Consider the following 112983-nt stretch of genomic DNA (forward strand, 5'->3'; position numbering starts at 1 on the left):
GCAACCCTTAATTTCGTCTAACTTCTTGTTTATCAAGAAGTTTTCAGATCAGGCCGCGCCGGAACAGGTGCGCATTCTAGGGGTTCACACGCGCCAGTCAACTCTTTTCTGAAATGATTTCGTCATCTTCACACTCAAGGCCTCTAATCGCACGACCATGAACGGTAGGCGCAGGACCATAAGCAGCACGCCAGCTGCTGCATAGAGAGCCCATTCGCCGGCATCGGAGCGCACAACCCAGAGCATGTGCAGGAGCGCCAGCCCCAGAATCGGATAGACCAGACGATGCAGCTTCTTCCAGCGCATTCCCAGGCGACGTTGGCTCCAGCGATTCGAAGTCAGCGCCAGCGGCAGCAGCCCGATAAACGCCAATACCCCAACAATGATGTAAGGCCGCTCAGCCAGGTCGACCACGAAACGATCCAGACGCAAGCCGAGCAGGAATAGCAAATAGCCGGATAAATGCAGCACAACATAGGCGAAGCACCACAACCCGAGCTGCCGACGCACCACAATCCAACCACTCCACCCCGTAAGCTTGCGCATGGGCGTCATGCTCAAGGTCAGTAGAAGCAGGAAAAGCGCCCCCAAGCCAAGGTTGTCCACCAGCACCTTGCCTGGGTCAGGCCCCGTAAGATGCATGAGCCCTTGGTACAACCAGGCCACGGGAAAAGCCGCCGCAACCACGAAGACCAAGACGCGCCATAACCGGTAACGCATCAGTAGTGCTTCCGCAGATCGAGACCACTATAGAGAGAAGCCACCTCGTCATAACCATTGAACAGGCGAGTATCGATGACGTTCGGACTGAACAGGCTATTAGGCAGGCGGCGCTCGGTAGCTTGGCTCCAGCGTGGATGATCTACCTGAGGATTCACGTTGGCATAGAAGCCGTACTCGTCGGGCGCCAAACTTTCCCAGGTAGTGGTTGGCTGCTCCGCGACCAGACTGATGCGCACGATCGACTTGATGCTCTTGAATCCATACTTCCACGGCGCCACCAGACGCAACGGTGCGCCGTTCTGGTTAGGTAATGTTCGTCCATACAGACCAACCGCCATGATCGTGAGCGGATGCATCGCCTCATCCATGCGCAGCCCCTCGACGTAGGGCCAGTCGATCAACGAGAAGCCCGAGCGCACCCCCGCCATCTGCTCAGGCGCCAGCCTGGTCTCGAAGCGCACATACCTGGCATTGCCGGTTGGCTCGGCCCGCTTGAGCAACTCCGCCAGCGGGAAGCCCAACCAGGGAATGACCATCGACCAAGCCTCGACACAGCGCAGGCGATAGATGCGCTCTTCAAGCCGATGGGGCTGCACCAACTGCTCCAGCGAGACAGGCCCCGGCTTGGCTACCTCGCCATCGATCACCACCGTCCAGGGCTCGACTTCCAGTTTGTCGGCGTAGCGGGCCGGATCGCCCTTGTTGGCGCCGAATTCGTAGAAATTGTTGTAGTGGGTGGCGTCCGCATAGGGCGTCAGCGCCTCCTCGCCGGCGGTAACCGCCTGCCAATGCACGTTAGGCAGTTTTTCAGCGAACCAGCCCGGCAACGATCCCGGCTCGACATCCGCATACCGCTCGGCTTCCGCATGCGCAGGAAAAGCTCCAAGCGCGAGGGCGCCGCCAGCTGCCGCCATGAAACGACGTCGGGAGAGGTAGATGGCTTCGGGAGTGATTTCACATTCGCGCGCGGCGGATGCGAGAGGGGTTTTGATCAGCATGACGGGCTCCGCAGCTGGACATCGAATGCGCCAGTAGACTGCGGAGCCGCGAGGAAATTACATCACTCGACCGCTTTGCGACGGCGCAGTTGCAACAAATATTGCACAGGACCGGAAGCCGCGTAAGCGAGGAAGATCAGCAGCAGGATGCGGGGCGGATCGCTGAACACCACGGCGAAGACAAGCACTACCGCGAGGATCGCGACAAAAGGCACGCGCCCTTTGAGGTCCAGGTCCTTGAAGCTGTAGAACTTGATGTTGCTGACCATCAGCATGCCCGCGGCAGCCACCAGGGCAGCAAACAGCATCACCACTACCACTGGCATATCGACGCCCTCGACGTCGAAGTCCTTCAGCGCCCACACAGTACCGGCAACCACGCCCGCTGCAGCCGGACTGGCCAGACCGATGAACCACTTCTTGTCGATCTTGCCGATCTGCGTGTTGAAACGCGCCAGGCGCAGGGCGGCACAGGCAGTGAAGATGAAGGCCACGGTCAATCCGACATTACCCAACTCGGACAGCGCCCATTTGTAGGCCAGCAGGCTCGGCGCCAAGCCGAAGGCGACCATGTCGGACAGCGAGTCGTACTCGGCACCAAAGGCGCTCTGCGTATTGGTCAGGCGCGCCACGCGTCCATCCAGACCATCGAGCACCATGGCGACGAAAATGGCGATCGCCGCCGAGACGTAGTTGCCGTTGGTGGCACTGACAATGGCGAAGAAGCCAGCAAACAGGTTGGCCGTGGTGAACAGGTTGGGCAGCAGGTAGATGCCGCGGTGGCGGACCTTGCGACCTTCGGCGTCCTGGCCCTCCTCCACATGTTCATCGATGGGCAGCAGGCTCTCCGGCTCGGCGCCTTTGCTGGAATCCTCGGGACGTTCGTTCATGAACAACACCTTGCAGCGATTAGATGAGACTTCGACCGATACCACCTGAGCAGGTTCGCCCGTGGCACGGCTAAACAAGTGGGCTTTATACCAGAAGCCCGCTACGCGCATAAAAAAACGCGGCCTAAGCCGCGTTCTTTTTCGAGCATCGAAAGACCTTAGTTCTTGGTCTTGTCGACGATTTTGTTGGCGGAGATCCACGGCATCATCGCACGCAGTTTCTCGCCGACCACTTCGATGCCGTGAGCGGCATTGTTGCGGCGGTAGGCAGTCATGGACGGGTAGTTGGCCGCGCCTTCGGTGATGAACATCTTGGCGTACTCGCCGTCCTGGATGCGCTTCAGAGCGTTGCGCATGGCCTGACGGGATTCGGCGTTGATGACTTCCGGGCCGGTCACGTACTCGCCGTACTCGGCGTTGTTGGAGATCGAGTAGTTCATATTGGCGATGCCGCCTTCGAACATCAGGTCGACGATCAGCTTCAGCTCGTGCAGGCACTCGAAGTAGGCCATTTCCGGCGCGTAGCCAGCTTCGACCAGAGTATCGAAACCAGCCTTGACCAGCTCGACGCAACCACCGCACAGAACAGCCTGCTCGCCGAACAGGTCGGTTTCGGTCTCGTCCTTGAAGGTGGTTTCGATGATGCCGGTACGGCCGCCGCCAACGCCGCAGGCGTAGGACAGGGCGACGTTCTTGGCATTGCCGGAAGCGTCTTGGTAGATGGCGATCAGGTCAGGGATGCCGCCGCCTTTGACGAACTCGGAACGTACAGTGTGGCCCGGAGCTTTCGGCGCGATCATGATCACGTCGAGGTCGGCACGCGGTACAACTTGGTTGTAGTGGATCGAGAAGCCGTGGGAGAAGGCCAGGGTGGCGCCTTTCTTGATGTTCGGCTCGATCTCGTCCTTGTACAGACGGCCCTGGAATTCGTCCGGGGTCAGGATCATGACCAGGTCGGCATTGGCGACGGCGGTAGCCACGTCGGTGACTTTCAGGCCATGGGCTTCGGCCTTGGCGACGGTTGCGGAGCCTTTACGCAGACCGATGGTGACGTCAACACCGGAATCCTTCAGGTTGCACGCCTGAGCGTGGCCCTGGGAGCCGTAGCCGATAACGGCGACTTTCTTGCCCTGGATGATGGAGAGGTCGCAGTCTTTGTCGTAGAAAACTTTCATGTTCTTGGCTCTTCTGGATCGAATGGAGTGGGTGCTCAGCACCGCTACGGAAGCACCTTAAGCGATCCTCACCATTGCGTAAAATGATATATTTGCAATACAACGTGCCGATATATGAAACAGTTATGGACAGCCACGCCCTCAGGCTTTTTCTTTCTCTGGCAGACAACCTGCACTTCGGCAAAACCAGCCGCGAACAGCACGTCAGCCCCTCCGCACTCAGCCGCAGCATCAAGCAACTCGAGGACGAACTCGGCGCACCGCTGTTCCTGCGCGACAACCGCTCGGTGCGCCTGACCCGCGAGGGGCAGCAGTTTCGCCAATACGCCCAGGACGTGATGAATGGCTGGCAGGCCATCCGCCAGACCTTCAAGCAGGATCAGTTGATTCTGCACGGCGAGCTTTCGCTGTATTGCTCGGTCACGGCTAGCTACAGCTTTCTGTACGACATCCTCAGCAGCTTTCGCCAGAACTACCCGCGCATCGAAATGAAGCTGCATACCGGCGACCCGGCCAAGGCCGTCGAACGCGTGCAGCTGGAACTGGAAGACCTGGCCATCGGTGCTCGCCCGGACAGCTTGCCGGCCGACGTCGAATTCCAGCCCATCGCTCGCTCCGAGCTGCGCTTCATCGGCCCGCAGTCCTCCCAGCTACTCAGCGACGAGCAGCTGAAACACCCCAGCGCGGAAAGCTGGAAAGACGTGCCGATGATCCTCTCGGAAGAGGGACTCGCGCGCACCCGCACCGACCGCTGGCTGAAGAGCCACAACATCAAACCGCGCATCTATGCCCAGGTCAGCGGTAACGAGGCCATCGTCAGCATGGTCAGCCTGGGGTTCGGCATCGGCGTGGTACCGCAGATCGTGCTCGACAACAGCCCGCTGACCGCGCGCATCCGCATCTACGACATACAGCCGCCATTGACCGCTTACGACATCGGCCTGTTCGCCCTGCAGAAGCGCCTCAAGGATCCGCTGATCGCCGCTTTCTGGAACCGCCAGAAATAAAAAGCCCCGCACTAGGCGGGGCTTTTTTCTACAACAGGACGATCAGACGCTCAGGACCTTGTCGCCACGGGCGATACCAGTGACACCGCTGCGCACGGTCTCCAGGATCGACGCGGTGCCGATGGCCTGGATGAAGCTGTCCAGTTTCTCGCTGGTACCGGCCAACTGGATGGTGTAGACGCTGCTGGTCACGTCGACGATCTGCCCGCGGAAGATGTCGGTGGTGCGCTTGACCTCGGCGCGCTGGGCGCCCGTGGCCTTCACCTTCACCAGCATCAGCTCGCGTTCGATGTGCGCGCTTTCCGACAAGTTCACCAGCTTGACCACTTCGATCAGCTTGTTGAGGTTCTTGGTGATCTGCTCGATCACGTCATCGTGGCCAGCGGTGGTCAGCGTCAGACGCGACAGGGTCGGGTCCTCGGTCGGCGCAACGGTCAGGCTTTCGATGTTGTAGTTGCGCTGGGAGAACAGACCGACCACGCGCGACAGGGCGCCTGGCTCGTTTTCCAGCAACAGGGAGATGATATGGCGCATGGTCAGGTCCGCTCCGTCTTGCTCAGCCACATGTCACGCATGGCACCTTCGCGAATCTGCATCGGGTACACGTGCTCGCTGGTATCCACGGCGATGTCGAGGAACACCAGACGGTTCTTCAGGGCAAAGGCCTCTTCCATCTTCGGCTTGAGGTCCTTGAGGTCGGTGATGCGCATGCCCACGTGACCATAGGACTCAGCCAGCTTGACGAAGTCCGGCAACGACTCCATGTAGGAGTGCGAATAACGGCTGTTGTACTGCATGTCCTGCCATTGGCGGACCATGCCCAGCGCACCGTTGTTCAGGTTGATGATCTTCACCGGCAGGTCGTACTGCAGGCAGGTCGACAGCTCCTGAATGTTCATCTGGATACTGCCCTCGCCGGTGACGCAGGCCACGTCATCATCCGGGAAGTTCAGCTTGACGCCCATGGCCGCCGGCAGACCGAAGCCCATGGTGCCCAGGCCACCGGAGTTGATCCAGCGATTGGGCTTGTTGAAGCGGTAGTACTGGGCCGCGAACATCTGGTGCTGACCAACGTCGGAGCTGACGAAGGCGTCGCCCTTGGTCACTTCCCACAGGGTTTCGATCACGGTCTGCGGCTTGATGATGCTGCCGTCACCTTCGTTGTAGGGGAACAGGCGGCCTTCACCGCGCCACTCGTCGATCTGCTTCCACCAGCTGGCGACGGTTTCCTTGTTCGGCGTCTCACCCATCTCGCGGAGGATGGCGACCATTTCGGTCAGCACGCTGTCCACCGGGCCAACGATCGGGATGTCAGCCTTGACGGTCTTGGAGATCGACGCCGGGTCGATGTCGATATGGATGACCTTGGCGTTCGGGCAGAACTTGGCGGCGGTCTCGCCGTTGATCACGCGGTCATCGAAGCGTGCGCCGACAGCCAGGATCACATCGGAGTGGTGCATCGCCAGGTTGGCGGTGTAGCTGCCGTGCATGCCGAGCATGCCGACGAACTGACGGTCGCCACCCGGGAAGGCGCCGAGGCCCATCAGAGTATTGGTCACCGGCACATTGAGCAGCTTGGCCAGCTCGGTGAGCTGCGCCGAAGCATTGCCCATGATCACGCCGCCACCGGAATAGAGGATCGGACGCTTGGCGGCGAGGAGCATTTCCACGGCCTTGCGGATCTGACCGGAATGGCCACGGCTAGCCGGATTGTAGGAGCGCAGCTTGGCCTTCTTCGGATAGCTGTACTCGAATTTCTCGGCCGGATTGGTCATGTCCTTGGGAATATCCACGACCACGGGACCGGGGCGACCGGACTGAGCAATGTAGAAAGCCTTCTTCATCACTTCGGGGATTTCCGAAGGATGCTTGATGATGAAGCTGTGCTTCACGATGGGACGGGAGATACCGACCATGTCGGTCTCCTGGAAGGCATCGGTGCCCACCATGCGGCTCGGCACCTGGCCGGACAGCACCACCATCGGAATGGAATCCATGTAGGCGGTAGCAATGCCGGTAATGGCATTGGTCGCCCCCGGGCCGGAAGTCACCAGCACCACGCCGGCCTTGCCGGTGGCGCGGGCGTAGCCGTCGGCCATGTGAGTGGCAGCCTGCTCGTGACGAACCAGGATGTGGGTAACTTCCGGTTCCTTGAACAGGGCATCGTAGATGTGCAGGAGGGCACCGCCCGGGTACCCATAGATGTACTTAACGCCTTCGTCACGCAACGAGCGGACGACCATTTCAGCGCCGGATAAAAGCTCCACGTTGTTCACCTCTAGAACGCCAGATCACCACCCGACAACGAGTGGTCCTTGATGTAGGTATTACCGGCCGACAGACAGGCGCGACTGTGGTCGCGGGCGATGCAGGGGTCTGTGTGACGAGTAACGGAAGAGCCCAATCTTGCGGAGCCTTTCCTTCCCAGCGCGAGGTAACGCGTTGCGGGTGTAACGGGGGTCGGCACGGGTAGCGCCTTTTTCCACTGAGCTGAAGGACGCTTGCGGCGGACTTCACAACAGCAGGAAGCACAGATTGTTCGGATTACTGAACGCCAAGTCAAGCCGCACTTCACAGTTTCTTGTCCTGCCGGCTTGTGACATGGCGCAGGATGAAGATTTGCAGCTTTTGGTTATAGTAACGGGCAAGTTTTGCTGCCGAAAAAAGGAAATGACATGCGTCGCATGATTCTCGCGTGCAGTGTGCTGCTCGCCTTGAGCACCGGAGCCACTGCCGGCCAGATATACAAATGGGTGGATAGCCAGGGCAACGTACACTTCGGCTCGCAGCCGCCGGAGGGGCAATCATCTGCGACTGTGAACCCCAATGTTTCTCAGCCGAAGGTAGCTCCTCCCCCGCCGCCAGCTCCAAAGAGCGAAGCCAAGGACGAGAAACAGGAAGAGCTGGATCGCGAGGCGAAAGACCAGGTTGCCAAGCAAGATAAAGAGCGAAAAGCCTACTGCGAGAGCACTCGCCAGGACCTAGCGCAGATGCGCGCCACCTCTCGCCTGCGTGTTGAGGAAAATGGCGAACTGCGCCGCCTCACCGAAGAAGAGCGCCAGGAGCGTATCGCAAAGAGCGAAGCAGCGATCAAGGAAAACTGCCAGTAATCTACTGGCAACGACGGAGCGCTCAGCGAGCGCTCCCGATCAATCGATCAAACTCTCCCAGCGCTCCCAGCAGCGCACCGACTTCCGCGTCACGCCCCTTGAAGCGCTCCTCAGCCAGCGGGCGGATGCCGGATGCCGTCGGCAGAGGGCCGCCCGATTCCAGCAACTGCTTCATCCGCGGCAAGAACAGCCACTGCAGCCACGCCTCGAAATCCAGGGTATCGATGCAGAACGGCTGCTGGCTGGCCAGCGCCTCGGCCGAGGGCGCCTCGACCGACCACATGTCCAGTACGCGTAGTTCACGCTCGATCAGCAGCAACTGATCGGCCAGCAGCGATAGGCGCACATCCATCACAGATTGACCCGCGCTCGCTCGCGCGCCTGCGCGGCGCCTGCCGGATCACCCTGACGCTCGCGAGACTGAGCGATCAAACCCCAGAGGCTGGCCTGCAGCGCCGGGCGACCACTGGCGTAGGTCAGACCACGACGCGCCAGCTGCTCGGCCTGAGCGGCATCGCCCTGAGCCAGCCGCACCTCGGCCAGGCGATAGAGTACTTGCGGCTCGCGCGGGGCAATGCGCTGGGCGCGCTCCAGGCTGGACGAAGCGCCGTCTAGGTCGCCGCTGCCTTGCTGCTGCTGGGCACTGGTGAGCAGCGCCAGCACCGGGCCATCCAGCTGCTCATCGGCAGCCAGGCTACCGCCGGAAGGAATGCCGCTGGGCATGCTCGGCACGCTGGGAGCCTGGTAGCCGCCAACGCTGGAGATCGGCGCACTGCTCATGGGCGCCGGATTGTAGGTCGACGGAGTGGCATTGCTGCCATCCGGGTAGGTCTCCAGAGGCGCCGAACTCACGCCACCCGGCACCATCACCACCACCCCGGAGTCTTCTGGCAGGCTCTGCGCCTGGCTCTGCTGCTGCGGCTGCGTGCTTGCGCCACCACGGCCGGCAAAGGCGCCCTGCTCATCCGAGCGCAGACTACCGGTCGAGTCCTGCACCGGAATCGAACCCTTGGGCACACTGGAGCAACCCGACAGCACTGCCGAAGCCAACATTACGGTAACCCACCACTTAGCCATTCATTTCCTCACTCGAAGCGGATCAATTGAGCCAGCCGCGCACCCAGTCCATAACGTTTTCAGCCGGAGCATCCAACACGCCACAAGGCTGTCCGGGCGGCGGCTCGCTACCACGGATATAGGGAATCTCTACCGCGTTCGGGCACCCAGCTGCGGAACCCTGCCCGCTGTAGGCGTCTATCCAGGCCGATGCGACGTTATCCGGCATCGGCATGTCCAGCGGCAACGGATCGGCTTTCTTCATGAAGCCAGTCCACACCTGCAGCGCACCGGTAGCACCGGTCAGCGGTGTCTTGCCATTGTCGTCACGGCCCATCCACACCACCGCCAGCAGGTCCTGGCTGAAGCCAGCGAACCAGCTATCGCGTGAATCGTTACTGGTCCCGGTCTTGCCGGCCAGCGTCAGATTACCCGGCAACTGGCTGTACACCGAGCGTCCGGTACCCTCGCGCATCACCCGCTGCATTGCATTCTGCACCAGGTAGATGGCACCCGGATCGAAGCGCTGCTGGATCTGGAACGGGTAACGTTTGAGCGGCTCACCGTCGGCAGCCAGCACGCTGCGAATGCCGCGCAGCGGGGTGTTGAAGCCGCCGTTGGCCAGGGTCTGGTACATGGTCGCCACTTCCATCGGGCTCAGCGCGCCGGCGCCCAGCAGCATCGACGGATAGGCTGGCCAATTCTTGTTCACACCCAGACGCTCGAGGGTTTTGAGCACGTTGGGCACGCCCAGTTCCAGGCCGAGCTTGGCGGTCGACAGGTTGTAGGAGTTGGCCAGGCCCTGATACAGATAAATCGTGCCGTGAGCCTTACGGTCATAGTTCTGCGGGCGCCAGACCTGGCCGTCCTGGCCCTTCACCGAGAAGGGCGTGTCTTCCAGCCAACTGGTCAGCGTGTACTGGCTGGGACGCTCCAGCGCTGTGAGGTAGACCGCAGGCTTGATCAGCGAACCGATCGGGCGATTGGCATCCAGCACTCGGTTGAAGCCGGCGAAACGTGGCTGGCGGCTGCCGATCAGCGCTTGCACTTCACCGGTTTCCGGATTGGTCACCACCATCGCCGCCTCGACCTCGTCGAGTCCCTGGCGACCGGATAGGCGCTTGAAGGTCTCGCCCAGCGCCGATTCAGCCTTGAGCTGCAGGATCGGGTCGAAACTGGTGAAGATGCGCAGACCTTCCTCGGTCAGGTCTTCCTCACGGTAGTCCTCGCGCAGCTGGCGCTTGACCAGGTCGAGGAAACCGGGGAAAGAGCTGTCGGCCAGGCTGCCACGCTTGGTCACACCGAGCGGCTTCTGCTTAGCCGCCTCGGCGACCTCGGCAGTCACCACGCCCTGCTGCACCAGCAGATCAAGTACCAGGTTGCGGCGTTCCAGCGCGCGCTCCGGATTACGCCGCGGGTTGTAGTAGGTCGGCCCCTTGACCATGCCCACCAGCAACGCCACCTGCTCGAGTTTGAGCTCGCCCAGCGGCTGGCTGAAGAAGTACTGGCTGGCCAGACCGAAGCCATGCACGGCGCGCTGGCCGTCCTGGCCGAGGAACACCTCGTTGAGGTAGGCCTCGAGGATCTCCTGCTTGTCGTAGTGCAGCTCCAGCAGCACCGCCATCATGGCTTCGGTGAGCTTGCGGGTCAGGCTGCGCTCGTTGGTGAGGTAGAAGTTCTTCACCAACTGCTGGGTCAAGGTACTGCCGCCCTGGCGCAGCTGGCCGGCGCTGGCGTTGATCCACACCGCGCGGGCGATGCCCTTGGGCGATACGCCAAAGTGGTTGAAGAACTCGCGATCCTCCACCGCCACCAGGGTCTCGACCAGGTACGGCGGCACCTGATCCAGCTTGATCAGGATGCGGTCCTCGTGGTGCGCCGGGTACAGGCCGCCGATCAGCAACGGCTCCATGCGCGCCACCGCCAGCTTGGCGCCGCTACCCTGGTTCAGCCCGGCCACGTAGTCGCCGGAGAACTTCACCCGCACCCGCTGGGCCGGCTCGTTGCCCTCGTAGAACTGGAAGCCGCGCGTGTGCAGATCGACCAGATTGCCATTCACCGCCGCCGCACCCGGGCCATTGGCAGCGCCTTCGCGGCGATAGCCGAGGGCGTCCAGCTCGGTGAGGAAGTCGTCCTTGCTCAGCTTCTGGCCGACGAACAACTCCAGCGGCCGGGCATAGACCTTAGCCGGCACAGTCCAGCGTTTGCCGGAGAATTTCTCCTGCACCACGGCATCGAGATACACGGCGAAGCCAGCCAGCAGCACCAGGCCGACCAGCGACAACTTGAATAGCCAGCCCAGCCAGGAACGGCTGCCGGCGCGACGCTTGGCGCCTTTGCGAGGGGTACGGGAACGAGTCATGGCGCGGCATTATACGCACTTTGCCCTGCCCCAACAGGCGAGTCCCAGTGGTTTGCAGAGTGCCTCACAGCGGCCATAATGCCGCCTCTTATCGACTCCAAGAATGCAAGGAAAGACCGTGAGCCAAGCCCTGATTGCTGCGCTGCAGAACCCCGCCCTCTACCCTCACCCGGTGGACGGCTTCCAGGTAATCGAGACGCACATCTCCTGGGTCCTGCTCACCGGCCCCTTCGCCTACAAGATCAAGAAGCCGGCCAACTTCGGCTTCCTCGACTTCACCGACCTGGACAAACGCCAGCACTTCTGCGGCGAGGAACTGCGCCTCAACCAGCGCTTGACCGACGGCCTGTACCTAGACGTCCTGCCGATCACCGGCAGTGAAAGCGCGCCGCAACTGGGCGGCGAAGGCCCGGCCATCGAGTACGTACTGAAGATGCGTCAGTTCCCGCAGAGCCAGCTGCTCAGCGCCGTACAGGGTCGCGGTGAGCTGACCCCGGCACACATCGATGCCCTGGCCCAGCAGATCGCCGACTTCCATGGCCGCACGCCGACCGTGGCCACCGACCATCCGCTAAGCCTGCCGAACGCCATCGTCGCGCCGATGCGGCAGAACTTCGAACAGATCCGCCCGCTGCTCACCGATGCCGCCGACTTGCGCCAGCTCGACGCCCTGGAAGCCTGGGTCGAGGCCAGCATCGCTCGCCTGACCCCGCTGCTGGCCAGGCGCGCAGAGATGGGGGCAATTCGCGAGTGCCACGGTGACATCCACCTGGGCAACGCCACCCTGCTCGACGGCGAAGTCGTGCTGTTCGACTGCATTGAATTCAACGAAGAATTCCGCCTGATCGACATCGCCCTGGACGCCGCCTTCCTCGCCATGGACCTGGAAGACCGCGGTCTCAAGACACTGTCGCGACGCTTCGTCAGCGCCTGGCTGGAGCACAGCGGCGACTACGACGCGCTGGAACTGCTCAACCTGTACAAGTCCCACCGCGCCCTGGTGCGGGCCAAGGTCGCGCTGTTCAGCCTGGCGCACCAGAGCGATGCCGTGCAGAAGGCCGCGACCCTGCGCCAGTACCGCAACTACGCCAACCTGGCCGAGAGCTACAGCGCCATCCCCACGCCGTTCCTGGCCATCACCAGCGGCGTATCCGCGGTGGGCAAGAGCCAGGTCGCCCTGCGCCTGGTGGACGCCCTGGGCGCCATCCGCCTGCGCTCGGACGTTGAACGCAAGCGTCTGTTCGGCAAGCAGCCGGCCGCAGCCAAAGGCAGCCTGAACGGCGGCATCTACAGCGCCGAGGCCAGCGCCGCCACCTACCAGCGCCTGCACCAGCTGGCCGAGCGCGCCCTGCACGCCGGCTTCCCGGTGGTACTGGACGCCGCCTACCTCAAGCACGAGCAGCGCTCCGCCGCCTGGCAGGTCGCCGAACAAAATGGCGTGCCCTTCCTGATCCTGGACTGCCAGGCGCCACAAGAAGTCATAGCCGCCTGGCTGGAACAGCGCCAGGCCGAAGGCACCGACCCCTCCGACGCTACCCTCGAGGTGATCCAGGCCCAGCAATCCAGCCGCGACGAGCTCAATGCCGACGAACTGGCCCACAGCCGCCGCGTCGACACCCACCAGGCGGCCAGCCTGGACGGCCTGATCGAGAGCATTCGCCAGCGCCTGCCTGGGCTCTGAGCCGCACCATTCAGGGCCTGTCTATACTGCCGGCAGGCCCTGAATGGAGGCACCCCATGAACCAACCCCGCCAGCTGGAAAATCCGCTCTATCGTCTGCTGCACGATGAGAAGGTCGCCGAGTTCAACAAGCAGAAGCCCCACGATGGCTCCGTCGACCTGCGCGGCGCCGATCTGCGCGGCCTCGACCTGCGCCTGCTGGACGCCAACCGTATCGACTTCACCGACGCCTACTTCCGCGGTGCTGACCTGCGCGGCCTCGACCTGCGCGAGTCCAACCTGGAGGGCGCCAGCATCGCCCATGCGCAGATCTCCGGCGCGTACTTTCCTGTACAGCTGAGCGCAGACGAAATCCTGCTCTCCATGCAGTTCGGCACCCGCATGCGCTACCGCCCCACCTGATCCAGAGTCCCCATGAGCGAGATCGCCCGCCTGTTCGGCAACCGCGCCGGCGCCTATGCCAGCTTCCGCCCGCAATACCCCTCCGCCCTGTTCGACTGGCTGGCCAGCAACTGCACTAGCCATGAACGGGCACTGGACATCGCCTGCGGCAATGGCCAGGCCAGCCGCCCGCTGCTCGGCCACTTTCGCCATGTGCTGGCCTGCGATGGCAGCCCCGAGCAACTGCAGGCCGCCCCCGATCTGCAGGGCGTCGACTGTTTTGCCGCCGACGCCAGTGCCCAGCCCCTGGCCGACGCCAGCCTCGACCTGATCGTCGTAGCCCAGGCCTTGCACTGGTTCGCCACTCCTGACTTCTTCGCTGAAGCACGCCGCCTGCTCAGGCCCGATGGGCTGCTCTGTGCCTGGTGCTACAGCCTGTTGCGCATCGACGATGCACTGGACGCCGTGCTTGATGACTTCTACTGGAACACCCTGAACGGCTACTGGCCGGCCGGCCGAACCAGCGTCGACGCGGGATACAGCGACATCCAGCCGCCTTTTGCACGCATCCAGGTACCGGCCTTCGCCATCGAATTGGAGTGGGATCTGCAACAGCTGGTCGGCTATCTGAGCACCTGGTCCGCAGTGCAGAAGCTGGAACAAGCCAGCGGGCGCGACCCGTTGCAGGACCTGCTGCCCAGGCTGCTGAAGGCCTGGGGCGACGGGCAGCAAAAGCGTTTTGTGCGATGGCCGCTACACTTTCTCGCAGGCTTCCCGGCACGCCCTCATGACCAAGGCAAGGAGGCGCCATGAATGATGAGCTGCAACACCTGAAGAACCTGGGCAAGACCTCAGCGCAGTGGCTGCACGCGGTCGGCATCCACAGCGCCAATGATCTGCGCCGGCTGGGCTCCGTCGATGCCTACCGGGCCGTACGCGCGCGTGGTTTTCGTGCATCCAAGGTTCTGCTCTACGCCATAGAAGGCGCTCTGCTCGACGTACACTGGAACGATCTGCCACCAGGCATCAAGGACAGCCTGAACGGCCAGCTGGACGAGCGAGTGCCGCGCAACAAGAGCTAGCTCACAACCTCCGAGCTGCGGCATTTACCTGCATCACGCCGCAACCTATTGTTGCCGCACTCTGCGTGCCTTATCGTCAGCCCAGCCAGTTCAAGGAATTACCGACATGTACCTACTCGGGGAGCAACCGGCCTACGCCGACCAGCTGATCCAACGCCTGCAGAGCATTCCCGCACAACTGCTCGAAGGGCTGCAGCCCAGCGGCTCGCCCCTGCGCCTCGAGCAGGTCGAGGATCTGGCCAAGATCCTTCCCGGCAATCAGCTGTACATCATCGAGAATGGCCTGCTGCACGCCCAGGTCGACGAACGCCCGCTGTTCTACCTGCAGGAAGGCGACCTGGTCGGCCTGCGCCAGGGCATCGACCTGCCCAGCTGCCGCTACAGCAGCGAAGAACACCTGACCCTGGTGCCCTATGCGCGCACCGACGTGTTCAAACACATCTACACCAGCGAGCAGCGCCAGGAACTGTTCATCCAGTACCTGATCGGCCACACCGCCCTGCTCTCGGATGCACTGGCCCGCCTCAAGCAGCCGGAAATTCGCCCGGCCACCGGCTTCCAGCACTTCGCCGCCGGCGAGGAACTGATCCACCAAGGCGACGATGCCGACCACGTGTTCGTGATCATCGAAGGCCATGCCGAGGCCCATGTCGATGGCCAGAAGGTCGGCGACGTGCAGAAAGACGAAATCTTCGGCGCCATGGCCGTGTTCACCCGCGAGAAGCGCAGCGCCACGGTGATCGCCAGCGAGCCCTGCACCGTCATGGTCATTCCCAAGGACCAGTTCCTCAGCCTGATGCAGAGCAACCCCCGCATCGCCCACAGCCTGATCGAGAGCATGGCGCGGCGCATCGACCTGCTGAACAAGGAAGTCACTCAGCTGCGTACCCAGCTGCCACAAAGCTGAGTCACGCAGGGCTGTAACGACAAACCCCGGCCATGGCCGGGGTTTTCTTTGCGTGGGTGTTTTGCCAACTAGTCGAAAATAATTCTCATCCAGGTGTTGACTAGAAAATGAGAATTGTTATTATTACCTCAACTGGTCGCGAGATCAGCCGATAAGCTCAAGAGACCACAGCAGTCGGACTCTTCAGATTATCTCCTCATCAGGCTAATCACGGTTATTGACCCGGCAATTTGCCGGGTCTTTTTTTGCCCGCAACTTTTAGCCGGCGCCGCGAGCCACCGCATCAGCAGCTTTGCTGCGCGAAGAGAGCGAATTTCAGATCAGATGAAAAGACCGCCCTCCAGAACGGAAGGCGGCAGGTAGCCGAGCGTCTTACCAGCCCACACCCAGGCCGATCATGTAGCGGCGCTCGTTGGTGTCGCCGTACTCGCTGGCGACCTTGTCCCACTCGGCCTTGAGGCTGAGGGCCGCCCAGCTGTTCAGCTTGTAGCGCACACCGGCCTCGCTATCGATGGTGTAGTCGACCGAGTCGATGAAGGGAGCGCCCACCTCACCCTGGGTGTAGATCTCCAGGTTCTTGCCATACAGGTAGCGCTTGTAGTCCCACTTGCTGGTGGCCGAGGTGAAGTGCTCGGTGCTGCCATCGGCGAACACATAGTCGTTGCGGTTGAGCAGGCCGGCGAGGGAGAAGGCACCTAGCTCGTCATCCCAGAACTGGTAACCGGGACCGGTACCGATGGTGCGCTGGGTTTCCAGGTCCTCGATACGGTCGTGGGTGTATTTCAGCTGGCCCTTCCAGAAGAATTTCTGCGTGAAGAAACGGTCGAGGTCGTAGCCCAACTCCGTCCGGTCGGTCTTGCGCTCGTTGTCCTTGGTCTCATGGTCATACTCGGCGGTAATGCCATGGCGCCAGGCGCCGTGGCGGGCCTTGGTATCGAGGTCGATGTTGTAGTCCTTGACGTCGTTGGCGGCGCGTTTGTAATCGGCCGAGAAGTCCAGCGTGCCGGTCCAGGCCAGGTCCTGCACCAGCGGTTTGGGCGGCATCATCTGGCTGATCGAGGCCAGGTCCACCACCTTGGGCGCCTCGCCGTTGACCAGTTCGACCTGGCCCTGCCCTGCGGGCCTCAGCGACTTCGCGTGCTCGCCAACGAAGTCGTCCTGCTTGACCAGCAGCGCCTGATCGCTCTCCAGCGTGGCGACCTTCTTCATGTCGAGGGTGATGGTGCCGGCGAAGTCGGTCTTCAGCAGCAGCTTGCCGCTGTCGAGCAACTGGATGGTACCGGTGATCTTGTCACCGCTCTTCAGCCAGACGGTGTCGGCGAGCAGCGGCGTGGAGGCGGCGCAAACGGCCAGGCAAAGCAGGGAGCGAAGCGATTTCATAGGCACGGTCAGGCTGGTACTGGAAAAAGGCGCGCATTATCCGGATGCACACCAGCTGAGCAAGCACAGACCGGCAAAACGCCCCTTGAGTTCAGCCCGTTCGACTACCAGCCCACACCCAGGCCGATCAGATAGTGGCGATCAGAGGCCGTGGTACCCAGCCCGCGAATCTGGTCCAGCTCGTACAGCAGCGACAGCCGCGCCCAGTCATTGAGGTGGTAGCGCAGCCCTGCCTCGCTATCGAGCACGTAGTCGATCGCGTCGATTTGCGGCACCTGCAGCTGGGCGGTGGTGTAGAACTCCAGGCGGGTGCCCCAGAGCAGGCGCTTGTAGTCCCACTCCACCGACCAGCTGTCGAAGTTCACGTCGCCGTAGCGGCTGTACAGCTCGATGCGATTGAACTGGGTGATCACATCCAGCCGCCCCAGCTCGTTGTCCCAGAAGCGGTAACCGGGGCCGGTGCCATAGATGCGCTGGCGGTAGATATCCTCGAACTGGTCCTCGTCCTGCTCGTAGCTGCCCCGCCAGAACCAGTGATCGGTGAAGAAGCGGTCGAGGTCGTATTCCAGCTCCCAGTTATCCTCGGTCTTCTCGCCGTTCTCCTTCTCGTGCTCCAGCTCGCCACGCAGCACATGCCGCCAGCGGCCATGCTCGACGCGAGTGTTGCCCTTGAGCTTCCACTCATCGGTACGGTCCTGGTTGCGCTCCAGATCCAGCTTGGCGTCCAGATTGCCCTCCCAGATGCGATCCTTGAGCAGCGGGCGCGGCGGTACCAGACGCGAGATGCTCGTCAGGGCGATTTCCCGCTCCTGGCCATTGACCACCTTGACCTTGCCTGGACCGGCAGCGCGCAACTGCTCGCTGCTCTCGCTGTCCAGACCGTCGCGGCGCAGCATCATAGGTTTGTCGGCGTTGAGGGTGGAGATATCCTTCCAGTCGATCAGCACCTTGCCGGCATACTTGGTCTTCAACGCCAGCTTGCCGCCATCGAGCAGCAGTATCTCGCCTGTCAGACGATCGCCATTGTTCAGCCACACCGTATCGGCGACGACGGGGCAAGCCAGGCTCAGCAACACACAGGACAGCAGGACGCGCAACATGGCCAAACCACCGAAGAAGGGACGAGGCGACGAGCCAGAACATGCCCCAGCCCTGGCACCCACGGCAAGTCCAGAGGGCCGCCGCGCGGCGCTTTATCTGGTACTGGCGCAGATACCCGCCGGCAAGGTGACCAGCTACGGCGAACTGGCCGCCCTGGCCGGCCTCGGCCGCGCGGCGCGCTGGGTCGGTCGCACCCTCAGCCAGCTCCCCGAGGATACCCGCCTGCCCTGGCATCGCGTACTCGGCGCTGGTGGCCGACTCAGCCTGGCCGCTGGCACCGCATCGGGCGAGGAACAACGCGCGCGCCTGCGCGCCGAGGGGCTGACCATCCGCAATGATCGCGTCGACATGCGCCGCCACGGCTGGCATCCGATGGAGCCGAACAACTAGGGGCTGTTGTCGTTTCGCTACAGCCGCGGCTTGCACCGAAACGACAACAGCCCCTAGAGTGCGCCCTTTGCCATGTCCGTAGCCGAACGCCTCATGCCCCGTAGAACCTGGCGCGCCGCCCTAGCCACCTATGCCCACCCGGCCACCCTGGCCCTGCTGCTGCTGGGCTTTGCCGCAGGCCTGCCGTACATGCTGGTGTTCTCCACCCTCTCGGTGTGGCTGCGCGAGGCCGGGGTGACCCACCAGACCATCGGCTACGCCAGCCTGATCGGCCTGGCCTACGCCTTCAAATGGGTCTGGGCGCCGATGCTCGACCAATGGCGCCTGCCGCTGCTCGGCCGCCTCGGCCGCCGCCGTTCCTGGCTGGTACTGTCCCAAGGGTTGGTGGCCTTCGGCCTGATTGGCATGGCCCTGTGCGATCCACAGCAACACCTGTCGTGGCTGATAGGCGTGGCCGTGGTCGTGGCCTTCGCCTCGGCCACCCAGGACATCGCGGTGGATGCCTACCGCCTGGAAATCGTCGACGACAACCGCCAGGCCGCCCTGGCCGCCAGCTACATGGCCGGCTATCGCGTCGCCGCCCTGCTCGCCACCGCCGGCGCCCTGTACTTCGCCGGCTGGTTCGGCACCCCTGGCGCTGGCTACCAGCACGGCGCCTGGGCCAGCACCTACCTGTTGTTCGCCATGCTGATGCTGCCGGGCGTGATCACCACCCTGTGGATGCGCGAACCGCCGGTGCCGCTGCAGACCCAGATGGCCGCGGCGCGCTACGGCCTGTACCGCCAGCTGGCCTCGGTCATGGTGCTGATCGTACTGCTGATCTCGGTGCCGGCGATGTTCACCCAGTTCTTCCGCAGCGACGTGTTCCTGGTATTGAGCGGCGACGTCAGCCTGGTCGAACTGATCCGCGACGATCGCGCCTTCATGCGCTTCGGCCTCTACGCCATTCTCACCGGTGTGTGCCTGTCACGCATGGGCCGCAGCAGCCTGGCGCCGGTGCTCACCCCGGTCAACGACTTCATCCTGCGCTACCGCTGGCAGGCGCTGCTGCTGCTCGGGCTGATCGCCACCTATCGCATGTCCGATACGGTGATGGGCGTGATGGCCAACGTCTTCTATATCGACATGGGCTTCGCCAAGAGCCAGATCGCCAGCGTCAGCAAGCTGTTCGGCCTGATCATGACCCTGCTCGGCGCGGCCCTCGGCGGCCTGCTGATCGTGCGCTTCGGCATCATGCCGATCCTGCTGCTGGGCGGCGCCGCCTCGGCCGGTACCAACCTGCTGTTCGCCACCCTGTCCGGCCTGGGCGCGGTGCACGAGCCGGCGGCCTATGCCGAGCAGACGGTCAGCCACCTGCTGTGGGCGCTCGACCCGCACATGCTGATGCTGGTGGTGACCATCACCCTCGACAACCTCAGCTCCGGCCTGGCCACAGCGGCATTCGTCGCCTACCTGTCGAGCCTGACCAACCTGAAGTTCTCCGCCACCCAATACGCGCTGCTCAGCTCCATCATGCTGCTGCTACCGCGCCTGGTCGGCGGCTATTCCGGGGTGATGGTGGAGAAGGTCGGCTACGGCCAGTTCTTCCTGGTCACCGCGCTGCTTGGCATCCCCACGCTGATCCTGATCCTGATGCAATGGCGCAAGCAGGGCGCCGGCCCGGCCCTGGCCGAGCCCGAAACCCCGCAGCGCCAGGGCGAATCAGGCTGAGGCCGGCGTCGCCACCGTGCGCGCCACCAGCCCCGGCACGGCGATATCCACACCCACCTCGCGTAGACGGTCGCGCACTTCCTCGTTGAACCTGAAGGTCACCGGCCAATAGTCCGAATTGGCCGTCCATACCCGCAGAGACAGGGTGATGAAGGTCTCGCCCAGCCCCGCGACCACCACCGCAGGCGGCGGCTCGCGGCGCACCCGCGGGTCCTCGGCCATCTCCCGCAGCACCTGCTGGGCCTTCTGCAGGTCGCTGTCGTAGTCCACCTTCACATCGAACACGATCTGCCGCGTGGCCTGGCGCGAGGTGTTGATGATCGGGCCGTTGGACAGCGCGCCGTTGGGCAGGATCACCGTGCGGTTGTCGCCGGTGCGCAGCACGGTGTGGAAGATCTGGATGCTGTCCACCGTCCCCGACTGCCCCTGCGCCTCGATCCAGTCGCCGATGCGGAACGGGCGGAACAGCAGGATCAGCACGCCGCCAGCAAAGTTGGCCAGGCTGCCCTGCAGGGCCAGGCCGATGGCCAGGCCGGCAGCACCGATGGCGGCGATGAACGAGGCGGTGGAGATGCCGATCATGGAGGCCACGCTGACCACCAGCAGCACCTTGAGCACGATATTGGCGAGGCTGCCGATGAAGCCGGTCAGCGCCGCATCCACCTTGCGCAGCCGCATCAGTTGCGCGAGGCGTGAGGTCAGGCGATTGATCAACCACCAGCCAACAACCAGGGTGATCAGGGCCAGGGTCAGCTTGCCGCTGTACTCCAGCACCACCGGCAGCCAGGCCTGGGACAGGCGGACGATCTCCTCGTAGTCGAATTGCATGGGTGCACTCCTTTTCCGACAGCTGAAACGACACCGCCATGGCGGGCCATGGCGGTGAAAGGTGTACAGCTGGGACGCGCACGCGGCGCCGGAGGTTCCCCCCGCGAGGTCAGTCGCGGAAGTTGTTGTACTGCAGCGGCATGCCGAACTCCTTGCCACGCAGGGCGGCAATCGCCTCCTGCAGGTCGTCGCGCTTCTTGCCGGTGACACGTACCTGCTCGCCCTGGATGGCGGCCTGCACCTTGAGCTTGCTGTCCTTGATGTGGGCGACGATCTTCTTCGCCAGCTCCTTGTCGATGCCCTCGCGGAAGGTCACTTCCTGCTTCATCACCTTGCCGGAGGCATAGGGGTCCTTGGCTTCCATACACTGCGCGTCGATCTTGCGCTTGATCAGGCTGGCGCGGACGATGTCGAGTACCTGCTCGAGCATGAACTCGGCTTCGGCGGTCAGGGTGATGGTCTTGTCCTTGCTTTCGATGCTGCACTTGCCGCGCAGGTCGAAGCGCCGCTCGAGTTCCTTGATGGCATTGTCGACCGCGTTGGTCAGTTCGTGCTTGTCCAGTTCCGACACTACGTCGAACGAAGGCATGGGTTTGCTCCTGATGGACGGCGCGATCCCCCTCACGGACTGAACGCGCCTGACTTGACGATAAAATTGGCGCGACCATTATAACCAGTCTGATACACGCCGTTCGGCCAACCTGCGGCGGCCATTTTTCTCTGCCAGTGAGCCCCTTCAATGCCCAACCCCCATCTCAGCATCCTGGTGGTGGACGACGCCAAGTTCTCCAGCGCCATGATCGGTCGTGCCCTGAGCCAGGCCGGTTATCAGGATGTGCGCTTCGCCAACAGCGCCGCAGAAGCCCTGCGCCTGCTGGAAAAACGCCCCGCCAGCGTGTTGCTGGCCGACTGGCTGATGCCGGAGATGGACGGCCTGGAACTGACTGGCCGCGTGCGCCAGCTGGACGAGACGGCCGAGCACTACACCTACGTCATCCTGCTCACCGGCAAGGAAGGCGAGAACGTGCTGTCCGAGGCCTTCGACCGCGGCGTCGACGACTTCATCAGCAAGGCCGCGATGAACGAACAGCTGGTACCGCGCGTGTACGCCGCCGACCGCCTGTGCAACACCCTGCAGCGCCTGCTCAATGAAAACCGCATGCTGACCCAGAACATCGCCAGCCTGGAGCAGCGCAACCTGGTCGACCCGCTCACCGGCCTGGGCAACCCGCGTTACCTGCAACAGAAGCTCGGCGATTGCCTGCGCCAGGTGGAGTCGCGTGGCGGCGCCCTGTGCTACCTGCTGATCGGCCTGCAGGAGGGTGAGGCACTGCGCCGCCAGTACGGCAACGGCTTCTGGAACGAAGTGCTGCACGGCGTGGCACGTCGTCTGCAGCAGCTGGTGCGGCCGCTGGATGTGCTGACCCGCGTCGACGAAACCCACTTCGGCATGATCGCCATGCTCGACGACCTGCAGGAATGCTCACCGAGCAGCTTCAAGCGCCTGCACGAGGGCCTCAACCTCAAGGCCTTCAAGACCAGCGAAGGCTTCATCAGCCTGAAGGCCGGCATCGCCCTGGTCGGCCTCGACGCCAAGTCGCTGCCGGTCGAGCCGCATCACCTGTTCGCCGAAGCCAGCCGCGTGCTGCCGGAATCCTACGCCAGCGGCCGGGTCAGCGCGGTACGCCTGCCGTTGCCCCAGTGAGTACCTGGCATATCCTCGGCGCCGGCAGCCTGGGCGGGCTGTGGGCCGCGCGCCTGGCCCGTGCCGGCCTGCCGGTGCGCCTGATCCTGCGCGACCAGACGCGTCTGAGCCAATACCGCGCCGCCGGCGGCCTGACCCTGGTCGAAGACGGCTTCGCCAGCCTGTACCCGATTCCGGCCGAAGTACCGGGCAGCGCCATCCCCATCCGCCGCCTGTTGCTGGCCTGCAAGGCCTATGACGCCGAAGAAGCGGTGGCCGAACTGGCGCCGCGCCTGGCCCCCGGTGCCGAGATCATCTTGCTGCAGAACGGCCTGGGCAGCCAGGACGCGGTCGCCAACCGCGTACCGCGGGCGCACTGCGTGTTCGCCTCCAGTACCGAGGGTGCCTTCCGCGAGAGCGATTTCCGTGTGGTTTATGCCGGTCGCGGCCAGACCTGGCTGGGCGTGCCGGGCGAGCGCCGCGCGCCGGACTGGCTGGAGCAGCTGCAAACGGCTGGCATCAACCACGACTGGAGCGACGAGATCCTGGAGAAGCTGTGGCGCAAGCTGGCGCTGAACTGCGCGATCAATCCGCTGACCGTGCTGCACGACTGCCGCAACGGCGGGCTGCGCGACTGGCCGGACGAAGTCGCCGGGCTGTGCGAGGAGCTGAGCGAGCTGCTGCACGCTTGCGGCCAGGGCGCCGCGGCCAGCGACCTGCACCAGGACGTGCTGCGGGTGATCGACGGCACCGCCGCCAACTTCTCCTCCATGTACCAGGACGTGGCCCGTGGCCGCCGCACCGAGATCAGCTACCTGCTCGGCTACGCCCTGCGCGAGGCGCAGCGCCTGCAACTCGACCTGCCACGCCTGGACGATCTGCTGCAGCGCCTGCGCGAGCACCTGACCGTCCGCGGATTGCCCGTGGACTGATGCGGCGCTACCCTGCCCCTTCCCATCCGAAGCGGAAGCCGCGCCCTTGACCCGTCTGCGCCAGCGTCTCGACAACCTGCCGGTCGGCCGCAAGCTGCTCGCCGCGCTGCTGGTACTGCTGGCGACCGTGCTGCTGGTGGCCAACCTGGCGTTCATCAGCGCGGCCTACTGGATCTCCCAGGAGAGCGTCGCACCCCAGGCGCTGCAGACCCTCGGCAAGCTGGTCGCCACTCCCGAGCTGAGCCGCCACGCGCTGTCCTCGCCCAAGGCCGCGCGCGAAGTGCTGGAGCGCCTGGAAAACTACACCCCGCTGCGCGCCGCCGCGCTGTATGACAGCAGCGGCCAGCGCCTGGCCGACGTGCAGCTGGGCGAGCCGCTGCAATTGCCCGACTACAGCGACAACCTCGAACACTGGCGCCTGAGCGAGTTCCGCTCGACCCGCGCCATCGAGCTGCCGCAGCCGGGCAAGGCCCCCGGCTACCTGCTGCTGGTGGCCTCCAGCGAGCTGCCCGGCGCCTTCTACACCGGCACCGTCACCGCCAGCGCGGTGATCCTGGCCTTCAGCGTGCTGCTCTGGGCGCTGATCGCCCGGCAGATCCGCCGCCTGATCACCCGCCCGATCCGCAAGCTCGAAGAGCTGTCGCGCCAGGTCACCCGTGAGGAGAACTACTCGCTGCGCGCCATGCGCGGCAACCACGACGAAATCGGCAGCCTGGCCGACGCCTTCAACACCATGCTCGGCCGCATGGAGGCCCGCGAGCAGCAGCTCAAGCGCGCCCGCGACGACGCCGAAAGCGCCTTCTCCCAGGCGCAGAGCCTGGCCGAGGAGACCCGCCACTCCAACCGCAAGCTGGAGCTGGAAGTGCAGGTGCGCAGCAAGATCGAGAAGAAGCTCACCGGCTTCCAGAACTACCTCAACAACATCATCGACTCCATGCCCTCGGCGCTGATCGCCCTCGATCAGGAGTTCTATGTCACCCAGTGGAACCAGGAGGCCAGCGCCCTCTCTGGCACGCCGCTGGACGAGGCACTGAACCAGCCGGTGTTCCTCGCCTTCCCCTCGCTCAAGCCTTACCTGCAGCAGCTCAAGCGCACTGCCGAGCAGCACCGGGTGGAAAAGATCGAGCGCGTCACCTGGCGCCGCGGCGACGAGGCCCACCACTACGCGCTGACCTTCTACCCGCTGATGGGCGCCGGCGGGCGCGGCGCGGTGATCCGCATCGACGACATCACCCAGCGCCTGTCGCTGGAGGAGATGATGGTGCAGTCGGAGAAGATGCTCTCGGTCGGCGGCCTGGCCGCCGGCATGGCGCACGAGATCAACAACCCGCTGGGCGCCATCCTGCACAACGTGCAGAACATTCGCCGGCGCCTGTCGCCGGAGCTGGCGAAGAACCAGGACCTGGCCGTGGAGGCCGGCATCGCCCTCGACGACATCAACGCCTACCTGCACAGCCGCGAGATTCCCCAGTTGCTCGACGGCATCGCTCAGGCCGGCTCGCGGGCGGCCAAGATCGTCACCCACATGCTCGCCTTCAGCCGCCGTAGCAATCGTCAGCTGGCGCCGTGCCAATTGCCGGTGCTGATCGACCAGGCGCTGGAGATCGCCGGCAACGACTTCGACCTGACCGAGAGCTTCGACTTCAAGGGCATCGCCATCGAGCGGGACTTCGATGCGCAGCTCGGCCCGGTGCCGGCCACCGCCAACGAGCTGGAACAGGTGCTGCTCAACCTGCTGAAGAACGCCGCCCAGGCCATCCACCTGCGCGAAGACAACCGCGAGCCGGGACGCATCACCCTGCGCACTCGCCGCAATCCGCCCTGGGCGGAAGTCCAGGTGGAAGACAACGGCGTCGGCATGCCCGAGCTGGTGCGCAAGCGCATCTTCGAGCCCTTCTTCACCACCAAGGAAGTCGGCCAGGGCACCGGCCTCGGCCTGTCCGTGTCGTACTTCATCGTCACCAACAACCACAAGGGTCAGCTGGAGGTGCAATCCTCCCTGGGCAAGGGCACCTGCTTCACCCTGCGCCTGCCGCTGACCGCTCCCGCTGAAGGCATCCACAGCTGATGGGCTATCGACTGAGCAAGATCTACACGAAGACCGGCGACAAGGGCGAGACCGGCCTGGCCGACGGCCGCCGCGTGGCCAAGGACCACCCGCGCGTGGAGGCCATGGGCGAGCTGGATACCCTCAATAGCCAGCTCGGCCTGCTGCTGGCCGGGCTCGCCGAGCAGGCCGGCCAGTGGCCGGGACTGAACGAGGTCAGTGAGGTCCTGGCGCCCTGCCAGCACCGCCTGTTCGACCTCGGTGGCGAGCTGGCGATGCCCGACTACCAGGCCCTGCAGGAAGCAGAAGTGGAGCGCCTGGAGGCGGCCATCGACCTGTGGAACGAGGAGCTGGGGCCGCTGCAGAACTTCATCCTGCCCGGTGGCTCTCATCTGGTAGCCCAGGCCCACGTCTGCCGCAGCCTGGCGCGTACCAGTGAACGCCGCTGCCAGCAGCTCAACGCGGTGGAGCCGCTGCGCCCAGTGGGCATGGCCTACGTCAATCGCCTGTCCGATCTGCTGTTCGTCGCCGCACGACTGATCGCACGGCGCACGCAGGTCGACGAAGTACTCTGGCAGGCCGCGGCCAAGCCGCAAAGCTGACCCCTGACGCTACCCATCGGTAGCGCCAGACTCACACCGGCCAGAAGGCGCGAATACCAGCCACACCCTGAGCACCGGCCTGCCAGGCGCGCTCGCGCTCCTGCGGGCCGACACCACCGAGCAGGAAGGCCGGCAAATTGCTGCCGCGCAGCAGCTCGGCGGCAGCCTCCCAGCCCAGCGGCGCAGCGTCCGGGTGAGTCTGGGTGGCCTGTACTGGCGACAGGGTGACGAAGTCCACGCCCATGCGCGCCGCCAGCGCCAGTTCCTCGGCATTGTGGCAGGACGCCGCCAGCCAGCGCTGACCGGGGAACGGCCGACCATTGGGCGCGTACTTGCGCAGCTGCTCGGCGGTCAGGTGCCAGCCGGCGGCGGGAAAGTCGCCCAGCCACTCCAGCGGCCCCTTGAGCATCAGCTGCGCCTTGCCGGCACACAGGCCCTGGATATCCACCGCCAGATCGCGGTACTGCGGGTCGAACATGTTCGGCGCACGCAGTTGGATCAGCTTGGCACCGGCCGCCAAGGCGGCGCGCACGCCACGCATCAGCTCGGCCGGTTCCAGGCCCTCGGGCGTGATCAGGTAGGTGTCAGGCAGGCGCGCTGCCGCCACGATGGGCTGGTTGGCGGCCGGGAACTCGTAGTCGAGCAGCTCGCGTTCGTCGGCCCAGGCCAGCGGCTGGCCCTCGGCGCCATGTGGCTCACCAGCGAAGGCCGCGACTTCCCAGACGTCCAGCAGCACCTGCTTGTCCGGATAGTCGTGGTGCACCTGGATCAGCGGGCGCGCCACGCTCACCTGGATGCCCAGCTCCTCCTCCAGCTCGCGGGCCAGGGCCAGCTCGACGGCCTCGCCCTCCTCGACCTTGCCACCGGGAAACTCCCACAGGCCGCCCTGGTGCTTGTCCTGCGGGCGCTTGGCAATCAGCACCCGCCCGTCTGCGCCACGGATCACCGCAGCGGCCACATGCACACGTTTCACCCCTTCATCTCCTCTTGAGCGGCCTGGTACCAGCGGCTGAACGCTGGCCATTGATAGATGGTCTCGACATAGGCCGCAGCCTCTGCCGGCAGTGTCACCCGATAGCTGCGCAGGCGCGCCGCCACCGGGGCGAAGAAGGCATCGGCGATGCTGGCATGGCCGAACAGGAACGCGCCGTCCTGGCCGAAGCGCTGGCGGCAATCGGCCCACAGACGGCAGATGCGCTCGATATCGGCCTGCACCTCGGCAGGCACCTCGGCCAGGGCCTGGTCACGCGCCAGGTCCATCGACATGTGGCTGCGCAGGGCCATGAAGCCGCTGTGCATCTCGGCGCAGACGCTGCGTGCCAGAGCGCGGGCGTACTGGCCACGCGGCCACAGATGCGCTTCGGGGAAACGTTCGGCCAGGTACTCGGCGATGGCCAGGGAGTCCCACACCGGGCCCTCCTCGGTCTGCAGCACCGGCACCTTGCCGGTCGGCGCGTGGGTCAGCAGCAGGCTGCGGCTGTCCGGCTGATACAGACGCACCTTGATCTCTTCGTAGGGCGCACCGGTCAGATCCATGGCCAGCGCCGCGCGCAGCGACCAGGAGGAATAGTTCTTGTCGCCTATCACCAGTTTGAGGGGCATCTCGATCTCCTTGAGCGGTTTCAGGAGCAGCGTACGCAGGCCTGGCGGCCGCGAGCAATTCCGTCTGCGCATGCCCCCATGAGCCCGGGGAATGGCAGCACGGAACGGGCCGGGGCAGGACGCCCCGGCCCAGAATCGCTGAGCCAGTTCACGACCTTGCGAGCTAGAGCCAGGCTAGGCGCAACGTTAGTAACAGCCTTCGGCTGGTCAAAGCGGCGAGGAAGCGCAGTTTACGCGCGGTAAATGAGCATCCGAGCCTGCTTTTAACGACGCCTGGCCGACGCGCAGCTGATCGGGGACGGCTCAGGTGCGGTATTCGGCGTTGATCTTCACGTACTCGTGGGACAGATCGGTGGTCCAGATGGTTTCGCTGCAATCGCCACGACCCAGCTCGATACGGATGCCGATCTCCTCACGGGCCATCACCGCTGCGCCCTGGTCCTCGGTATAGGTGGAAGCACGACCGCCCTTGCTGGCGATGCACACCTCGCCGAGGAACACGTCGATCAGGCTCACGTCCAGGTTCGGCACGCCGGCGTAGCCGACGGCGGCGAGGATGCGCCCCCAGTTGGGGTCGGAGGCGAACAGCGCGGTCTTGATCAGCGGCGAGTGAGCCACGGCGTAGGCCACGTCCAGGCACTCCTGATGGTTGCCGCCGCCGTTGACCTGCACGGTGACGAACTTGGTCGCGCCTTCGCCGTCACGGACGATGGCCTGGGCCACTTCCATGAACACTTCCAGCACCGCCTGCTTGAGCTTGGCGAACAGCTCGCCGGAAGCCGCGGTGATTTCCGGCAGTTTGGCTTGGCCGGTGGCAATCAGCATGCAGCAGTCGTTGGTCGAGGTATCGCCGTCGATGGTGATGCGGTTGAACGACTTGTTGGCCGCATCGCGCACCAGGGCCTGCAGCACATCGCGGGCGACCTTGGCGTCGGTGGCGATGTAGCCGAGCATGGTCGCCATGTTCGGGCGGATCATGCCGGCGCCCTTGCTGATGCCGGTCACGGTGACGGTCACGCCATCGTGCTGGAACTGGCGGCTGGCACCCTTGGGCAGGGTGTCGGTGGTCATGATGCCGGTGGCAGCTTCGGCCCAGTGGTCCTCGTGCAGATCGTCCAGGGCGGCCTGCAGGGCGCCTTCAATCTTGGCCACTGGCAGCGGCTCGCCGATCACACCGGTGGAGAATGGCAGCACGGCCTCTTCGCTCACACCGGTCAGCGCGGCCAGCGCGGCGCAGGTGCGGCGGGCGTTGCTCAGGCCATCCGGGCCGGTGCCGGCGTTGGCGTTGCCGGTGTTGGTCAGCAGATAGCGCACATCGCCGGCCACGCGCTCGCGGGTGACGATCACGGGAGCCGCGCAGAAGGCGTTGGTGGTGGTCACACCGGCCACGCGCGAGCCTTCGGCGCAGCGCATCACCACCACGTCCTTGCGCCCCGGGCGCTTGATGCCGGCGGAGGCGATACCGAGTTCGAAACCGGGAACGGGGTGCAGCTTGGGCAGGGGACCGAGACCAACGGCCATAGAAGCGCTCCTTACTGAGGCAGTGTCACTGAAGTTGGAAAAACGCCGCGAGCGGCTGAGCCGGTCGCGGCGTTTCTGGTATAGCAGGCTAGGTACGGTTTAGCCGACCTGGCCGTGGCAATGCTTGTACTTCTTACCGGAACCGCAAGGGCACGGCTCGTTGCGACCGATCTTCGGTTCGCTGCGCACCGGCGCGGCGACAGCCAGTTCGCCCTCTTCCTCGCCTTCTTCGGCACCCGGCATGGACGAGACTTCAGCGTGCTGGAACTGCATGCGCTCGGCCATGGCTTCGGCTTCGCGACGCAGGCGCGCCTCTTCCTCGACCGGGTCCTCGCGGCGTACCTGGACGTGAGACAGCACACGGATGGTGTCGCGTTTGATCGAGTCGAGCAGGTCCTGGAACAGGGTGAAGGACTCGCGCTTGTATTCCTGCTTCGGGTTCTTCTGCGCGTAGCCGCGCAGGTGGATGCCGTGGCGCAGGTGATCCATGGTGGCCAGGTGGTCCTTCCACAGGTCGTCCAGCACGCGCAGCAGCATCTGCTTCTCGAAGGTACGCAGGGCCTCGGCACCGGCCAGGTCTTCCTTCTCGGTGTAGGCGGCGATCAGCTCGGCGAGGATCTTCTCGCGCAGGGTCTCTTCGTAGAGTTTCTCGTCATCGTCCAGCCACTGCTGAACCGGCAGGCGCAGGCCGAAGTCGCTGTACAGCGCATCTTCCAGGCCCTTGATGTCCCACTGCTCGGGCAGCGACTGCGGCGGAATGTGGCTGCTGATGGTGTTGCCGAGCACTTCCTCGCGGAAGTCGCTGATGGTCTCGCCGATGTTCTCGGCGGCCAGCAGGCTGTTGCGCATGTGGTAGATCACCTTGCGCTGCTCGTTGGCCACGTCATCGTATTCGAGCAGTTGCTTGCGCATGTCGAAGTTGCGGCCTTCGACCTTGCGCTGGGCCTTCTCGATGGCGTTGGTCACCATGCTGTGCTCGATGGCCTCGCCGGACTGCATGCCCAGGGCCTTCATGAAGTTCTTCACCCGGTCGGAGGCGAAGATGCGCATCAGATTGTCTTCCAGCGACAGGTAGAAGCGGCTGGAACCCGGGTCACCCTGGCGACCGGCACGGCCACGCAGCTGGTTGTCGATACGGCGCGATTCGTGACGCTCGGAGGCGATCACGTGCAGACCACCGGACTCGATCACCTGCTGGTGGCGCTTCTGCCAGTCGGCCTTGATCTGCGCGATCTGCTCTTCGCTCGGCGCTTCCAGGGCAGCCACTTCGGCCTCCCAGTTACCGCCCAGCAGAATGTCGGTACCACGACCGGCCATGTTGGTGGCCAGGGTCACGGCGCCCGGGCGACCGGCCTGGGCAATGATCTCGGCTTCCTTCTCGTGGTACTTGGCGTTGAGCACCTTGTGTTCGATGCCGGCCTGCTCGAGCAGCTTGGAGACGTACTCCGAGGTCTCGATCGAGGCGGTACCGACCAGGATCGGCCGGCCCTGGGCCTGGCAGTCCTTCACGTCGGTGATGATCGCCTGGTACTTCTCTTCCTGGGTCAGGTAGACCAGGTCGTTGTAGTCCTTACGCGCGATCTGACGGTGGGTGGGGATCACCACCACGTCCAGGCCGTAGATCTGGCGGAATTCGAAGGCCTCGGTGTCGGCGGTACCGGTCATGCCGGACAGCTTGTTGTACAGGCGGAAGTAGTTCTGGAAGGTGGTCGAAGCCAGGGTCTGGCTCTCGGCCTGGATGTTCACGCCTTCTTTGGCCTCGATGGCCTGGTGCAGGCCCTCGGACAGGCGACGGCCCTGCATGGTACGGCCGGTGTGCTCGTCGATCAGGATGACCTGGTCGTTCTGCACGATGTACTCGACGTTGCGGTGGAACAGCTTGTGCGCACGCAGGCCGGCGTAGACATGGGTCAGCAGGCTGAGATTGTGCGCGGAGTACAGGCTCTCGCCCTCGGCCAGCAGGCCGCCGGCGGTGAGCAGTTCCTCGATGTACTGGTGGCCGGCCTCGTTGAGTTCGACCTGACGGGTCTTCTCGTCGACCTTGTAGTGGCCTTCCTGGGTGACCACGCCTTCCTCTTCCTCGATGTGCTGCTTGAGGCGCGGGATCAGCTTGTTGATTTCCATGTACAGCTTGGAGCTGTCTTCGGCCTGGCCGGATATGATCAGCGGAGTACGCGCTTCGTCGATGAGGATCGAGTCCACTTCGTCGACCACGGCGAAGTTCAGCTCACGCTGGAACTTGTCTTCCAGGCTGAAGGCCATGTTGTCGCGCAGGTAGTCGAAACCGAATTCGTTGTTGGTGCCGTAGGTGATGTCGGAGGCGTAGGCGGCGCGCTTCTCTTCCGGCGGCTGGAACGGGGTGACCACGCCGACGGACAGACCGAGGAACTCATACAGCGGACGCATCCAGTTGGCGTCGCGGCGGGCCAGGTAGTCGTTCACCGTCACCACGTGCACGCCCTTGCCGGACAGCGCGTTGAGGTACACCGCCAGGGTACCCACCAGGGTCTTGCCCTCGCCGGTACGCATCTCGGCGATCTTGCCCTCGTGCAGGGTCATACCACCGATCAGCTGCACGTCGAAGTGACGCATGCCCATCACCCGCTTGCCGGCCTCACGGGCCACGGCAAAGGCTTCGGGAAGGATCTGGTCGAGTGTCTCGCCCTTGGCCAGGCGCGCCTTGAACTCTTCGGTCTTGGCCTTGAGCTGCTCGTCGGAGAGGCCGAGTATTTGCTCTTCGAGGGCGTTGATCGCGGTCACTGTCTTGAGCATGCGTTTGACTTCACGCTCGTTCTTGCTTCCAAAGAGTTTCTTCAACAGTGGCGCAAACATATCGACGGATTCTTCCACTCAAGGGGATGGGGGGTGGCCCCGGAGGACCTGCCCGACGGCCTGCTCGGCCGCATGCAAAGGGGGCATTCTACTCGGAAACGTTGGCGAGAAAAGGGCGAACTCCCGCGAGCCTGGCCGATACGCCAAGCACGCCCACCAGCGCGCCGCTCTTCCTATATGGGGACGACAACCGGCAGCTGCAAGGGGGCTTTGCTAACATGGGCGCACCATCGCCCGAAGCCATCGCCATGAGCCTGCGCCCACCCAAAGCCAAGACCCCCAACGCCCTGCTGCGCGAGCACAAGCCGCTGCAGGCGTTGTTCAGCGCCGCGCAGCGCCTGGGCAAGCTGCAGGCGCTGGTAGAAGCGCAGCTGGAGCCGGCGGCCCGCGAGCATTGCCAGGTGGCCAGCTGGCACGACGGCTGTCTGTTGCTGCTGACCAGCAACGGCCACTGGGCGACCCGACTGCATTACCAGCAGCGTCGCCTGCAGCGCCTGCTGCAGGTACTGCCGGAGTTCGCCGGCCTGCAGAAGATCCAGGTCAAGGTACGCCCGCCGAACACCCACGCGACCTATCAGGCGAACAAGACCGAGTTGTCCGAGGCGGCCGCCGACAGCCTGTGCAGCGCGGCAGAAGGTATCGACGATCCCAAGCTGCGCGCCGCCCTGGAACGCCTGGCGCGCAACGCCAAACGCGACTGAGCGTTCGCTTTACCCGGTTAAATCGCCAGAAAAAAACAGGCCACCCGAGGGTGGCCTGAATACAACAGAAGGGAGGGGTGTTGCTTACACGGCCGCAACTGGGCGCATGTAGGAGATCGGCGCGGTGCTGGCGTCGTCGAAGATCACCACTTCCCAAGCATCTTGCTGCTCGATCAGGGTGCGCAGCAGACGATTGTTCAGCGCGTGTCCGGACTTGAAGCCCTTGAACTCACCGATCAGGCTGTTGCCCAGCAGGTAGAGGTCGCCGATGGCATCGAGGATCTTGTGCTTGACGAATTCGTCCTCGTAACGGAGGCCGTCTTCGTTGAGCACACGGAACTCGTCCACCACGATGGCGTTTTCCACACTGCCGCCGAGTGCCAGGTTCTGCGAACGCAGGAACTCGATGTCACGCATGAACCCGAAGGTCCGCGCGCGGCTCACTTCCTTGACGAAGGAAGTGCTGGAGAAATCGACGCTAGCGGTCTGGGTGCGACCACGGAACACCGGGTGATCGAAATCGATCTCGAAGCTCACCTTGAAGCCGTCGAAGGGCAGGAAAGTGGCGCGCTTGTCGCCCTCTTCCACAGTCACTTCGCGCAGCACGCGGATGAACTTCTTCGGTGCTTCCTGCTCTTCCAGGCCCGCCGATTGAATCAGGAATACAAAGGGACCGGCACTGCCATCCATGATCGGGACTTCTGACGCCGACAGCTCGACGTAGGCGTTGTCGATGCCCAGACCTGCCATGGCCGAAAGCAAGTGCTCGACGGTGTCCACCTTGACGTCACCATTGACCAGAGTGGTCGACATGGTGGTCTCACCGACGTTCTCGGCGCGGGCGGGGATTTCCACGACCGGGTCCAGATCGGTGCGACGGAACACGATTCCGGTATCCACCGGGGCCGGCTTGAGGGTCAGGTAAACCTTCTCCCCCGAGTGCAGGCCAACACCGGTGGCTCGGATGATGTTCTTCAGGGTGCGTTGTCTGATCATGTTTTTGGCTGCGCTTGTTGCGAACTGTTTTCAACAATGGGCGGCGATGATAGCAGAACCGCCCTTTGCTGAACACCAATCACCGATATACTCCTGATAGACAGCATCAATCAGCCTGACGACGCAGGAAGGCCGGGATATCCAGATAGTCCAGGTCATCCTGATTGTTCAGCTTGGCCGCAGCGGCACTGCCGGCGAGGCTCTGACGCTGAACGGTCGGGCGCTCGTAGTCCTTGTAGTTGACGGCCGGCTGCTCGGCGGCACGCGGAGCGGCGCTGATGGTGGTAGCCGGAGTGGCAACGGCAGCGGCGGCGATGGTGTTGTCGACCACCTTGACCGGCTTCTCGATGCGCGCGCCCAGGCCGGTAGCGACCACGGTCACGTGCAGCTCGTCACGCATGTCCGGATCGATCACAGCACCGACCTTGACGGTGGCGGCTTCCGAGGCGAAGGCCTCGATGATCTCGCCCACCGCGGCGTATTCGCCCAGGGACAGGTCCAGACCAGCGGTGATGTTGACCAGGATGCCACGCGCGCCCTGCAGGTTGACGTCTTCCAGCAGCGGGTTGCGGATGGCCGCTTCGGTAGCCTCGCGAGCACGGTTCGGACCACTGGCGCAGCCAGTGCCCATCATGGCCATGCCCATTTCGCCCATCACGGTCTTCACGTCGGCGAAGTCGACGTTCATCAGGCCCGGACGCTGCATGATGTCGGAGATACCACGCACGGCGCCGGACAGCACGTCGTCAGCCTTGGCGAAGGCGGACAGCAGGCTGGCGTCCTTGCCGAGGATGGTCAGCAGCTTCTCGTTGGGGATGGTGATCAGCGAGTCGACCACGTCGGACAGCGCGCGGATGCCCTCGTCGGCGACTTGCATGCGCTTGCGGCCTTCGAACGGGAACGGACGGGTCACCACAGCAACGGTGAGGATGCCCATTTCCTTGGCCACTTCGGCGATGATCGGCGCTGCACCGGTACCGGTACCGCCACCCATGCCGGTGGTGATGAACACCATGTCGGCGCCATTCAGCACTTCGGCGATGCGCTCACGGTCTTCCATGGCGGCCTGACGGCCGATTTCCGGGTTGGTACCAGCGCCCAGGCCTTTGGTCACGCCCGGGCCGAGTTGCAGCACGGTACGCGCGCCGACGTTCTTCAGCGCCTGTGCGTCGGTGTTGGCGCAGATGAATTCCACGCCTTCGATGTTGTTTTTGATCATGTGGTTAACGGCGTTACCGCCGCCGCCGCCCACGCCGATCACTTTGATAACTGCGCTTTGTGGAGCGTTATCTACTAATTCGAACATTTCCCCTCTCCTTCCTTTTTAGTTATCGCCTACAGCTACCGCGGGTTTCACATCAAAAATTGCCCTGGACCCAGCGTTTCAGCCGTTCCAGTACCGGTGTTTTGGGCTCATCGCCATATTGGATTCCAGGCGCGTGGTAGCCGTCGGACTGCTTCCGCAGCCCGTACATCAGCAGGCCCACGCCTGTGGAATAGATAGGATTACGCACGACGTCGGTCAGTCCCTTGACGCTGTGGGGTACGCCCAAACGCACCGGCATGTGAAAGATCTCTTCGGCCAGTTCGACGGCGCCTTCCATCTTGGCGGTGCCGCCGGTGAGGACGATCCCAGCCGGAATCATGTCCTCGTAGCCGCTGCGCCGCAGCTCGGCCTGGATGAGGGTGAAGAGCTCGTCGTAACGGGGCTCGACTACCTCGGCCAGAGCTTGACGGGACAGCTCCCGCGGTGGCCGGTCTCCCACACTGGGAACCTTGATGGTTTCCCCTGGACCCGCCAGTTTGGCTAGGGCGCAAGCATACCGAATCTTGATTTCCTCGGCATACTGGGTCGGGGTACGTAATGCCATTGCAATATCATTGGTGACCTGGTCGCCGGCGATCGGGATCACCGCGGTGTGACGGATCGCACCTTCGGTGAAGATGGCGATGTCGGTGGTACCGCCACCGATGTCGACCAGGCACACACCCAGTTCCTTCTCGTCCTCGGTCAGCACCGAGTAGGCGGAAGCCAGCTGTTCCAGAATGATGTCGTCCACTTCCATGCCGCAGCGACGCACGCACTTCTCGACGTTCTGCGCGGCGTTGGTGGCGCAGGTGACCACGTGCACCTTGGCTTCCAGGCGCACACCGGACATGCCCAGCGGCTCGCGTACGCCTTCCTGGTTATCGATCACGTAGTCCTGCGGCAGGGTGTGCAGCACGCGCTGATCGGCCGGAATGGCCACCGCCTGGGCGGCATCGAGCACGCGCTCCAGGTCGGCCGGGCTCACTTCGCGGTCGCGGATGGCGACGATGCCGTGGCTGTTCAGGCTGCGGATATGGTTGCCGGCGATACCGACGAAGGCCGAGTGGATACGGCAGCCGGCCATCAGCTGCGCCTCTTCGATGGCGCGCTGGATCGACTGCACGGTGGACTCGATGTTCACCACCACGCCCTTCTTCAGGCCGCGCGACGGACTGGTGCCGATCCCGACGATATCCAGATCGCCATCGGCGGTTACCTCGCCCACCAGCGCCACCACCTTGGAGGTGCCGATGTCCAGGCCGACGATCATCTTGCCGCTCTGCACGCTTGCCATGATCTCTACTGTTCTCCTCGATTCACTGGACGGCGACCGTCGTTTCGGTTGCCGTCGGCGCCACCGGCGTGCGCCAGGCCACGGCCAGGCCGTTGGCGTAGCGCAGGTCGATGCGCGCGATATTCGCGATCTGCTGCTTGAGCACCTTGTCGTGGATGCTGGCGAACCGGCGCATCTTGTCGACCAGGTGATCCCGGCCCAGGAGGATTTCCACGCCCTGGGCGGTACTGATGAACCAACTGCCGTGCTCGCGCAGCTCCAGGCTGCTGATGGTGAAGCCCAGCGGCCGCAGCAGCTGGCTGAGCACCTGGTATTGCTGCATCACCTGCTGCTGGGCGCGTTGCGGCCCGGACAGCAGCGGCAGGTGTTCGTAATTGGCCGCTTCGCGCGGGGCGAAGGCGCGGCCCTGGTTGTTGAGCAGCGCGCCGTCGCCCCAACGGGCCACCGGCAGCTGCTCTTCCAGAGTGATCGATACCTGGTCCGGCCATACACGACGCACTTCGGCGTGGGCGATCCAGGGCATCTGCTCCAGCTCGGCACGCATGCCGGCCAGGTCGATGGTGAAGAAGCTGGCCGAGGTGTAGGGCGCGATGCGCTCCTGCACCGCCTGCTGGCTGATGTAGCTCAGCTCGCCCTGCACGCTGACCCGGCTGATCGGCCGGTCGGCGTAAGGCAGCAGGCGCTGGGCGCCCTCGTAGGTACCCAGGCCCAGGACCACCAGCAACAGCGGCCAACCCAGGCGCTTGAAGCCGCTGGCCAGGCCACCGATATCCGGCTTCGGCAGGCGTGCGGCCAGCGGTTCCTTGGCCACCATCCGGCTCGCGCCGCGCGCAGCGATAGGCTGACGCCGAGTGGCGCCTCCTATGGGCTGCGGGTGACGGAGGGTGGCGACCATGGTTTAGCCCCTCGCCTCGACGCTGTCGGCCAGGATCGCCAGCACCAGCTGCTGGAAATCCAGACCGGCGGCGCGCGCGGCCATCGGTACCAGGCTGTGATCGGTCATGCCCGGCACGGTGTTCACTTCCAGCAGCCAGAACTTGCCGCTGGCATCCTGCATCACGTCGGCGCGCGCCCAGCCCTGGGTGCCCACGGCCTCGCAGGCACGCGCGGTGAGCTCCTTCAGCTCCGCCTCTTTCTCGGCCGACAGGCCACAGGGGATGCGGTACTGGGTGTCATTGGCCAGGTATTTGGCGTCGTAGTCGTAGAAGGTGTGCGGAGTGCCCAGGCCGATGGGCGGCAGCACCTGGCCGCGCAGCATGGCGATGGTGTACTCGGGGCCGTCGATCATCTGCTCGACCAGCACCTGCGAGTCGTACTTGCTGGCGTCCTTCCAGGCCGCGATCAGCGCGTCGACATCAGCGACCTTGGCCATGCCGATGCTGGAGCCTTCGTGGGCCGGTTTGACGAACAGCGGGAAGCCCAGTTCGGCAGCCGCCGCACGGCAGTCCTCTTCGCTGGCCAGAGCAGCGTGGTTCGGCGTCGGCAGGCCCAGGCTCAGCCACACTCGCTTGGTGCGCAGCTTGTCCATGGCCAGGGCAGAAGCGAGGATGCCGCTGCCGGTGTAGGGAATGCCGGCGCACTCGAGCAGGCCCTGCATGGAGCCGTCTTCACCGCCGCGACCGTGCAGCACGATGAAGGCGCGATCGATCTTCTCGGCGACCAGGCGCTGCAGGAAGTCATCACCGACGTCGATACCGAAGGCGTCCACGCCGGCGCTCTGCAGGGCTTCCAGCACGGCGGCGCCGGACTTCAGCGACACCGCACGCTCGGCGCTCTTGCCGCCGAACAGCACGGCGACGCGGCCGAAGGCCTTGGGATCGAGGGTGGAATGCAGGCTCATTTCGACTCACCTTGAACAGCGAACAGCGGGTGCTTGATCAGTTGCGGGGCTACGCCGCCGATATCGCCGGCACCCTGGCACAGCAGGATGTCGCCGGCGCGCAGCAGCGGCTTGATGATTGGTGCGAGGTCGGCGCCGCGTTCGACATAGATCGGGTCCAGCTGGCCGCGCTGGCGGATGCTGTGGCACAGGTGACGGCTGTCGGCACCGGGAATCGGCTCCTCGCCGGCCGGGTAGACCTCCATCAGCAGCAGCACGTTGGCATCGCCGAGCACCTGGACGAAGTCGTCGTACAGGTCGCGGGTACGGCTGTAGCGGTGCGGCTGGTACAGGATCACCAGGCGGCGCTCGGCCCAGCCACCACGTACGGCTTTGATCACTGCCGCGACTTCGCGCGGGTGGTGGCCGTAGTCGTCGACCAACATCACGCTGCCGCCGTCGACCGGCAGCTCGCCGTAGACCTGGAAGCGTCGACCGACGCCCTGGAAGCCGGACAGGCCGGCGACGATGGCGGCATCCTCGATGCCTTCGTCGGTAGCGATGGCGATGGTCGCCAGCGCGTTCAAGACGTTGTGGTTGCCCGGCATGTTCACCGACACATCCAGCGGCTCGCGGCCCGGACGCAGGGCGGTGAAGAAGGTACGCATGCCTTCCTGGCGCACGTTGATCGCACGCACGTCGGCGTCCTCGGCGAAGCCGTAGGTCACGGTCGGACGGGCCACCTGCGGCAGCAGCTCGCGCACCACCGGATCGTCCACGCAGAGCACGGCCAGGCCGTAGAACGGCAGGTTGTGCAGGAACTCGATGAAGGTCTTCTTCAGGACGTTGAAGTCGCCGCCATAGGTGCTCATATGGTCGGCGTCGATGTTGGTGACCACCGAGACCATCGGCTGCAGGTGCAGGAAGCTGGCGTCGCTTTCGTCGGCCTCGGCGATCAGGTAGCGGCTGCTACCGAGCTGGGCGTTGGTGCCGGCGGCGTTCAGGCGGCCGCCGATGACGAAGGTCGGGTCCAGGCCACCGGCGGCAAATACCGAGGCCAGCAGGCTGGTGGTGGTGGTCTTGCCGTGGGTACCGGCCACTGCCACGCCGTGGCGGTAGCGCATCAGCTCGGCGAGCATCTCGGCGCGCGGCACCACCGGGACGCGGCGTTCCAGGGCGGTAGCCACTTCCGGGTTGGCGGTGTTGATGGCGCTGGACACCACCAGCACGTCGGCCTGCTCGGCGTTCTCCGCGCGGTGGCCGATGAAGATGGTGGCGCCGAAGCTTTCCAGGCGCTCGGTCACGGCCGAGGCCTTGAGGTCGGAGCCGGAGACTTCGTAACCCAGGTTCAGCAGCACCTCGGCGATGCCGCACATGCCAGCGCCGCCGATACCGACGAAGTGGATGCGGCGGATGCGGCGCATGCGGCGGATTTCCGAACGGGCAGCGGCGGGAGACTTAGCCACGGGCCACCTCCAGGCAGATATCGACCACCGTACGGGTGGCGTCCGGTTTGGCCAGGGTGCGCGCGGTGCGGCCCATGGTCTTGAGTTTTTCAGGGTGCATCAGAACCTCGGTCAACTGCGCGGCGAGCTTGTCCGCGTCAGTGGCATGTTGCGGCAGAAGGATGGCGGCGCCCTCCTTCGCCAGATATTCGGCATTGCGGGTCTGGTGATCGTCGATCGCGTGCGGCAAGGGCACGAGGAACGACGGCAGGCCGGCGGCGGCCAGCTCGCTGACGGTCAGCGCGCCGGCGCGGCAGATCACCAGATCGGCCCAGGCGTATGCACGGGCCATGTCCTTGATGAAGGGCGCGACCTCGGCTTCGACCGCGACTTCGCGATAACGCTCCGCGGTGACTTGATCGTGTTGCTTGCCCGCCTGGTGGAACACCTTCGGGCGCAGCTCGGCCGGCACCTTGGCCAGCGCGGCGGGCAGCAGCTTGTTCAGCGGCTCGGCGCCCAGGCTGCCACCCAGCACCAGCAGGCGCGGCTGACGGCCGATGAGCGTATCGCGCGGGGTCTCAAGGAACAGCTCCTCGCGCACCGGGTTGCCAGTGGTGCGCAGCTTGTCGCGCGCACCGAAGGTCTTCGGGAAGGCCTCGCATACGCGCTTGGCGATCGGCGCCAGGCTGCGATTGGCGGTGCCGGCCACGGCGTTCTGCTCATGGATCACCAGCGGCGCGCCATTGAGCTTGGCCGCCAGGCCGCCTGGACCGGTGACGTAGCCACCCATGCCCAGCACGCATACCGGCTGCAACTCGCGCATCACCTTGCGTGCCTGGAACAGGGCACGGACCAGCTGGAACGGCGCCTTGAGCAGGGACAGCTTGCTCTTGCCACGCAGGCCGGAGACCTGGATCAGGTGCAACGGCAGCTCGGCCGCCGGCACCAGCTCGTTCTCGATGCCGCGCGGGGTGCCCAGCCAGTGCACGGCATAGCCGCGCGCCTTGAACTCGCGGGCGCAGGCCAGGGCCGGGAACACGTGGCCGCCGGTACCGCCGGCCATGATCAGGACATTACCGCGCATGCTTGACCTCCTCGGTGTCGAAGAAGTCCGACTCGCTGAATTCGACTTCCTCGCTGCCCAGCGAGGTACGGCGCTCCCATTCGATACGTAGGAGCATGGCCAGGCTGACGCAGCAGATGATCAACGAGCTGCCGCCGTAGCTGAGAAATGGCAGGGTCAGACCCTTGGTCGGCAACAGGCCGACGTTCACGCCGATATTGATCAGCACCTGGCCGATCCACTGGATGGCGATGCCGTAGGCCACATAGGCGGAGAAGAACTGCTTGGCCTTCTCGGCCCACAGGCCGATGTACAGGGCGCGCACGGCGACGAAGACGAACAGGCCGACGGTGACCAGCGCGCCGACCATGCCCAGCTCCTCGGCCAGCACGGCGAAGACGAAGTCGGTGTGCGCCTCGGGCAGGTAGAACTGCTTCTGGATGCTGTTGCCCAGGCCGACGCCGAACCACTCGCCGCGACCGAAGGCGATCAGCGCCTGGGACAGCTGGTAGCCGGCACCGTACTGGTCGGCCCAGGGGTCGACGAAGTTGGTCAGACGCTCCAGGCGATAGGCCTGGCTGGTCATCACGATCGCGCCGAGCACCAGTACGCAGGCGCCCAGCGGAATGAAGCGCACCAGGTTGATGCCACCGAGGAACAGCATGGCGATGCACGAGCCGACCAGTACCACAGTGGCGCCGAAGTCGGGTTCTGCCAGCAGCAGCACGGCCATCGGGCCGAGCACCAGCATCGGCTTGAGGAAGCCGGAGAGCTTCTCGCGCACTTCGTCCTGGCGACGCACCAGGTAGCCGGCGATGAACACCACGGTGAACAGCTTGGCCAGCTCGGACGGCTGCACGTTGAACATGCCGAAGCCGATCCAGCGCTTGGCGCCATTCACTTCGCGGCCGATGCCCGGCAGCAGCACCATGATCAGCAGGGCGAAGGCGATCAGCAGCAGGCTGGCGCCGTAGCGCTGCCAGAAGGCCATGGGAATCATCAGGGTGACCACGGCGGCGCTGATGCCGATGGCCAGGTAAATCAGATGGCGGATCATGTGGTACAGCGGGTTGCCCGACAGCGCCGCGGCGACTTCCGAGCTGGCCGAGGTGATCATCACCAGGCCCAGGCCGAGCAGCGCCAGGCAACCGGCCAGCAGCGGGAAGTCGAGGTCGAAGCCGCGGCGGGTGCGCAGCGGCGACGGAGCGGCGAGCAGACGGGCAAGCAGGGTCATTGCAGGCCCTCCGCCGCCAGGGCGAACAGGCGCCCACGCTCTTCGAAGTTCTTGAACATGTCCAGGCTGGCGCAGGCCGGCGACAGCAGCACGGCGTCACCGACTTCGGCCAGTTCGGCACAGCGCTGCACGGCCTCGTCCAGAGTCGCCACGCGCACCAGCGGCGCGGCATCGCCCAAGGCAGCTGCGAGCAGTTCGGCATCGCGACCGAGCAGCACCACAGCGCGGCAGAACTTGGCCACCGGCGCCTTCAGCGCGGAGAAGTCGGCGCCCTTGCCGTCGCCACCGGCGATCAGCACCAGCTTGCCGGCGATATCGGCACCCAGGCCTTCGATGGCGGCCAGGGCTGCACCGACGTTGGTGGCCTTCGAGTCGTCGTAGTAGCCCACGTCGCGCAGCTCACGCACCCACTGGCAGCGGTGCGGCAGGCCGGCGAAGTTGCGCAGGGTCTGCAACATAGCCTCGAACGGCAGGCCGACAGCGTGGCCGAGGGCCAGGGCCGCCAGGGCGTTGGATTGGTTGTGCGCGCCTCGGATCTTCAGTTCGGCGGTCGGCATCAGCGTCTCGAACTGGAAGGCCAGCAGTTTTTCGCCGCCCTCCTCAATTAGACCGAAGCGCTTGAAGTCGGGCTTACCCAGGCCGAAGGTCCAGCACGGTACCTGGTCAGCGATCAGCGGGCGCGACAGGGCGTCGTCACGGTTGACCACCACCTGCTTGGCACCACGGAAGATGCGGTGCTTGGCCAGGTGGTAGTGCTGCATGCCGTCATAGCGATCCATATGGTCTTCGCTGATGTTCAGGCAGGTGGCGACTTCAGCTCCCAGGCGCTCGGTGGTCTCCAGCTGGAAGCTGGACAGCTCCAGCACATACAGCTCGACGTCGTCGGCCAGCAGGTCCAGCGCCGGGGTACCTATATTGCCGCCGACGGCGACCTTCTTGCCGGCAGCCGCCGCCATGTCGCCGACCAGGGTGGTGACGGTGCTCTTGGCGTTGGAGCCGGTGATGGCGACGATCGGCGCCTTGGCGTGACGGGTGAACAGGTCTATATCGCCGGACATCTTCACCCCGCGAGCGGCCGCTTCACGCAGCGCTGGGGTAGCCAGGGCCAGGCCGGGGCTCACGTAGAGCTCCGAGGCGCGGCAGAGGAAGTCGACATCCAGCTCGCCGCAACGCACTTCCACTTGCGGGTAGTCGCGCTGCAGGGTCGCCAGCTCCGGCGGGTTCGCGCGAGTGTCAGCCACGGCGAAGCGCACGCCCTGTTGCGCAAGGAAGCGCACCAGGGACATGCCGCTCTTGCCGAGGCCGACAACGATGCGGAACTGGTCGGAAGCGATCAGCGACACTCTCTATTACCTCAGTTTCAGGGTGGCCAGACCGACCAGCACCAGGATCACGGTGATGATCCAGAAGCGCACGATCACGCGCGGCTCCGGCCAGCCTTTCAATTCAAAGTGGTGGTGGATCGGCGCCATGCGGAACACGCGCTTGCCGGTCAGCTTGAAGCTCGCGACCTGGATCATCACCGACAGGGTTTCCATGACGAACACGCCGCCCATGATGAACAGCACCACTTCCTGGCGAACGATCACGGCGATGGTGCCCAGCGCGGCGCCCAATGCGAGGGCTCCCACGTCGCCCATAAAGACCTGAGCCGGATAGGTGTTGAACCAGAGGAAGCCGAGGCCGGCACCGACCAGGGCGGCGCAGAACACGATCAGCTCACCGGCGCCCGGCACATAGGGGATCAGCAGGTATTCGGCGAATTTGATGTTGCCCGACAGGTAGCAGAAGATCGCCAGCGCGCCGGCCACCATCACGGTAGGCAGGATGGCCAGGCCGTCGAGGCCGTCGGTCAGGTTCACCGCGTTGCTGGTACCGACGATGACGAAGTAGGTCAGCACCACGAAGCCCACCCCTAGGGGTATGGCGACATCCTTGAGCACCGGCAGGATCAGGGTGGTTTCCACCGGGCTCTGCGCGGTCATATAGAGGAAGATGGCTGCAGCGCCGCCGAACACCGACTGCCAGAAATACTTCCAGCGGCTCGGCAGACCACGCGAGTTCTTCTCGATCACCTTGCGGTAGTCGTCGACCCAGCCGATGGCGCCGAACAGCAGGGTCACGGCCAGCACGGTCCACACGTAGCGGTTGGACAGGTCGGCCCAGAGCAGGGTGCTGACGGCGATGGCGGTGAGAATCAGCGCACCACCCATGGTCGGCGTACCCTTCTTCGACAGGTGCGACTGCGGACCATCATTGCGCACGGCCTGGCCGATCTGGCGGATCTGCAGGGTGCGGATCATCCACGGACCGAGCCACAGCGACAGGGCCAGGGCAGTGAGCACGCCGAGAATCCCGCGCAGGGTCAGGTACTGGAACACCCCGAAGCCGGTGTAGAACTGTTGCAGGTACTCCGCCAGCAGCAGCAGCATGATTAGTGAACCTCCCCGGATGCCCGTTGCAGCAACGCGTCGACGACCTTGTCCATCGCCGCGCTGCGCGAGCCTTTAATTAGAATGGTGGTATCGCCCGACTCGCTGCGAAGCGCTTCGATCAGGCTGGCTTGATCGGCGAAATGACGGCCATTGGCACCATAAGCTGCAACGGCATGCGCCATCAGCGGCCCTACGGCATAGAGCGCATCGACCTTGCCTGCGGCATGGGCGCCGACATCGCGATGGCCCCGCTCGGCCCACTCGCCCAACTCGCCCATATCTCCCAGCACCAGAACGGTGCGACCGGAGAAGGCGGCGAGTATATCGACTGCCGCGCACATGGACAGCGGGTTGGCGTTGTAACTGTCATCGATCACCCGCACGCCGTTCGGCGCCAGGTCAGCCACGGCGCGGCCCTTGACCGGCTGCAGGGCTTCCAGACCGGCCTTGATCCCGACCAGCGGCACGCCGAGGGCGTGTGCAGCAGCGGCGGCGGCCAGGGCATTGGCCACGCTGTGCTCGCCGAGCAAGTTGAGCTGGATGCGCGCCTCACCGGCACGGCCGGCCAGGGCAAAACCGGCGCAACCACGGGCATCGCGCCACAGCTCGGCGGCATGCAGGTCAGCAGATTGCTCGTGCAGGGCGAAGCTCAGCACCTGACGACCCTTGGCGCGGGCCTGCCAGGTGGCGAAGGCCTTGTCGTCACGGTTGAGCACGGCGATGCCCTGCTCGCCCAGGCCTTCGAGAATCTCGCCCTTGGCCTCGACGATCTTCTCTGGGCCGCCGAACTCGCCAACATGGGCCAGGCCGGCATTGGTGATGATGGCCACCTGCGGCTTGGTCAGGCCGACGGTATAGGCGATCTCGCCGATATGGTTGGCACCCAGCTCGATCACCGCGCCGACATGCTCGGAGGCCAGCTCCAGCAGGGTCAGCGGCGCGCCGAGGTCGTTGTTCAGGTTGCCACGGGTGGCCAGCACCGGACCATTGAGGCCGGCACGCAGGATGCTGGCGAGCATTTCCTTGACCGTGGTCTTGCCGCTGGAGCCGGTGACGGCAGCCAGCGGCTTGTTGAAAGCCTTGCGATTGAGCGCACCGAGCTGGCCCAGGGCGATGCGGGTATCGGCGACCAGCAGCTGCGGCAGCGGTGCGCCCGGCACCTCGTGCTGCACCAGGGCGGCGACGGCGCCCTTGGCGGCGACTTCAGCCAGGTAGTTGTGGCCATCGAAGTTCGGCCCGACCAAAGCGATGAACAGCTGGCCGGCCTCGATCTTGCGGCTGTCGGTGGATACCGCGGAGAACGCCACGTCGGCGCCCACCACGCGGGCGTCCAGGACCTGGGCCACTTCGCTCAGCAGCAACGGTTTAAGCATGGGCAACCCCCCAGGCCTGCAGGGCCTTGGCGGTCTCGTCCAGGTCGGAGAAGGCATGACGAACGCCGGCGATCTCCTGGTAATCCTCGTGGCCCTTGCCGGCCAGCAGTACCACATCGCCGCGCTGGGCGGTGGCGATCAGACGGGCGATGGCCTCGCCACGACCATGGACGAACTCGACGGCCTCCGGCTTGGCGAAACCGCCACGGATATCGGCGACGATCTGCGCCGAATCTTCCGTACGCGGGTTGTCATCGGTGACCAGCACGACATCGGCCAGGCGCTCGGCCACGGCCGCCATCAACGGCCGCTTGCCGCGATCGCGATCACCGCCGCAACCGAACAGGCACAGCAGGCGACCAGTCACATGCGGACGCAGGGCTTCCAGCACCTTTTCCAGGGCATCCGGAGTGTGTGCGTAGTCGACCACCACCAGCGGCAGTTGCTCGCCACCGAAGCGCTGCATGCGCCCGACCGGGCCCTGCAGGCGCGGCATGATCGAAAGAATTTCGTCCAGCGGATAGCCAAGACCGAGCAGCGTGCCGACCACGGCCAGCAGGTTGCTCAGATTGAAGCGACCAAGCAGCGGGCTGCGCAGCAGGCCCTCGCCTTGCGGAGTCTTCAGTCGGGCCTGCACGCCGTGATCGCCGAACTGAGCCTCGGGGCAGTAAAGATAGGCGGAGGCGTCACTCAGGCTGTAGCCGATAAGGCGTGACTCACGCGACTCGGCGGCCAACTGGCGACCGAATTCGTCATCCAGGTTGATCACCCGGCACTTCAGCTCCGGCCAGGCGAACAGCTTGGCCTTGGCGGCGCCGTAGGCCTCCATGCTGCCGTGGTAGTCCAGGTGATCGCGCGACAGGTTGGTGAACACCGCCAAACCGAAGTCCAGCGCCGCCACGCGGCCCTGATCCAGACCGTGGGAGGAAACTTCCATGGCCACGGCGCGCGCGCCGGCCTGCTTGAGGTCGGCCAGGGTCGCCTGCACGGCGATAGGATCAGGCGTGGTGTGACGGCCGCTCTGCAGTGCCTCATAGAAGCCAGTACCGAGGGTGCCGACGATGCCGCAGCGCTCGCCCAGCAGGTCGAGGGCCTGAGCCACCAGTTGACTGACGCTGGTCTTGCCATTGGTGCCAGTGACGCCGACCAGACGCAGGGCGCGGCTCGGCTCACCATAGAAGCGTCCGGCGATGGCCGACAGCTGGCCGGCCAGGCCTTTGATCGCTACCAGCTCGGCGCCCTTGGCGCTAACCACGGAAGAGCCTTCGGCCTCGTAGGCCACGGCAGCAGCGCCGCGCGCAATGGCATCGGCGATATGCGCGCGACCGTCCTGGGCCAGGCCCGGCACGGCGAGGAACAGGTCACCCGGGCGCACCTTGCGGCTGTCCAGAGTCAGTTCACGGATCAGTACGGCGCTGTTTGCCTGCGCCAACAGTTGATTGAGGGGCATGGGCATCAGATTCGCCCTCCCGGAGTGCTGGCCGCAGTGGCAGTCTGCGGCTGAGCCGCGGCCGGATCGACCGGCGGCGGCAGGTTGTCGGGGGTGATGTTCATCAGGCGCAGGGAGCCGGCCATCACCTTGCTGAATACGGGCGCGGAGACCAGGCCGCCGAAGTAGCCGTCTTTGCTCGGCTCATCGACCACCACGAACATGGCGATGCGCGGATTGGAGCTCGGCGCGAAGCCGGCGAACATCGAGCGGTAGGCGTTGGCGGTGTAACCCTTGGTGCCGACGCTGGCCTTGCGCGCGGTGCCGCTCTTGCCGGAGACGTGGTAGCCCGGCACCTGGGCGCGGAACACACCGCGCGGCGCCTCGATCACCTGCTGCAACATGCCCTGCAGGGTCTTGGCCACTTCCGGCGGTACGACCTGGGCGCCGACCGGCTGGCGATCGACGCGGGTCATGGACAGCGGCAGCACCTGGCCGTTGTTGGCCAGGGTGGCGTAGGCATGGGCCATCTGGATGGCGGTTACCGACACGCCGTAACCGTAGGACAGGGTCGCGGTCTCGGCCTTGCGCCACTCGCGGTGACTAGGCAGCTCGCCGACGCGTTCGCCAGGGAAGCCCAGACCGGTGTCCTGACCGAAGCCGACCTTGCTCATCATGTCGTGGATGGTCTCGCCACCGATGTCGAAGGCGACCTTGCTCATGCCGACGTTGGACGAGTTGATCAGAATGCCGGTCAGGTCCAGCACCGGACCCTGGGTCTTGGACACGTCCTTGATGGTGTAGCGACCGATCTGCAGCGAACCCGGGTAGACCTCGACCTTGTCTTCCGGCTTCCAGCGCCCGGTCTGCAGGGCGGCGGCCATGGAGATCGGCTTGACGGTCGACCCCGGCTCGAACACGTCGATCATCGCGCGATTGCGCATCGCGGCGGGCTGCAGGTTGCGGCGGTTGTTCGGGTTGTAGGACGGCTGGTTGACCATGGCGAGGATCTCGCCGGTCTTCACATCGATCATCACCAGGCTGCCGGCCTTGGCGTTCTGCTCGATCAGCGCATTGCGCAGCTCGCGGTGGGCCAGGTACTGCAGACGCAGATCAATGGACAAGGCCAGCGTCTTGCCGGCCTTGGCGTTCTGGCTGACCTGCACGTCCTTGATCAGACGGCCGCGGCGGTCCTTGAGCACCTGGCGCTTGCCGGGCACGCCGGCCAGCCACTCCTCGAAGGCCAGCTCGACACCCTCGCGACCACGGTCGTCGACGTCGGTAAAGCCGACCACATGGGCAGTCACTTCGCCAGCTGGATAGAAGCGGCGGAATTCTTCCAGGCCATATACGCCCGGCACCTTGAGATCGAGAATGCGCTGACCCTGTTCGGGCGTCAGGCCACGCACCAGGTACATGAACTCGCGCTCCTGGGCCTGGGTCAGGCGCTGGGCGAAGGACTTGGGCTCCTGACCCAGAGCGGCGGCCAGATCGGCCCAGCGCTCCTGAGCCTTGAACAGTTCCTTGCCGTTGGCCCACAGGGTAGTTACCGGGGTGCTGACGGCCAGCGGCTCGCCATTGCGGTCGGTGATCAGGCCACGATGCGCCGGAATCGGGATATGGCGCACGCTGCGTGCATCACCATGGGCCTGGAGGAAGTCGTGGTCGATCACGTGCAGATCGACGATGCGCCAGGCGATGGCGCCGACCATCAGCGCCAGCAGGGCCAGCACCAGGCGGAAGCGCCAGGGATAGAGAGCGCCTTCGAGACCGATCATGGCGCCACCATCTGCACTTCGGTCGGCTCGGGGATGCGCATCTTCAGCTGGCCGCTGGCCAGGGCTTCGATACGGTTGTGCGCAGTCCAGGTGCTCTGCTCCAGCACCAGGCGACCCCACTCGGCCTGCACCTTGTCGCGCACACTGAGCTCGGTATACAGCGCATTGAGCAGCTGGCGATTCCAGTGTGCGCTATAGGACACGGCGATAGCTGAAAGCAGCACGGCGCCGAACAGCAACGCCAGCAACAGGCTGCCGGGCGGCAACGGCTTGGCGTAAAGGCGACTCAACGCAGCTTCTCCGCTACGCGCATGACCGCGCTGCGCGAACGCGGGTTGGCCTTGAGTTCAGCCTCGGAGGCGAACTGCGGCTTGCCCAGCAGCTTGAGACGCGGCTCGAAAGCCTTGGGAATAATCGGCAGGTCGCGCGGCAGGTTGTCCGCTTCGCCCTTGGCCTGGCGTTTCATGAACTGTTTGACGATGCGGTCTTCCAGCGAGTGGAAGCTGATCACCACCAGGCGGCCGCCCACGGCCAGCGACTCCAGCGCAGCATCGAGGCCACGCTCCAGGTCACCCAGCTCGTTGTTGACGTGAATACGCAGACCCTGGAAGGCACGGGTCGCCGGATTCTTGCCCTTCTCCCAAGCCGGATTGGCCTCAGTCAGCACGGCAGCCAGGTCGGCGGTACGCTCGAACGGATTCTGCTCGCGACGCTCGACCACGGCACGGGCCATGCGCTTGGCGAAGCGCTCTTCGCCATACTCCTTGAAGACGCGGGCGATCTCGTCGGCGCTGGCGGTGGCGATGAACTGCGCGGCGCTGACGCCGGCGTCCGGATTCATGCGCATATCCAGCGGGCCGTCATTGAGGAAGCTGAAGCCACGCTCGGCGTCATCCAGCTGCGGCGAGGACACGCCGAGGTCGAGCAGCAGGCCGTCGATCTTGCCGACCAGGCCGCGCGCCACCGCCTCTTCGCCCAGTTCGGCGAAGCTGCGCTGTACAACGACGAAGCGGCCGTCTTCGGCCGCCAGTGCATTTCCCGTCGCGATTGCTTGTGGATCCTTGTCGAATCCGAGCAGGCGACCGTCTGGCCCGAGCCTTTCCAGAATCAGCCGACTGTGCCCTCCGCGCCCGAAGGTGCCATCGAGGTAGCAGCCGCCCTCGCGCAAGGCGAGAGCATCGACGGCCTCGTCGAGCAGCACGGTGATATGGCGGAAGCTATTGGTCATGGTCACAGGATCAGATCGCGCAGGTCGTCCGGCAGAGCGCCGGGTTGTTTGATGGCCGCCAGATCGGCGTCGGCAAGCGCGTTCCAGGCATCCTCGTTCCACAGTTGGAATTTGTTCAGTTGGCCGACCAGCATCGCGTGCTTGTCCAGGCCCGCATGCGCGCGCAGGCGCGGCGGCACGAGGAAACGACCACTGCCGTCCAGCTCGATATCCACGGCATTGCCGATCAGCAGGCGCTGCAGGCGACGGGTCTCTTCACGCAGGGATGGCAGGTCGCGGAGCTTGGCTTCGATCAGCTCCCACTCAGGCAGGGGATAAACACACAGGCAGGGATCTACGGCATCGATGGTTACGATGAGCTGGCCAGAACAACGCGAAACGAGCTCGTCGCGATACCGGCTCGGCATCGCGAGTCGCCCTTTGGCGTCGAGACTGATGGCGTTAGCTCCACGAAACAAGGCTGCGCTTCCCCACTGTAATTAGCTTTCCGTGCCCTTGTGACCCACTTTTTTCCACTTTGTGCCACTTCGGCACACTATAGAAACGCACAAGCCTTAGCGTCAAGGCGCGCAAACGGGGAAAAATCCTTATGGGACGGTGATTTAGCGAACTAAGAGGGGCTTTTTTAGAAGCAAAACGAAGGGTTTTGGCAGGCGAAATTCAGCGAGCTCATGAAGCTAAACTTCGAACTTAAAGTAATTTCTTAAGAGTAAGAATTTTTCGGTATTGAGAGGCGAAGCAGATAGAAGAGAAAGGAGGAGAGTCGATCTGTAAGCCGGGTTCTGTCGAGGACAGTCATTCCTCTACGACGCACATCGCTGTACGCCTCTAGCAACCTACCCGGTTCCAGCGCGGGCCACGCCGATGGAACCCTATTTGGTCTTGCTCCGAGTGGGGTTTGCCTAGCCACGAACTGTTACCAGACGTGCGGTGCGCTCTTACCGCACCTTTTCACCCTTACCGGCACTTGCGTGCTTAGGCGGTTATTTTCTGTGGCACTTTCCGTAGGCTCGCGCCTCCCAGGCGTTACCTGGCACTCCGCCCTATGGAGCCCGGACTTTCCTCCCCCTTCAATGAAGAAGGCAGCGACTGTCCGATCGACTCTCCGCTGCCAAGGGTAACGACCCGAACGCCTCAGGACAAGCTCAAGCGCCCTTCTGCCGATCGAGGGCAGCCTGGTACAGCAGGTTCTTGCGCACCCCGGTGATCTCCGCCGCCAGTGCTGACGCGCGCTTGAGCGGCAGTTCCGCCAGCAGCAGATCGAGCACGCGCAGCGCCTCGCCACTGACCGCCTCCTCACCTTCCGGCGCCTGCCAGCCGGCGACCAGAATCACGCATTCGCCGCGCTGCTGGTTGCTATCGGCCGCCACCCAATCATGCAACTCACCCAGCGGCAGTCCTTTGAGCGTCTCGAAGGTCTTGGTCAATTCGCGCCCCAGCACCGCCAGGCGATCAGCGCCGAACACGTCGCGCATGTCGGCCAGCGACTCCAACAGGCGATGCGGCGCCTCGTAATAGATGAGGGTACGAGTATCTTCCCCAACCGCCTCCAGGCGCGACTTGCGCCCTGCCGTCTTGGCCGGCAGAAAACCCTCGAAGGCGAAACGATCCGACGGCAGCCCGGCCGCCGACAGCGCCGCCACCAGTGCACAGGCCCCCGGCACCGGCACCACGCGGATGCCGGCTGCGCGCGCGGCGCGCACCAGATGAAAGCCCGGATCGGAGATCAGCGGCGTACCCGCGTCGGAGATCAGCGCCACGTCTTCGCCGGCCTGCAGGCGAGCCAAGAAGCGCCCGCCCTGATCGCGCTCGTTGTGCTCGTGACAAGCGGCCAATGGTGTGCCGATGCCGAAGTGTTGCAGCAGGCGCGCCGAATGGCGGGTGTCTTCTGCGGCGATCAACGCCACTTCGGCCAGGATGCGCAAAGCGCGCGCACTGATGTCATCCAGGTTGCCGATCGGCGTGGCAACCACGTACAGCGTGCCGGTGGCGGAAGAAACGGCGGAAGCACTCACGGGCGTACCTCGATTGCGGAAAGCGCGCATTGTAGCCCGTTTCATGGCGCCGACATCGCGCCTGCCGTGGGGCTTGGGTACAATCCTGCCTTCTTTCTGATCAGTACCAGGACCGTATTCGATGATCGCCTGCCTGCGCCCGCTCTCCGCCCTCTGTCTCGCCGGCCTGCTCGCCGCTTGCGCCAGCTCGCCCTCGTCCAGCCTGGGCGAATTGCCGCGTACACCTCAGGCCAGCATCGACCAGTTGCTGCAACAGGCCAGTCAGAGCCAACCGGAACAGGCCGCCCTGCTGCGACTGTCCGCCGCCGACCAGGCCTATCGCCAGCAGGACATCGGCCGCGCTACGCGGATTCTCGACGAAGTACCGATGGATAGCCTGAAACCGGCCCAGCAGGTATTCGCCGCGACCCTGCAGGCCGAGCTGGCAATGGCCCGCAACAAGCCGAAGAGCGCGCTCAAGGCACTGCAGCACCCGAGCCTGGAGCGTCTGGCCGAGCTGCCGGTAGAACAGCAGGCCCGCACCCAGCTGGTTCGCGCCCGCGCCCTGGAGGCGGACGGCCAGACCCTCGCCGCCGCTCGCGAGCGTGTGTTCATCGCGCCGCTGCTGTCCGGCGAAACCGCACAGAGCAACCACGAAGCCATCTGGAACCTGGTTTCCAGCCTGCCGCAGAGCCAGCTGATCAGCTCCGGCGACAGCGACCTCGACGGCTGGCTGAGCCTGGCGCTGGCCACCAAGAGCGCCGGCACCCCGGACCAGCAACTGGCCGCCATCGACAGCTGGAAAAGCCAGCACGCCGGCCACCCGGCCGCCGAACAACTGCCGCAGGCCCTGGGCAAGCTGAAGGAGCTGGCTGGCCAGCCGCTGCAGAAGATCGCCCTGCTGCTACCGCAGGACGGCCAGCTCGCCTCGGTGGCTCGCGCCCTGCGCGACGGCTTCCTCGCCGCTCACTACCAGGCCCAACAGGCCGGGCAGAACCCACCGGAAGTAGTGCTGTACGACAGCTCGCACCTGTCCTCGCTGGATGACTTCTATCGCCAGGCCCAGGCCGATGGCGTGCAACTGGTCGTCGGGCCACTGGAGAAGCCGCTGGTCAAACAGCTCAGCGAACGCCCGCAACTGCCGCTGACCACCCTCGCCCTCAACTACAGCGACGCCGGCCGCGAAGCACCGGCCCAGCTGTTCCAGTTCGGCCTGGCCGCTGAGGACGAGGCCCGCGAAGTAGCCCGCCGCGCCTGGGCCGACGGCATGCGCAGCGCCGTGGCCCTGGTGCCGCGCGGCGAGTGGGGTAATCGCGTGCTGGCCGCCTTCCAGCAAAGCTGGCAGGCCGCTGGCGGAAACCTGATCGCTGCCGAGCATGTCGACCAGCCGGTGGAGCTGGCCCAGCAGATCGCCGACCTGCTCCAGCTGCGCCAGAGCGAAGCCCGCGCCAAGCGCCTGCAGAGCACTCTGGGCACCCAGCTGGCCGCCCTGCCGTCGCGCCGCCAGGACATCGACTTCATCTTCCTCGCCGCCACCCCGCAGCAGGCCCAGCAGATCAAGCCGACCCTGGCCTTCCAGTACGCCGGCGACCTGCCGGTCTACGCCACCTCGCACCTCTACACCGGCGGGCAGAACCCGGCGCAGTACCAGGATCTGGAAGGCATCCGTTTCTGCGAGACCCCCTGGCTGCTGGACGCCAACGACGCCCTGCGCCAGCAGGTCGACCAGCAGTGGCCACAAGCCGCCGGCAGCCTGGGCCGCCTGTACGCCATGGGCGTCGATGCGTTCCGCCTAGCGCCGCGCCTGAGCCAGCTCAAGGCCCTGCCGGATAGCCAGGTAGAAGGCCTCTCCGGCAACCTGAGCCTGAACCAGGCCCAGCGTGTGGAGCGTCAGCTGCCCTGGGCCGAGTTCCGCAACGGCCAGGTCCAGCGCCTGCCGGACGCGATCAATTAAGAGCACTCAGGACAGTGGTCGCACAGCCGAGGCACTGGCTTGCGACCACCTGCAGAAACAGGGCCTGCGCCTACTGGCGCAGAACTGGAGCTGTCGCGGCGGCGAGCTCGATCTGGTCATGCTCGACGGCGATACAGTAGTATTCGTCGAAGTCCGCTACCGCAAGCACGCCGCCTGGGGCGGTGCGCTGGAGAGCGTCGACGGGCGCAAGCGCCAGCGCCTGATTCTCGCCGCAGAACTGTTCCTGCAACGCGAGAACCGCTGGGGCAAGCAGCCCTGCCGCTTCGATGTGGTGGCGATCGGCCCCGGCAGCAGCGGACTCAACTGGCTACGCAACGCTTTCGAAACGTGAATAAGCCCGATCAAGGATTTCTAGTCGACTCGCGGCGGCGCCCTCAGGTAAAAACCTTATCACCAAACGCCACGACGACTTCCGACCCGTTCGGCTGTCTCATCAGCCAGCACACCTAAGGTTTCATCCCATGGACATGCAGAACCGCATTCGCCAGATGTTCCAAGCGAGCATCGATACCAAACAGCAGGCCATGGAAGTCCTGGTCCCCTTCATTGAGCACGCCAGCCAGGTGATGGTCAATTCGCTGCTCAACGAGGGCAAGATCCTCGCCTGCGGCAACGGCGGCTCCGCCGGCGACTCGCAGCACTTCTCTTCCGAGCTGCTCAACCGCTTCGAGCGCGAGCGCCCCAGCCTGCCGGCCATCGCCCTGACCACCGACAGCTCGACCATCACCTCGATCGCCAACGATTACAGCTACAACGAGATCTTCTCCAAGCAGATTCGCGCCCTCGGCCAGCCCGGCGACGTGCTGCTGGCGATCTCCACCAGCGGCAACTCGGCCAACGTCATTCAGGCCATCCAGGCCGCGCATGACCGCGAGATGCTGGTCGTCGCCCTGACCGGCCGCGACGGCGGCGGCATGGCCTCGCTGCTACTGCCGGAAGACGTGGAAATTCGCGTGCCCTCCAAGGTCACCGCACGCATTCAGGAAGTGCACCTGCTGGCCATCCACTGCCTGTGCGACCTGATCGACCGCCAACTTTTCGGGAGTGAAGAATGACCCGCAACCCGCTGATCCTCGTTACCCTAGCCCTCGGCCTGGCCCTGGGCGGCTGCAGCAACCGCAGCATCGGCAACAAGATCGACGACCAGTTCCTCGAGCCCAACGTGGCCAGCGCGATCTCCCGCTCCCACGCCGATCTCACCAGCCCGACCTCGCACATCGTCGTCACCTCCTACAACGGCGTGATCCTGCTGGCCGGCCAGACCCCGCGCGCCGACCTCAAGGAAAAGGCCGGCCAGGTCGCCAACGGCGTACAGGGCGTGAAGAAGCTGCACAACGAGATCCAGGTGCTGCAACCCACCTCGGCCCTGGCGCGCAGCAACGACGCACTGATCACCAGCAAGATCAAGACCCTGATGCTGGCTGACAACAGCGTGCCGAGCGCCAAGGTCAAGGTGGTGACCGAGAACGGCATCGTCTACCTGCTGGGCCTGGTCACCCGCGCCGAGGGCGCCGCCGCCACCAACGTGGCCTCCGGAGCCTCCGGCGTGCAGAAGATCGTCACGCTGTACCAGTACACCAACTGAGCCAACGCAGGCCCTCCTGCGGACATGAAAAAGGCGATCCTCGGATCGCCTTTTTTGTTGCCTACTTGACCACCTTGAGGCTGGGTCGCCCGCTGGGCCGGGGCGGCTCGTCACCGGACGGCCCGTCGCCATCCGGCTCCGGCCCTTCCTCGTCGTCATCCACCGGCGGCTCCAGCTCGAAGACCATGCCCTGACCGTTCTCCCGCGCATAGATCGCCAGCATGGCGCCGGACGGGATATACAGCTGATGGGCGACGCCACCGAAGCGCCCCTCGAAACTGACCGCCTCGTTGTCCATGTGCAGGTTGCGCACGGCACTGGGCGACACGTTGAGGACGATCTGGCCGTCATTGGCGTAGCCGGCCGGCACACGCACCTGCGGGAACTCGGCATTGACCAGCAGGTGCGGAGTGCAGTCGTTGTCGACGATCCACTCGTAGAGGGCGCGCACCAGGTAGGGACGACTGGAGTTCATCTTGGCCTCCTTCGGCTCAGCGCATGTCGCGCTCGACGGTGGACAGACTGGCCTGGAAGGCCTCGCGGGCAAACATACGCTCCATGTAATCCAGCAGCGGCTTGGCCGGGCGCGGCAGTTCGATGCCCAGCTTCGGCAGGCGCCACAGGATCGGCAGCAGGCAGCAATCCACCAGGCTCAACTCGTCGCTGAGGAAGAACGCCTTGTCGGCGAACAGCGGCGAAACGCCGGTCAGGCTCTCGCGCAGCTCCTTGCGCGCCACCGCCTTGTCGGCTTCCTTGGTACGCGAGTCGAGGATCTGGTCGACCAGCTTGACCCAGTCACGCTGGATACGATGCATCAGCAGGCGGCTCTTGGCCCGGTCCACCGGGTAGACCGGCAGCAGCGGCGGATGCGGATAGCGCTCGTCGAGATACTCCATCACCACGGTGGATTCGTACAGCGCCAGGTCACGATCGACCAGGGTCGGCACACCACCATAGGGGTTGGCATCGGCCAGCTTGGGCGGGCAGCGCCCCGGCAGGACGTCGATGATCTCGGCACTGACACCCTTCTCGGCCAGCACCAGACGCACGCGATGAGAATAGTGATCGGCAGGGTCGGAATAACAGGCCAGCTTATTGGTCGCGGCCATGGCGCCCCTCCTCGTTTTTCGATATGGCAGAAACAGAAAAACGCACGCGCCCTTGAGGGGCGCGTGCGTCTACAGCGGTAACGCAGTGTATCAGTGCACGTCCTTCCAGTATTCGCGCTTCAGCAGATAGGCGAACACGAAGAGGAAGGCCAGGTACAGCAGCACGTAGGTACCGATGCGCTGGCTTTCCAGCTTGACCGGGTTGGCCGAGTAGGCGAGGAAGGTCACCAGGTTGTGCACCTTCTCGTCGAACTCAGCTTCGGTCAGCTTGCCGGTCTTCGGCACGATGGTCAGCTGGTCGCAGGCCTCGTGGGTGATCGGTGCACCGGTCAGCGGGTCGTACTGCTTCTTGCCATTCTCGACCACCTGAACCTGCTTGCAACCGACGACCTGGCGGCCCTGCAGGCCGACCAGCACGTTGGGCATGCCGACGTTCGGGAATACCTTGTTGTTGGAGCCCAGCGGACGCGCCGGATCTTCGTAGAAGGTGCGCAGGTAGGTGTACAGCCAGTCGGTGCCGCGCACGCGGGCAACCAGGGTCAGATCGGGCGGAGCCGCACCGAACCAGGCCTTGGCATCCTGCGGCTGCATGCCGATCTTCATGTGGTCGCCGATCTTGGCACCAGTGAACACCAGGTTCTCCAGCATCAGTTCGTGCGGGATGCCGATGTCATCGGCAACGCGCTCGTAACGCTGGAACTTGGCGCTGTGGCAGCCCATGCAGTAGTTGGCGAAGGTACGCGCGCCATCTTGCAGAGCGGCCTTGTCGGTCAGGTCGATATCAACCTGATCCAGGTGCACATCATGACCACCGGCAGCGATGGACAGTGCCGGCAGTGCGGCGAGAACAAATGCAGCAAATAGCTTTTTCATCAGCCAGTCACCCTTTCCGGAACCGGTTTGGTTTTCTCCATCCGGGTGTAGAACGGCATCAGGATGAAGTAGGCGAAATACAGCGCGGTGCAGATCTGCGACAGCAGGGTACGGCCCGGAGTCGGAGCCAATACGCCCAGCACGCCGAGGATCACGAAGGATACGCAGAACACCAGCAACCAGATCTTGCTCAGCCAGCCCTTGTAGCGCATGGACTTGACCGGGCTACGGTCCAGCCACGGCAGGACGAACAGCACGGCAATGGCGGCGCCCATGGCGATCACGCCCAGCAGCTTGTCCGGAACGGCACGCAGGATGGCGTAGAACGGGGTGAAGTACCACACCGGAGCGATGTGCTCAGGAGTCTTGAACGGGTTGGCCTGCTCGAAGTTAGGCTTCTCGAGGAAGTAACCGCCCATCTCCGGGAAGAAGAACACCACGGCGCAGAAGACGAACAGGAAGACCACCACGCCAACGATGTCTTTCACCGAGTAGTACGGGTGGAAGGCAATGCCGTCGAGCGGAATGCCGTTCTCGTCCTTGTGCTTCTTGATGTCGACGCCGTCCGGGTTGTTCGAGCCGACTTCGTGCAGTGCCAGGATGTGCAGCACGACCAGGCCGAGCAGGACGATCGGCAGGGCGATCACGTGCAAGGCGAAGAAGCGGTTCAGGGTAATGCCGGAGATCAGGTAGTCACCACGGATCCACATGGTCAGGTCATCGCCGATCACCGGGATGGCACCGAACAGCGAGATGATCACCTGGGCGCCCCAGTAGGACATCTGGCCCCACGGCAGCAGGTAGCCCATGAAGGCCTCGGCCATCAGGGCGAGGTAGATCAGCATGCCGAAGATCCACACCAGCTCACGCGGCTTCTGGTAGGAGCCGTAGAGCAGACCGCGGAACATGTGCAGGTAGACCACCACGAAGAACGCGGAGGCGCCGGTGGAGTGCAGGTAGCGGATGATCCAGCCGAACTCCACGTCGCGCATGATGTACTCGACGGAAGCGAAGGCTTCCTCGGCGGACGGAGTGAAGCTCATGGTCAGCCAGATGCCGGTGAGGATCTGGTTGACCAGCACCAGCAGGGCCAGCGAGCCGAAGAAGTAGAAGAAGTTGAAGTTCTTCGGTGCGTAGTACTTGCTCAGATGGTCTTCCCACATCTTGGTCGCGGGGAAGCGCGCATCGATCCAGGCCATGAATTTTTCCATCATGCTTTCTCCTGGTCCACGCCGACGATGATGACGTCATCGGACTCGTAGGAATGCGGCGGAACCGGCAGGTTCAGCGGCGCGGGCTGGGCCTTGTAGACACGACCGGCGAGGTCGTAGCGGGAACCGTGGCAAGGGCAGAAATAGCCACCGACCCACTCCGGACCGAGGTCGGCCGGCGCCACTTCCGGACGGAAGGACGGCGAGCAACCTAGGTGGGTGCACAGGCCGACCAACACCAGGATTTCCGGCTTGATCGAGCGACTGGTCTTGTCGACGTATTCCGGCTGCACAGAGGAAGCGGACTCCGGGTCAGCCATGCGGTCATGGATCTTGCCCAGGTTCGCCAGGATTTCCTCGGTGCGGCGCACGATGAATACCGGCTGGCCACGCCATTCGGCAACCATCTGCTGGCCGGGCTCGACCTTGGCGATATTCACTTTCACCGGTGCACCGGCCGCTTTGGCCTTGGCACTGGGGAACCATGACCCCACGAACGGAGTCGCAGCACCCACCGCTCCGGCAGCACCAACCACCGAAGTGGCCGCCACCAGGAAGCGACGCCGGCCTGCATTCACGCCGTCATTGCTCATTCAGTCGTCTCCCATCAGCTTTGTGGCCTGTTGTCAGGCCTCTACTAAGTAATAAATCGGGCCGCACAAAAATTTGCCGAATGGTAAAGAAAAGCCCCTTTTCTGACAAGGTAATTACCCGATACAAATTGGTCGCAGGCCTTGCAGACCGGGCCTTCCACCAATGCGACAGGTTGTCGCACAGAAAAATCCAAGCAATAAAAAACGCCCAGTTCCAAAAGGAAACTGGGCGTCTTTGAACGTAGCAGCGAATTAACGCTTGGAGTACTGCGGACGCTTACGAGCTTTACGCAGACCCACTTTCTTACGCTCGACTTCACGGGCGTCACGAGTGACGTAGCCGGCTTTACGCAGCGGGCTGCGCAGACTTTCGTCGTACTCGATCAGAGCGCGGGTGATGCCATGACGGATGGCACCGGCTTGACCGCTGACACCACCACCGAGAACGGTGACGTAGATGTCGAACTTCTCGGTGGTCTCGGTCAGCTCCAGCGGCTGACGCACGACCATGCGAGCGGTCTCGCGGCCGAAGAAGTTATCCAGGCTGCGGTTGTTGATAGAGATCTTGCCAGTACCCGGACGCAGGAATACGCGTGCGGTTGCAGTCTTGCGACGGCCAGTGCCGTAGTTTTGAGTCGCCGACATAATGAACTATTCCGTTAAATCTTCAGTTCTTGGGGCTGCTGAGCGGCGTGCGGGTGGTTGGCACCCTTGTACACCTTCAGCTTGCGATACATGTCGCGACCCAGCGGGTTCTTCGGCAGCATGCCCTTGACCGCGGTCTCGATCACGCGCTCGGGGGCTTTGGCGATCAGCTTCTCGAAGCTGATTTCCTTGATGCCACCCGGGAAACCGGAGTGCGAGTAGTACATTTTGTCGGAGGTCTTGGCGCCAGTTACACGCACCTGCTCGGCGTTGATTACGACGATGTAGTCGCCGGTATCAACGTGCGGGGTGTATTCCGGCTTGTGCTTGCCGCGCAGACGGCTAGCGATTTCGGTGGCCAGACGACCCAGGGTCTGACCTGCAGCGTCGACGACGTACCAGTCGCGCTTAACAGTTTCCGGTTTTGCAGTAAAAGTCTTCATTCGCTATAGCCTCAGGGGCCGCCCTGAAAATAAGACGGCGGATCTTACTGAATAGTGCTTGCTTTGACAAGGTCAAAGACGGCCGGAAACAGACGCTATCGGGGGCTCGGGTCAGCACGTCCGCTACGGCAGGGTTGTCGGTGGGCTAGGCATCCCCACCTTCTCTCTCACTCTGGCTAGGCGTGCCGTCGAGAGAGCCGCGGAATTATGCCGATTGCAGCGAAAATAGCAACCTGCTTTATGCTTGGCGCTTCTGCCTGAAACCAAGGAACCGCACATGGAATACCGTCAACTGGGCCGCAGCGACCTCAAGGTCAGCGCCCTGTGCCTGGGCAGCATGACCTGGGGCGAGCAGAACAGCGAGGCCGAAGGCTTCGTCCAGATCGACCGCGCGCGCGCCGCCGGCATCAATTTCCTCGACACTGCCGAGATGTACCCGGTACCGCCGCGCGGCGAGACCTACGGCGCGACCGAACGCATCATCGGCAACTACTTCAAGGCCCGCGGCAACCGTTCCGACTGGGTGCTGGCGAGCAAGGTCGCCGGCCCCGGCAACGGCATCGACTACATCCGCGGCGGCAGCCTGAAGCACAACCGCCGACATATCGCCGAGGCGCTGGATGCCAGCCTGAAACGCCTGCAGACCGACTGGATCGACCTCTACCAACTGCATTGGCCCGAGCGCAGCACCAACTTCTTCGGCCAACTCGGCTATCGCCACCAGGAACAGGACTTCACGCCGTTGCAGGAGACCCTCGAGGCGCTCGGCGAGCAGGTCAAGGCCGGCAAGATCCGCCACATCGGCCTGTCCAACGAAACGCCCTGGGGCACAATGAAATTCCTGCAGCTGGCCGACAGCCTGGGCCTGCCACGCGCCGTGTCGATCCAGAACCCCTACAACCTGCTCAACCGCAGCTTCGAAGTGGGCCTGGCGGAAGTGGCGATCCGCGAGCAATGCGGCCTGCTGGCTTACTCGCCCCTGGCCTTCGGCATGCTCTCCGGCAAGTACGAAAACGGCGCCCGGCCGGCGAACGCACGTATCACCCTGTTCAGCCGCTTCGCCCGCTACACTAACCCACAGGCGCAAGCGGCTTGCGACCGCTACGTGCACTTGGCGCGCGAACACGGCGTCGATCCGGCGCAGATGGCCCTGGCCTTCGTCACCCGCCAGCCGTTCGTCACCAGCAATATCATCGGCGCCACCAACCTGGAGCAGCTGGAGAGCAACCTCGGCAGCGCCAGCCTGGAGCTGAGCGAGGAGCTGCTGGCCGCCATCGAGGCGCTCCACCGCGAGCAGCCCAACCCGGCGCCATGAAACGAAAAAGCCCGGCAATCGCCGGGCTTTTCGCATCTACCGCGCTTACAGGGCGCGACTGATGATCTCCTTCATGATCTCGTTGGTGCCGGCATAGATGCGCTGCACCCGCGAATCCGCCCAGGCGCGGGCGATCGGGTATTCCCACATGTAGCCGTAGCCGCCGTGCAGCTGCACACACTCATCGATCACCTTGCACTGCAGGTCGGTGCCCCAGTACTTGAGCATCGCCGCGCTCGGCACATCCAGCTTCTTGCTCAGGTGCAGTTCCAGGCAGCGGTCGACGAACACGCGACCGATCTGCACCTCGGTGGTCATCTCGGCCAGCTTGAAGCGGGTGTTCTGGAAGTCCGAGACCGAGCGACCGAAGGCCTTGCGCTCGCGGGTGTAGTCGAGCGTCCACTTGATCGCAGCCTCGGCCGAGGCAATGGCGCCGACGCCGACGGTCAGGCGCTCCTGCGGCAGCTCCTGCATCAGGTAGATGAAGCCCATACCTTCCTTGCCCAGCAGGTTGCCCTTGGGCACGCGCACGTCCTGGAAGAACAGCTCGGAGGTGTCCTGAGCCTTCATACCGACCTTTTCCAGGCGCTTGCCCTTGGAGAAGCCCGGGGTGTTGGCATCCACCAGGAACAGGCTGATGCCCTTGGCGCCGCCCTTGGGATCGGTCTTGGCGACCACGATCACCATGTCGGCCAGCCAGCCATTGGTGATGAAGGTCTTCGAGCCATTGATAACGTATTCGTCGCCATCCAGCACGGCGGTGGTCTTCACGCCCTGCAGGTCGGAGCCGGTGCCCGGCTCGGTCATGGCGATGGCGGTGACGACTTCGCCGCTAACCATCTTCGGCAGGTAGTGCAGCTTCTGCTCTTCCGAACCGTAGTGAAGGATGTAGGGCGCGGCGATATCCGAGTGCAGGGAGAAGCCCACGCCGGTCAGGCCCAGGCGCGCTTGCTCCTCGATGACCACGGCGCTGTAAAGGAAGTCCGCGGCCATGCCGCCATATTCCTCGGGAATGTGCGAGCAGAGCATGCCGGCATCGCCCGCCTTGCTCCACAGCGCACGATCAATGTGGCCGTCCTTCTCCCACTGAGCATGGTAGGGCACCGCCTCCTGTTCGAAGAACTTGCGGACGGACTCGCGGAAAAGCTCGTGCTCGGAGCTGAACAGGGTTCTTGGAATCATTGTTACACCTGTATCTGAGTGGTCATTGGATGGGCCCCACTCTAGGCCAGCGCCAGCAGCGCGGGCACTGGACACATGCGACAAAAAATAAGACGATCCAGCCACCTGATGACCAATTAATCACCAACAAGAACAACAAACATGTCACCTACACGCATCGCCATCCTGGCGACCGATGGCGTCTTCGCCGCCACCCTGATGCAGGCCCGCGACTTCTTCCACATGGCCGCCATGCGCCATAGCAAGCAACAGGGGCAGAGCCTCGCCTCGCTGTTCCAGATTCGCGTGCTCAGCCCCGACGGCCAGGCCGTCACCAGCTTCAGCGAGGCGACCATCCCGGTGGACGGCGCGCTGGACGACGCCGACGTGATCATCCTGCCGGCCTTCTGGGGCGACTTCGACGCCCTCTGCCAGCGTTATCCACAGGTATTGCCCTGGCTGCGCGAGCGCCACGCCGCCGGGCGCGCCATCTGCGGCGAGGCCACCGGCGTGTTCTGGATGGCCCAGGCCGGCCTGCTCGACGGCAAGGAGGCGACCACCTACTGGCGCTTCTTCCGCGAGTTCAGCGAGCGTTTCCCCAAGGTGCTGCTCAACCAGGACAAGCACCTGTCCGACGCCGACAACCTGTACTGCGCCGGCGGCGTCACCTCGGCCTGCGACCTGTACATCTACCTGATCGAGCGCTACTGCGGTGCCGGCATCGCCCAAGGCGTGTCGCGCGACATCCTCTACGAGACCCAGCGCAGCTACAGCCCCGGGCGCATCGGCTTCGGCGGGCAGAAACTGCACCAGGACGTGGCCATCCTGCAGGTACAGCAGTGGCTGGAGGAGCACTTCGCCGAGAAATTCCGCATCGAGGATGTGGCGCGCCAGCACGGCATGAGCATTCGCAACTTCATGCGCCGCTTCCAGAGTGCGACCGGCGACAAGCCGCTGCACTACCTGCAGCGCCTGCGCATCGAGACGGCCAAGGGCCTGCTCAGCGCTACGCGCAAGAGCATCAAGACCATCAGCTACGAAGTGGGTTACGACGACGCCAGCTTCTTCGCCCGCCTGTTCCGCCAACATGCCGGGCTATCGCCCAACCAGTACCGCCGCCAGTTCCTGCACAAGGACGGCGCCTGAGCGCAGGCCTCCTTATGCAGGCCGACTGAAACGCAGAAGGGCTGCCCATGGGCAGCCCTTCTCGCTTAACGCCTCGCCGATTACGGCTTGTGCGGGCGCGCGAGGAACTCGTGCGACTGCATCTCCAGCAGGCGGCTGAGGGTGCGCTGGAACTCGAAGTTCAGCCGGCCTCCGCTGTACAGGTCCTTCAGCTCCACCTCGGCGGAGATGATCAGCTTGACGTTGCGATCGTAGAACTCGTCCACCAGGTTGATGAAACGTCGCGCCATGTCGTCCTTGGCCACGCCCATCTGCTCGACGTTGGCCAGGATCACCGCATGGAAGATCTTGCCCAGTTCGATGTAGTCGTTCTGGCTGCGCGGGCCGTCGCACAGCTCGCGGAACTCGAACCAGGCCACGTCCTCGCAGACGCGCACCGCGTTGATCGGGCGGTTCTCGATGATCAGCGCCTCGTTCTCCACCGCCTGGGTGCAATCCGGCAGCAGGCTCTTGAAGCTGCGCTTCAGGCTGCTCTCGGCATCGGCGCCGAGCGGGCTGTAGAACAGCTCGGCCTGCTCCAGGGCACGCAGACGGTAGTCCACGCCGCTATCGACGTTGACGATCTCGGTGTGCTGCTTGAGCAGGGCGATGGCCGGCAGGAAGCGCGCGCGCTGCAGGCCTTCCTTGTACAAGCCGTCCGGAACGATGTTGGAGGTGGCCACCAGGCTCACGCCGTTCTTGAACAGCTCCTCGAGCAGGGTGGCGAGGATCATGGCGTCGGTGATGTCGCTGACGAAGAACTCGTCGAAGCAGATCACCCGCGCCTCGTCGGCGAAGCGCTTGCCGATGATCGTCAGCGGGTTCTTCTCGCCCTTGAGCGTGCGCATTTCTTCATGCACGCGCTTCATGAAGCGGTGGAAGTGGGTGCGCATCTTCTGCTTGAACGGCAGCGCGTCGAAGAAGGTGTCGACCAGATAGGTCTTGCCGCGGCCGACGCCGCCCCAGAAATAGATGCCTCTGACCGGGCCCTGCGGCTTCTTGCCGAACAGCTTGCCGAGCAGGCCGGACTTGCTCTGGTCCTGGGCGACCAGATCGTCGTACAGGCGCTGCAGGTGGCGCACGGCGTTTTCCTGCGCAGCGTCGTGGAAGAAGTCCGGCCGCTTCAAATCGGCCTGGTAGCGCTCAAGAGGAGTCATGCTGGGAAATTCGGTAACAAAAACGGGGCGGTCACTTTAGCGACGCGCCCCGTGCTTGGCAATCGGCCAGTAGCCGTGCAGGCCTTTACTCCTGCGGCGTCAGCGTCTCGCGCAGGCGCTCGATGGCCGCCTCCAGCGCATTGGCATCGGCGAAGGCAGGGCTCTCGCCGATGCGTTCATCGCTCAGCCAGACGGAGAAGACCTCGCCCTCGCCGCGCACATCCAGCGCCGCGCCGGACTGCAGGGCCTTGCTGGCCTGGCCGGCAGCCTTGCCGTCGGCGAAGGATCTGGACAGCAGCAGCTGGTCGCCGGCGGCGTCCAGCAGGCGGAAGCGGAAGCTACCGTCCTCGTCGCGGAAGCTGACGAAGCGCGCGCTCTTGGCCGCTTTCTTCTTCTCACCGCCAGAGGCCTGAACCTGCTCACGGAAGGAACGCAGGCCCACCGCCTCGCGCAGCTCGCCGAGGAACGGCGTGGCGATCTTGCGTGCCTTGGCCGCGCCAGCCAGAAGAATATCTTCCAGGTCGGCAGGACGGGTGATCAGCGCGTTGTAGCGCTCACGGGCCTCGCCTAGCTCATTCTCCAGCAGCTGGTACAGGCGATTCTTCGCCTCGCCCCAGGCCAGGCCACCTTCCAGCTCGGCGCGGAACTCAGCCTGCTGCGCCTGGGAGGCGAACGCCTGGTACAGGGTGAACAGGTGCGAGCCGTCAGCATCCTTGGGCTCGCCCGGCAGCTTGGAGTCGGTGACGATGCGCGCAATGGCGTCCTTGAGCTGCTTGGCGGTGCCGAACAGCGGGATGGTGTTGTCGTAGCTCTTGCTCATCTTGCGGCCGTCGAGGCCGGGCAGGGTCGCCACTTCTTCCTCGATCACCGCCTCGGGCAGGGTGAACAGCTCCTTGCCGGCACCGAACAGGTGGTTGAAGCGCTGGCCGATGTCGCGCGCCATCTCCACGTGCTGGATCTGGTCGCGACCGACCGGCACCTTGTGCGCGTTGAACATCAGGATGTCCGCGGCCATCAGCACCGGGTAGCTGAACAGGCCCATGGTCACACCGGCATCCGGGTCTTCGCCGGCCTCGACGTTCTTGTCCACCGAGGCCTTGTAGGCATGGGCGCGGTTAAGCAGGCCCTTGCCGGCGACACAGGTGAGCAGCCAGCAGAGCTCGGGAATCTCGGGGATGTCGGACTGGCGATAGAAGGTCGCCTTGTCGGTATCCAGCCCCAGCGCCAGCCAGGTGGCGGCGATCTCCAGGCGCGAGCGCTGGATGCGCGCCGGGTCGTCGCACTTGATCAGCGCGTGGTAGTCGGCGAGGAAATAGAAGGAATCGGCGTCGGCGGCGCGGCTGGCGACGATGGCCGGGCGAATCGCGCCGGCGTAGTTGCCCAGGTGCGGGGTGCCGGTGGTGGTGATGCCGGTGAGGATACGGGTGCTCATCTGGGTATTCGCTTCAACTTATTGGATACGGGGCTGAACCAGCTCTTTCAGCTCGGGCAGCTTGCCGTGAAAAAAGTGGCCGCATTCTGCCACCTTCAGCAGCTCATGGGCACGCGGCAGCGCTGCCGACCAGGCGTAGACCGCCTCGGGCTCCACCACTTCGTCCTGTTCCGGCTGCACCACCACCAGCTCACCACCTTGCGGCAGGTGCTCGGGAGCCTGCAGGCGATGCACCGCCGGCGCGACCATGAACAGCCGGGGAATGGCGACGCCCTGATCTTCCAGACGCCCGGCCAAGGCGCCAGCAACGAAACCACCGAAGGAGAAACCGAGCAGGGTCAGCGGCAGCGCGGGGTACTGCTGGCGCAGCCAGTGCGCCACCGCCTCGGCGTCATCCACCTCGCCACTGCCCATGTCATGGCTGCCGGCACTGGCGCCGACGCCACGATAGTTGAAGCGCAGGGTGTGGTAGCCCATGTCGCGCACCGAGCGCTGCAAGGTGGAGACCACCTTGTTGAGCATGGTGCCGCCCTGGACCGGGTTGGGATGGCAGATCAGGGCAACGCCCTGGGCGTCCGGCACTTCACAGAACAGGGCTTCGAGCTGGCCGCAGGGGCCGTCGAGCAGCAGAGGGTTTTCGCGGATCAACAGCAGGAACTCCGTGACCCCGGGCAGGGTCGACACGTCTTGGTTAGGCACATCGCACAACAGGGCTTTGCCGCGGTATACAGCGCCGGCGAGAGCCGCTACCGTAAAACAAAGCCGCTTTCAGAGGAAGGACTCGTGGAACAATCGCTCACCCCCTGGCTGCTGCCCGCCATCGCCCTGCTGGTTGGCGTCGCCGTCGGCTTCCTGGCCGCGCGCCTGCTGCCCAACGCTGCACCCAACCGCACCCAGCGCCAGCTGGACGATCTGCAGCAACGCTTCGACAGCTACCAGAGCGAAGTAGTGACCCACTTCAATACCACTGCCAGCCTGGTGAAGAAGCTGACCCAGAGCTACCAGGACGTTCAGGAACACCTGTCGCATGGCGCCGACCGCCTGGCCGCCGACGAGGTGACCCGCCAGCGCCTGCTGGCCGCCCTCAATGCCGACGACGGCAAGGCTCCGCGCGAGCGCCTGACCCCGCCGCGCAGCACCGAGGCACCCAAAGACTACGCACCGAAAGAGCCGGATGCCCCCGGCACTTTGGACGAAGGTTTCGGCCTCAAACGCTGATCAGCAGGCATAAAAAAGCCCCGCAGAAGCGGGGCTTTTTATTGGCCGATGCTTAGATCGCGCCGCGGGCGCGCAGCAGATCCAGCACCTGCTTGACGCCCTCTTCCACCGACGAGGACTGGGTGTCGATCACCAGATCGGCATTCAGCGGCACGTCATAGGCGAAGGACTCGCCCGGGATGTTGTCGCCACCGGCGGCATACAGGCCCTGCGGATCACGCTCGGCACAGGCCTGCGGCGACGCCTGCACGTACACGGTGACCAGACGATCGCTGCCGATCAGCGCCTTGGCCTGTTCGCGGCCTTCGGCATCCGGAGCGACGAATGCCGCCAGGGTCAGCAGGCCGGCTTCGTTGAACTGGCGCGCCACATGCGCGGCACGACGCCAGTTCTCGGTACGACCGGCGCGATCCTGCGGCAGCCCCTTGTTCAGGTCGTGACGCAGGTTCTGGCCATCCAGCACGTATACGGCACGACCCATGTCGAACAGTTTGCGCTCCACGGCGTAGGCCAGGGTGCTCTTGCCAGCGCCGGACAGGCCGCTGAACAGCACGGTGGCCGGCTGCTGGCCGAAGCGTGCGGCACGCTCCTCGCTGCCGACATGGCCGACGGTGTCGCGATGACCATGGCCGGCCTGCGGCGCGGCAATGATCATGCCGGCGCCGACGGTGCCGTTGGTCAGGCGGTCGATGACGATGAAGGCGCCGGTGGTGCGGTTCTGCGCATAGCCGTCGAGGGCGATCGGCGCATCCAGGGCGATCTTGACCTTGGCGATCTCGTTCAGCTGCAGGCTGCTGGTGGCGGTCTCTTCCAGGGTGTTCACATCGACCTTGTGGGCGATGCTCGGAATCGAGCCTGGCACGTAGCTGGTGGCGCGCTTGATGTCGTATTTCTTGCCCGGCAGCATCGGCTCCTCGGACATCCACACCAGCATGGCGTCGAAGCTGTCGGTGACCTGGGGACGGTTGTCGGCATGCACCAGCATGTCGCCACGCGATACGTCGATCTCGTCTTCCAGGGTCAGGGTGATCGCCTGGCCCGGACCGGCCTGTTCCAGTTCACCCTCGAAGGTGACGATGGACTTGACCTTGCTGCCCTTGCCCGACGGCAGGGCAATGACTTCGTCGCCCTTGCGCACGATGCCGCTGGCCAGAGTGCCGGCGAAGCCACGGAAGTTCAGGTTCGGGCGATTGACGTATTGCACCGGGAAGCGCATGTCGTCGAGATTGCGGTCGCCGGAGACTTCCACGGTCTCGAGGATTTCCATCAGCGACTGGCCGCTGTACCAGGGCGAGCGCTCGGACTTGTTGACCACGTTGTCGCCCTTCAGCGCCGACATCGGCACGAAGTGCAGCGAATTGGTCTTCAGGTTGATCTTCTCGGCGAACTGCAGGTAGTCGGCCTTGATCTGCTCGAACACACCCTCGTCGAAGCCCTTGAGGTCCATCTTGTTGATGGCGACGACGATGTGCTTGATGCCCAGCAGCGACGCGATGAAGCTGTGGCGCTTGGTCTGGGTCTGCACGCCGTAGCGGGCGTCGATCAGGATGATGGCCAGGTCGCAGTTGGATGCGCCGGTGGCCATGTTGCGGGTGTACTGCTCATGGCCGGGGGTGTCGGCGATGATGAACTTGCGCTTGGTGGTGCTGAAGTAGCGGTAGGCCACATCGATGGTGATGCCTTGCTCGCGCTCGGCCTGCAGACCGTCGACCAGCAGCGCCAGGTCGATGTCCTCACCGGTGGTGCCGACTTTCTTGGAGTCCTTGGTGATGGCATCCAGATGGTCTTCATAGATCATCTTGGAGTCATGCAGCAGGCGGCCGATCAGGGTGCTCTTGCCGTCATCGACGTTGCCGCAAGTCAGGAAGCGCAGCAGCTCTTTACGCTCGTGCTGGGCCAGATAGGCGAGGATGTCTTCGCTGATCAGTTCGGATTGGTGCGACATAATTAGAAGTACCCCTGACGTTTCTTCTCTTCCATCGAGCCGGAAGAGTCATGGTCGATAACTCGGCCTTGGCGCTCAGAGGTTTTGGCCAACAGCATTTCTTGAATGATTTCCGGCAGAGTGCTGGCGGTGGACTCCACGGCGCCAGTCAGCGGGTAGCAGCCCAGGGTACGGAAGCGCACCATCTTCTTGTGGATGCTGGCTTTCTGCTCAGGGGTGAGGTGTTCGAGGATGCGCTCGTCGTCGATCATGATCAGCGCGCCGTTCATCTCGATCACTTCGCGCTCTTCGGCGAAATACAGCGGCACGATCGGGATCTGTTCCAGATAGATGTACTGCCAGATATCCAGCTCGGTCCAGTTGGACAGCGGGAAGACGCGGATCGACTCGCCTTTCTTGACGTTGCCGTTGTACACGTTCCACAGCTCGGGACGCTGGTTCTTCGGGTCCCAGCGGTGCTTGCTGTCGCGGAAGGAATACACGCGCTCTTTGGCGCGGGATTTCTCTTCGTCGCGGCGCGCGCCACCGAAGGCGGCATCGAAACCATACTTGTCCAGCGCCTGCTTGAGGCCCTCGGTCTTCATCACGTCGGTGTGCTTGGCACTGCCGTAGGTGAAGGGGTTCATGTCCTGCGCCACGCCATCGGGGTTGGTGTGGGTGATCAGGTCCAGACCGTACTCTTTGACCATCTTCTCGCGGAAGCTGTACATCTCCTGGAATTTCCAGCGAGTGTCCACGTGCATGACCGGGAACGGCAGTTTGCCGGGGAAGAACGCCTTGCGCGCCAGGTGCAGCATCACGGCGGAATCTTTACCGATGGAATACAGCATCACCGGGTTGTCGAATTCGGCGGCCACTTCACGAATGATGTGGATACTCTCCGCCTCGAGCTGTTTCAGGTGCGTCAGTTTGTCGAGCATGGCTTATCACAGATCTGGGAATGAACGGCCGGCGGGCCGTGGACGAGGGCGCACTCTAGCACAGCGCCCTCTTCTATTCAGGCGAGCGCTTAGAACTAAACGATCTAGTTTTATGCCCGAAAATCAGACGGGATTGGGGCAATCAATAAAGAGATGTTCGATGGCGAAACGCCGCGCCAGATAGTCGCCCAGCGCCTGTACCCCGTAGCGCTCGGTGGCATGGTGACCGGCGGCGATGAAGCTCACACCATTCTCGCGCGCACTGTGGAAGGTCTGCTCCGAGGCCTCGCCAGTGAGGAAAAGATCGACCCCAGCAGCGATGGCGTTGTCGATGTAGCCCTGGCCACCACCGGTGCACCAGCCGACCTTGCGCACCATGCCCTCACCTTCCACCAGCAGCGGTTCGCGACCCAGCACCTCCTGTACGCGACGAGCGAAGTCACGCGCGCTCAGCGGCTCGGCCAGCGAGCCGAGCAGACCGACCACCTTGGGGTTGTTCGGGTCGAGCGGGCCCTCCACGGTGATGTCGAGCTGGCGGGCCAGCTGCACGTTGTTGCCGACCTCCGGATGCACGTCCAGCGGCAGGTGGTAGGCCAGCAGGCTGATGTCGTTGCCCAGCAAAGTCTGCAGGCGGCGGCGCTTCATGCCGGTGATGCAGGCATCCTCGCCCTTCCAGAAATAGCCGTGGTGCACCAGCACCACGTCGGCCTCGGCCTCCACCGCGGCATCCAGCAGCGCCTGACTGGCGGTCACCCCGCTGACGATGCGCCGCACCTGCGGCCGGCCCTCGACCTGCAGGCCGTTGGGGCAGTAGTCGGAGATGCGGGCGGCGTTGAGGTAGCGGTCGGCTTCCTCTACCAGGGTGGTCAGGGCGATGGCCATGATTTTTCCTCGTCAAACTGATGCCGGCGCTGCCCTTCCGGGCGGTGGCGCCTCTATAATGCCGCCACCTTAAGGGCCGTCTCCGGCCCCCGCAACCCTCAGGATTTCACTTAGATGCTCAAGGCCCTGCGCTTCCTTGGCTGGCCCCTGCTGGTCGGCCTGTTGCTGGCACTGCTGCTGATCCAGCGCTACCCGCAATGGGTCGGCCTGCCCGGCAACGAAGTGCGCCTGCAGCAGGCGCCGCGCTACGGCATCGCCCAGGAAGGCCCGGTGTCCTATGCCGACGCGGTGAGCCGCGCAGCACCCGCGGTGGCCAACCTGTACACCACCAAGATGGTCAACAAGGCGTCTACCCACCCGCTGCTGGAAGACCCGGTGTTCCGCCGCTTCTTTGGAGACAACCTGCCCAAACAGCGACGCATGGAGTCGAGCCTGGGTTCGGCGGTGATCATGAGCCCGGAAGGCTACCTGCTGACCAACAACCACGTGGTGGCGGATGCCGACCAGATAGTGGTGGCGCTCAAGGACGGCCGCGAGACCCTGGCTCGCCTGATCGGCAGCGACCCGGAGACCGATCTTGCGGTGCTCAAGATCGACCTGAAGAACCTGCCGGCCATCACCCTCGGCCGCTCCGACCAGATCCAGATAGGTGACGTCACCCTGGCCATCGGCAACCCCTTCGGCGTCGGCCAGACCGTGACCATGGGCATCATCAGCGCCACCGGGCGCAACCAGCTGGGCCTCAACACCTACGAAGACTTCATCCAGACCGACGCGGCGATCAACCCGGGCAACTCCGGCGGCGCCCTGGTCGACGCCCACGGCAACCTGATCGGCATCAACACCGCGATCTTCTCCAAGTCCGGCGGCTCGCAGGGCATCGGCTTCGCCATCCCGGTCAAGCTGGCCCGCGACGTGATGAAGGCGATCATCGAGCGCGGCCAGGTGATCCGCGGCTGGCTGGGCATCGAAGTGCAGCCGCTGACCCCGGAGCTGGCCGAGTCGTTCGGCCTGCAGGGCCGCGCCGGCATCCTGGTCGCCGGCATCTACCGCGACGGCCCGGCGCAGAAGGCCGGCCTGCAGCCGGGTGACCTGATCCTGAAGATCGGCGAGGAAGCCGCCGTCGACGGTCGCCGCTCGATGAACCAAGTGGCGCGCACCCAGCCGGGTGAGAAGGTGGTGATCGAGGTGCTGCGCGGCGGCGAGACCCTGGAACTGACCGCCGAGATCGGCGTGCGCCCCCCGGCCGAAGTACAGCAGCCGCAGCAAGAATAAAAAGCCACCATGAAAAAAGGCGCCCCACGGGGCGCCTTTTTCGTTACGGCGTCGAGCTAGAGCACTTGCCCCAGGGCATCCAGCAACGCCTGGTTCTGCTCCGGATTGCCGATGGTGATGCGCAGGAACTGGGCGATGCGCTGCTGCTTGAAGTGACGCACGATGACGCCGTGCTCGCGCAGCGCCGCGGCCAGCTCGCCGGCATCCTTCTGCGGATGACGGGCGAAGATGAAGTTGGCCGCCGACGGCAGTACCTCGAAGCCCAGGCCGGCAAGCGCGGCAACCATCTGCTCGCGGCTGTCGATCACCAACTGGCAGGTCTCGCGGAAATAGGCCTCGTCCTCGAACGCCGCAGCGGCGCCGACGATAGCCATACGATCCAGCGGGTAGGAGTTGAAGCTGTTCTTGATCCGCTCCAGCGCCTCGATCAGGTCCGGATGGCCAACCGCGATGCCAACCCGCAGGCCCGCCAGCGAGCGCGATTTGGACAGGGTCTGGGTCACCAACAGGTTCAGATACTTATCCACCAGCTTGATCGCGGTCTCACCGCCGAAGTCGATGTAGGCCTCGTCCACCACCACCACGCTGTCCGGACTGCCCTGCAGCAGGCGCTCGACGGCGTCCAGCGGCAGCAGGCAGCCGGTCGGCGCGTTGGGGTTGGGGAAGATGATGCCACCATTGGGCCGCGCATAGTCCTCGGTGCGGATCTGGAACTGCTCATCCAGCGCCAGCGCCTCGTAGGGAATGCCGTACAGGCCGCAGTACACCGGGTAGAAGCTGTAGGTCACGTCGGGGAACAGCAGCGGCTTGCCGTTCTGGAACAGGCCGTGGAAGGTGTGCGCCAGCACCTCGTCGGAGCCGTTGCCGACGAACACCTGGGCGGTGCTCACGCCGTAGTAGTCGGCCACCGCCTGCTTGAGGCGGTCGCTGTTCGGGTCCGGATACAAGCGCAGGCTGTCGCTCAGCTCGGCCTGCATGGCGGCGATCGCCTTGGGCGACGGGCCGTAGGGGTTCTCGTTGGTGTTGAGCTTGACCAGCTTGGCCAGTTTCGGCTGCTCACCCGGCACGTAGGGCACCAGGTCCTTGACGAAGGGGCTCCAGAATTTGCTCATCTGCCCTTCTCTCCTCGATTCGATTTTCAGTGAGGCGCGCAGCGCGCGCCTGCGCGATTCAGTTCTTGATGCGGTACTCGGCGCTGCGCGCGTGGGCGGTCAGTGACTCGCCACGAGCCAGCACGGAGGCGACCTTGCCCAGCTCGGAGGCACCTTCAGCCGAGCAATGGATGATCGACGAGCGCTTCTGGAAGTCGTACACGCCCAGCGGCGAGGAGAAGCGCGCGGTACCGGAGGTCGGCAGCACGTGGTTGGGGCCGGCGCAGTAGTCGCCCAGGGCCTCAGCGGTGTAACGACCCATGAAGATCGCACCGGCATGGCGGATCTGCGGCAGGTACTGCTCGGGATTTTCCACCGACAGCTCCAGGTGCTCCGGCGCGATACGGTTGGCCACCTCGATGGCCTGGGCCATGTCGGAGACCTGGATCAGCGCACCACGACCTTCCAGGGAAGTGCGAGCGATGGTTTCGCGTTCCAGGGTTGGCAGCAGCTTGGCGATGCTCTCGGCCACGCGGTCGAGGAAGGCGGCATCCGGGCTGACCAGGATCGACTGCGCGTCCTCGTCATGCTCGGCCTGGGAGAACAGGTCCATGGCGATCCAGTCCGGATCGGTCTGGCCATCGCAGACCACGAGGATCTCCGACGGGCCGGCGATCATGTCGATGCCGACCTTGCCGAACACGTGGCGCTTGGCGGTAGCCACATAGATATTGCCGGGGCCGACAATCTTGTCCACCGGCGGCACGCTCTCGGTGCCGTAAGCCAGCGCGGCCACGGCCTGGGCGCCACCGATGGTGAACACGCGATCGACGCCGGCCACGCAGGCGGCAGCCAGGACGATCTCGTTGATCTCGCCACGCGGGGTCGGCACCACCATGACCACTTCAGGCACACCGGCGACCTTGGCCGGAATCGCGTTCATCAGTACCGACGACGGGTACGAGGCTTTGCCGCCCGGCACGTACAGGCCGGCGCGATCCAGCGGGGTGACCTTCTGCCCCAGCACCGTGCCGTCGGCCTCGGTGTAGGTCCAAGAGTCCTGTTTCTGCCGCTCGTGGTAAATGCGCACGCGCTCGGCGGCCTTCTCCAGCGCGGCGCGCTGCTCGGTGCTGATGCGGGTCAGCGCCAGTTCCAGGCGCTCGCGCGGCAGGATCAGGTCGGCCATGGACGCGACCTGCAGGCCGTCGAACTTCTCGGTGAACTCGACCAAGGCAGCGTCGCCGCGGCTACGCACGGCGGCAATGATGTCGAGCACGCGCTGATTGACCGCGTCGTCCGACACGCTTTCCCAGCTCAGCAGATGATCCAGGTGTCGGGCGAAGTCCTGGTCAGCAGCATTGAGTCGGCGGATGGCGGTAGGAGCGGTCATAGCGGGCCTCATGTTTGGCTATTGCTCGGGCGTCGCTAGGCTACCAAGCCCACCGTATGGACGCCCGAGAAAAGTGGCTATGACACGGATAGGCAGACGCGGCGTAACACCGCGTTGAGGGTATTAGCTTTGGTGTCGCGCCTCGACGGCGCCACGCAGGGTCTCGATCAGCGCCTGGATGCGACCATGCTGCATCTTCATCGAAGCCTTGTTGACGATCAGTCGCGAGCTGATGTGGGCGATCAGCTCCTGGGGCTCCAGACCGTTGGCACGCAGAGTATTGCCGGTATCGACTACGTCGATGATCTTGTCGGCCAGGCCGACCAGCGGTGCCAGCTCCATGGAGCCGTACAGCTTGATCACGTCGACCTGGCGGCCCTGCTCGGCATAGTAGCGCTTGGCGACATTGACGAACTTGGTGGCAACGCGCAGGCGACCTTTCGGCTCCGGCGCACCGACCTTGCCGGCGGTCATCAGCTTGCAGTTGGCGATCTGCAGGTCGAGCGGCTCGTACAGGCCCTGGCCACCGTACTCCATCAGCACGTCCTTGCCGGCCACACCGAGGTCGGCGGCGCCGTGCTCGACATAGGTCGGCACGTCGGTGGCGCGCACGATCAGCAGCTGCACGTCATCCTGAGTGGTCGGGATGATCAGCTTGCGGCTCTTTTCCGGATTCTCGGTCGGTTCGATACCTGCCGCGGCGAGCAGCGGCAGGGTGTCGTCGAGAATGCGGCCCTTGGACAGCGCGATGGTCAGCATGAAATGCCCTTACTAGCCCGGCACGCGGCGGATCTTGGCGCCGAGCAACTGCAGTTTTTCCTCGATGCACTCGTAACCACGGTCGATGTGGTAGATGCGGTCGATCAGGGTTTCGCCCTCAGCGACCAGTGCGGCGATCACCAGGCTGGCGGAAGCACGCAGGTCGGTGGCCATGACCGGAGCGCCCTTGAGTGCCGGCACGCCGGTGACGATGGCGGTGTTGCCTTCGACCAGGATCTGCGCGCCCATGCGGTTCATCTCGTAGACGTGCATGAAGCGGTTCTCGAACACGGTCTCGATGACGGTGCCGGTACCCTCGGCAATAGCGTTGAGGGAGATGAACTGGGCCTGCATGTCGGTCGGGAAGGCCGGGTACGGCGCGGTGCGCACGTTGACGGCCTTCGGACGCTTGCCCTTCATGTCCAGCTCGATCCAGTCGGCGCCGGTGGTGATCTCGGCGCCTGCTTCCTGCAGCTTGGCCAGGACGGCTTCGAGGATGGTCGGATCGGTGTCTTTCAGCTTGACGCGGCCACCGGTGGCAGCAGCGGCCACCAGGTAGGTGCCGGTCTCGATACGGTCGGGCATCACGCTGTAACGACCGCCACCCAGGCGCTCGACGCCTTCGATGGTGATGGTGTCGGTACCAGCGCCGCTGACCTTGCCGCCCATGGCGTTGATGAAGTTGGCCAGGTCGACCACTTCTGGCTCACGCGCGGCGTTTTCCAGCACGGTACGGCCCTTGGCCAGGGCCGCGGCCATCATGATGTTCTCGGTACCGGTCACACTGACGATATCGAAGAAGAAGTGCGCACCGCGCAGGCCGCCGGCCGGAGCCTTGGCCTTGATGTAGCCGCCTTCGACGGTGATCTCGGCGCCCATGGCCTCGAGGCCACGGATGTGCAGGTCGACCGGACGCGAGCCGATGGCGCAACCGCCAGGCAGGGCCACTTCGGCTTCGCCGAAGCGCGCGACCATCGGGCCGAGCACCAGGATCGAGGCGCGCATGGTCTTCACCAGCTCATAGGGCGCGACCAGGGTCTTGATGGTGCTGGCATCGACTTCGACGCTGAGTTTCTCGTCGATGATCGGCTGCACGCCCATGCGGCCGAACAGCTCGATCATGGTGGTGATGTCGTGCAGGTGCGGCAGATTGCACACGGTGACCGGGGTATCGGCCAGCAGGGTGGCGGCAAGGATCGGCAGCGCGGAGTTCTTCGCGCCGGAAATACGGATTTCGCCGTCGAGGCGGATACCGCCGGTGATGATCAGTTTGTCCATTCGAGTCTCGGGCTCAAGAACGCTCGGCCCAGGAGGCCTGGCTGAAGAATTTCATGGTCACGGCGTGGATGGCGCCACTGGCGATCCACTCGTTGAGGTGGGCATAGATCTGTTGCTGGCGCTTGACCGGGCTGAGCGCAGCCAGCTCGTCGCTGATCAGGTTCAGCTGGAAGTTGCAGCCTTCACCCTCCACCTCGACGCGGGTGTTGGGCAGTTTGGCCTCCAGGAGGTTCTTAACTTCTACGGCCTGCATGCTCAACCTCGATCGGCGCAAAAAGAATTCATGGGCGGGCCAAGGCTCGCGGGTCGGCAATCATACAAAAAAGCCCCCCGCCTGCGAAGCCCGGCAGACGGAGGGCTGTGACGAGACTCAGGCCGGTAGGCCGAGCAGCTCGTGCAGGCCGGAGACGCGGGCGATGCCCTGCATGTCCTGCGGCAGGCCGCGGACCACCAGGGTCTTGCCGGCCTTGGCGGCGTCGCGCATGAAGGCCAGCAACAGGGACAGGCCCACGCTGCTGGACTTCTCCACCGCGGCGCAATCGAGCACCAGCTCGCGAGCCGGGCTGGCCGCGATCAGCTCGCGCCCCGACTCGCGCAGGGCCGGGCCGCTGCGATAGTCGAGCACGCCGGCGAGCTGCAGCTCGCCGTTCGCGCCCTGACGAATCACGGCATCGCTCATTGACCGCCCGCCTGCTGGCCTTCGGCGCTTTCCTTGGCCTTGGCCACCACTTCGGCCCAGCCGTCGATGGTCTTGTCCAGATCATTGCCATTGCGCTGCATGCTGTCGGCGAACTGGTCGCGGAACAGCTTGCCGACGTTGATGCCGTTGATGATCACGTTGCGCAGCTTCCACTGGCCGTCGATCTGCACCATGGTGTAGGACACCGGGTAGACGGTGCCCTTGTTGTCCTTGACCTCCATGCCAACACTGGCGCGGTCGGCGCCCTCGGCCTTGGCCGGCAGCACGCGGATACCCTGGTTGTCGTATTCCAGCAGGGCGTTGCCGTAGAACTGCATCAGGCTGCGCTTGAAGTTCGCCTCGAAGCGCTTCATCTGCTCGTCGCTGGCACTGCGCGAGTACTTCACGGTCATGATGCTGCGCGAGATGCCTTCGCTATCGACCACCGGGCCGAGGATGCGCTCCAGGCTGTCGTAGAAGGACTGCGGGTTCTGCTTGTAGCTGGCCTTGTTGGCAGTGAGGTCGCCGAGCAGCTCGTCGGTCGTGCTCTTCACCACGTCATGCGCGGTCGGAGCGGCCACGGCTACCAGCGGCAGGCTGGCCAGCAGGATCAGCAGGCCACGGCGCAACAGGTTGTAGGTGCTCATTTGCTTTCCTTGTTCACCGAATTCATCAGGAATTTGCCGATCAGGTCTTCCAGCACCAGCGCCGACTGGGTGTCGTGGATGGTGCCGCCATCCTTGAGCAGGTCTTCCTCGCCGCCGACGCTGATGCCGATGTACTTCTCGCCCAGCAGGCCAGCGGTGAGGATGGAGGCAGTGGAGTCCATCGGCAGGTTGTCGACGCGCTTCTCCAGCTCCATAGTGACCCGACCAGTGTAGCTGTCGCGGTCCAGGTCGATGGCGGTGACCTTGCCGATGGTCACACCCGCCATGGTCACCTTGGCTCTAGTGGTAAGACCGGCAATATTGTCGAAGTTCGCATACAGCTTGTAGGTGTCGCCCGAGCCAGCGGGGGACAGGCCACTGACCCGCAGGGCGAGCAGCAGCAGCGCCAGCAATCCGGCCAGCAGGAACAGGCCGACGCCGATTTCCAGGGAGCGGCTTTGCATCAGAGATCTCCAAACATCAGGGCGGTCAGAATAAAGTCGAGGCCGAGCACGGCGAGGGAGGCGTAGACCACGGTCTTGGTCGTGGCGCGGCTGATGCCCTCGGAGGTCGGCTCGCAGTCGTAGCCCTGGAACACGGCGATCCAGGTTACGACGAAGGCGAACACCATGCTCTTGATCACGCCATTGAGCACGTCTTCGGTGAATTGCACGCTGTTCTGCATGTTCGACCAGAACGAGCCTTCATATACACCCAGCCAGTCAACGGCGACCATCGCCCCGCCCCAGATGCCGACCACGCTGAAGATCGCGGCCAGCAGCGGCATGGAGATGAAGCCGGCCCACAGGCGCGGAGCGATGATGTACTTGAGCGGGTCGACGCCGATCATTTCCAGGCTGGACAGCTGCTCGGTGGACTTCATGTTGCCGATCTCGGCGGTCAATGCCGATCCAGCACGACCGGCGAACAGCAGGCCGGTCACCACCGGGCCCAGCTCGCGCAGCAGAGTCAGGGCCACCATCTGCCCCACAGCCTGCTCGGATCCGTAGCTGGTGAGGATGTTGTAGCCCTGCAGGGCCAGCACCATGCCGATGAACAGGCCAGCCACCACGATGATCGGCAGCGACAGCACGCCCACCGAGTAGAGCTGGCGAATCAGCAGTTGGCCGCCATTGCGCAGGCCACTGCGACCGAACAGCGAGCTGAGCAGGAACAGGGCCGAACGGCCCATGGACTGCACCACATCGATACCAGCTCGACCCAGTAGCGCAATGCGCTCAAGGGGGGACTTCCTACGCATCAGCGCGCTCCCAGCAAATCGTCGAGATAGCCCGGCGCCGGGTAGTGGAAGGGTACCGGACCGTCCGGAATGCCCTTCATGAACTGCTGGATGCGCGGATTATCGGAATTCATCAGTTCAGCCGGCGTGCCCTGCCCCAGCACCTGGCCATCACCCACCACATAGAGGTAGTCGGCGATGCTGGCGGTCTCGGCCAGGTCGTGGGAAACCACGATACTGGTGATGCCGAGAGCGTCATTGAGCAGGCGAATCAGGCGCACCAGTACGCCCATGGCGATGGGGTCCTGACCGACGAACGGCTCGTCGTACATTAGGATCTGCGGGTCCAGGGCAATCGCCCGGGCCAGCGCCACACGGCGCTTCATGCCACCGGAAAGCTCGTCCGGCATCAGCTCGACGGCACCACGCAGGCCAACGGCCTGCAGCTTCATCAGCACGATGTCGCGGATCATCTCGTCAGACAGCTTGGTGTGCACGCGCAGCGGAAACGCGACGTTCTCGAACACATCAAGGTCGGTGAACAGTGCGCCGCTCTGGAACAGCACGCCGAACTGCTTGCGCATGTCGAACAGGTCGGCACGCGACAGAGTCGGCAAATTCTGCCCATTGACCCACACCTCGCCGCTCGCCGGCTTGAGCTGGGCGGCGATCAGGCGCAACAGGGTGGTCTTGCCGCAACCGGAAGGCCCCATAATGCCGGTGACCTTGCCGCGCGGAATGCGGATATCGACGTTGTCGAAGATGTTGCGCGCGCCGCGCTTGAAGGTCAGCCCCTTCAACTCGACGGCATAGGCGTTATCGGCGCTCATCCAAACTCCTTGTTACACAGCCCTTCCTGGGTCAGACGCCATAACCCGCGACGGGGATACCTGGCGCCGCAGTCAGGGCCGAACAGGGCGCGGAATATAGCACTGGCGGGCCTGCCAGCCCAAGGCCGTGCAACTTTTTCATAACATTCGGTCACAGGATAAGCCTGCCGTCGCGCCCACAGGTGAGCCAACGCGCCTTTGGCGTTATAATCCGCGTCTTTTATGCCGAGCATCGCAAAGCCCCTCATGAGCCAGACCAGCGACCTGATCCAGTCCGCACAGCGCACCATCCGCCTCGAGACCGAGGCCGTGAACAGCCTGCTCAGCCGCATCGACGCCGATTTCGTGCGCGCCTGCGAGATGATCCTGACCTGCAAGGGCCGCGTAGTGGTGGTCGGCATGGGCAAGTCCGGCCATGTCGGCAACAAGATCGCCGCCACCCTGGCCAGCACCGGCACCCCCTCTTTCTTCGTGCACCCGGCCGAAGCCAGCCACGGCGACATGGGCATGATCACCCGCGATGACGTGGTCCTGGCCCTGTCCAACTCCGGTTCCACCGCCGAAATCGTCACCCTGCTGCCGCTGATCAAGCGTCTGGGCATCCAGCTGATCAGCATGACCGGCAACCCCGAATCGCCGCTGGCCAAGGCAGCCGAGGTCAATCTCGACGCCCGCGTTGCCCAGGAAGCCTGCCCGCTGAATCTGGCGCCGACCTCTTCCACCACCGTGTCCCTGGTCCTCGGCGACGCCCTGGCCATCGCCCTGCTGGAAGCCCGCGGCTTCACCGCCGAAGACTTCGCCTTCTCCCACCCGGGTGGCGCGCTTGGCCGCCGCCTGCTGCTCAAGGTGGAGAACGTGATGCATGCCGGCGAGCGCCTGCCACTGGTACAGCGCGGCACTTCGCTGCGCGAGGCGTTGCTGGAGATGACCCGCAAGGGCCTGGGCATGACCGTGATCGTCGAGGCCGACGGCAAGCTGGCCGGGGTCTTCACCGACGGCGACCTGCGCCGCACCCTGGACAAGGGCATCGACGTGCGCGACGCCAGCATCGACCAGGTGATGACCCTGCACGGCAAAACCGCACGCGCCGAGATGCTCGCCGCCGAGGCGCTGAAGATCATGGAAGACCACAAGATAAATGCACTGGTCGTGGTGGATGCCGAGGACAAGCCGGTAGGCGCCCTCAACATGCACGACCTGCTGCGCGCCGGAGTGCTGTAAATGACCGCCGAACTGCTGCAACGCGCCAAGGCCGTGAAACTGGCCATCTTCGACGTCGACGGCGTACTGACCGACGGCAAGCTGTACTTCCTCGTCGACGGTAGCGAATTCAAGACCTTCAACACCCTGGACGGCCACGGCATCAAGATGCTGATCAACTCCGGCGTGCGCACCGCCATCATCAGCGGGCGCAAGACTCCGGTGGTCGAGCGTCGCGCACAGAGTCTCGGCATCCAGCACCTGTACCAGGGCCGCGAGGACAAACTGGTGGTTCTCGATGAACTGCTCGGCGAGCTGGGCCTGAGCTACGAGCAAGTGGCCTATCTGGGCGACGACCTGCCCGACCTGCCGGTAATCCGCCGCGTCGGCCTCGGCATGGCCGTCGCCAGTGCCGACAGCTTCGTCCGCCAGCACGCCCACGGCGTCACCCAGGCACGTGGCGGCGAAGGCGCCGCGCGCGAATTCTGCGAGCTGATCATGCGCGCCCAGGGCAGCCTGGAAGCCGCGCAGTCCGCCTACCTCTAGGATCAAGCATGAACGGCAAGCTGCGTAATTACCTGTTCGCCCTGCTGACCGTCGCTCTGGTCGGCGCCCTCGGCTACTGGAACATTCGCCCGGAAAGCTTCATGGAGCGCCAGGCGGCCGCCGAAGCCGACAACGCCATCGACTTCTATGTCACGGGCGCCAGCACCCAGCAGTTCCAGGCAGACGGCAAGCTGCACTACGAGATGACTGCCGAGAAGCTCGAGCACATCAAGGCCACCGACATCACTCTGCTGGAAAAACCAGACCTGCAGCTGTACCGCGGCACCGCCTATCCCTGGCACGTGCGCAGCGACAAGGGCGAGGTCGGCCCCGAGGGCAAGCAGGTCGAACTGATCGACAACGTGCGCATCGCCCGCACCGATGCCAAGAACCGCCCCACTGTGATTACCAGCAGCCGCGTCACCGTATTCCCCGATGAGGAATATGCGCAGACCCAGCAAGCCGTTAGAATCGAGGCCGCCAACGGGGTGACCACGGCACAGGGAATGAAAGCGTACATGAACGACGGCAGGATCAACCTGCTGTCCAACGTAAGAGGCCAGCATGAGGTTCGTTAAAACCTTCCCCCTACTGCTCTGCCTGGGCGCCGCGCTCGGAAGCGCCAGCGCATGGGCGCTGCCCAGCGACCGCGATCAGCCGATCCGCGTGCAGGCAGACAGCGCAGAACTGGATGACAAGCAAGGCGTGGCCGTTTACCGCGGCGGCGTGGTGATTACACAGGGCACCCTGAAGATCACCGGCGACACCGTGACCATCACCCAGGATGCCAACGGCGAGATCGAGGTCTTCACCTCGGTAGGCAGACCCGCCTACTACGAGCAGAAGCCGTCCGCCGACAAGGACATCGTCAAGGCCTACGGCCTGACCATCCAGTACTACGCGACCAACGAGCGCATCGTACTGATCGACCAGGCCAAGGTGATCCAGCAGGGCAACACCTTCGAAGGCGAGAAGATCGTCTACGACACCCAGCGCCAGATCGTCAACGCCGGCCGCGCCACGGGCAGCAACGTATCGGTGCCGCGCCCGCGCATCGACATGATCCTGCAGCCACGCAAGAAGAACGAGCAAGCGGGGCAGGCGCAGTAATGGCGACCCTCAAAGCCCAGCACCTGGCCAAGGCCTACAAGGGCCGCCAGGTGGTCCGCGACGTCAGCCTGTCCATCGACAGCGGCCAGATCGTCGGCCTGCTCGGCCCCAACGGCGCCGGCAAGACCACCTGCTTCTACATGATCGTCGGCCTGGTCCAGGCCGATCAGGGCCGCGTGCTGATCGACAGCAACGACATCAGCCACCAGCCCATGCACGGTCGCGCCCGCTCCGGCATCGGCTACCTGCCGCAGGAAGCCTCGATCTTCCGCAAGCTGTCGGTGGCGGACAACATCATGGCCATCCTCGAGACCCGCAAGGACCTCGACCGCGCCGGCCGCGAAAAGGCGCTGGAATCCCTGTTGCAGGAATTCCACATCAGCCACATCCGCGACAGTCTGGGCATGAGCCTGTCCGGCGGCGAACGCCGTCGCGTGGAAATCGCCCGCGCCCTGGCCACCGAGCCGAAGTTCATCCTGCTCGACGAACCCTTCGCCGGTGTCGACCCGATCTCGGTCGGCGACATCAAGCAGATCATCCACCACCTCAAGGCCAAGGGCATCGGCGTCCTGATCACCGATCACAACGTGCGCGAGACCCTGGATATCTGCGAGACCGCCTATATCGTCAACGACGGTCAGCTGATCGCCGAGGGCGACGCCGAGACCATCCTGGCCAACCAGCTGGTCAAGGAAGTCTACCTGGGGCACGAATTCCGCCTCTGAGCTAGAGCCCCGCACGGGGCTTGCGCAAAGGGCTAGAATCATTCAAGGTCAGGCATATAATTTGCTTCCTAGGGCGGTTCGCCGCCCTGCAGTGGATGGCGCCGCGCGCCGGCAAGTGAACAAGGTACCCAGCCCCATACCATGAAACCGTCGCTAGTCCTCAAGATGGGCCAGCAGCTGACGATGACTCCGCAGCTGCAACAGGCCATCCGTCTCCTCCAGCTCTCCACCCTGGACCTGCAACAGGAAATCCAGGAAGCGCTGGAATCCAACCCCATGCTGGAACGTCAGGAAGACGGCGAGGACTTCGACAATTCCGACCCCATGGCCGACGGCGCCGAGCAGAACACCCAGCCCCAGCAGGACAGCTCGAACTTCCAGGACAGCACCGTCGCGGTCAACAACAACGAAAGCGCGGAAGAAGGCGAGTGGCACGACCGCATCCCCAGTGAACTGCCAGTCGATACCGCCTGGGAAGACGTCTACCAGACCAGCGCCAGCAGCCTGCCGAGCAACGATGACGACGAGTGGGACTTCACCACTCGCACCTCCGCCGGCGAGAGCCTGCAGAGCCACCTGCTGTGGCAGCTCAACCTGGTGCCGATGTCGGATACCGACAAGCTGATCGGCGTCACCATCATCGACTGCATCAACAACCAGGGTTACCTGGAAGAAAGCATCGACGAGATCGTCGAGTCCTTCGATCCCGAACTGGAGATCGAGGCCGACGAGGTCGAGGCCGTGCTGCGCCGCATCCAGCATTTCGAGCCAGCCGGCATCGGCGCCCGCGACCTGCGCGAATGCCTGCTGCTGCAACTGCGCCAGCTGCCGAACAACACGCCCTGGCTGGCCGAAGCCCAGCGCCTGGCCAGCGATCACCTCGACCTGCTCGGCGGCCGCGACTACGCGCAGTTGATGCGCCGCATGAAGCTCAAGGAAGACGAGCTACGCCAGATCATCGAGCTGATCCAGAGTCTCAACCCGCGCCCGGGCTCGCAGATCGAGGCCAGCGAGCCTGAGTACGTGGTGCCAGACGTGATCGTGCGCAAGCACAACGAGCGCTGGCTGGTGGAGCTGAACCAGGAGGCGGTGCCGCGCCTGCGCGTCAACCCGCAGTACGCCGGCTTCGTCCGCCGCGCAGACTCCAGCGCCGACAACACCTTCATGCGCAACCAGTTGCAGGAAGCACGCTGGTTCATCAAGAGCCTGCAGAGCCGCAACGAGACACTGATGAAGGTGGCGACGCAGATCGTCGAGCACCAACGCGGCTTCCTCGACTACGGCGACGAGGCCATGAAGCCCCTGGTCCTGCATGACATCGCCGAGGCGGTAGGCATGCACGAGTCGACCATTTCCCGTGTCACCACACAGAAATTCATGCACACCCCGCGCGGTATCTACGAGCTGAAGTACTTCTTCTCCAGCCACGTCAGCACCTCCGAGGGTGGCGAATGCTCCTCCACCGCGATCCGCGCCATCATCAAGAAACTGGTGGCCGCGGAAAACGCGAAAAAGCCGTTGAGCGACAGCAAGATCGCTGGTTTACTGGAAGCACAGGGCATTCAGGTAGCCCGCCGCACTGTCGCCAAATACCGCGAATCGCTCGGCATAGCGCCATCCAGCGAACGTAAGCGACTGATGTAAGCGGCCCTGAGCGGAAGGCTTCTGCACCACCGTACCGAGCGCCAGATACCCTGTCAGGGGGAACCATGGCCCGCAGTGCACCAGCCCTCCCAGCCAACGTGTTACGGCGGCAGGCAAGCTAGTCTGTCTCTTACACCAGGCAACAAGGAGATGCGTTATGCAAGTCAACATCAGTGGACATCAACTGGATGTGACCGACGCCCTGCGCGACTACGTCGGCGAGAAACTCAGCCGACTGGAGCGCCACTTCGACAAGATCACCAATGTGCAGGTCATCATGGAGGTCGAGAAGCTGAAACAGAAAATCGAAGCCACCCTGCACATCGCCGGCGGTGAAATCGTCGCCAATGCCGAACACGAAGACATGTACGCCGCCATCGACCTGCTGGCCGACAAACTCGACCGTCAACTGATCAAACACAAGGAAAAGCAGCTGGGCCGCCTGCAAGGCGCCACGGCTCGCTGACACTCCCCACCAAATGATTCGACTCGAAACCATCCTGACTCCCGCACGTTCCCTGGTGAACGTGCCGGGAGGCAGCAAGAAACGTGTACTCGAACAGATTGCCAACCTGGTCGCCCGCGATCTCACCGATCTGGACGCCCAGGACATCTTCGAAAATCTGGTTGCCCGCGAGAAGCTCGGCTCCACCGGCTTCGGCAACGGTATCGCCATTCCCCACTGCCGCCTGCCGGGCTGCCAGGCGCCGATCAGCGCCGTGCTGCATCTGGAAGCGGCAGTGGACTTCGACGCCATCGACGGTGCCCCGGTAGACCTGCTGTTCGTCCTGCTGGTGCCGGAAGCCGCCACCGACGAACACCTCGAACTGCTGCGCCAGATCGCCAGCATGCTCGACCGCAGTGAGGTGCGTGAGCGCCTGCGCCAGGCACCGAGCAGCGAGAGCCTGTATCAGGTGGTAGTCGACGTCCAGAGCGGACACTGAGGCGTGGCGTCATGCGGCTGATTATCGTCAGTGGTCGTTCCGGCTCGGGCAAGAGCACAGCACTCGACGTGCTGGAAGACAACGGCTTCTACTGCATCGACAACCTGCCCGCCGGCCTGCTGCCGGACCTGGCCGAACGCGCCCTGCTCGAAACCGAACTGCTGCATCCGCAGGTCGCGGTCTCGGTAGACGCACGCAACCTGCCCAGCCAGCTCAAGCGTTTCCCCGAACTGCTCGACGAGGTCCGCGCCCGCCACATCCAGTGCGACGTGCTGTACCTCGACGCCGCCGACGAGACCCTGCTCAAACGCTTCTCCGAGACTCGTCGGCGCCACCCGCTGACCAATGAAGAACGCGCACTCGCAGAGGCCATCCGTGACGAGGCCACGCTGCTGGCGCCGATCATCGATCTCGCCGACCTGAAGATCGACACCACCCATCTCAACCTCTACCAGCTGCGCGACACCCTCAAGCTGCGCCTGCTGAACAAGCCGGAGCCGGGCACTGCGTTCCTGGTCGAGTCGTTCGGCTTCAAGCGCGGCATGCCGGTGGATGCCGACCTGGTGTTCGACGTGCGCTGCCTGCCCAATCCCTACTGGAAGCCGGACCTGCGCGACATGTCGGGACTGGAGGCGCCGGTAGCCGAATACCTGGCCGCGCAGCCGGATGTCGAGGAGATGTACCAGGACATCCTCGGCTACCTGAACAAGTGGCTGCCGCGCTTTGCCGCCAGTAACCGCGCCTATGTCACGGTCGCCATCGGCTGTACCGGCGGCCACCACCGCTCGGTGTACCTGGCCAACCGGCTGGGCGAGGCCCTCAAACCCACGCTGAAGAATGTCCAGGTCCGCCACCGCGACCTCGGCTAAGGACTGCAATGCCTTCCCGCGAGATCACCATCATCAACAAGCTCGGCCTGCATGCCCGCGCCGCCGCCAAGTTTGTCGGCGTGGCCAGCGGCTTTCCCTGCCAAGTGCGGGTCGGCCGTTCGCCGGAGAGCCTGGTGGACGGCAAGAGCATCATGGCGGTGATGATGCTGGCGGCCGGCAAGGGCACCAACATTCACTTGTTCAGCGAGGGGGAGCGCGAGGACGAGGCGATTGCTGCGCTGGTACAGTTGATCGACAACAAGTTCGACGAAGGCGAATAAAGCGCACACGGGTCACGAACCTCTGGCGTAGAGCCAAAGGCTCGTAACTCAGGCTCTCAAGCGAGCGCGGTATCCAGCACCATCATCAGGCAGAAGCCTCCCGCCAGCCCCATACTCGCCTCGGTGGCGTAGCCCTTGCGGTGCGACTCGGGAATGATCTCGTGCACCACGGCGAACAGCATCGCCCCCGCCGCCAGCGCCAGCCCCCAGGGCAACAGCAGCGCAGACACCCCTACCAACCAGGCACAAAGCACGGCGAATAGCGGCTCGACCAGCCCCGACGCGGCGCCGATCAGCAGCGCCTTGCCACGCCCCATGCCGCCGCCGGCCAGCACCAGGGCGATGATCAGCCCCTCCGGCAGATCCTGCAGGGCAATACCCATGGCCAGAGTATCCGCGCCCTGCAACCCGGCACCGGCGGACACACCGACCGCCATGCCCTCCGGAATGTTGTGCAGGACGATCGCCACCACGAACAGCAGGACGTTCGGCGCCAGTGCCTGCAACTCGCCGTTGGCCGCACGCATCTGCACCTCGGGCAAGCAACGTCCTAGACCGAACAGCGCGCCCGCCCCCAGCAGCAAGCCGAAGCTGGCGAGAAAGCCTGCGCCCCAGGGCGAGAAGCCCAGCTCCTCTGCTGCAGCGAGTGCCGGAATCAGCAGGGAGAACACCGTGGCCGCCAGCATCACGCCGCCGCCGAAGCCCAGCAGGGTGTCGGCGAAGCGAGTCGAGATACTGCGCATGAACAGCACCGGCACGGCGCCCAGCGCGGTGCCGAGAGCGCACAGCAGGCCGCCCTGCAGGGCTCGCCAGATCTGCGGCTCGATGGTCTGCTCGGCGATGCTGGTGGCCTGCACCAGCAGCAAACTGCAGCCGAGCAGCACCACCGAGAAACCGATCAGGTAACGCAGCGTCCGACCTCCGGCCGAAGAAAAGCCGTGTTGCATGCCGTCCATCCCTTCAGTCCGCCGCCAGGGCTGCACGGTAGCGCCGCGCTACCTCGGCCCAGTCGACCACGTTGTAGAAGGCGCCGATATATTCCGGTCGGCGGTTCTGGTACTTCAGATAGTAGGCGTGCTCCCACACATCCAAGCCGAGGATCGGCGTGTTGCCGTGCATCAGCGGGCTGTCCTGGTTGGCGCTGCTCTCCACCAGCAGGCGCTTGTCCGGCGTCACGCTGAGCCAGGCCCAGCCGCTGCCGAAACGGCTCAGCGCAGCCTTGGTGAAGGCCTCCTTGAAGGCCGCGAAGCCGCCCAGTTGCGTCTCGATTGCTGTCGCCAACTCGCCGTCTGGCTCGCCGCCACCGGTGGGCGCCATCACCGTCCAGAACAGCGTGTGGTTGGCATGCCCACCGCCCTGGTTGATCACCGCACCGTGCAGCGTCTGGGGCAACTCGGCCAGGCGCTGCAGCAGCGCCTCGACCGGCCACTCTGCATAGGACGACCCTTCCAGGGCAGCGTTCAGGTTGTTGATGTAGGTCTGGTGGTGCTTGCTGTGGTGGATCTCCATGGTCTGCGCATCGATGTGCGGTTCCAGGGCGTCATAGGCATAGGGCAACGCAGGCAGGCTGTGGGCCATTGTGTGGCTCTCCTTCAGTGGTAGTGGCGACCGGGGCTGGTCACGGTCGGAACGCGCCGCTGCCAGGCATGGCGCTGCGGCGCACCGAGCAGACGGTCGGTGCGGGGAAAGGCGCCGTGCTCGCCGATGAATTGCAGCAGCTCGAGGTAGGTGCGCCGGCTGTGGTGCATGGCGGCGCTGCGCAAGCCCTCGTGCAGGGCCGCGTCGGCCAGGGTCTGCAGCAGCCGTTCGTGGCTGGCGCAGAGGTTCTCCGCAGCCTCCTCCGGCTGGCCCAGGGTCAGGTGCAGGTCGGCGAGGTTGTGGTGGGAGATGACGAAGGCCGCCACCGCCATGTCATGGTCGGGCCAGCGGCCATACAGCACCTGTGCCTCGGCCAGCGCCTGCAGGTAGAGCTCGCGCGCCTGTACCCAGTCGCCGTCGATGAAGCAGCGATTGCCCGCCTCGATGGTTGTTTTCCAGTGCTCCATTGCCTGAACTCCTCGCCTTGCCGGCGCATGCAGCGGCCTCAGAGGCCGCCTTCGGTGAGTTTTTCCGGGTTGAGCAACTGCTCCAGCTGCTGCCGGGACAGGTCGGTGTTCTCCAGCGCCACCTCGATGATCGGCCGACCCTCGCGGTAGGCCTGTTTGGCGATCTCGGCGGCCTTGAGATAGCCGATGATCGGGTTGAGCGCGGTGACCAGGATCGGGTTGCGGTCCAGCGCTTCACGCAGCTTCGGCTGGTTGACCTTGAAACTGGCGATGGCACGGTCGGCCAGCAGGCGACTGGAGTTGCTCAGCAGCTGAATGCTGTGCAGCAGGTTGTCGGCCACCAGCGGCAGCATCACGTTCAGCTCAAAGTTGCCGGACTGTCCGGCGATGGCGATCGCCGCGTCGTTGCCGATCACCTGGGCGGCGACCATCGCGGTGGCTTCCGGAATTACCGGATTGACCTTGCCCGGCATGATCGACGAGCCCGGCTGCAGCGCCTCCAGCTCGATCTCGGCGAGGCCGGCGAGCGGGCCGGAGTTCATCCAGCGCAGGTCGTTGGCGATCTTCATCAGCGACACCGCCACGGTCTTCAGCTGCCCGGAGATGGCCACGGCAGTATCCTGCGAGCCGATCAGGGCGAAGAAGTTGGTGCCGGTGCTGAAAGGCACGCCGGTCAGCGCGGTCAGCTCGCGGCAGAAATGCTCGGCGAAGCGCGGATGGGCGTTGACCCCGGTGCCCACCGCAGTGCCACCCTGGGCCAGGGCCTGCAGGCTCGGCTGCAGCGCGCGCAGGTGCACGATATTGGCCTGGATCTGCTGGCCCCAGCCGTCCAGCACCTGGCTCATGCGTACCGGCATGGCGTCCATCAGGTGGGTGCGGCCGGTCTTCACGTAGGGCTGCACTTCCAGCGACTTGTCACACAGCACCGTAAGCAGGTGGCCGAGGGCCGGCAGCAGGCGCTCGTGCAGTTCGATAGCGGCGCTGACATGGATGGTGGTGGGGATGATGTCGTTGCTGCTCTGCCCGCAGTTGACGTGATCGTTGGCGCTGACCTTGTCGCCGAGGATGCGGCTGGCCAGGCTAGCGATCACCTCGTTGGCGTTCATGTTGGAGCTGGTGCCGGAGCCGGTCTGGAACACATCCACCGGGAAATGCGCCATGAAGTCGCCTTCCAACAGTTGCTGGCAGGCCGCGACGATGGCATCGCCCTGGGCCGGCGCGAGTTGCTCCAACTCGACGTTGGCCCGCGCCGCGGCGGCCTTGGCCAGGATCAGGGCGCGGATGAAGGGCGCCGGCATGCGCTGGCCGGACACCGGGAAGTTGTTCACCGCACGTTGGGTCTGCGCGCCGTACAGCGCTGCTGCCGGTACTTCCAGCTCACCCATGCTGTCGCGTTCGATGCGGGTGTCACTCATAGGGATGTCCTTCTAATGGCTCGTTGAATGAGAGGGAGGGCGACAGGTTCAGGGTCGCCAGCCGGTTGCGCAGGCGGATGTGCGTACGCTGCTGTTCGAGGTCGTGAGCGAGGTACTGCAGGCCGTGCAGCGGCCGCCAAGCGCGATCGAGGCAGAGGTTGCGCCAGTGCCAGGGCAGCGCCACGTCGCTGGCCGTGTCCAGCAGCAGCTCCAGGGTCAGTACCGAGAGCTGCCAAGGCTCTATCCGCCCCTGGGCCGCAAGTTGGTGCCCGTGGAACTCGTGCTGATCGAGCAGGCGCGGCTCGTCCGGCAGCAGCGCGCAGCGAATGCGGAAGCCTTGCCAGTGCCAGCAATCGAGGCAGGGGGTGAAAAATGCAAAGGACATGGGCGTCCACTCTGATCTGATAATGATATTTATTCTCGACTGAGAAGAATAATCAATACACAAAGAGTAGGGACTTAGCTTTCACCAGGCATGAAAAAGCCCGGCGTCCTGGGCGGAGCGCCGGGCTTGGCTGGGCGGCAGCGCTGATCAGCTACCGGCCACGGTCATCCGCTCGATCAACACCGAGCCGGTGCGGATGTTGCCACGCAGTTCCAGATCGCTACCGACCGCAACGATCTGACGGAACATCTCGCGCAGGTTGCCGGCGATGGTGACTTCCTGCACCGGGAACTGGATCTCGCCGTTCTCCACCCAGAAGCCGGCGGCGCCGCGCGAGTAGTCGCCGGTGACCAGATTGAGGCCCTGCCCCATCAGCTCGGTAACCAACAGGCCACGATCCATGCGCTTGATCAGCGCTTTCTGGTCCTCATCGCCATGGCTGACGAACAGGTTGTGCACGCCGCCGGAGTTGGCCGTGCTGGGCATGCCCAGCTTGCGCCCGGAGTAGGTGCCGAGGATGTAGGAGACCAGCTCGCCGCCAGCGACGAACGGCTTGGCATAGGTGGCCAGGCCATCGCCGTCGAAAGTGGCACTGCCCATGGCGCGCGGAATATGCGGGCGCTCGTCGAGGTTCAGCCACTCGGGGAACAGGCGCTGACCCAGCGCGCCCTCGAGGAACGAGGAATGGCGATACAGGTTGCCACCGGAGATGGCCGCCAGCAGATGGCCGAACAGGCCGGTGGCCAGTTCCGCAGCGAACAGCACCGGCACCTCGCAGGTCGGCACCGGACGGGCGCCGAGACGCGCCACGCTGCGCTCGGCGGCGCGGCGGCCGATCAGCGCCGGCTCGGCCAGCAGCTCGCCCTGGCGATTGACGTCGTACCAGTAGTCGCGCTGCATCTGACCCTGGGCCTCGGCGATCATCACGCAGCTCAGGCTATGGCGGGTGCTGGCGTAGCCGCCGACGAAGCCGTGGCTATTGCCGTACACGCGGCAGCCCTGGTGGGTACTCAGGCTGGTGCCGTCGGCGTTGCTGATTCGCTGGTCGGCGGCGAAGGCCGCGGCCTCGCAGGCCAGGGCGCGCTCGACGGCCTGTTCCGGGCTGATCTCCCAGGGGTGGAACAGGTCCAGTTCCGGCAGCTCGCGGGCCATCAGCGCGGCGTCGGCGAGGCCGGCGCAGTCATCCTCGGAGGCATGCTTGGCGATGGCCAGGGCGGCCGCCACGGTCTCGCGAATGGCCGCATCGCCGCTCGCCGAGGTGCTGGCCGAGCCCTTGCGCTGGCCGACATACAGGGTGATGCCAAAACCCTGGTCGCGGTTGAACTCGACCGTCTCGACCTCGCCCTGACGCACCGTGGTGGACAGCCCCTGCTCCATCGACACCGCCACTTCGCAGGCGCTGGCGCCCTGGCGACGCGCCTCGGCGATGATCTGTTCGACCTGCGCCTGCAGGTCCGGCAGGGCCTGTGGGCCCACTGCTTGTGCTGAACTCATGTTGCACTCCAACGACGGGCGGCCGGTCCGCTGCGGACAGGCCCTCCCTGACTGGTTATCATGGCGGCGTTTCCATTCGGACCGCCCCCATGGCTGATTCATACGACGAAGACTTCTCCGGCGAGAAGAGCAAGACCCAGATCAAGCGCGAGCTGCATGCCCTGCAGGATCTCGGTGCTCGCCTGACCACCCTCAAGCCCGACCTGGTCGCCAAGCTGCCGATCACCGACGGCCTGCGCAAAGCCCTGGCCGAGGCCCCGAAACACACGGCCAATGCCGCCAAGAAACGCCACATCCAGTTCATCGGCAAGCTCATGCGCGACCAGGACATCGAGGGCATCCTCGCCCTGGTCGACCAGGTCGACAGCTCCACCCGCGAGTACAACGAGCGCTTCCACGCCCTCGAGCGCTGGCGCGATCGTCTGGTCGAGGGCGATGACGCGGTCCTCGAGAGCTTCGTTGCCGACTACCCGGAAGCCGACCGCCAGCACCTGCGCAGCCTGATCCGTCATGCCCAGCACGAGGCGGCGCGGAACAAACCGCCAGCCGCTGCGCGCAAGGTCTTCAAATACATTCGCGAACTGGACGAGGTCCAGCGCGGCCTGCGTTAACCCTGCCACTGCGGATGCGGCCTAGGCCGCATCCGACTCTTCCTGATGGAACTCGCCCTGCGCCTCAGGCGCCAGTGCCACCCACGGTAATCGCATCGATCTTCAGGGTCGGCTGGCCAACGCCCACCGGCACCGACTGACCGTCCTTGCCGCAGGTACCCACGCCGCTGTCCAGGGCCAGGTCGTTGCCGACCATCGACACCCGGCTCATCGCCTCCGGACCATTGCCGATCAGGGTCGCGCCCTTGACCGGCGCGGTGATCTTGCCGTCCTCGATCAGGTAGGCCTCACTGGTGGAGAACACGAACTTGCCGCTGGTGATGTCGACCTGGCCACCGCCGAGATTGGCGCAGTAGATGCCCTTCTTCACCGAACGGATGATCTCTTCCGGGTCGCTCTCGCCGGCCAGCATGTAGGTGTTGGTCATGCGCGGCATCGGCAGGTGCGAGTAGGACTCGCGGCGGCCGTTGCCGGTCGGTGCCACGCCCATCAGGCGCGCGTTGAGCTTGTCCTGCATGTAGCCCTTGAGCACGCCGTTCTCGATCAGCGTGGTGCACTGGGTCGGCGTGCCTTCGTCGTCCAGGCTCAGCGAACCGCGGCGCCCGGCCAGGGTGCCGTCGTCGACGATGGTGCACAGGCTCGACGCCACCTTCTCGCCAATCTTGCCGCTGTAGGCCGAGCTGCCCTTGCGGTTGAAGTCGCCTTCCAGGCCATGGCCGACCGCCTCGTGCAGCAGCACGCCGGACCAGCCGGCGCCCATCACCACCGGCAGGGTGCCGGCAGGCGCGGGAATCGCTTCCAGGTTGACCAGGGCCTGGCGCAGCGCCTCGCGGGCGTAGCCCATGGCGCGCTCTTCGCCGTTGCCGTCACGCTCGAGGAAGTAGCGGTAGTCGCTGCGCCCGCCACCACCGTGGCCACCGCGTTCGCGGCGGCCGTTGTGCTCGACGATCACGCTGACGTTGAAGCGCACCAGCGGGCGGATGTCGGCGGCCAGGCTGCCGTCGTTGGCGGCCACCAGCACGTGGTCCCAGACCCCGGCCAGGCTGACGGTGACCTGCTTGATGCGCGGATCGAGGGTGCGGGTGAAGGCGTCGATGCGCTTGAGCAGTTCGACCTTCTCGGCGCGCTCCAGCACTTCCAGCGGGTTGTCCTGGGCGTACAGCGCGGTCACCGTCGGGCTGGCGAAGGCCTGCACCTTGCCCTGCTGGCCGGCGCGGGCGATCGAGCGGGCGGCGCGCGCCGCCTGGCCCAGGGCCTCGGCATGGATGGCGTTGCTGTAGGCGAAGCCGGTCTTCTCGCCGGACTGGGCGCGCACGCCCACGCCCTGGTCGAGGTTGAAGCTGCCTTCCTTGACGATGCCGTCCTCCAGCACCCAGGACTCGGAGACCTGGCTCTGGAAATACAGGTCGGCGGCGTCGATGCCGGGGCCCACCACGTCGGCGAGGATCGCCGGCAGCTGCTCGATGGAGAGGTTGCCGGGGCTCAGCAGGTGACCGCTGACGCGGCCGAGGATCTCGTTCATGACTGCTCCGTTGGCGCCGGAGCCGGTTGCTCAGGCGCGATGAATCTTCTGTGGCGGGCCACCGGCATACGCTGGCGGATCGCGTCCTGCTCGGCGGCATCGCGACAGGCCAGCAGCACGGCTTCGCCTGTGGGCTGCTCGGCCAGCACCCGGCCCCAAGGGTCGATGATCGCCGAGTGGCCGAATGTCTCGCGGCCTCCCGGATGAGTGCCACCCTGCCCTGCCGCCAGCACATAGCACTGGGTCTCGATGGCGCGGGCGCGGGTCAGCACCTGCCAGTGCGCCGCACCGGTGACGGCGGTGAACGCCGCCGGGGCGCTGATCAGCTCGGCGCCGGCCTCGCGCAACCGGCTGTACAGCTCGGGGAAGCGCAGGTCATAGCACACAGTCAGGCCCAGCCGGCCGACCGGCGTATCGGCTACCACCACCTTGTCGCCGAAGGCGAAGTCGTCCGACTCGCGGTAACGCCCGCGGGCATCGGCGACATCGACGTCGAACAGGTGCAGCTTGTCGTAGCGCGCCGCGCACTGGCCCTGATTATCGATCAGCAGCGAGCAGGCGTGCGACTTGGCGTCAGGTTTGCCGTCCGGCGGCAGCGGAATGGTGCCGGCCACTATCCACAAGCTGAGGTCGCGGGCGGTGCATTTCAACCAGGGCAGGATCGGGCCACTGCCATCGGCCTCGGCACGACCGATGGCGGCGAGGTCGCGGCGGCCCATGGCGGCGAAGTTTTCCGGCAACACGGCGAGGCGCGCGCCGGACTCGGCGGCCTGCTGCAGCAGGCGACGGGCGGTGGAGAGGTTGGCCAGGACATCGTCCTGGCTGACCATCTGGATTACGGCGAGGGACATGGAAGCTTCCGTCCGGTGATTACCCGCATGCTACCGCAAGTCACTCAGCGCGGCTTCTCGAACGGCTTGTCGAAGCTGATCTCAGGGTTGTGCCAAGGCCCTTTGACCTTGTACTGCACGCTGGCGAAGCGGGCGACACGATCGCCCAGCAGCTTGTCGGCCACGAACAGCGCACCACCGACGGCCGGCGCCCCGACGATCAGCGCCGCCAGCGGCAGGTTGTTGGTCACCGGCAGGGTCACCAGCAGGGTGGCGTCGATCTGGTTGCGCGCCATGTCCAGCTGGCCGTTCATCTCCATGGTGCTGGAGGGGCCGACCACGCGCAGCGGCTCGCGGGTGTCGAACACGCCGTTCTGGCCGACCAGCAGGGTCTTGGTGGTGTCGTAGCTGAAGCCCTTGCCGAGCAGGTCGGAGAAATCCAGGCGCAGGCGGCGGCTGATCGAGTTGAAGTTGAGCAGGCCGAACACGCGCAGCGCCGAGGCCGAGCCCTGTACCTCGACGAACTGGCCCTTGCGCAGGCTGGCGTCGAGGCTGCCGGAGAAGCGCTTAAGGCCGAACCAGGCCGGCGAGCCCGGCCAGCGGCCATCGACATCCAGGCGGAAGCGTTCGCTGGTGGTGCTCGGCGCATAGTTCCAGGCACTCAGCACATCGGCCAGGTTCTGTCCTTCCAGGCGGCCCTTGTACCAACTGCTGCTGGCACCCGGCGCGCCCTCCCAGCCCATTTCACCGCCCAGCTTGAGCCCCTTGAGATCGAGGTTCAGCTCGCTGAAACGCACGCCCTGCGGCGTCGGCCGGGCCTTGAGCGACCAGGCGCCGACCAGCGCATCGCCCTGCATGACCTTGGCGATGCGCACATCAAGGGCGGGAATCTGCCGTGGATCGACGGCGGCCAGCAGGTCCGGCTTATCCGGTTCCGGCTCCGTCTCGTCGGCCTTGGGCGGCTCGGCCGGCGGGAAGCTCAGGCGCGCCAGATTGATGTCGATGGGCACCCCCGAGGCGTCCGGCAGAGCGATGCTTCCCTCCAGCAGCGCGCTGCTAAGATCCAACTGCCAGCCGGCCTGGGCCCGCGCCAGCTTGACGCCCAGATTGTCGACCTGGGTGCCGAAACCGTTGAAGCGACCGATGGCCAGATCGGCGCCGCGGAAGAACTGCCGATTCTGGCCATCGCCAGCCAGGCCCATATAAGGCTTGGCAGCTGCCTGCCAGGCGTTCCAGTCCAGCTCATCCAGCTTGCCGCTGACGCGCAGCCCGGCGTCCGACGGCAGCTTCGCCGGATCGCCGCCCAGACGCAGTTCACCACGTCCCTGCAGGGTCTGCCCCGGTGCTGCGGCCAGGGCCAGGCTGGCCACGTTGCCGTAATCCAGCCAGTAACGCCGCTCCTTGCCCTGCAGGGTCATGCGCCAGCTGGTGTTGCGCGTATCGCCTGCAGCCTTGCCGAAGGGTGGCGGCAGCTCCACGGCGAGGCCCTTGAGGTCAGACTCGATGCGCAGCTGGCTGTCGTTGCCATCCAGGGTCAGGTTGAGCTTGTAGGGAATCTCGCCCTTGAGCGGCAGGGCCTGGGTCACCCCCAGCCAGCCGGTGAGCTGGGTCAGCGGCATCTTGCCACTGGCCTCGATGCGCGTACGCCCGTTGCCGCGTGCGCCTTCGGCCAGGGCGCGGCCACGTACCGCGTGCCCGAGCACCTGGGCGCGGATATCCGGCGAGCTGAGGCCGGACGCGGTGTTGAAGCGGAACGCGCCCTTGAGCTGGCTGAGCGCCAGCTTCGGCGTGGCGATCTGCAACTGCGCGCCCTCGGTGGCGAAGTCCACCTGCACCTGGGGCGGCGCGCCCTTGGCCAGGGGAATGTCGAGCTTCAGCTTGCCGCTCAGCGGGCCCTGCCCCTGCCAGCCGGCGAAAGTCTCGGCGGTGCCGATGGGCGCCTCCTGCAGAATCTTCAGCGCATCCACCAGGCTGCTGTCCAGCTCGCCGTCCAGCGCCATGCGCGGCGCCTGGCCGTTGGCGGCCTTGGGAATATTGGCCGTGACATCGCGCACCCGGCTGTCGAGGATGGAGCCCTCGGGCACCTTCACATCGACTCCGTCGTCTTCGATCAGCACCTCGCCGCGGGCATCGCGTAGCGCCGGCCAGCCGGGCTGGAAGGCCAGTTCGGCGCGGTCCACCAGAAAGTACAGGCTGATGCTGCGGGCAGCGTCTTCGGCGCCCTTGGCCAGCGAGCCCTGGTACTGGAACCAGCCGTCTTCAATGTGGCCGGCGCGGATCGCGGTCTGCAGCCACTCGGCCAGGGCCGGACTGAGACCGGGCGAACGGGTCGGCAGGTATTTCTTGGCCAGCATCGCGTCGCCGTCTTCCAGGCCGACGCGCAGGTCCATGTAATCTTCCAGCGCCGGATCCTTCATCAGCCGCACGAGGAAGTCACCGGCAATCCGCCCTTCCTCGCCCACCACCTGCAGATAGGGGCTGGACAGGGTGAAGGCCTCATCGTCGAGCGTCCAGCGCAGCGTGGCGCCGGCCTGGCGGTAGTGCCACATCTCGGGGAACAGGTTGGGGAAGTGCAGGCCGAAGTTCTCGCTGGCCACCAGGCCCTCGCCGCCGCCGAGGTCGCCGCGCACGCTGCCACTGACGTTCTCCGCCGCCGGCACGCCATGCCAGGCACCGATGCTGACCTTCTCCAGGTTGGCGGAGAACTGCACGCGCTGGGCGTCGCTCAGTTGCGGCCGGTAATCCACCTGGACGTTGCGCAAGGCGCCGCGCGGCTGCAGCGCAGTGATCGCCTCGACGGCCGCCTCCGGTAGCGGTGCCAGCGCCAGGATCACCGGGCCCAGCGGGCTCAGTTCGAGATGATCGGCGCTCAGCCCCCAGCGCTCCACCTGGCCCTGGGCGTCCAGTTTCTGGCTCAGCGCCAGCTGCACTTCGCCCCAGCGGGTCTCGCCCAGGCTCAGTGCCAGGGCATCGACCAGCAGGTCGAAGCCATCGCCACGGCGCTCGAAATAAGCACTCAGGCCGAGGTCGCTGACCTCGACCGGCGGGCGCTGGGCGAAGGCACCGCGCACCTCCGGGGCATGCAGGCGGGCGGCGCCGCGCTGCACTGCGCCATCGGCCCAGTCCAGCCAGAACTCGCCGCCGGCCTGGGCCTTGCTCAGGCTCCAGTCGTGCAACAGGCCCTTGGGTAGCCAGGCCGCCCAATCACTCTGCGGCAGGCTCAGATAGGCCTCGGCGCGACTCGCGCGCCAGTCCTTGGGCGCCAGGCGCACGTGCAGATTGAAGGCCAGCGGCTGGCCATCCGGCAGACGCAGGCGGCCATCCAGGCGCTGACGCACCGTGCCGCTGCGCAGCGTGACATCGATATAGGTGAGGCTGAGCGGCTCGCCAGCCTGAGGCTCGAAAGTCAGCTGACTGCCGAGCAGGGAAACCTTGCGCACCATCTTCAGGCCGTCGATCAGGCGCTGCGGGTCCAGCGGCTGGGCCGACTCCCGCCGCGGCAGGCCCTCGACCGCCCAGTGCCCCTCGGCGTCTTGGCGCAGGCTCAGCTGCAGGCCCTCGACCTGCAGGTTGGCGATGCGCGGCTGGCGCGCCAGCAGGCTGTCGAGCACCGCCGGCACCACGCGCACCTGGTCCAGGCGCACCACGCTGTCGCCCTCGCCGACCAGCACGTCGTGCGCGGTGAGCACCGGGCTCAGGCCGTGCCAGCTGCCTTCCAGGCTGCCGATGGACAGCGGCATGTTCAACGCGGTGGCGGCGCGCGCCTGCACCTCGTCACGGTATTCGGCCACCAGCGGCACCAGCTGACGCCCCAGGCTGACGTACAGCGCGGCCAGCACCAGGACCAGGGCACAGAGCCCCAGCCCCCAACGCAGCAGTCGGCTCAGCAGGCTGGCGAGCATCAAGCTTCAGTTCCCCGGCTCAGAGCAGCACGACATCGTATTGCTCCTGGGAGTACATGCTCTCCACCTGGAATTTGATGGTGCGGCCGATGAAGGCCTCCAGATCGGCGACATTGCCTGACTCCTCGTCGAGCAGGCGGTCGACCACCTTCTGGTTGGCCAGCACCAGGTAGCCCTCGGCCTGGTAGGCACGAGCCTCGCGCAGGATTTCGCGGAAGATCTCGTAGCAGATGGTCTCCGGCGTCTTCAGCTTGCTGCGCCCCTGGCAGGCGCTGCATGGCTCGCACAGCACCTGCTCGAGGCTCTCGCGGGTGCGCTTGCGGGTCATCTGCACCAGGCCCAGCTCGGTGATGCCGATGATGTTGGTCTTGGCGTGATCGCGCTCCAGCTGCTTCTCCAGGGTGCGTAGCACCTGGCGCTGGTGTTCTTCATCTTCCATGTCGATGAAGTCGATGATGATGATCCCGCCGATATTGCGCAGGCGCAGCTGGCGGGCGATGGCGGTGGCCGCCTCGAGGTTGGTCTTGAAGATGGTCTCTTCGAGGGTGCGGTGACCGACGAAGGCCCCGGTGTTGACGTCCACCGTGGTCATCGCCTCGGCCGGGTCGACCACCAGGTAGCCGCCGGATTTGAGCGGCACCTTGCGCTCCAGGGCGCGCTGGATCTCGTCCTCGACGCCGTACAGGTCGAAGATCGGCCGTTCGCCAGGGTAATGCTCCAGGCGGTCGGCGATCTCCGGCATCAATTCGTCGACGAACTGGGTGATCTTGCCGAAGGTCTCCCGCGAGTCGATGCGGATCTTCTCGATCTTCGGGTTGACCAGGTCGCGCAGGGTGCGCAGGGCCAGGGACAGGTCCTCGTAGATCACCGAGGGGGTCGGCGCGGTCTTCATCTGCGCGGCGATCTGCTCCCACAGGCGGCGCAGGTAGCGGATATCGACCAGGATCTCGTCGGCACCGGCGCCCTCGGCGGCGGTCCTGAGAATGAAGCCACCGACTTCCTCGATACCCTCGGCGGCCACGCAATCGGCCACCACCTGCTTGAGGCGCTCGCGCTCGGCTTCGTCCTCGATCTTCAGCGAGATGCCGACATGCGCGGTACGCGGCATGTACACCAGATAGCGGGAAGGGATGGACAGGTGCGTGGTGAGGCGTGCGCCCTTGGTGCCAATCGGGTCCTTGGTCACCTGCACGACGAGACTCTGGCCCTCGTGGACCAGGGCGCCGATGGACTCCACCGCACTGCCCTCGCGGGTGGAGATTTCCGCCGCATGGATGAACGCGGCGCGCTCCAGGCCGATGTCGATGAAGGCTGCCTGCATACCCGGCAGCACCCGTACGACCTTGCCTTTATAAATGTTGCCGACGATGCCGCGCTTCTGGGTGCGCTCGACATGCACCTCCTGCAGCACACCGTTTTCCACCACCGCCACGCGCGACTCCATCGGCGTGATGTTGATCAGGATCTCTTCGCTCATGCGTCCTACTCTGCGCGTCGCGACTGCTGGCCAGGGGCCGCTGCCACTACTGACTATCTGTGGGCTGGCAGGTCAGACCTGCCAGCACGAAATCCCGAACTCCTCCAGCAACTGCACGGTTTCGCACAGCGGCAGGCCGACCACGGCCGAATAACTGCCCTCGAGCTGGCTGACGAACACCGCCGCCAGCCCCTGAATACCATAGCTGCCCGCCTTGTCGCATGGCTCGCCGGTTGCCCAGTAGGCCTCCGCCTCGCCAGGGCGCAGCGGGCGAAAACGCACGCGACTGGCCACTACCCGCGACTCGACCCGCTGCCCGGCGACCAGCGCCACGGCAGTCAACACCTGGTGCTCACGACCGGACAGGGTGGCCAGAGTGGCCAACGCATCGGCACGATCCAGCGGTTTGCCGAGGATGCGACCGTCGAGCACCACCGCGGTATCCGCGCCCAGCACCACCGCATCGACGGCGTCTGCCAACGAAGCCAGTCCGGCCAACGCCTTTTCCCGAGCCAGGCGCTCTACATAGCGCTCCGCAGGCTCATCGGGCAAGGCCGTTTCATCAATCGAGGCGATTAGCGTGACGAAGGGCACGCCGACCTGCGCCAGCAACTCGCGCCGGCGGGGGGAACCCGAAGCCAGGTGAAGCGTGGCCATGCAGAGGTCTCCGGGTCAGGTGGAATGGCGTATCAGCGAATGGCGAAACGCTGTTGCAGCCCACGCAGGATGGCGAACACCCAGGGCCAGAGCAAGGCGCTGATCAGCGCCGGCAGGACGAAGGCCAGGGTCGGTGGGCGATTGCCGGTGAGGGCGTTGAGCCACAGCTGCACCAGCTGGGCGATGCCAAGCACCACCAGCAGCACCAGGCTCTGCTGCCACATGGGGAACATCTGCAGACGGCGCTGTAGCGACAGCACCAGGAAGATGATCAGGGTGAGGATCAGCGCGTTCTGCCCGAGCAAGGTGCCGAACAGCACGTCCTGTACCAGCCCCAGGCACCAGGCGCTCACCATGCCGATGCGGTGCGGCAGGGCCAGCGCCCAGTAGGACAGGAACAGGGCCACCCACAGTGGGCGGCCGACTTCCATGAACTGCGGCATCGGCGCGACGCTGAGCAGCAGCGCGAGGATCAGGCTGGCCCAGATCACCCAGGCATTGCGCGCTCTGACCTGGACCATCACTGATTCTCCCGGGGTGCGGCAGGTGCCGGCGTGGCAGCGGGCGGCGCCGCTGGGGCGACCGGGGCGGGTTGCGCCGGCGGGTTAGCAGGGGTTGCAGCAGGCGCTGGCTGGGTCGCCGCGCCATGGCTATCGGCGGCAGCCTCGCGGTCGGCCGCTTCCTGCGCCTCGGCGGCCTCGGTGGCACGCTCCTCGGGGGTCCGTTCGTCGGTGAACACCAGCAGCATGTAGCGGCTGCGATTGAGCGCTGCGGTCGGTACGGCCCGGACGATGGCGAAGGGCTGACCGGAGTCGTGCACCACTTCGTTGACCGTGGCCACCGGGTAACCGGCCGGGAAACGCTGGCCCATGCCGGAGCTGACCAGCAGATCGCCTTCCTTTATATCCGCGGTGTCGGCCACGTGGCGCAGCTCCAGGCGTTCCGGGTTACCGGTACCGGTAGCGATGGCACGCAGGCCGTTGCGGTTCACCTGCACCGGGATGCTGTGGTTGGTGTCGGTGAGCAGCAGCACGCGGGCGGTGTAGGGCATCACCTCGACCACCTGGCCCATCAGGCCACGGGCATCGAGCACCGGCTGGCCGAGGAACACACCGTCGCGCTCGCCCTTGTCGATCAGGATGCGGTGGGTGAAGGGGTTGGGGTCGACGCCGATCAGCTCGGTGACCAGTACTCGCTCGTCCACCAGCGCGGCGGAGTTGAGCAACTCGCGCAGGCGCACGTTCTGTTCGGTGAGGGTGGCCAGCTTCTGCAGGCGGCCCTGCATCAGCAGCGCCTCGGCCTTGAGCTTCTCGTTCTCCGCCGCCAGTTCGCTGCGGCTGGTGAACTGCTGGGTCACGCCTTCCCACAGGGTCACCGGCAGGCGCGCCAGGCGGTAGGCTGGCTCGGTGATCACGCCGACCTGGGCGCGCAGTGGCTGGAGCACTTCGAAACGCGCATCCACCACCATCAGGACGGCCGAAAGCACGACCAGCACCAGCAGTCGTACGCCCAGCGAAGGTCCCTTGGCAAATAGCGGTTTGATGGCAGCTACTCCCGGCTGACAGCTAGAAAACACAAAGCCGGAAGGGTCGCTTCCGGCTTCGGCTCACCACAGGATTCATCACTCGGTGGACAGCAGGTCCATGGAGTGGCGATCCATCATTTCCAGGGCACGGCCACCGCCGCGAGCCACGCAGGTCAGCGGGTCCTCGGCGACGATCACCGGCAGGCCGGTTTCCTGAGCCAGCAGCTTGTCCAGGTCGCGCAGCAGGGCGCCACCACCGGTCAGCACCAGGCCGCGCTCGGCGATGTCGGAGGCCAGCTCCGGCGGGGACTGTTCCAGGGCGCTCTTCACGGCCTGAACGATAGTCGCCAGGGACTCCTGCAGAGCCTCCAGCACTTCGTTGGAGTTCAGAGTGAAGCTGCGCGGTACGCCTTCGGCCAGGTTACGGCCACGCACGTCGACTTCGCGGACTTCGCCACCAGCGTAGGCGGTGCCGATTTCCTGCTTGATGCGCTCGGCGGTGGATTCGCCGATCAGCGAGCCGTAGTTGCGGCGCACGTAGGTGATGATGGCCTCGTCGAAGCGATCGCCACCAACGCGGACGGACTCGGCGTAGACCACGCCGTTCAGCGAGATCAGGGCGATTTCGGTGGTACCACCGCCGATATCGACGACCATCGAGCCGCGGGCCTCTTCGACCGGCAGGCCGGCACCGATGGCAGCGGCCATCGGCTCTTCGATCAGGAACACTTCACGGGCACCGGCGCCCAGGGCGGATTCACGGATGGCGCGGCGCTCGACCTGGGTCGATTTGCACGGCACGCAGATCAGCACACGCGGCGACGGCTGCAGGAAGCTGTTCTCGTGAACCTTGTTGATGAAGTACTGCAGCATCTTCTCGCAGACGCTGAAGTCGGCGATCACGCCGTCTTTCATCGGGCGGATGGCCGAGATGTTGCCCGGGGTACGGCCCAGCATGCGCTTGGCTTCGGTACCGACGGCGACCACGGATTTTTGGTTGCCACTGCTACGAATGGCGACCACGGACGGCTCGTTGAGGACGATGCCGCGCTCGCGGACATAGATCAGGGTATTGGCGGTGCCCAGGTCGATCGACAGATCGCTGGAAAACATGCCACGCAGTTTCTTGAACATGGGAAAGAAGCCCTAAACAGAGCGCGATGAAAAACGCTGGGTAAAAAGTGCGGCAAACTCTATCAACGAGCCGCCTTTTGGGCAAGGCGCCAGATATGCTAAATTGCCTGCTTTTCCGGGCCTTAGGGCCCAAAAATCGCGGCATCTGACCGCCCCGCGCGGCATCCGTTCCCCGCCCGTTTTCTGGAGACTCACGATGGCGCTCGAACGCTCCGACGTGGAAAAAATCGCCCATCTCGCCCGTCTGGGCCTGAACGAGGCGGAAATTCCGCAGACCACTGCCACCCTCAACAACATCCTCGGCCTGATCGACGCCATGCAGGCGGTCGACACCACCGGCATCGAGCCGTTGGCCCATCCGCTCGAGGCCACCCAGCGCCTGCGCGCCGACGTGGTGAGCGAACAGAACCAGCGCGACGCCTACCAGGCAATCGCCCCGGCCGTGGAAAGCGGCCTGTTCCTCGTGCCGAAAGTCATCGAATAAAAGGAAAGGCCTGCTCATGCATCAACTGACTCTGGCCGAGATCGCTCGCGGCCTGAAGGATAAGACCTTCTCCTCCGTCGAGCTGACCGAGAGCCTGCTGGCGCGCATCGCCCAGCTCGACCCGCAGCTGAACAGCTTTATCACCGTCACCGAAGAGCTGGCCCGCGCCCAGGCGCAAGCCGCCGACGCCCGCCGCGCGGCCGGCGAGAATGGCACCCTGCTCGGCGCGCCGATCGGCCACAAGGACCTGTTCTGCACCAACGGCGTGCTGACCAGCTGTGGTTCGAAGATCCTCACCGGCTTCAAGGCGCCCTATGACGCCACCGTGGTCGACAAGCTGGCCACCGCCGGTACCGTGACCCTGGGCAAGCTGAACATGGACGAGTTCGCCATGGGCTCGGCCAACGAATCCAGCCACTACGGCGCGGTGAAGAACCCCTGGGACCTGACCCGCGTACCGGGCGGCTCCTCCGGCGGTAGCGCCGCCGCCGTGGCCGCACGCCTGCTGCCGGCCGCCACCGGCACCGACACCGGCGGCTCGATCCGCCAGCCGGCCGCGCTGACCAACCTCACCGGGATCAAGCCGACCTACGGTCGCGTCTCCCGCTGGGGCATGATCGCCTATGCCTCCAGCCTCGATCAGGGCGGCCCGCTGGCCCGCACCGCCGAGGACTGCGCCCTGCTGCTCGGCGCCATGGCCGGTTTCGACCCGAAGGATTCGACCAGCGTCGATCAGCCGGTGGATGATTACCTGGCTGCCCTGACCCAGCCGCTAGCCGGCCTGCGCATCGGTCTGCCCAAGGAATACTTCGGCGCCGGCCTCGACAGCCGCATCGCTGACGCCGTGTTGGCCGTAGTCGAAGAGCTGAAGAAGCTCGGTGCCACCGTCAAGGAAATCAGCCTGCCGAACATGCAGCACGCGATTCCCGCCTACTACGTAATCGCCCCAGCGGAAGCCAGCTCCAACCTGTCGCGTTTCGACGGCGTGCGCTTCGGCTACCGCTGCGAGAACCCGGTCAACCTCGAAGACCTGTACAAGCGCTCGCGCGGCGAAGGCTTCGGCGCGGAAGTGAAGCGCCGCATCATGGTCGGCACCTATGCGCTGTCCGCCGGTTACTACGATGCCTACTACATCAAGGCCCAGCAGATCCGCCGCCTGATCAAGAACGACTTCGTCGCCGCTTTCAATGAAGTCGACCTGATCCTCGGCCCGACCACGCCGAACCCGGCCTGGAAACTCGGCGAGAAGAGCGCCGATCCGGTCTCGGCCTACCTGGAAGACATCTACACCATCACCGCCAACCTCGCCGGCATCCCGGGTCTGTCCATGCCCGCCGGCTTCGTCGACGGCCTGCCGGTCGGCGTGCAGCTGCTCGCCCCCTACTTCCAGGAAGGTCGCCTGCTCAACGTGGCGCACCAGTACCAGCAAGTGTCCGATTGGCACACTCGCGCCCCGGCCGGATTCTGAGGAACACGCACATGCAATGGGAAACCGTGATCGGGCTGGAAATTCACGCTCAGCTCAGCACCCAATCGAAGATCTTCTCCGGCAGCGCCACCACCTTCGGCGCCGAGCCCAACACCCAGGCCAGCCTGGTCGACCTCGGCATGCCCGGCACCCTGCCGGTACTGAACGCCGAAGCCGTGCGCATGGCCTGCCAGTTCGGCCTGGCCATCGACGCCGAGATCGCGCCGACCAACGTCTTCGCCCGTAAGAACTACTTCTACCCGGACCTGCCGAAGGGCTACCAAACCAGCCAGATGGACCACCCCATCGTCGGCAAGGGCTTCCTCGACATCACCCTGGAAGACGGCACCGTCAAGCGCATCGGCATCACCCGCGCGCACCTGGAAGAAGACGCCGGCAAGAGCCTGCACGAAGACTTCCACGGCATGAGCGGCATCGACCTCAACCGCGCCGGCACGCCGCTGCTGGAGATCGTCTCCGAGCCGGACATCCGTTCGGCCAAGGAAGCCGTGGCCTATGTGAAGGCCATCCACGCCCTGGTGCGCTACCTCGGCATCTGCGACGGCAACATGGCCGAAGGCTCGCTGCGCTGCGACTGCAACGTCTCGGTACGCCCCAAGGGCCAGGCCGAATTCGGCACCCGCGCCGAGATCAAGAACGTCAACTCGTTCCGCTTCATCGAGAAGGCGATCAACCACGAGGTGCAGCGCCAGATCGAGCTGATCGAAGACGGCGGCAAGGTCGTGCAGGAAACCCGCCTGTACGACCCGAACAAGGACCAGACGCGCTCCATGCGCAGCAAGGAAGAAGCCAACGACTACCGTTACTTCCCCTGCCCGGACCTGCTGCCGGTGGTGATCGAGCGCAGCTTCCTCGATGACCTGCGCAGCCAGCTGCCGGAGTTGCCACCGCAGAAGCGCGAGCGCTTCGAGAGCCAGTTCGGCCTGTCCACCTACGACGCCAGCGTATTGAGCGCGAGCCGTGAGCTGGCCGACTACTTCGAGGTCGTCGAGAAGACCTGTGGCGACGCCAAGCTGGCGGCCAACTGGGTGATGGGCGAGCTGTCCAGCCTGCTCAACAAGGACAACCTGGAAATCGAGCAGTCGCCGGTTTCCGCCCAGCACCTGGGCGAGATGATCCTGCGCCTGAAGGACGGCACCATCAACGGCAAGGCCGCGAAGACCGTATTCGCCGCCATGGCCGAAGGTGAAGGCTCACCAGACCAGATCATCAAGGCCAAGGACCTGGTGCAGAACACCGACAGCGGCGCCGTCGAGAAGCTGCTCGACGAAGTACTGGCAGCCAACGCCGAGCAGGTCGAGCAGTACCGCGCCAGTGATGAGGCCAAGCGCGGCAAGATGTTCGGCTTCTTCGTCGGCCAGGCGATGAAGGCCGCCAAGGGCAAGGCCAACCCCGGCCAGGTGAACGAACTGCTCAAGAAAAAGCTCGAAAGCTAAGAGCACAATGACGCCGGGGAGACCCGGCGTTGTTCTCTCCGGGAACCGCCATGCGCAAGATTGCGACTTTCCTTCTGCCCTTGCTGTTGGTCGGCTGCGCCGGCCAGCAGATCACGCCGCGCACGCCGAACGAGCCGGTCAGCCCCGCGCCCAGGACCGCCCCGCCGGCAGCCACGCCGACGACGCCAGCCGCCAAGCCGGCAGCCAAGCCGAGCTATGTCGCCAAGGGCAAGGCCTCCTACTACGCCGCGCGCCACCACGGCCGCCGTACCGCCAGCGGCGAGCGCCTGAGCAACCACGATCTGACCGCCGCCCACCGCGAGCTGCCCTTCGGCACCCGGGTCAAGGTCACCAACCTGAGCAATGGCCGCTCGGTGGTGGTGCGCATCACCGACCGCGGTCCGCATACCCGCGGGCGCCTGATCGACCTGTCGCAGGCAGCAGCCAAGCAGCTGGACATGCTGCGCGCCGGTGTCGCCCAGGTACGCATCGAGACTGTGGATAACTGACGGAGCCTTCCATGAGTGACAACGGTAAAGCCGGCGAGCTGGTTCGCCGCGAAGTGATGGGCGACGCCTTCGTCGACCGCGCCTTGAACAACGCCACCGAGTTCAGCCAACCGCTGCAGGAGTTCGTCAACGAACACGCCTGGGGCGGCGTCTGGACCCGCGGCGTGCTGGAGCGCAAGACCCGCAGCCTGATCACCCTGGCAGCACTGACCGCCCTAAAATGTCCGCAGGAGCTGAAGGGCCACGTGCGTGGCGCGCTGAACAACGGCTGCAGCGTGGAGGAAATCCGCGAGGCGCTGTTGCACTGCGCGGTGTACGCCGGCGTGCCGGCGGCCATCGATGCCTTCCGCGCAGCGCAGGAAGTGATCGATGCCTGGCAGGCGCCTCAGGGATAACTGAAGCGCTTCACCAGGGTCAGCTCACCTGGGGCACGCATCGGGATCAGGAAAGACTCCTGCTTCTCGTTGGCCGTGCCCTCCTCGCTGATCAGCGTGACCTGCGCCGTGGTCAGCTCCTGCGCCGGGTTGCCACCCTCGCCGTAACCGCCACCGTAGTAATTGACGTAGACCAGGTACTCGCCCTTGAGCGGGGTCGGCGAGGCAATCATCTCCGGGCCGAAACCGCCGGTCACGTCGACGTCCAGCGCAGCACCGTTGGCCAGGGCACGCTCGCCATACCAGGCATGACCACCATCGGGCGTCACCAGGTGTAGGTCGAGGTCGGTGTTGTCGCTGTCCCAGGACAGCACCACGCGCAGGCGTGCCGGCGTCTCGCCGCTGCCGCCGTTGTAGAACTGCACGCGGCGCACCTGCTGGCCATCCGGGCTGCGCACTTCGACATTGTTGCTGCCGGCCGGGAACACGAACGGGCGGTCAAAGCCACCACCTTCCTGCACCTTGAGCGGCATGCTGATGCCGTTGACCACCAGGCGCGCCGGCGCACCGCTGGGCGCCTTGTCGGTGGCGCTGATCTGCCCGCGGATGCGCGCGCTGTCGCCCTGGTCCGGCGCACTGTTGACCGCCGAGGCCGGGTAGTTGACCTCCTGCATGAAGTGCGCACCCTCGTCCGAGCCGGTGCGCCAGCCGGCGCGCGGGGTGTCCAGGGTGATGCCGGCGAAGGCGCCGAGCGGCATGGCGCAGGCCAGGATGGCGAGGGGATACAGGCGATGGTTCATGGCTGAGCTTCCAGCAGCAGATGGCGGGCGAGGCCCTCGATGTAGGTTTCATCTTGGCCATTCGGATGGGCGTCGAAGGCCAGGTGCAGGTATTCGTGGGTCAGGTCGAGGCGGTCCTGCAGCGACAGCAGGCCGCGCACGTAGATACGTCGGTGCTCGCGATCGACATGCGGGCTGCCACTGTGCAGGCGGCACACGGCGAACTCGGCGGTCTCGGCATAGCCCGGCTCGCTGTCCAGCAGTTCGCGCCAGCGCCGACGCTGGCCGTGCAGCCAGTCCTCGGCGGCCGGCAACGGCTGGCAGGCAGCCACCGGCCGGTCCCAGCGTCCCAGGCTGGCGCGCGGGAAGGCGCGGGCGAGGATCGCGGTGTAGCGCAGGCCGGACTGCGCCTGTTCTACGGCCTGGCTCCAGGCCAGGCGATCCGCGCCAGGCTCATCCGCGTGATAGGTGACGGTACTGCCGGCCAGCACCAGATCGGCAGTCCAGGCCGCGACCTCGCGCGCAGCAGCGCTGGCCGGGCGCGGGGCAACCCGCTGCTGGGCGCTGCTGTCGCGGATCGCCAGGCACTCGCCACGGCGCTCGCCGTTCTGCAGCAGATAGCTGCGGATGCTCACCGCCAGGGCCTTGGCCGCTTCGGCCGGCTGCGCCGCCGCCTCGCGGTCGAGTACCCGCGCCACGTATTCCTCGCGGCTCAGGCGCGCCACCAGCTTGGGCTGCTCGCCAGCCAGCAGAAACAGCTCGCCCTGGCTCTCGATGTCCAAGGCGTTGCCGTTGACGAACTCTGCCCGGTAACGCCCGCGTAGCGCCCCAGACTGGCTGACCGCAGCGCCGTCCGCGCGCGCCAGGCTGCGCATCGGATAACGGTCGAACAGCGCTACCTCGACACAACCGCCCGGCTCCGCCGGCCAGGGCGCCGGCAGCACCTTGCCGAGAACCTCGGCATGACGCTTGAGCACGCCCTGACTGGTGCCAGAGCCACCGGCCCAGAGCGGCGTGCCGTCGGCCAGCCAGCCGGCGAAGCCACCCTGGCGCGCCTGGGCATCGCCATCGGCCAGCCAGCTCCAGGTCTTCACCCGCAGGCGCCCGCCAAGCGGGCCGAGCAGCGCGCCGTCACCGGCATTCGCCGTCACATCCAGCAGCACGCGACGCGCCTCGGCCTGGACCGGCAGCGTGGCCAGGCTGTCGAGCAATTCACCCACCGCGACCCGCCGCTGCGGCTGCAGCTGGTCGAGGTCGAGCAACCATTGCGGCGCATGGCGCGCTTGCCAGTAGTCGTGCCACTCACCGGCCTGCAGGCCGAGACGCTGCGGTGCGAAGTACAGGCCGCAGGAGCGCACCAGCGCCTGGTCGCGGTCGATGCGCTCGCCGGCTGCGCAGCAATAGACCTCCTCGCGATCCTGACCGGTGCAGGAATAGCCCGGGTCGGGCAGCTGGCGGTCGACCTGGTAGGCGTAGACGAACAGCTTCCACAGGCTGCCCAGCGGCGCCTCCAGGCCCGCCGGCAACGGCTCACGGGACAGTAGCTGCTGCTCGTCCAGACGCAGCAGCTCGGCGCCCTGCGGCGTGTGCCAGGCCAGCTGCAGCGGCGCCGGCCCGGCCGACGCCAGCAGCGGCGGCAACAGCGCCAGCCAGGCGAACGCGCGCATCCTTACTCGACCTTCAGCTCGGCCAGCGCCGGCTTCTGCTCGAAGGCCTGGGCCTGCGGGTCGTACATGCGCGAGTAGCGCGCCGGCGGCAGGTGGAACTCGCCTTTCTGCGAGAAGCGCACCAGGTGGCGCAGCGTGATAGTGCCCTGCAGGCTGTCCACCGGCACCGCATAGAGCAGTTGACCCGGCTCGTGGCGGGCCTTCTCCAGCGGCGCCGCCTCTTCCGAATCCAGGCCGCTGACCTGCAGACCCCAAGTGGTGCGCTCGACGTCCGCGCCCGGCGGCAGCGGTACCTCCAGCAGGCCGTAACGGCGCGGTGTCTCGGCCTCGCTCTGCAGGGTGATCTCGTCCAGATACAGCTGGTCGCCGGAGATCGGGCCGTCGCCCACCTCCTCGGCGCTGAAGCTGAATGCCGCTTCGCCCGGCACCAGGCGCAGCAGGCGGCGGGTGACCTTCACCTCGAGCGGACCGCTCGGCGGCGTAGCGGCGCTGTCATAGCTGAGCGCTGCAACCAGCGGGCTACCCAGCTCGGCCGGCAACTCCAGCGCGCTCGGCGGCTGGTTACCTTGCCACTGCCACAGAGTCTCACCGCTGGCGCCTTCGCGAGCCTGCCAGCCGCCCCCCGGCTGCGACACCGCGACCAGCGGGGCATCGCCCAGGCGACGCTGCAGCCAGGTCAGCGCCAGGGCCCGTTCCAGGGTGGCCTGGGCCGGAGTCAGGCGCTGCAGCAGAGCATTGATCTGCAGCGGATCGACCGGCCCGCGGGACAGACGCACCGCCTCGGCGAACGGCTGGGTGCTGGCCGCGACGCGCTCGCGAGCTGCGGCCAGGCCAACAGCGAAGCGCGGCGGCAGACCAATCTTGCTGCCGGCCATATCGGCGGCCAGTACGCGGGCCAGGTCCAGACCCAGGCGCGAGTCCGGGTAGGCCATGACCAGACTGGTCTCGCCGCTGTCGTCCAGCGCCACCTCCTCGCCCTCGTCTGCGTTGGCCAGGTCCTCCAGCAGGCCCTTG

Annotated in this window: 112 protein-coding genes, 1 other RNA gene and 1 pseudogene (1 of these 114 only partly in view); 38 read left to right on the forward strand and 76 right to left on the reverse strand. The window is 65.0% G+C overall.

The annotated features are described in order from the left end of the window. Positions 1-84: 84 nt before the first annotated feature. From msrQ to ilvC, 4 genes are all read right to left on the reverse strand, one after another. The gene (gene msrQ / locus IP89_RS08770; protein ID WP_043309068.1) at positions 85-720 is read right to left on the reverse strand and encodes a protein-methionine-sulfoxide reductase heme-binding subunit MsrQ; all 636 of its coding nucleotides are present in this window, start codon (positions 718-720) and stop codon (positions 85-87) included. Continuing rightward, a complete protein-coding gene (gene msrP / locus IP89_RS08775) occupies positions 720-1721 on the reverse strand; it encodes a protein-methionine-sulfoxide reductase catalytic subunit MsrP (RefSeq protein WP_043309069.1) in 1002 nt (333 codons plus the stop codon). Before msrP ends, msrQ begins: the two co-directional genes overlap by 1 nt. 62 nt (positions 1722-1783) lie before the next feature. Further along, entirely contained in the window at positions 1784-2611 is an 828-nt protein-coding gene (gene pssA / locus IP89_RS08780; RefSeq protein WP_043309070.1) for a CDP-diacylglycerol--serine O-phosphatidyltransferase, read from the reverse strand. Between the two features lie 158 nt (positions 2612-2769). Next, positions 2770-3786, reverse strand: a complete 1017-nt coding sequence (gene ilvC / locus IP89_RS08785; protein ID WP_043309071.1) for a ketol-acid reductoisomerase — start codon at positions 3784-3786, stop codon at positions 2770-2772. A gap of 125 nt (positions 3787-3911) precedes the next feature. Between ilvC and ilvY the strand changes: the two genes are divergently transcribed. After that, on the forward strand, positions 3912-4793 hold the full coding sequence (ilvY, locus tag IP89_RS08790) for an HTH-type transcriptional activator IlvY (RefSeq protein ID WP_043309072.1): 882 nt from the start codon (positions 3912-3914) through the stop codon (positions 4791-4793). A gap of 42 nt (positions 4794-4835) precedes the next feature. Here the strand turns inward: ilvY and ilvN are convergent, their stop codons facing one another. Continuing rightward, positions 4836-5327 carry an acetolactate synthase small subunit gene (gene ilvN, locus IP89_RS08795; protein ID WP_043309073.1) on the reverse strand — a complete coding sequence of 164 codons (492 nt, stop codon included), beginning with the start codon at positions 5325-5327 and terminating at the stop codon, positions 4836-4838. A gap of 2 nt (positions 5328-5329) precedes the next feature. After that, entirely contained in the window at positions 5330-7060 is a 1731-nt protein-coding gene (locus IP89_RS08800; protein WP_043309208.1) for an acetolactate synthase 3 large subunit, read from the reverse strand. A 408-nt stretch (positions 7061-7468) separates the two neighbouring features. On the opposite strand from IP89_RS08800, the gene IP89_RS08805 reads away from it, so the two are divergent. Continuing rightward, positions 7469-7903, forward strand: coding sequence for a DUF4124 domain-containing protein (locus tag IP89_RS08805; protein ID WP_043309074.1), 435 nt, complete (start codon positions 7469-7471; stop codon positions 7901-7903). Between the two features lie 22 nt (positions 7904-7925). On the opposite strand, the gene IP89_RS08810 is transcribed toward IP89_RS08805, so the two are convergent. From IP89_RS08810 to mrcB, 3 genes are read right to left on the reverse strand one after another with little or no spacing between them, the layout of a single operon-like run. Continuing rightward, positions 7926-8255, reverse strand: coding sequence for a YqcC family protein (locus tag IP89_RS08810; RefSeq protein ID WP_043309075.1), 330 nt, complete (start codon positions 8253-8255; stop codon positions 7926-7928). Continuing rightward, entirely contained in the window at positions 8255-8980 is a 726-nt protein-coding gene (locus tag IP89_RS08815; RefSeq protein ID WP_081963206.1) for a tetratricopeptide repeat protein, read from the reverse strand. The genes IP89_RS08810 and IP89_RS08815 overlap by 1 nt, the downstream gene beginning before the upstream one ends. A 22-nt stretch (positions 8981-9002) precedes the next feature. Then, positions 9003-11321 (reverse strand): penicillin-binding protein 1B, encoded by a 2319-nt coding sequence (gene mrcB / locus IP89_RS08820; protein WP_043309077.1) that lies wholly within the window; start codon positions 11319-11321, stop codon positions 9003-9005. Between the two features lie 118 nt (positions 11322-11439). Between mrcB and IP89_RS08825 the strand changes: the two genes are divergently transcribed. The 5 genes from IP89_RS08825 to IP89_RS08845 all read left to right on the forward strand — a co-directional run bounded on the left by IP89_RS08825 (position 11440) and on the right by IP89_RS08845 (position 15371). Continuing rightward, on the forward strand, positions 11440-13002 hold the full coding sequence (locus IP89_RS08825; RefSeq protein ID WP_043309078.1) for a bifunctional aminoglycoside phosphotransferase/ATP-binding protein: 1563 nt from the start codon (positions 11440-11442) through the stop codon (positions 13000-13002). A 56-nt stretch (positions 13003-13058) separates the two neighbouring features. Beyond that, on the forward strand, positions 13059-13403 hold the full coding sequence (locus IP89_RS08830) for a pentapeptide repeat-containing protein (RefSeq protein ID WP_043309079.1): 345 nt from the start codon (positions 13059-13061) through the stop codon (positions 13401-13403). Positions 13404-13415: 12 nt separating this feature from the next. Then, the gene (locus IP89_RS08835; protein WP_043309080.1) at positions 13416-14195 is read left to right on the forward strand and encodes a class I SAM-dependent methyltransferase; all 780 of its coding nucleotides are present in this window, start codon (positions 13416-13418) and stop codon (positions 14193-14195) included. Continuing rightward, positions 14192-14464: a TfoX/Sxy family protein gene (locus IP89_RS08840; RefSeq protein WP_043309081.1), complete on the forward strand. Its 273-nt coding sequence runs from the start codon at positions 14192-14194 to the stop codon at positions 14462-14464. The genes IP89_RS08835 and IP89_RS08840 overlap by 4 nt, the downstream gene beginning before the upstream one ends. Positions 14465-14570: 106 nt before the next feature. Further along, the gene (locus tag IP89_RS08845; RefSeq protein WP_043309082.1) at positions 14571-15371 is read left to right on the forward strand and encodes a cyclic nucleotide-binding domain-containing protein; all 801 of its coding nucleotides are present in this window, start codon (positions 14571-14573) and stop codon (positions 15369-15371) included. 372 nt (positions 15372-15743) lie between these two features. Here the strand turns inward: IP89_RS08845 and IP89_RS08850 are convergent, their stop codons facing one another. Together IP89_RS08850 and IP89_RS08855 are read right to left on the reverse strand one after the other, a co-directional pair. After that, entirely contained in the window at positions 15744-16751 is a 1008-nt protein-coding gene (locus tag IP89_RS08850; protein WP_043309083.1) for a DUF481 domain-containing protein, read from the reverse strand. A 104-nt stretch (positions 16752-16855) separates the two neighbouring features. After that, the gene (locus IP89_RS08855) at positions 16856-17851 is read right to left on the reverse strand and encodes a DUF481 domain-containing protein (protein WP_043309084.1); all 996 of its coding nucleotides are present in this window, start codon (positions 17849-17851) and stop codon (positions 16856-16858) included. Between IP89_RS08855 and IP89_RS08860 the strand changes: the two genes are divergently transcribed. Further along, positions 17850-18242: an MGMT family protein gene (locus IP89_RS08860; RefSeq protein ID WP_052081006.1), complete on the forward strand. Its 393-nt coding sequence runs from the start codon at positions 17850-17852 to the stop codon at positions 18240-18242. The genes IP89_RS08855 and IP89_RS08860 overlap by 2 nt on opposite strands. 93 nt (positions 18243-18335) lie before the next feature. Further along, positions 18336-19952 (forward strand): AmpG family muropeptide MFS transporter, encoded by a 1617-nt coding sequence (locus IP89_RS08865; RefSeq protein WP_043309210.1) that lies wholly within the window; start codon positions 18336-18338, stop codon positions 19950-19952. Here IP89_RS08865 and IP89_RS08870 read toward each other — a convergent pair. Together IP89_RS08870 and IP89_RS08875 are read right to left on the reverse strand one after the other, a co-directional pair. After that, the gene (locus tag IP89_RS08870) at positions 19944-20780 is read right to left on the reverse strand and encodes a mechanosensitive ion channel family protein (RefSeq protein ID WP_043309085.1); all 837 of its coding nucleotides are present in this window, start codon (positions 20778-20780) and stop codon (positions 19944-19946) included. The genes IP89_RS08865 and IP89_RS08870 overlap by 9 nt on opposite strands. Before the next feature lie 109 nt (positions 20781-20889). Then, entirely contained in the window at positions 20890-21369 is a 480-nt protein-coding gene (locus IP89_RS08875) for a YajQ family cyclic di-GMP-binding protein (protein WP_043309086.1), read from the reverse strand. 141 nt (positions 21370-21510) lie between these two features. On the opposite strand from IP89_RS08875, the pseudogene IP89_RS08880 reads away from it, so the two are divergent. The 4 genes and pseudogenes from IP89_RS08880 to IP89_RS08895 all read left to right on the forward strand — a co-directional run. Then, a pseudogene (locus IP89_RS08880) lies at positions 21511-22485 on the forward strand (response regulator); the annotation flags it as partial. Continuing rightward, complete coding sequence (locus tag IP89_RS08885) at positions 22482-23396, forward strand: putative 2-dehydropantoate 2-reductase (RefSeq protein WP_043309088.1); 915 nt, start codon at positions 22482-22484, stop codon at positions 23394-23396. The pseudogene IP89_RS08880 and the gene IP89_RS08885, both read left to right, overlap by 4 nt. A gap of 46 nt (positions 23397-23442) precedes the next feature. Next, the gene (locus IP89_RS08890; RefSeq protein WP_043309089.1) at positions 23443-25464 is read left to right on the forward strand and encodes an ATP-binding protein; all 2022 of its coding nucleotides are present in this window, start codon (positions 23443-23445) and stop codon (positions 25462-25464) included. Beyond that, positions 25464-26045 (forward strand): cob(I)yrinic acid a,c-diamide adenosyltransferase, encoded by a 582-nt coding sequence (locus IP89_RS08895; RefSeq protein ID WP_043309090.1) that lies wholly within the window; start codon positions 25464-25466, stop codon positions 26043-26045. Before IP89_RS08890 ends, IP89_RS08895 begins: the two co-directional genes overlap by 1 nt. 31 nt (positions 26046-26076) lie before the next feature. Here IP89_RS08895 and IP89_RS08900 read toward each other — a convergent pair whose 3' ends face one another. The 4 genes from IP89_RS08900 to secA form a co-directional block, all read right to left on the reverse strand. Further along, a complete protein-coding gene (locus tag IP89_RS08900) occupies positions 26077-27018 on the reverse strand; it encodes a Nudix family hydrolase (RefSeq protein ID WP_043309091.1) in 942 nt (313 codons plus the stop codon). Continuing rightward, entirely contained in the window at positions 27015-27647 is a 633-nt protein-coding gene (locus IP89_RS08905; protein WP_043309092.1) for a glutathione S-transferase family protein, read from the reverse strand. Before IP89_RS08905 ends, IP89_RS08900 begins: the two co-directional genes overlap by 4 nt. 303 nt (positions 27648-27950) lie before the next feature. Further along, a complete protein-coding gene (gene argJ, locus IP89_RS08910; RefSeq protein ID WP_043309093.1) occupies positions 27951-29168 on the reverse strand; it encodes a bifunctional glutamate N-acetyltransferase/amino-acid acetyltransferase ArgJ in 1218 nt (405 codons plus the stop codon). A gap of 99 nt (positions 29169-29267) precedes the next feature. Further along, positions 29268-32000, reverse strand: a complete 2733-nt coding sequence (gene secA, locus IP89_RS08915) for a preprotein translocase subunit SecA (protein WP_043309094.1) — start codon at positions 31998-32000, stop codon at positions 29268-29270. A gap of 248 nt (positions 32001-32248) precedes the next feature. On the opposite strand from secA, the gene IP89_RS08920 reads away from it, so the two are divergent. After that, complete coding sequence (locus tag IP89_RS08920) at positions 32249-32701, forward strand: DUF721 domain-containing protein (RefSeq protein ID WP_043309212.1); 453 nt, start codon at positions 32249-32251, stop codon at positions 32699-32701. Between the two features lie 84 nt (positions 32702-32785). On the opposite strand, the gene lpxC is transcribed toward IP89_RS08920, so the two are convergent. From lpxC to rsmI, 18 genes are all read right to left on the reverse strand, one after another. Next, positions 32786-33697 carry a UDP-3-O-acyl-N-acetylglucosamine deacetylase gene (gene lpxC, locus IP89_RS08925; protein ID WP_043309095.1) on the reverse strand — a complete coding sequence of 304 codons (912 nt, stop codon included), beginning with the start codon at positions 33695-33697 and terminating at the stop codon, positions 32786-32788. A gap of 106 nt (positions 33698-33803) precedes the next feature. Then, on the reverse strand, positions 33804-35003 hold the full coding sequence (ftsZ, locus tag IP89_RS08930) for a cell division protein FtsZ (protein ID WP_043309096.1): 1200 nt from the start codon (positions 35001-35003) through the stop codon (positions 33804-33806). A gap of 52 nt (positions 35004-35055) precedes the next feature. Then, positions 35056-36300 (reverse strand): cell division protein FtsA, encoded by a 1245-nt coding sequence (gene ftsA, locus IP89_RS08935; RefSeq protein WP_043309097.1) that lies wholly within the window; start codon positions 36298-36300, stop codon positions 35056-35058. Between the two features lie 22 nt (positions 36301-36322). Then, positions 36323-37195 (reverse strand): cell division protein FtsQ/DivIB, encoded by an 873-nt coding sequence (locus IP89_RS08940; RefSeq protein WP_043309098.1) that lies wholly within the window; start codon positions 37193-37195, stop codon positions 36323-36325. A gap of 3 nt (positions 37196-37198) precedes the next feature. Further along, entirely contained in the window at positions 37199-38140 is a 942-nt protein-coding gene (locus IP89_RS08945) for a D-alanine--D-alanine ligase (protein ID WP_043309099.1), read from the reverse strand. Continuing rightward, positions 38137-39543, reverse strand: a complete 1407-nt coding sequence (murC, locus tag IP89_RS08950; RefSeq protein WP_052081007.1) for a UDP-N-acetylmuramate--L-alanine ligase — start codon at positions 39541-39543, stop codon at positions 38137-38139. The genes IP89_RS08945 and murC overlap by 4 nt, the downstream gene beginning before the upstream one ends. A 34-nt stretch (positions 39544-39577) precedes the next feature. Then, complete coding sequence (gene murG, locus IP89_RS08955; protein ID WP_043309101.1) at positions 39578-40648, reverse strand: undecaprenyldiphospho-muramoylpentapeptide beta-N-acetylglucosaminyltransferase; 1071 nt, start codon at positions 40646-40648, stop codon at positions 39578-39580. Beyond that, entirely contained in the window at positions 40638-41861 is a 1224-nt protein-coding gene (ftsW, locus tag IP89_RS08960) for a putative lipid II flippase FtsW (RefSeq protein ID WP_177326857.1), read from the reverse strand. Before ftsW ends, murG begins: the two co-directional genes overlap by 11 nt. Beyond that, on the reverse strand, positions 41858-43204 hold the full coding sequence (gene murD / locus IP89_RS08965) for a UDP-N-acetylmuramoyl-L-alanine--D-glutamate ligase (RefSeq protein WP_043309102.1): 1347 nt from the start codon (positions 43202-43204) through the stop codon (positions 41858-41860). Before murD ends, ftsW begins: the two co-directional genes overlap by 4 nt. Positions 43205-43210: 6 nt before the next feature. Then, positions 43211-44293 carry a phospho-N-acetylmuramoyl-pentapeptide-transferase gene (gene mraY / locus IP89_RS08970; protein WP_043309103.1) on the reverse strand — a complete coding sequence of 361 codons (1083 nt, stop codon included), beginning with the start codon at positions 44291-44293 and terminating at the stop codon, positions 43211-43213. A 2-nt stretch (positions 44294-44295) separates the two neighbouring features. After that, positions 44296-45669, reverse strand: a complete 1374-nt coding sequence (murF, locus tag IP89_RS08975; RefSeq protein WP_043309104.1) for a UDP-N-acetylmuramoyl-tripeptide--D-alanyl-D-alanine ligase — start codon at positions 45667-45669, stop codon at positions 44296-44298. Then, on the reverse strand, positions 45662-47125 hold the full coding sequence (gene murE / locus IP89_RS08980; protein WP_043309105.1) for a UDP-N-acetylmuramoyl-L-alanyl-D-glutamate--2,6-diaminopimelate ligase: 1464 nt from the start codon (positions 47123-47125) through the stop codon (positions 45662-45664). The genes murF and murE overlap by 8 nt, the downstream gene beginning before the upstream one ends. Continuing rightward, the gene (locus IP89_RS08985; protein ID WP_043309106.1) at positions 47125-48876 is read right to left on the reverse strand and encodes a penicillin-binding protein 2; all 1752 of its coding nucleotides are present in this window, start codon (positions 48874-48876) and stop codon (positions 47125-47127) included. The genes murE and IP89_RS08985 overlap by 1 nt, the downstream gene beginning before the upstream one ends. Further along, the gene (gene ftsL / locus IP89_RS08990) at positions 48873-49166 is read right to left on the reverse strand and encodes a cell division protein FtsL (protein WP_043309107.1); all 294 of its coding nucleotides are present in this window, start codon (positions 49164-49166) and stop codon (positions 48873-48875) included. The genes IP89_RS08985 and ftsL overlap by 4 nt, the downstream gene beginning before the upstream one ends. After that, on the reverse strand, positions 49163-50104 hold the full coding sequence (gene rsmH, locus IP89_RS08995; protein WP_043309108.1) for a 16S rRNA (cytosine(1402)-N(4))-methyltransferase RsmH: 942 nt from the start codon (positions 50102-50104) through the stop codon (positions 49163-49165). The genes ftsL and rsmH overlap by 4 nt, the downstream gene beginning before the upstream one ends. A 2-nt stretch (positions 50105-50106) precedes the next feature. Further along, positions 50107-50562: a division/cell wall cluster transcriptional repressor MraZ gene (gene mraZ, locus IP89_RS09000; protein ID WP_043309109.1), complete on the reverse strand. Its 456-nt coding sequence runs from the start codon at positions 50560-50562 to the stop codon at positions 50107-50109. Between the two features lie 297 nt (positions 50563-50859). Then, positions 50860-51209, reverse strand: an RNA gene (gene rnpB / locus IP89_RS22730) — RNase P RNA component class A. A gap of 40 nt (positions 51210-51249) precedes the next feature. Further along, positions 51250-52149, reverse strand: coding sequence for a 16S rRNA (cytidine(1402)-2'-O)-methyltransferase (rsmI, locus tag IP89_RS09005; RefSeq protein WP_052081008.1), 900 nt, complete (start codon positions 52147-52149; stop codon positions 51250-51252). Positions 52150-52240: 91 nt separating this feature from the next. Between rsmI and IP89_RS09010 the strand changes: the two genes are divergently transcribed. The 4 genes from IP89_RS09010 to IP89_RS09025 all read left to right on the forward strand — a co-directional run bounded on the left by IP89_RS09010 (position 52241) and on the right by IP89_RS09025 (position 55658). Beyond that, positions 52241-54052: a penicillin-binding protein activator gene (locus tag IP89_RS09010; protein WP_043309111.1), complete on the forward strand. Its 1812-nt coding sequence runs from the start codon at positions 52241-52243 to the stop codon at positions 54050-54052. Beyond that, positions 54048-54404, forward strand: coding sequence for a YraN family protein (locus tag IP89_RS09015; RefSeq protein WP_043309214.1), 357 nt, complete (start codon positions 54048-54050; stop codon positions 54402-54404). The genes IP89_RS09010 and IP89_RS09015 overlap by 5 nt, the downstream gene beginning before the upstream one ends. Positions 54405-54534: 130 nt before the next feature. After that, entirely contained in the window at positions 54535-55128 is a 594-nt protein-coding gene (locus IP89_RS09020; RefSeq protein WP_043309112.1) for a phosphoheptose isomerase, read from the forward strand. Next, on the forward strand, positions 55125-55658 hold the full coding sequence (locus IP89_RS09025; protein ID WP_043309113.1) for a BON domain-containing protein: 534 nt from the start codon (positions 55125-55127) through the stop codon (positions 55656-55658). The genes IP89_RS09020 and IP89_RS09025 overlap by 4 nt, the downstream gene beginning before the upstream one ends. A 61-nt stretch (positions 55659-55719) precedes the next feature. On the opposite strand, the gene IP89_RS09030 is transcribed toward IP89_RS09025, so the two are convergent. The 7 genes from IP89_RS09030 to rplM all read right to left on the reverse strand — a co-directional run bounded on the left by IP89_RS09030 (position 55720) and on the right by rplM (position 60532). Then, the gene (locus IP89_RS09030; protein WP_043309114.1) at positions 55720-56133 is read right to left on the reverse strand and encodes a ClpXP protease specificity-enhancing factor; all 414 of its coding nucleotides are present in this window, start codon (positions 56131-56133) and stop codon (positions 55720-55722) included. A 16-nt stretch (positions 56134-56149) separates the two neighbouring features. Continuing rightward, positions 56150-56767 (reverse strand): glutathione S-transferase N-terminal domain-containing protein, encoded by a 618-nt coding sequence (locus tag IP89_RS09035; RefSeq protein WP_043309115.1) that lies wholly within the window; start codon positions 56765-56767, stop codon positions 56150-56152. A gap of 90 nt (positions 56768-56857) precedes the next feature. Then, the gene (locus tag IP89_RS09040; protein ID WP_043309116.1) at positions 56858-57640 is read right to left on the reverse strand and encodes a cytochrome c1; all 783 of its coding nucleotides are present in this window, start codon (positions 57638-57640) and stop codon (positions 56858-56860) included. Next, positions 57640-58851, reverse strand: coding sequence for a cytochrome bc complex cytochrome b subunit (locus IP89_RS09045; protein ID WP_043309117.1), 1212 nt, complete (start codon positions 58849-58851; stop codon positions 57640-57642). The genes IP89_RS09040 and IP89_RS09045 overlap by 1 nt, the downstream gene beginning before the upstream one ends. Beyond that, complete coding sequence (petA, locus tag IP89_RS09050; RefSeq protein ID WP_043309118.1) at positions 58851-59444, reverse strand: ubiquinol-cytochrome c reductase iron-sulfur subunit; 594 nt, start codon at positions 59442-59444, stop codon at positions 58851-58853. The genes IP89_RS09045 and petA overlap by 1 nt, the downstream gene beginning before the upstream one ends. Before the next feature lie 252 nt (positions 59445-59696). Then, positions 59697-60089: a 30S ribosomal protein S9 gene (gene rpsI, locus IP89_RS09055; RefSeq protein ID WP_021701334.1), complete on the reverse strand. Its 393-nt coding sequence runs from the start codon at positions 60087-60089 to the stop codon at positions 59697-59699. A 14-nt stretch (positions 60090-60103) separates the two neighbouring features. Continuing rightward, complete coding sequence (gene rplM / locus IP89_RS09060; RefSeq protein WP_043309119.1) at positions 60104-60532, reverse strand: 50S ribosomal protein L13; 429 nt, start codon at positions 60530-60532, stop codon at positions 60104-60106. Between the two features lie 277 nt (positions 60533-60809). Here rplM and IP89_RS09065 point away from each other — a divergent pair, with 277 nt between their 5' ends. Beyond that, on the forward strand, positions 60810-61847 hold the full coding sequence (locus IP89_RS09065; RefSeq protein ID WP_043309120.1) for an NADP(H)-dependent aldo-keto reductase: 1038 nt from the start codon (positions 60810-60812) through the stop codon (positions 61845-61847). A gap of 45 nt (positions 61848-61892) precedes the next feature. Here the strand turns inward: IP89_RS09065 and IP89_RS09070 are convergent, their stop codons facing one another. Next, positions 61893-63029, reverse strand: coding sequence for an acyl-CoA dehydrogenase family protein (locus tag IP89_RS09070; protein ID WP_043309121.1), 1137 nt, complete (start codon positions 63027-63029; stop codon positions 61893-61895). Positions 63030-63251: 222 nt separating this feature from the next. Between IP89_RS09070 and IP89_RS09075 the strand changes: the two genes are divergently transcribed. Beyond that, on the forward strand, positions 63252-64154 hold the full coding sequence (locus IP89_RS09075) for a GlxA family transcriptional regulator (protein WP_177326859.1): 903 nt from the start codon (positions 63252-63254) through the stop codon (positions 64152-64154). Between the two features lie 80 nt (positions 64155-64234). On the opposite strand, the gene zapE is transcribed toward IP89_RS09075, so the two are convergent. From zapE to IP89_RS09090, 3 genes are all read right to left on the reverse strand, one after another. Beyond that, positions 64235-65329: a cell division protein ZapE gene (zapE, locus tag IP89_RS09080; RefSeq protein ID WP_043309123.1), complete on the reverse strand. Its 1095-nt coding sequence runs from the start codon at positions 65327-65329 to the stop codon at positions 64235-64237. Positions 65330-65414: 85 nt separating this feature from the next. Beyond that, positions 65415-66761, reverse strand: coding sequence for a tryptophan--tRNA ligase (locus IP89_RS09085; RefSeq protein WP_043309124.1), 1347 nt, complete (start codon positions 66759-66761; stop codon positions 65415-65417). 18 nt (positions 66762-66779) lie between these two features. After that, positions 66780-67412, reverse strand: a complete 633-nt coding sequence (locus tag IP89_RS09090; protein ID WP_177326860.1) for an alpha/beta hydrolase — start codon at positions 67410-67412, stop codon at positions 66780-66782. A gap of 132 nt (positions 67413-67544) precedes the next feature. On the opposite strand from IP89_RS09090, the gene IP89_RS09095 reads away from it, so the two are divergent. Then, a complete protein-coding gene (locus IP89_RS09095; protein ID WP_043309125.1) occupies positions 67545-67979 on the forward strand; it encodes a YhcB family protein in 435 nt (144 codons plus the stop codon). A 52-nt stretch (positions 67980-68031) separates the two neighbouring features. Here IP89_RS09095 and cysN read toward each other — a convergent pair whose 3' ends face one another. From cysN to IP89_RS09110, 3 genes are all read right to left on the reverse strand, one after another. Further along, positions 68032-69924, reverse strand: coding sequence for a sulfate adenylyltransferase subunit CysN (cysN, locus tag IP89_RS09100; protein WP_043309126.1), 1893 nt, complete (start codon positions 69922-69924; stop codon positions 68032-68034). Positions 69925-69926: 2 nt separating this feature from the next. Beyond that, on the reverse strand, positions 69927-70844 hold the full coding sequence (cysD, locus tag IP89_RS09105) for a sulfate adenylyltransferase subunit CysD (RefSeq protein WP_043309127.1): 918 nt from the start codon (positions 70842-70844) through the stop codon (positions 69927-69929). Between the two features lie 123 nt (positions 70845-70967). Further along, entirely contained in the window at positions 70968-71726 is a 759-nt protein-coding gene (locus tag IP89_RS09110) for a Nif3-like dinuclear metal center hexameric protein (protein ID WP_043309128.1), read from the reverse strand. Between the two features lie 114 nt (positions 71727-71840). Between IP89_RS09110 and algW the strand changes: the two genes are divergently transcribed. Beyond that, positions 71841-73001: a Do family serine endopeptidase AlgW gene (gene algW / locus IP89_RS09115; protein WP_043309129.1), complete on the forward strand. Its 1161-nt coding sequence runs from the start codon at positions 71841-71843 to the stop codon at positions 72999-73001. A 56-nt stretch (positions 73002-73057) separates the two neighbouring features. Here algW and hisC read toward each other — a convergent pair whose 3' ends face one another. The 10 genes from hisC to IP89_RS09165 form a co-directional block, all read right to left on the reverse strand. Further along, a complete protein-coding gene (gene hisC, locus IP89_RS09120) occupies positions 73058-74113 on the reverse strand; it encodes a histidinol-phosphate transaminase (protein WP_043309130.1) in 1056 nt (351 codons plus the stop codon). A 58-nt stretch (positions 74114-74171) separates the two neighbouring features. Beyond that, positions 74172-75482 (reverse strand): histidinol dehydrogenase, encoded by a 1311-nt coding sequence (gene hisD / locus IP89_RS09125; protein ID WP_043309131.1) that lies wholly within the window; start codon positions 75480-75482, stop codon positions 74172-74174. A gap of 123 nt (positions 75483-75605) precedes the next feature. After that, on the reverse strand, positions 75606-76241 hold the full coding sequence (gene hisG / locus IP89_RS09130) for an ATP phosphoribosyltransferase (protein ID WP_043309132.1): 636 nt from the start codon (positions 76239-76241) through the stop codon (positions 75606-75608). Positions 76242-76253: 12 nt separating this feature from the next. Further along, the gene (gene murA, locus IP89_RS09135) at positions 76254-77519 is read right to left on the reverse strand and encodes a UDP-N-acetylglucosamine 1-carboxyvinyltransferase (protein WP_043309133.1); all 1266 of its coding nucleotides are present in this window, start codon (positions 77517-77519) and stop codon (positions 76254-76256) included. A 13-nt stretch (positions 77520-77532) separates the two neighbouring features. Beyond that, positions 77533-77772: a BolA family protein gene (locus tag IP89_RS09140; RefSeq protein ID WP_021701317.1), complete on the reverse strand. Its 240-nt coding sequence runs from the start codon at positions 77770-77772 to the stop codon at positions 77533-77535. A gap of 117 nt (positions 77773-77889) precedes the next feature. Continuing rightward, positions 77890-78198: a lipid asymmetry maintenance protein MlaB gene (locus IP89_RS09145; protein ID WP_043309134.1), complete on the reverse strand. Its 309-nt coding sequence runs from the start codon at positions 78196-78198 to the stop codon at positions 77890-77892. Then, positions 78195-78845 carry a phospholipid-binding protein MlaC gene (locus IP89_RS09150; RefSeq protein WP_043309135.1) on the reverse strand — a complete coding sequence of 217 codons (651 nt, stop codon included), beginning with the start codon at positions 78843-78845 and terminating at the stop codon, positions 78195-78197. The genes IP89_RS09145 and IP89_RS09150 overlap by 4 nt, the downstream gene beginning before the upstream one ends. Continuing rightward, positions 78842-79309 carry an outer membrane lipid asymmetry maintenance protein MlaD gene (gene mlaD, locus IP89_RS09155; protein ID WP_043309136.1) on the reverse strand — a complete coding sequence of 156 codons (468 nt, stop codon included), beginning with the start codon at positions 79307-79309 and terminating at the stop codon, positions 78842-78844. The genes IP89_RS09150 and mlaD overlap by 4 nt, the downstream gene beginning before the upstream one ends. Next, positions 79309-80106 carry a lipid asymmetry maintenance ABC transporter permease subunit MlaE gene (gene mlaE, locus IP89_RS09160; RefSeq protein WP_043309137.1) on the reverse strand — a complete coding sequence of 266 codons (798 nt, stop codon included), beginning with the start codon at positions 80104-80106 and terminating at the stop codon, positions 79309-79311. The genes mlaD and mlaE overlap by 1 nt, the downstream gene beginning before the upstream one ends. Beyond that, complete coding sequence (locus tag IP89_RS09165; RefSeq protein ID WP_043309138.1) at positions 80106-80915, reverse strand: ABC transporter ATP-binding protein; 810 nt, start codon at positions 80913-80915, stop codon at positions 80106-80108. Before IP89_RS09165 ends, mlaE begins: the two co-directional genes overlap by 1 nt. A gap of 246 nt (positions 80916-81161) precedes the next feature. Here IP89_RS09165 and IP89_RS09170 point away from each other — a divergent pair, with 246 nt between their 5' ends. The 10 genes from IP89_RS09170 (at position 81162) to IP89_RS09215 (ending at position 88234) form a co-directional block, all read left to right on the forward strand. Beyond that, complete coding sequence (locus tag IP89_RS09170; protein WP_043309139.1) at positions 81162-82136, forward strand: KpsF/GutQ family sugar-phosphate isomerase; 975 nt, start codon at positions 81162-81164, stop codon at positions 82134-82136. Then, positions 82137-82661, forward strand: a complete 525-nt coding sequence (locus IP89_RS09175; RefSeq protein WP_043309140.1) for an HAD family hydrolase — start codon at positions 82137-82139, stop codon at positions 82659-82661. 8 nt (positions 82662-82669) lie between these two features. After that, positions 82670-83239, forward strand: a complete 570-nt coding sequence (gene lptC / locus IP89_RS09180) for an LPS export ABC transporter periplasmic protein LptC (protein ID WP_043309141.1) — start codon at positions 82670-82672, stop codon at positions 83237-83239. Beyond that, positions 83226-83771, forward strand: a complete 546-nt coding sequence (lptA, locus tag IP89_RS09185; protein ID WP_043309142.1) for a lipopolysaccharide transport periplasmic protein LptA — start codon at positions 83226-83228, stop codon at positions 83769-83771. The genes lptC and lptA overlap by 14 nt, the downstream gene beginning before the upstream one ends. After that, positions 83771-84496: an LPS export ABC transporter ATP-binding protein gene (gene lptB, locus IP89_RS09190; RefSeq protein ID WP_043309143.1), complete on the forward strand. Its 726-nt coding sequence runs from the start codon at positions 83771-83773 to the stop codon at positions 84494-84496. Before lptA ends, lptB begins: the two co-directional genes overlap by 1 nt. 141 nt (positions 84497-84637) lie before the next feature. Next, positions 84638-86140: an RNA polymerase factor sigma-54 gene (locus IP89_RS09195; RefSeq protein WP_043309144.1), complete on the forward strand. Its 1503-nt coding sequence runs from the start codon at positions 84638-84640 to the stop codon at positions 86138-86140. Between the two features lie 157 nt (positions 86141-86297). Continuing rightward, positions 86298-86606 carry a ribosome hibernation-promoting factor, HPF/YfiA family gene (hpf, locus tag IP89_RS09200; RefSeq protein ID WP_043309145.1) on the forward strand — a complete coding sequence of 103 codons (309 nt, stop codon included), beginning with the start codon at positions 86298-86300 and terminating at the stop codon, positions 86604-86606. Positions 86607-86619: 13 nt separating this feature from the next. Then, entirely contained in the window at positions 86620-87084 is a 465-nt protein-coding gene (gene ptsN / locus IP89_RS09205) for a PTS IIA-like nitrogen regulatory protein PtsN (protein WP_043309146.1), read from the forward strand. A gap of 11 nt (positions 87085-87095) precedes the next feature. After that, positions 87096-87953: an RNase adapter RapZ gene (gene rapZ / locus IP89_RS09210; RefSeq protein WP_043309147.1), complete on the forward strand. Its 858-nt coding sequence runs from the start codon at positions 87096-87098 to the stop codon at positions 87951-87953. An 8-nt stretch (positions 87954-87961) separates the two neighbouring features. Beyond that, positions 87962-88234: an HPr family phosphocarrier protein gene (locus tag IP89_RS09215; RefSeq protein ID WP_043309148.1), complete on the forward strand. Its 273-nt coding sequence runs from the start codon at positions 87962-87964 to the stop codon at positions 88232-88234. A 56-nt stretch (positions 88235-88290) separates the two neighbouring features. Here IP89_RS09215 and IP89_RS09220 read toward each other — a convergent pair whose 3' ends face one another. The 6 genes from IP89_RS09220 to pmbA form a co-directional block, all read right to left on the reverse strand. Continuing rightward, the gene (locus tag IP89_RS09220; RefSeq protein ID WP_052081009.1) at positions 88291-89190 is read right to left on the reverse strand and encodes a ZIP family metal transporter; all 900 of its coding nucleotides are present in this window, start codon (positions 89188-89190) and stop codon (positions 88291-88293) included. Positions 89191-89194: 4 nt separating this feature from the next. Further along, positions 89195-89812, reverse strand: a complete 618-nt coding sequence (locus IP89_RS09225; RefSeq protein ID WP_043309149.1) for a superoxide dismutase — start codon at positions 89810-89812, stop codon at positions 89195-89197. Positions 89813-89826: 14 nt separating this feature from the next. After that, positions 89827-90279, reverse strand: coding sequence for a tetratricopeptide repeat protein (locus IP89_RS09230; RefSeq protein WP_052081010.1), 453 nt, complete (start codon positions 90277-90279; stop codon positions 89827-89829). A gap of 38 nt (positions 90280-90317) precedes the next feature. Next, a complete protein-coding gene (fumC, locus tag IP89_RS09235; RefSeq protein ID WP_043309150.1) occupies positions 90318-91694 on the reverse strand; it encodes a class II fumarate hydratase FumC in 1377 nt (458 codons plus the stop codon). Then, positions 91687-92079, reverse strand: coding sequence for a hypothetical protein (locus tag IP89_RS09240; protein WP_043309151.1), 393 nt, complete (start codon positions 92077-92079; stop codon positions 91687-91689). Before IP89_RS09240 ends, fumC begins: the two co-directional genes overlap by 8 nt. Positions 92080-92226: 147 nt before the next feature. Further along, positions 92227-93573: a metalloprotease PmbA gene (pmbA, locus tag IP89_RS09245; RefSeq protein ID WP_043309152.1), complete on the reverse strand. Its 1347-nt coding sequence runs from the start codon at positions 93571-93573 to the stop codon at positions 92227-92229. A gap of 89 nt (positions 93574-93662) precedes the next feature. On the opposite strand from pmbA, the gene yjgA reads away from it, so the two are divergent. After that, positions 93663-94184 carry a ribosome biogenesis factor YjgA gene (gene yjgA, locus IP89_RS09250; RefSeq protein ID WP_043309153.1) on the forward strand — a complete coding sequence of 174 codons (522 nt, stop codon included), beginning with the start codon at positions 93663-93665 and terminating at the stop codon, positions 94182-94184. A gap of 64 nt (positions 94185-94248) precedes the next feature. On the opposite strand, the gene tldD is transcribed toward yjgA, so the two are convergent. The 8 genes from tldD to mreB all read right to left on the reverse strand — a co-directional run bounded on the left by tldD (position 94249) and on the right by mreB (position 105231). Further along, positions 94249-95706 (reverse strand): metalloprotease TldD, encoded by a 1458-nt coding sequence (gene tldD, locus IP89_RS09255; protein WP_043309154.1) that lies wholly within the window; start codon positions 95704-95706, stop codon positions 94249-94251. Beyond that, positions 95703-96557, reverse strand: a complete 855-nt coding sequence (locus IP89_RS09260; protein WP_043309155.1) for a carbon-nitrogen hydrolase family protein — start codon at positions 96555-96557, stop codon at positions 95703-95705. Before IP89_RS09260 ends, tldD begins: the two co-directional genes overlap by 4 nt. Before the next feature lie 44 nt (positions 96558-96601). Then, entirely contained in the window at positions 96602-100438 is a 3837-nt protein-coding gene (locus IP89_RS09265) for a YhdP family protein (protein ID WP_043309156.1), read from the reverse strand. A 19-nt stretch (positions 100439-100457) separates the two neighbouring features. Continuing rightward, complete coding sequence (rng, locus tag IP89_RS09270) at positions 100458-101915, reverse strand: ribonuclease G (RefSeq protein WP_043309157.1); 1458 nt, start codon at positions 101913-101915, stop codon at positions 100458-100460. A 72-nt stretch (positions 101916-101987) separates the two neighbouring features. Then, the gene (locus tag IP89_RS09275; protein ID WP_043309158.1) at positions 101988-102572 is read right to left on the reverse strand and encodes a nucleoside triphosphate pyrophosphatase; all 585 of its coding nucleotides are present in this window, start codon (positions 102570-102572) and stop codon (positions 101988-101990) included. A gap of 32 nt (positions 102573-102604) precedes the next feature. Next, complete coding sequence (mreD, locus tag IP89_RS09280) at positions 102605-103093, reverse strand: rod shape-determining protein MreD (RefSeq protein WP_043309159.1); 489 nt, start codon at positions 103091-103093, stop codon at positions 102605-102607. Further along, entirely contained in the window at positions 103093-104067 is a 975-nt protein-coding gene (gene mreC / locus IP89_RS09285; RefSeq protein WP_043309160.1) for a rod shape-determining protein MreC, read from the reverse strand. The genes mreD and mreC overlap by 1 nt, the downstream gene beginning before the upstream one ends. Positions 104068-104193: 126 nt before the next feature. Continuing rightward, on the reverse strand, positions 104194-105231 hold the full coding sequence (gene mreB, locus IP89_RS09290; protein ID WP_043309161.1) for a rod shape-determining protein MreB: 1038 nt from the start codon (positions 105229-105231) through the stop codon (positions 104194-104196). A 196-nt stretch (positions 105232-105427) separates the two neighbouring features. Between mreB and gatC the strand changes: the two genes are divergently transcribed. The 5 genes from gatC to IP89_RS09315 are packed head-to-tail and all read left to right on the forward strand — an operon-like array spanning position 105428 to position 109544. Further along, the gene (gene gatC, locus IP89_RS09295) at positions 105428-105715 is read left to right on the forward strand and encodes an Asp-tRNA(Asn)/Glu-tRNA(Gln) amidotransferase subunit GatC (RefSeq protein WP_043309162.1); all 288 of its coding nucleotides are present in this window, start codon (positions 105428-105430) and stop codon (positions 105713-105715) included. 16 nt (positions 105716-105731) lie between these two features. Then, a complete protein-coding gene (gene gatA, locus IP89_RS09300) occupies positions 105732-107183 on the forward strand; it encodes an Asp-tRNA(Asn)/Glu-tRNA(Gln) amidotransferase subunit GatA (RefSeq protein WP_043309163.1) in 1452 nt (483 codons plus the stop codon). Between the two features lie 11 nt (positions 107184-107194). Next, entirely contained in the window at positions 107195-108640 is a 1446-nt protein-coding gene (gene gatB / locus IP89_RS09305) for an Asp-tRNA(Asn)/Glu-tRNA(Gln) amidotransferase subunit GatB (protein WP_043309164.1), read from the forward strand. Positions 108641-108690: 50 nt separating this feature from the next. Then, complete coding sequence (locus IP89_RS09310) at positions 108691-109149, forward strand: septal ring lytic transglycosylase RlpA family protein (protein ID WP_052081011.1); 459 nt, start codon at positions 108691-108693, stop codon at positions 109147-109149. 11 nt (positions 109150-109160) lie between these two features. Continuing rightward, positions 109161-109544: a carboxymuconolactone decarboxylase family protein gene (locus IP89_RS09315; protein WP_043309166.1), complete on the forward strand. Its 384-nt coding sequence runs from the start codon at positions 109161-109163 to the stop codon at positions 109542-109544. Here the strand turns inward: IP89_RS09315 and IP89_RS09320 are convergent. The 3 genes in view from IP89_RS09320 to IP89_RS09330 are tightly spaced (at most 2 nt apart) and all read right to left on the reverse strand, a layout consistent with a single transcriptional unit that may run on beyond the window. Continuing rightward, positions 109535-110323 (reverse strand): YfaP family protein, encoded by a 789-nt coding sequence (locus tag IP89_RS09320; protein WP_043309167.1) that lies wholly within the window; start codon positions 110321-110323, stop codon positions 109535-109537. The genes IP89_RS09315 and IP89_RS09320 overlap by 10 nt on opposite strands. Beyond that, the gene (locus IP89_RS09325) at positions 110320-111969 is read right to left on the reverse strand and encodes a DUF2300 domain-containing protein (RefSeq protein ID WP_043309168.1); all 1650 of its coding nucleotides are present in this window, start codon (positions 111967-111969) and stop codon (positions 110320-110322) included. Before IP89_RS09325 ends, IP89_RS09320 begins: the two co-directional genes overlap by 4 nt. A 2-nt stretch (positions 111970-111971) precedes the next feature. After that, on the reverse strand, positions 111972-112983 hold the 3' portion of the coding sequence (locus tag IP89_RS09330) for an alpha-2-macroglobulin (RefSeq protein ID WP_043309169.1). 3533 nt of this gene lie beyond the right edge of the window; 1012 of the gene's 4545 nt are visible here — the last part of the coding sequence; the start codon falls outside the window, past its right edge — the gene reads right to left on this strand; it ends in the stop codon at positions 111972-111974.

This window comes from Pseudomonas sp. ML96 (genome assembly GCF_000761545.1).
In the GTDB taxonomy this organism is placed as follows: Bacteria; Pseudomonadota; Gammaproteobacteria; order Pseudomonadales; family Pseudomonadaceae; genus Aquipseudomonas.

Bases quoted from the DNA above. Each gene is read 5' to 3' on its own strand.
- ptsN (WP_043309146.1), top strand. From the start codon at position 86,620: ATGATTCGACTCGAAACCATCCTGACTCCCGCACGTTCCCTGGTGAAC.
- IP89_RS09020 (WP_043309112.1), top strand. From the start codon at position 54,535: ATGGACATGCAGAACCGCATTCGCCAGATGTTCCAAGCGAGCATCGAT.
- murF (WP_043309104.1), bottom strand. From the start codon at position 45,669: ATGCTTAAACCGTTGCTGCTGAGCGAAGTGGCCCAGGTCCTGGACGCC.
- IP89_RS08840 (WP_043309081.1), top strand. From the start codon at position 14,192: ATGAATGATGAGCTGCAACACCTGAAGAACCTGGGCAAGACCTCAGCG.
- lptB (WP_043309143.1), top strand. From the start codon at position 83,771: ATGGCGACCCTCAAAGCCCAGCACCTGGCCAAGGCCTACAAGGGCCGC.
- IP89_RS08805 (WP_043309074.1), top strand. From the start codon at position 7,469: ATGCGTCGCATGATTCTCGCGTGCAGTGTGCTGCTCGCCTTGAGCACC.
- IP89_RS09010 (WP_043309111.1), top strand. From the start codon at position 52,241: ATGATCGCCTGCCTGCGCCCGCTCTCCGCCCTCTGTCTCGCCGGCCTG.
- gatA (WP_043309163.1), top strand. From the start codon at position 105,732: ATGCATCAACTGACTCTGGCCGAGATCGCTCGCGGCCTGAAGGATAAG.
- IP89_RS08895 (WP_043309090.1), top strand. From the start codon at position 25,464: ATGGGCTATCGACTGAGCAAGATCTACACGAAGACCGGCGACAAGGGC.
- IP89_RS09025 (WP_043309113.1), top strand. From the start codon at position 55,125: ATGACCCGCAACCCGCTGATCCTCGTTACCCTAGCCCTCGGCCTGGCC.
- IP89_RS08830 (WP_043309079.1), top strand. From the start codon at position 13,059: ATGAACCAACCCCGCCAGCTGGAAAATCCGCTCTATCGTCTGCTGCAC.
- IP89_RS09070 (WP_043309121.1), bottom strand. From the start codon at position 63,029: ATGATTCCAAGAACCCTGTTCAGCTCCGAGCACGAGCTTTTCCGCGAG.
- pmbA (WP_043309152.1), bottom strand. From the start codon at position 93,573: ATGAGTTCAGCACAAGCAGTGGGCCCACAGGCCCTGCCGGACCTGCAG.
- secA (WP_043309094.1), bottom strand. From the start codon at position 32,000: ATGTTTGCGCCACTGTTGAAGAAACTCTTTGGAAGCAAGAACGAGCGT.
- IP89_RS08815 (WP_081963206.1), bottom strand. From the start codon at position 8,980: ATGGCTAAGTGGTGGGTTACCGTAATGTTGGCTTCGGCAGTGCTGTCG.
- mraY (WP_043309103.1), bottom strand. From the start codon at position 44,293: ATGCTGCTGCTGCTGGCGGAGTACCTGCAACAGTTCTACACCGGCTTC.
- lptA (WP_043309142.1), top strand. From the start codon at position 83,226: ATGAGGTTCGTTAAAACCTTCCCCCTACTGCTCTGCCTGGGCGCCGCG.
- mlaD (WP_043309136.1), bottom strand. From the start codon at position 79,309: ATGCAAAGCCGCTCCCTGGAAATCGGCGTCGGCCTGTTCCTGCTGGCC.
- IP89_RS09040 (WP_043309116.1), bottom strand. From the start codon at position 57,640: ATGAAAAAGCTATTTGCTGCATTTGTTCTCGCCGCACTGCCGGCACTG.
- IP89_RS08835 (WP_043309080.1), top strand. From the start codon at position 13,416: ATGAGCGAGATCGCCCGCCTGTTCGGCAACCGCGCCGGCGCCTATGCC.
- murG (WP_043309101.1), bottom strand. From the start codon at position 40,648: ATGCGCGGTAATGTCCTGATCATGGCCGGCGGTACCGGCGGCCACGTG.
- msrP (WP_043309069.1), bottom strand. From the start codon at position 1,721: ATGCTGATCAAAACCCCTCTCGCATCCGCCGCGCGCGAATGTGAAATC.
- cysD (WP_043309127.1), bottom strand. From the start codon at position 70,844: ATGCTCGACAAACTGACGCACCTGAAACAGCTCGAGGCGGAGAGTATC.
- IP89_RS09275 (WP_043309158.1), bottom strand. From the start codon at position 102,572: ATGGCCACGCTTCACCTGGCTTCGGGTTCCCCCCGCCGGCGCGAGTTG.
- lptC (WP_043309141.1), top strand. From the start codon at position 82,670: ATGAACGGCAAGCTGCGTAATTACCTGTTCGCCCTGCTGACCGTCGCT.
- IP89_RS09315 (WP_043309166.1), top strand. From the start codon at position 109,161: ATGAGTGACAACGGTAAAGCCGGCGAGCTGGTTCGCCGCGAAGTGATG.
- gatC (WP_043309162.1), top strand. From the start codon at position 105,428: ATGGCGCTCGAACGCTCCGACGTGGAAAAAATCGCCCATCTCGCCCGT.
- IP89_RS08945 (WP_043309099.1), bottom strand. From the start codon at position 38,140: ATGAGCCTGCATTCCACCCTCGATCCCAAGGCCTTCGGCCGCGTCGCC.
- ilvY (WP_043309072.1), top strand. From the start codon at position 3,912: ATGGACAGCCACGCCCTCAGGCTTTTTCTTTCTCTGGCAGACAACCTG.
- hisC (WP_043309130.1), bottom strand. From the start codon at position 74,113: ATGAGCAAATTCTGGAGCCCCTTCGTCAAGGACCTGGTGCCCTACGTG.
- ftsZ (WP_043309096.1), bottom strand. From the start codon at position 35,003: ATGTTCGAATTAGTAGATAACGCTCCACAAAGCGCAGTTATCAAAGTG.
- IP89_RS09175 (WP_043309140.1), top strand. From the start codon at position 82,137: ATGACCGCCGAACTGCTGCAACGCGCCAAGGCCGTGAAACTGGCCATC.
- IP89_RS08865 (WP_043309210.1), top strand. From the start codon at position 18,336: ATGCCCCGTAGAACCTGGCGCGCCGCCCTAGCCACCTATGCCCACCCG.
- IP89_RS08920 (WP_043309212.1), top strand. From the start codon at position 32,249: ATGAGCCTGCGCCCACCCAAAGCCAAGACCCCCAACGCCCTGCTGCGC.
- rplM (WP_043309119.1), bottom strand. From the start codon at position 60,532: ATGAAGACTTTTACTGCAAAACCGGAAACTGTTAAGCGCGACTGGTAC.
- murE (WP_043309105.1), bottom strand. From the start codon at position 47,125: ATGCCCATGCCCCTCAATCAACTGTTGGCGCAGGCAAACAGCGCCGTA.
- murC (WP_052081007.1), bottom strand. From the start codon at position 39,543: ATGCGCCGCATCCGCCGCATCCACTTCGTCGGTATCGGCGGCGCTGGC.
- IP89_RS08905 (WP_043309092.1), bottom strand. From the start codon at position 27,647: ATGCCCCTCAAACTGGTGATAGGCGACAAGAACTATTCCTCCTGGTCG.
- IP89_RS08845 (WP_043309082.1), top strand. From the start codon at position 14,571: ATGTACCTACTCGGGGAGCAACCGGCCTACGCCGACCAGCTGATCCAA.
- IP89_RS09145 (WP_043309134.1), bottom strand. From the start codon at position 78,198: ATGAGCGATGCCGTGATTCGTCAGGGCGCGAACGGCGAGCTGCAGCTC.
- IP89_RS09085 (WP_043309124.1), bottom strand. From the start codon at position 66,761: ATGAGCACCCGTATCCTCACCGGCATCACCACCACCGGCACCCCGCAC.
- IP89_RS08860 (WP_052081006.1), top strand. From the start codon at position 17,850: ATGGCCAAACCACCGAAGAAGGGACGAGGCGACGAGCCAGAACATGCC.
- hisD (WP_043309131.1), bottom strand. From the start codon at position 75,482: ATGACCGCTCCTACCGCCATCCGCCGACTCAATGCTGCTGACCAGGAC.
- IP89_RS08985 (WP_043309106.1), bottom strand. From the start codon at position 48,876: ATGATCGGTCTCGAAGGCGCTCTCTATCCCTGGCGCTTCCGCCTGGTG.
- argJ (WP_043309093.1), bottom strand. From the start codon at position 29,168: ATGGCCGTTGGTCTCGGTCCCCTGCCCAAGCTGCACCCCGTTCCCGGT.
- IP89_RS08870 (WP_043309085.1), bottom strand. From the start codon at position 20,780: ATGCAATTCGACTACGAGGAGATCGTCCGCCTGTCCCAGGCCTGGCTG.
- IP89_RS09140 (WP_021701317.1), bottom strand. From the start codon at position 77,772: ATGCAGGCCGTAGAAGTTAAGAACCTCCTGGAGGCCAAACTGCCCAAC.
- IP89_RS09265 (WP_043309156.1), bottom strand. From the start codon at position 100,438: ATGCTCGCCAGCCTGCTGAGCCGACTGCTGCGTTGGGGGCTGGGGCTC.
- mlaE (WP_043309137.1), bottom strand. From the start codon at position 80,106: ATGCGTAGGAAGTCCCCCCTTGAGCGCATTGCGCTACTGGGTCGAGCT.
- fumC (WP_043309150.1), bottom strand. From the start codon at position 91,694: ATGAGTGACACCCGCATCGAACGCGACAGCATGGGTGAGCTGGAAGTA.
- IP89_RS08940 (WP_043309098.1), bottom strand. From the start codon at position 37,195: ATGGTCGCCACCCTCCGTCACCCGCAGCCCATAGGAGGCGCCACTCGG.
- IP89_RS09260 (WP_043309155.1), bottom strand. From the start codon at position 96,557: ATGTCCCTCGCCGTAATCCAGATGGTCAGCCAGGACGATGTCCTGGCC.
- IP89_RS09150 (WP_043309135.1), bottom strand. From the start codon at position 78,845: ATGAGCACCTACAACCTGTTGCGCCGTGGCCTGCTGATCCTGCTGGCC.
- mrcB (WP_043309077.1), bottom strand. From the start codon at position 11,321: ATGACTCGTTCCCGTACCCCTCGCAAAGGCGCCAAGCGTCGCGCCGGC.
- pssA (WP_043309070.1), bottom strand. From the start codon at position 2,611: ATGAACGAACGTCCCGAGGATTCCAGCAAAGGCGCCGAGCCGGAGAGC.
- hisG (WP_043309132.1), bottom strand. From the start codon at position 76,241: ATGCTGACCATCGCGCTGTCCAAGGGCCGCATTCTCGACGACACCCTG.
- ilvC (WP_043309071.1), bottom strand. From the start codon at position 3,786: ATGAAAGTTTTCTACGACAAAGACTGCGACCTCTCCATCATCCAGGGC.
- mreB (WP_043309161.1), bottom strand. From the start codon at position 105,231: ATGTTCAAGAAACTGCGTGGCATGTTTTCCAGCGATCTGTCGATCGAC.
- IP89_RS08875 (WP_043309086.1), bottom strand. From the start codon at position 21,369: ATGCCTTCGTTCGACGTAGTGTCGGAACTGGACAAGCACGAACTGACC.
- IP89_RS09230 (WP_052081010.1), bottom strand. From the start codon at position 90,279: ATGGAGCACTGGAAAACAACCATCGAGGCGGGCAATCGCTGCTTCATC.
- IP89_RS09065 (WP_043309120.1), top strand. From the start codon at position 60,810: ATGGAATACCGTCAACTGGGCCGCAGCGACCTCAAGGTCAGCGCCCTG.
- hpf (WP_043309145.1), top strand. From the start codon at position 86,298: ATGCAAGTCAACATCAGTGGACATCAACTGGATGTGACCGACGCCCTG.
- IP89_RS09170 (WP_043309139.1), top strand. From the start codon at position 81,162: ATGAGCCAGACCAGCGACCTGATCCAGTCCGCACAGCGCACCATCCGC.
- IP89_RS09045 (WP_043309117.1), bottom strand. From the start codon at position 58,851: ATGGAAAAATTCATGGCCTGGATCGATGCGCGCTTCCCCGCGACCAAG.
- murA (WP_043309133.1), bottom strand. From the start codon at position 77,519: ATGGACAAACTGATCATCACCGGCGGTATCCGCCTCGACGGCGAAATC.
- IP89_RS09325 (WP_043309168.1), bottom strand. From the start codon at position 111,969: ATGCGCGCGTTCGCCTGGCTGGCGCTGTTGCCGCCGCTGCTGGCGTCG.
- IP89_RS09310 (WP_052081011.1), top strand. From the start codon at position 108,691: ATGCGCAAGATTGCGACTTTCCTTCTGCCCTTGCTGTTGGTCGGCTGC.
- lpxC (WP_043309095.1), bottom strand. From the start codon at position 33,697: ATGATCAGACAACGCACCCTGAAGAACATCATCCGAGCCACCGGTGTT.
- gatB (WP_043309164.1), top strand. From the start codon at position 107,195: ATGCAATGGGAAACCGTGATCGGGCTGGAAATTCACGCTCAGCTCAGC.
- rpsI (WP_021701334.1), bottom strand. From the start codon at position 60,089: ATGTCGGCGACTCAAAACTACGGCACTGGCCGTCGCAAGACTGCAACC.
- rng (WP_043309157.1), bottom strand. From the start codon at position 101,915: ATGAGCGAAGAGATCCTGATCAACATCACGCCGATGGAGTCGCGCGTG.
- ilvN (WP_043309073.1), bottom strand. From the start codon at position 5,327: ATGCGCCATATCATCTCCCTGTTGCTGGAAAACGAGCCAGGCGCCCTG.
- zapE (WP_043309123.1), bottom strand. From the start codon at position 65,329: ATGACTCCTCTTGAGCGCTACCAGGCCGATTTGAAGCGGCCGGACTTC.
- mreD (WP_043309159.1), bottom strand. From the start codon at position 103,093: ATGGTCCAGGTCAGAGCGCGCAATGCCTGGGTGATCTGGGCCAGCCTG.
- IP89_RS09240 (WP_043309151.1), bottom strand. From the start codon at position 92,079: ATGTCCTTTGCATTTTTCACCCCCTGCCTCGATTGCTGGCACTGGCAA.
- IP89_RS09195 (WP_043309144.1), top strand. From the start codon at position 84,638: ATGAAACCGTCGCTAGTCCTCAAGATGGGCCAGCAGCTGACGATGACT.
- IP89_RS09225 (WP_043309149.1), bottom strand. From the start codon at position 89,812: ATGGCCCACAGCCTGCCTGCGTTGCCCTATGCCTATGACGCCCTGGAA.
- IP89_RS09215 (WP_043309148.1), top strand. From the start codon at position 87,962: ATGCCTTCCCGCGAGATCACCATCATCAACAAGCTCGGCCTGCATGCC.
- IP89_RS09165 (WP_043309138.1), bottom strand. From the start codon at position 80,915: ATGAGCGCCGATAACGCCTATGCCGTCGAGTTGAAGGGGCTGACCTTC.
- IP89_RS09220 (WP_052081009.1), bottom strand. From the start codon at position 89,190: ATGGACGGCATGCAACACGGCTTTTCTTCGGCCGGAGGTCGGACGCTG.
- IP89_RS09110 (WP_043309128.1), bottom strand. From the start codon at position 71,726: ATGGCCATCGCCCTGACCACCCTGGTAGAGGAAGCCGACCGCTACCTC.
- rapZ (WP_043309147.1), top strand. From the start codon at position 87,096: ATGCGGCTGATTATCGTCAGTGGTCGTTCCGGCTCGGGCAAGAGCACA.
- IP89_RS09075 (WP_177326859.1), top strand. From the start codon at position 63,252: ATGGCCGCCATGCGCCATAGCAAGCAACAGGGGCAGAGCCTCGCCTCG.
- IP89_RS09320 (WP_043309167.1), bottom strand. From the start codon at position 110,323: ATGAACCATCGCCTGTATCCCCTCGCCATCCTGGCCTGCGCCATGCCG.
- petA (WP_043309118.1), bottom strand. From the start codon at position 59,444: ATGAGCAATGACGGCGTGAATGCAGGCCGGCGTCGCTTCCTGGTGGCG.
- yjgA (WP_043309153.1), top strand. From the start codon at position 93,663: ATGGCTGATTCATACGACGAAGACTTCTCCGGCGAGAAGAGCAAGACC.
- IP89_RS09030 (WP_043309114.1), bottom strand. From the start codon at position 56,133: ATGAACTCCAGTCGTCCCTACCTGGTGCGCGCCCTCTACGAGTGGATC.
- IP89_RS09035 (WP_043309115.1), bottom strand. From the start codon at position 56,767: ATGGCCGCGACCAATAAGCTGGCCTGTTATTCCGACCCTGCCGATCAC.
- msrQ (WP_043309068.1), bottom strand. From the start codon at position 720: ATGCGTTACCGGTTATGGCGCGTCTTGGTCTTCGTGGTTGCGGCGGCT.
- ftsA (WP_043309097.1), bottom strand. From the start codon at position 36,300: ATGGCAAGCGTGCAGAGCGGCAAGATGATCGTCGGCCTGGACATCGGC.
- ftsW (WP_177326857.1), bottom strand. From the start codon at position 41,861: ATGACCCTGCTTGCCCGTCTGCTCGCCGCTCCGTCGCCGCTGCGCACC.
- IP89_RS08850 (WP_043309083.1), bottom strand. From the start codon at position 16,751: ATGAAATCGCTTCGCTCCCTGCTTTGCCTGGCCGTTTGCGCCGCCTCC.
- algW (WP_043309129.1), top strand. From the start codon at position 71,841: ATGCTCAAGGCCCTGCGCTTCCTTGGCTGGCCCCTGCTGGTCGGCCTG.
- tldD (WP_043309154.1), bottom strand. From the start codon at position 95,706: ATGAACGAGATCCTCGGCCGCGTCAGCGGTCACCTGCTGAGCCCCGGC.
- cysN (WP_043309126.1), bottom strand. From the start codon at position 69,924: ATGTCGCACCAATCCGAACTGATCAGCGAAGACATCCTCGCCTATCTG.
- IP89_RS08855 (WP_043309084.1), bottom strand. From the start codon at position 17,851: ATGTTGCGCGTCCTGCTGTCCTGTGTGTTGCTGAGCCTGGCTTGCCCC.
- rsmI (WP_052081008.1), bottom strand. From the start codon at position 52,149: ATGCGCGCTTTCCGCAATCGAGGTACGCCCGTGAGTGCTTCCGCCGTT.
- IP89_RS08810 (WP_043309075.1), bottom strand. From the start codon at position 8,255: ATGGATGTGCGCCTATCGCTGCTGGCCGATCAGTTGCTGCTGATCGAG.
- rsmH (WP_043309108.1), bottom strand. From the start codon at position 50,104: ATGACCAATAGCTTCCGCCATATCACCGTGCTGCTCGACGAGGCCGTC.